Origin of the sequence: Providencia sp. PROV201 (assembly GCF_028479545.1) — a bacterium.
GTDB classification, from domain to species: Bacteria; Pseudomonadota; Gammaproteobacteria; order Enterobacterales; family Enterobacteriaceae; genus Providencia; species Providencia huaxiensis.
Genome location: NZ_JAMPNW010000013.1, coordinates 1 through 114,880, shown reverse-complemented (window position 1 = coordinate 114,880; position 114,880 = coordinate 1). Strand labels below are relative to the sequence as shown.

Below are 114,880 nucleotides of genomic sequence, written 5' to 3'. Positions count from 1 at the left end.
TTTTAAGGCGTTCTCTAATGCAACTTGTTGCTCTGCTTGTTCCGTTTTCTTCGCCAGAGAAACTTGAATTTTTTCTGCTAATTGTTCTTTTTCTACCAACTGAGTTTGTAATTGCTGGTTTTGTAACTCTAATAATTTACTTTTTTCTTGCTGGGCGACTAAAGACGATGCAACACCATCTTTTTCACTTTTAACGGTCGCTAATTCATTTTCTTTCTGTTTCAACAGTTCTTTTTGCTGTAAAAGTTCAGCTGTCACTGATTTCATCAGCTCATCAGCGTTACCCGCGACTTGCAGTTGATTTTTAGATTCCAACTCTAATTTTGCAATATCCGCAGTTAGTTGCTCAATTTTCAAATTTGCAGCAGCAAATTGCTGTTCTTTATCTGCTAATTGCTGTTTAAGTTGGGCTTGTTCAACGACACTTTCATTTAATTGTTTTTCAAGTTGAGCAATCGTTTCTTGGGTTTGCTGATTTTCTTGACTCAATTGATCAAGACTATTTTGCTTTTGCTCAATTGTTTTTTGAGCATCCGCCAGTTTAGTCTTTAATGTGTCAATTAAAGATTGGTCATCTGATGAATTGACAATTGCCTGTAATTGCGCGATTTGCTCTTTACTTTTCAGAACGTCATCATTTAGTTTATCAATCTCAAATTGTTTTTCCGTAATTGTATGCGTTAATTGCGCGATACTCTTATTATGATTAATGAGTTCAGAAACGAGTTGTTCATCATTGAGCAAATGATTATAGGCAATAAGTTGGCCTACACCTTGAGCAATACCAAACTTATATAGATGTGCTAATTGCTGACGTTCAATTAATTGCGCCAATTGCTCAAGATAAGCAGAGGTATTAATACCTGTTGGCTTGGCAAATTTAGATGCATATAAGCCGAGTGGGTCAAGAACCAATTGATATTTTGCAAAATCTTTGGCTAGATAAGCAGGATCCCATTGATTGCTTTGGAAGAAATAAGGGTAAGACGACAACAAAATAGGGGATGCCCCATTTTCTGTCGTCACCGCACACACTTCAGAAAAAGTCGTTTTTTCCGGTTCAGCAGGCTCTGCCTTCGCAACATCTACTTTCTTTGTTGATGCCGCAGCAGATTTATTCTTCCCTGTAGCTTTGCCTTTCGTTCCTTTATTCGCTGCCGCAGATTTTTGTTTCTCTTTTGGAGCAGGAACAGTAGATAGCGAAGAAAAGATTTCATAACCCTGGTTTTGTGTATTAACTGGCAATTGTTGCTTTTGTTCTTGTACTTTGCCTTCTTTTTCCATTTGAAGATAAGTATCAAAATCATCAATTACATTGTTAAAGCGCTCTGCTTTTGGAGCATGACTAAAAAAAGTCGTAACAAGTGCCAGTGACACACAAAGCCTAAGGTTTATTCTCATAATCCACTAATTTTCTTCAATGTTGATTCGGTAGACAATACTGAGTTATAACGAACTTTTGCACACAATACTTTGGTTTTAGATTCTATCGCCATTTGTAATAATTCAATTGTGTCAGGGCTAGCAGTCCCTTCAACTTGTCGATATAGACGGTTGATTTCGCTAACTTCTTTAAATGAACCTACTAAGCGATTGTAATCTTTTGGTGAGAGTGTTTTGAGCGCGTTTAATTCTTTAACACACGTATTCAAATGAGCAAATGTTTGCTGATCAGCACCCGCTTCACCATAAGTTGTAGAAGCAACTGGTGTACGGTTAATTGCGTTGTTTAAAACTTTTTGAGATTCAGGATAAGAGTTATCAGCCTGACCTGGATTGGTATCAACAGTCGATTGTGTTACCGGCTGAGTGGTACTTGTATTGACTACCTGTTTACTTGGGGTATTCGGTGTTGCTGTATTGTATGAGTCTGAGCCAAATGTACAACCTGAAAGAAGAGCTGTACCTGCTATAGCAAAGATGCAACATAAAATTTATTTTTTAAAAACATATGGTTACCTTACCAGCACTTTTCTTCGCTATTATAATGATGTCAAAAAAACCTAGTGTAAGCTAAAAATTAGCTATTTTCTATAAGTCCGAATGTAGAAATAGAGTCATCTCATAAATTTAGATTAGCTTAACTTTAGTTTTAAAATTATTTTATTGCCACATTTTCATTAATTTTATGAGCTAATTCCCACTAGTCACCCTATAAAGGGATAATTCTACACCTTTGCCGTAATTTTTTATTATTTTATGTCAGAGAACGGTCGAGTTACTCTATAAACCTTGTAAGCGACCCAATTCTTTCCAAGTAAATTCTTATTTTAGTTCTGTCACCTGTAACAATTGTTAACAAATAAAATATTCACTCACAAAAAAATAAACCTTTTTCCATTTTTCAAGCTGCTAACACATTTTAAACTTGTGATATAACAATAAACGTCATCATACAAAAAATGAGTAACCTGCTTAATTCAATTCTACAGGCTAACAATAATTAAAAATTATAAATAGGATCAAGTTTTTATCAAAATACGTATTTATTGATGCTAAAAATGCGTAATAGAGCATAGCAGTTATCTGCCATAATTACTTATATTAAATTGATACGATTCGTAACTCAAATCTATTTTTAATAAAATACATTGATTACATAGCCATAATCACTAAAAAAACACTTTTCAGTGATTTTATTTCACCTTACTCATTTCGCGTCTAGTAAATAGTGTTTTATCTTATAACTAAAATGAACTGCTTGAATGAAACATAAGAGGAGTCAATATTGATAGCTTATAAATATTAATATATGCCCGGTATTAACCGGGCATAATGGCATTTAAGCTTTGCTAGGACGTAAAGCTGGGAATAAAATAACATCGCGAATAGTATGACTATTAGTGAATAACATCACCATACGGTCAATACCGATACCTAAACCTGCCGTTGGCGGCAAACCATGCTCTAATGCGGTAACATAGTCTTCATCATAGAACATTGCTTCGTCGTCGCCTTCATCTTTTTGACGAACTTGCTCTGCAAAACGTTCAGCTTGGTCTTCTGCATCGTTTAATTCCGAGAAACCGTTACCGATTTCACGACCACCAATGAAGAACTCAAAACGGTCAGTAATGAATGGGTTATCATCATTGCGACGCGCTAATGGTGAAACCTCAGCAGGATACTCAGTGATGAATGTCGGCTGGATTAAGTGGCTCTCTGCAACCTCTTCAAAGATTTCACACTGAATGCGGCCAAGCCCCCAGCTTTTCTCAATTTTGATACCAATTGATTGAGCAATTGCCACCGCTTTATCCATATCATCCAAATCAGCAACGTTGGTTTCAGGACGATATTTGCAAATCGCTTCTTTCATAGTGAGTTTGGTAAAAGGTTTACCAAAATCAAACTCTTGCTCACCATACTGAACAACCGTGTTACCTAAAACATTTTGTGTCAATGTACGGAACAAATCTTCTGTTAGCTTGATCAGATCACGGTAATCCGCATACGCCATGTACAGTTCCATCATCGTGAATTCTGGGTTATGACGTGGAGATAAGCCTTCGTTACGGAAGTTACGGTTGATTTCAAATACACGTTCAAAACCACCAACAACTAAGCGCTTCAAGTACAGTTCAGGCGCAATACGTAAGTACATATCGATATCTAATGCATTATGGTGAGTCACAAATGGACGCGCAGAAGCACCACCTGGAATGACTTGCATCATTGGGGTTTCGACTTCCATAAAACCGTAACCAACCATAAAATTACGCACTTCAGCGAGGATCTTAGAACGAACAATAAAAGTATGACGAGATTCATCATTCGCGATTAAGTCAAGGTAGCGCTGACGGTAACGTGTTTCTTGGTCTGATAAACCGTGGAATTTGTCAGGTAATGGGCGCAATGCTTTGGTCAATAAACGGACTTCATGACAATGAACAGTCAACTCACCTGTTTTGGTTTTAAATAAACGGCCTTTAGCGCCTAAAATATCGCCTAAGTCCCATTTTTTAAACTGTTCGTTATAGATGCCTTCCGCTAAATCATCACGGGAAACATAAATCTGAATACGCCCACCAACGTCTTGTAACGTTGCGAATGATGCTTTACCCATGATACGACGAGTCATCATACGGCCAGCAATCGACACTTCAATATTTAGGTCTTCAAGCTCTTCGGATGTTTTATCATCATATTGCGCATGAATTTTATCGGAAATATCTTCACGACGAAAATCATTTGGAAATGGAATACCCTTTTCACGCAGTGCCGCTAACTTTTCTTTACGGGCTTTAAGTTCGTTATTCAAATCAGGTGCTTGTTCAACACCTTGTTGTTCCTGAGACATTTTTTCCTCACAGGCCAGCTTTTAAACTAGCTTCAATGAATTTATCCAAATCACCATCCAGTACGGCTTGCGTGTTACGCGTTTCCACACCAGTACGTAAATCTTTTATTCTTGCATCATCAAGGACGTAAGAACGAATTTGGCTTCCCCAGCCAATATCGGACTTATTCTCTTCCATCGCTTGCTTGTCTGCATTTTTCTTCTGAATTTCCAGTTCGTATAACTTCGCTTTTAACTGGCGCATCGCTTGGTCTTTGTTTTTATGCTGTGAACGGTCATTTTGGCATTGCGTCACAATATTCGTTGGAATATGTGTGATACGAACCGCTGACTCTGTTTTGTTAACGTGCTGACCACCAGCACCAGAAGCACGGTATACATCAATACGTAAATCCGCTGGATTGATTTCGATATCAATATCATCATCAACTTCAGGATAAATAAACGCAGAACTAAAAGAAGTATGACGACGCCCGCCTGAGTCAAATGGACTCTTACGGACTAAACGATGAACACCTGTTTCCGTTCTTAACCACCCGTAGGCATAGTCACCAATAATTTTGACCGTTGCCGATTTTAGCCCAGCAACATCACCATCAGACTCTTCGATAATCTCGGTTTTAAAGCCCTTTGACTCAGCCCAACGCAAGTACATGCGCAATAACATACTTGCCCAATCTTGCGCTTCAGTACCGCCAGAACCCGCTTGTAAGTCAATGTAGCAGTCTGCACTATCATATTCGCCTGAGAACATACGGCGAAATTCAAGTTGCTCTAATTTGCCTTGTAATTGCTCTAACTCAGCTTCTGCTTCATTGAATGTGTCTTCATCATCCGCTTCAACCGCAAGCTCTAATAAACCTTCAACATCTTCAAGGCCTTGCGTCATCTGGTCAATTGTTTCAACAATTGCCTCAAGTGATGAACGTTCTTTACCAAGGGCTTGCGCTCTTTCGGGTTCATTCCAAACATCAGGCTGTTCAAGCTCAGCGTTGACTTCTTCTAAGCGTTCCTTCTTGGCATCATAGTCAAAGATACCCCCTCAGAACCACTGTCCGCTCAGACAGGTCCTGAATCTTACTTTTTATTGGGTTTATTTCAAACGTCATTTTTCAATATCTTATGGTTAGTCAAAAATATTTTTTTGTTCACAAACCGCTTAGTATAGCGGAATTTATCTCATGTTTATAGCGCCATAAAACGCTATTTCATCGTTATTCAGTGTGTTAATTACCCGTTTAATCCGGCCAAATATGTTCAATCATTAATTGTACGTTTTTTTGCCCTCGAAACTCGTTTACATCCAATTTAAAGGCTATTTTAGCTTTTTTGATACTATTATCTGGCCATCGGCGCACATCAATATTAAACATTATTGCATCTAACATTGGCCCGCCATTCACCGGCTCTAACATGAGTTTTAGATGACGCTCACCCACTAGCCTTTGCTGTAATAATTGGAATTCACCATCAAATACTGGCTCGGGGAATGATTGTCCCCAAGGGCCACTCTCTCGAATAAGTTCCGCTGTTTCTAAACAAAATTCATTGCGAGAAAGCTCACCATCACTCCATATCACTCCAGCAAGTTGTTCAGGCTGAATAAGTTCCCCCATCAATAGCTCAAAGTGATGTTTAAAAGCATCAAATTTATCCACTTCAAGCGTCAAACCTGCCGCCATCGCATGACCACCGAACTTCTGCATTAACCCCGGTTGTAAGGTATTCAAGCGTTCAAGTGCATCGCGCATGTGCACCCCTTGAATAGAGCGCCCTGAACCTTTTAATAAGCCATCACCAGCAGGGGCAAATGCAATAACCGGACGATGGTATTGTTCTTTGATCCTAGAAGCCAATATCCCTACAACGCCTTGATGCCATTCGGGGTGGTAAATGGCTAGGCCATTTGGTAACTGGTTTTCACCGTATTCGAATTGGTTAAAAAGCACGAGAGCTTCTTGCTGCATACCCGCTTCAATCTCACGGCGAGTTTGATTTAGCCCATCCAACTCATTTGCTAGTTCCCGCGCATAGGCCATATCGTCAGTCAGCAATAATTCAATGCTCACCGACATATCATCTAACCTACCTGCCGCATTTAATCTAGGACCAAGTGCAAAACCAAAATCATTTGCCACTAGCCTTGATAAATCCCGCTTGGAAACCTCAACGAGGGCTTTAATACCCGCGCAACAACGCCCCGCTCTAACACGATTAAGCCCTTGATGAACTAAAATACGGTTATTTACATCAAGAGGAACAACGTCTGCGACAGTTCCCAACGCAACCAAATCAAGGTATTCGGCTAAATTAGGCTCTGCCACGCCTTGTTGCACAAACCACCCTTGCTGACGCAAATACGCACGTAATGCCGACATTAAATAAAATGTGACACCAACCCCTGCTAATGATTTAGAGGCAAAGCCACACTCGTTTAAATTCGGGTTGATTATCGCATCCGCAGCAGGCAAAGTTTCCCCCGGCAGATGGTGATCAGTAATAATGACATTTATTCCATAATGGCTAGCTACTTCAACACCTTCATGGGATGAAATGCCATTATCAACGGTAATAATGAGATTCGTTCCTTGGTTACGCGCTTCTTCAACCACCAAAGGCGTTAAACCATAACCATTTTCAAAGCGGTTCGGAACGATATAATTGATATTCCTATATCCCATTGATTTTAAGGCTCTAATAGCTAACGCAGTACTGGTTGCTCCGTCGGCATCAAAATCCCCAACAATGGTGATAGCCTCATGTTCATTTAAAGCACGATAAAGTAGCGGTAATGCCTTATCAATACCCGATAATGTCCGATAATCCAATAAATTGGCCGCTTTACGCTCTAACTGAGTGATATCGGTGACGCCTCGGTGTTGATAAATCCGTTGTAATAGTTCAGGCAAGCCAGGAAGTTGAGCAGCAGAACTTTGCTGCTGCCTTTGTTGTAAGAGTGTTTCTACATTCACAATAATTAACTATTTTTCGTTGAGTAATTGAACAAGGGCATCCGGTTTCATGTAGCCAGGTAGTAATTGCCCATCCGGTAGGATGATCGCTGGTGTTCCCGTCACTTTAAATAAATTACCCACACTCATATGTTTACTTAGGTCAATTTTGCAATCTTCAATCATGGCAATTTCCTCACCTTTAAACGCTTGAGTTAGCGCTTTTTGTGGTAGGCCATTACACCAGATAGACGCCATTTTTTTCCCTACGTCACTGTCCGCACCTTGACGTGGATATGCAAGATAACGCACCGTGACACCTTGGCTATTTAGTTCACCAACAGATTCATGTAATTTTTTACAGTAACCACAGCTAATATCGGTAAAAACGGTCACAACATGCTTTTCCTGCGGCGCTTTAAAAACAATCATTTCACCTTTGAGCGCTTCTACTTTTTTCATTAATGGCTGATTACTGATATTAACCGGGTTTTTACCGCTCATATCATAAATTGGCCCTTGCAATAAATATTTGCCGTCATCAGTGATGTATACAACACCCGTTGATGTTTCAACAACATTCAGCCCAACAATGGGTGAAGGTTTAATCACTTCAACAACCATGTTGTATTTTTCCAACGTATCACGAATAACTTTTTCTTCCGTTGCCCCATAGACTGAGGAAGTCAACGTTGCAATACATGCAGCAGCCAATAATATCAATTTGCGTTTCATAAATAGTCCTTTAATCATGCATCACCCCCTTGGATGATGCTGCTCATGTAATACTCGTAACCGCTCAGTCGCTACATGAGTATAAATTTGTGTGGTTGATAGATCACTATGACCTAACAACATTTGTACCACGCGTAAGTCTGCCCCATGATTAAGTAAATGAGTTGCAAATGCGTGTCTTAAAACATGCGGTGAGAGTAGCTCGCTATCAATATGTGCAAGTACTGCGTAATATTTTATTCGGTGCCAAAACGTTTGCCGAGTCATTTTCGTGCCACGCTTACTCGGGAATAGAATATCGCTCGTTTTGCCATTTAATAAATCTGGGCGACCTTCATCAATATATTTTTCTAGCCAATATATTGCCTCTTCCCCCAAGGGAATCAATCTTTCTTTATCGCCTTTACCGACAACACGAATAACCCCCTGCCGCAAACTAATATCTGAAAAAGTTAAACCAATTAATTCAGAAACACGCAAACCACATGCATATAGCACTTCCAGCATCGCTTTGTCACGTAGCTCTAAAGCATCTTCGGTAGCAGGGGCATTCAATAAATCTTCAACTTGTCTTTCACTTAAATCTTTGGGCAAACGCTGCGGAATTTTGGGAGCAGCAATCACCGCTGAAGGGTCATCCAAACGGATTTTTTCCCGGTACAAATATTGAAACAACCGACGCATCGCACTTAATAAACGTGCTGAACTCGTTGCTTTATATCCACAATCAATGCGTTCAGCAAAAAAAGATTGTAGGTCAATTGATTGAACATTTTCTAAATGCAACTGATGTGCATCAAGCCATTTATCTAATAATTGAAGGTCATTACGATAAGAAGCCAATGTATTTTCGGCTAGATCTTGTTCAAGCCAAATTGTATCAAGAAATTGTTCAATTAATGGATTAAGTTGTTTGATTTCCACGACAGATAAGCTTCCTTTAGATAATACCACACGATTCTATTATGCCTGAATGTGGCTGCTTCTGTTACAATACATCTCTTGTGATGAAAACCATAGCTGGACATAGTAATAATATATATGAAAATAGGTCTTTTTTACGGTTCTAGTACCTGTTATACCGAAATGGTTGCAGAAAAAATACGTGATATTCTCGGCGATGATTTAGTCACACTTCATAACGTTAACGATACACCGCCGGCAGAAATGGAACAGTATGATGTTCTTATTTTGGGAATACCTACGTGGGATTTTGGTGAAATACAGGAAGATTGGCTTGAAATTTGGGAAGCGCTTCCCAATCTTAACCTCGCAAATAAAATTATTGCGATGTATGGGCTGGGTGACCAAATAGATTATGGCGAGTGGTTTCTTGATGCCCTTGGGATGCTCTACCACCAACTGAAACCAACCGGTGCTAAATTTGTTGGCTTCTGGCCGACTGAAGGCTATACCTTTGATAGCCCTAAACCACTCAATGACACCGGTGATATGTTTGTTGGCCTTGCATTAGATGAAGTCCACCAGTTTGAACAAACTGATGAGCGCATCGCACAGTGGTGCGTACAGATTTTTGAGGAAATTGAAGCGTTGTTATAATGCAAGTATGGCGCAAGCTTATATTAGCTTGCTTATTGATAACCCAAAGTGAGGGTTATCTACATACTCTCAGGCTACCCATGCGGTTTATCGCCAGTGATCTTGGTAGCCTAGATATCAGGGTATTGCAGTAATAACTGGTTTAAATTACGCCAATTCTCTTCTGACACAGCATCTTTCGCTATCCATAAATGAACCTTTTGCGGTTTACCTTGCAAAGCTTCTAGTGTCAGCAATACCCCATAACGGCTAAGCCAAGGCGCTTTCAGTATTCTCCACTCATTTTTCTTCCATTGAACCTTATTGCCATTAACCAGTACAGCAACCCCTTTTATTTTACTGATATTTTTCTGGCTCTTTGCCCAACTCGCAACGACAACCACTAATAGCGGCAACCATATCATTGAGTTATCAGGGGACCATGGAGCCAATAGTAAAAACATCCCAACAACCCCATGAACACAGGTTGAGAACAATTGAGTTTTCCATGAAATGGAGAGATTAGATTTCCACAGGACCACGATTTTTATTTTTTTCCTGAATCAGTTTAATCATACGAAAAAGTTCGTCATCATCTGGGCGACCATGATTCATTAACCAATTGAATAAATCAGGGTCCGCACATTCTAATAAACGGACAAATACCTGCTTATCGTGAGCTGTTAGGTCATCATATTCATACTCAAAAAACGGCATGATTGAAATATCTAATTCACGCATACCACGACGGCATGCCCAATGAATTCGCGCTTTATTCTCAATATCCATTCTACTACGGCCTTTTTTGCAGTTAACTGATTAGATTGATTATTTTCCATACTCTAACAGATTATCCGCTAAGAAAACATGTTATAGACTACATTGTTGTAATTTTAGTAGTAAAATACCGTTTTTCTACAAACAGATGATAAAAAACTATTAGATAATACAGCTTCATCATAATAACTACTTGCAATGTTATCTAGCTATTTTACCATTAGGCACCTTTATCTATCAAAGAACAACAGGTGAAATCATGACTAACCACATTGATAGTACACAGCAGTTTCCTCTCGGATCTCAGTCTTTACCACTCGTTTTGATTTCACTGGAAAACTGGGAACTTATTCATCTCCACGGTGCTGATGCAGAGAAATACCTGCAAGGCCAAGTGACCGCGGATATTGCCATACTCACTCAGTCACATGCATTAACAGCACACTGTGATCCCAAAGGTAAAATGTGGAGTGATCTCCGCTTATTCCATCACTTAGACGGTTATTCATATTTATTGAGAACCAGCGTTGCCGATTCACAACTTGCTGAGCTGAAAAAATATGCAGTTTTCTCAAAAGTCACCTTTGAAAAAAAACCGGACCTAAAATTAATCGGGGTCGCAGGTAAAGGTGCAAGAGAAGCGCTGGCAACATTATTTACTGCATTACCTGACGAGCAAAACCAAGTCATTACAGACGGTGCTTCCACAATATTGCATTTTGCATTACCCACAGAGCGTTTTTTGGTGATCACCAACGAAGAAACCGCACAAAAAATGGCTCAAACCTTAGACGCTATTCAAGTTAATGATGAACAATGGCTAGCCCTTGATATCGAAGCGGGTTTTGCCGTTATCGATCAAGCAAATAGTGCCCAACATTTACCTCAAGCCACTAATTTGCAAGCCCTACCTCACGGTATCAGCTTTAAAAAAGGCTGTTATACCGGGCAAGAAATGGTTGCACGTGCAAAATTCCGTGGTGCAAATAAACGCGCGATGTACACCTTGAAAGGCACAGGCACCACTATTCCTGTTATCGGCGAAGGTGTGGAATGGCAGCTTGGTGATAAATGGCGTCGCACAGGAACTGTTTTAGCAGCTATCCGCTTAGGTAGTGGTGAAATTTATGTACAGGTCATTATGAATAACGATATGGAAGCCGATAGCGTTTTCCGTGTTATGGGTGATGAGCAAAGTCACCTAACCATCGCACCATTACCTTATTCATTAGAAGAGAATTAATTGGAGTTTTTATGTCATCTGCATTAGGTAGCAAGCCCGTAGAGGTGGTTAATTTTGGGGCTTTTACCGAAGTCGTCCAATTTTTAATGGAATTAGATAAACTCAAAAGCGTTTATCGTAAAAATAAGTTATTGAACCGTGAACGCCAAGAAAATACGGCAGAGCACAGTTGGCAATTTGCGGTTGCAGCAATGAGTTTTGCACCTTATGTACAAGGCATTAATATCGAACATGCGATAAAGCTTGCCCTTGTGCATGACATTGTTGAAATTGACGCAGGTGATGTATTGGTCTTTGATAATGCAGCTCGTGATGCTATTCATGAAGAAGAAGTTAAAGCCGCTAACCGTATCTTTAATTTGTTGCCTAGCCCACAAGCTGAAACCCTTTTAGCATTGTGGAATGAGTACGATGCATTAGAAACGCCAGAGTCTGTCTATGCAAATGCCATTGACCGAGCGATGCCAATGCTAATGAACTTGCACAATCAAGGACAAAGTTGGGTTGAAAATAATATCCGCCTTGAGCAAGTACTCAGTAAGTGTGATTATATCGAGCAAATTCTGCCTGAATTTTATCAGCAGTTAAAATTACAGTTAGAACTCGCCCAACAAAAAGGTTGGTTGTTGTAATTTTAGCCAAAAGCGGCTGAAAAGCCGCTTTATTTAACGTGTTACACTCATCTAATTTATATTGTCCGTGACAAGATATACTTTTCACTAATTCATTATTTTAATTTAAATAATAAACTACTTTATATTCTATATATAATTATTAATCTCGACTAATAAAGAAATATCAATATTAATAACTTGCTAATTATTAATATCACTCCTATCTTTATCATTGAACATTTGCCTGAGAGGTTTAAAATGCAAAAATTCAATGAATATTCAACCCCTTACCTTTTGCTACTAGATGTCCATTCACCCGCAATAATTCAATTCAATAAATCAACACATCAAACAATCCCAATTATCGAAGGACTCGGTGGAACTCCTGACGGCATTGCCATTGACCCTACTAATCGATTAATTTATTGGAGCAATATGGGGGATGATTATAACGCTGACGATGGCTCCATCAATGTGATGAATTTTGATGGTACAGGCAGAAAAACGCTATTAGGCAATGGAAAAGTAAGAACGCCAAAACAATTACACCTTGATTTAGTGAATCAACGATTATATTGGTGTGACCGTGAAGGCGGTATGGTTTCATCATGTCATGTCGATGGTTCTGATTTATTAATCCATGTAGCAAGGCCCCGAGATAAACACAATAACGTAGATATATTAGACCAGTGCGTTGGTATTACTGTTGATGTTGCAAATAACTGGCTCTACTGGACACAAAAAGGCACCGCTAAAGGCAATTTAGGCCGTATTTTTAGGGCACCATTAACACCTAAAACCCAGCAACCAGCCAATCAACGCACTGATATTCAATTGCTCCTTCAATACCTACCCGAGCCTATTGATTTATTGCTTGATGAAGAAACCCATATTTTATATTGGACAGATAGAGGCGCTGAGCCCGATGGCAATAGCTTAAATTGTGCCACTATTGCTTCTGATGGATTGAGCCATTACAAAGTAATAAGCCGTGGTTTTAAAGAGGCGATTGGGCTCACATATGATAAATCAGCACAACTAATGTATGTCGCCGACCTTAATGGGGGTGTTTACCAAGTCGTTATGGAAACAGGCGAAGTGGAAAAACTATATCAAGGTAAAAATTACACGGGTATTTCACAATATTCGGGCTAGAGATACCCATAATAAAGGCTTGATCTCAGTAAACTACCGAAATCAAGCCTAAAAACAGTTAATTCACACTATTTAATGAAAAGCGTGATTTATTCCTACATATAATCTTCAATCGGTACGCACGAGCAGTGTAAATGGCGGTCACCATACACATCATCAAGGCGTTTAACCGCTGGCCAGTATTTATTCGCTTTCGTTTGTGCTGTCGGGAACACGGCAAGCTCACGGCTATAACGATGTGGCCACTCCCCGGCTAACTCTGTTTGCACATGAGGCGAATTCACGAGAGGGTTATCTTCGAGTGTCCATTGGCCTTTCACTACTTGGTCAATTTCATCGCGTATAGCTAACATCGCATCAATAAAACGGTCAATTTCCGTGATACTTTCAGACTCAGTCGGCTCAATCATTAATGTCCCTGCGACAGGGAAAGACATGGTTGGCGCATGGAAACCATAATCAATTAAACGCTTAGCAATATCGAGCTCACTAATACCGGTGTCTTTCTTAATTGGGCGCAAGTCAACAATACATTCGTGAGCCACATAACCGTCTTGCCCTGTATATAAAATGTCATAACGACCAGAAAGGCGCTTAGCAATATAGTTCGCATTTAAAATAGCCACTTGGCTAGCTTTACGTAAACCATAAGAGCCCATCATACGAATATACATCCAGCTAATTGGCAAAATTGATGCACTACCAAATGGAGCCGCAGATACCGCACCTTGGTCGGTTAACATTTCTTGCTCAACCACAGAATGCCCCGGTACGAACGGTGCCAAGTGTTTTTTCACACCAATAGGCCCCATACCTGGGCCACCACCGCCGTGAGGGATACAGAACGTTTTATGTAAATTCAGGTGAGAAACATCCGCACCAATAAAGCCCGGCGTTGTTAACCCAACCTGAGCATTCATATTTGCACCGTCAAGGTATACTTGGCCACCATATTGGTGAATAATTTCACACACTTCACGAATACTTTCTTCATATACCCCATGTGTCGATGGGTAAGTTACCATCACACAAGAAAGTGCTTCGCTATGTTGCTGAGCTTTTTCACGTAAATCCGCTAAATCGATATTACCTTCATCATCACAACGCACTACCACCACTTCCATACCTGCCATATGTGCAGAGGCTGGGTTGGTACCGTGAGCAGAAGCCGGGATCAAACAAATATTTCGTTCCCCTTCATTGCGACTTTCATGATAACGACGAATAGCCAATAAACCTGCATATTCACCTTGTGCTCCTGAGTTAGGCTGCATACAAACCGCATCATAACCGGTCAATTGCACTAACCAATGAGAAAGCTGCTCTATCATTTGGTGATAACCTTGAGCCTGCTCAGGTGGGCAGAATGGGTGTAACTCGCCAAATTCAGGCCACGTAATTGGGATCATTTCCGCTGCCGCATTGAGCTTCATCGTACAAGAACCCAGTGGGATCATCGCTTGGTTTAAGGCTAAATCTTTGCGCTCTAAACTATGCATATAGCGCATCATTTCGGTTTCACTATGGTAACGATGAAAATTTGGATGCGCTAAAATTTCATCATTACGTAACATAGTGCTTGGGATCGCTTGCTCTGTTGCTGAAACCGATTGGTCTAGTTTTTCAAAATCCAATTTAGTTTCAATACCTGTGATCACCGCAAATAATTCATTTAAATCTTGGCGAGTCGTGATTTCACTAAACGTCACGCCAACTGCACCACGAATATCAGTGCGTAAATTCACTTTAGCTTTCTCAGCACGTGCTAGCACCGCTGTTTTGTCTGCCACTTCAATACATAATGTATCAAACCAGGTTTTATGACGTGAAGTAACCCCTGCGTCTGCTAATGCTTTGGCAAAAATAGAGCTGAAGCGATGGATACGCTCAGCGATCATTTTCAGCCCTTTTGGCCCATGGTAAACCGCATACATGGCGGCAATATTGGCTAACAACACTTGGGATGTACAAATATTCGAGTTCGCTTTTTCGCGACGAATATGTTGCTCACGAGTTTGCATCGCCATACGCAGCGCGGTATTACCTGCCGCATCCCGTGAAACGCCAATCAGACGTCCCGGCATTGCCCGCTTAAACTCATCACGACAAGCAAAGAATGCTGCATGTGGGCCACCGTAGCCCATTGGTACACCAAAACGTTGAGCTGAGCCGAATACAATGTCAGCGCCCTGTTTACCCGGAGCAGCTAACAGCACAAGAGCCATCATATCTGCAGCAACGCAGCTGACAATTTTGCGCTCTTTTAGTTGAGCAAATAGCGAACTGTAATCATGGACGTTACCTGTCGTACCGACCTGTTGAAGTAGCACACCGAAAACACCTTCGTGTTCCAGTGCTTTCTCTGCGCTATCCACAATCACTTCAAAACCAAAAGTCCCCGCACGTGTGCGAACAACATCTAGGGTTTGCGGATGAACATCATCTGCAACAAAGAAGCGTTCTGCATCTTTCAGTTTGCTGATCCGTTTTGCCATCGCCATGGCTTCCGCTGCCGCAGTAGCTTCATCCAATAACGACGCAGAAGCGAGGTCTAAGCCAGTAAGGTCGATAGTGACCTGTTGAAAATTCAATAATGATTCTAAACGGCCTTGAGACACCTCCGGTTGATATGGCGTATAAGCGGTATACCAACCCGGGTTTTCTAATAAATTGCGCAAGATAACTGGCGGAAGCACTGCGGGTGCATAGCCCATACCAATATAGCTTTTGTAGCGCTTATTGAGTGATGCTATCGCTTTTAATTCAGCTAAAGCTTCTTGCTCAGTTGCTCCACCACCCACTCTTGGCGGTTCTGCAAGCAGAATGGCTTTGGGGACAATTTTGTCCATCAAGGTATCTAATGACGTTGCACCCACGGTGTCTAACATGGTTTTTAATTGTTGTTCTGATGAACCAATGTGGCGCGAAATGAATTCTGAACGGTTTTCTAATTGACTCAGTGACATCGACATATCTGTGTTCCCATCCTTTGTCTGCTATGCATAAGTTGTAGGGCGGCTATTACGGAACTTGCGAGATAACGCTTAAAATCAATAATATTGCGGTTGTTTCTTGTTTCTTGTTTCTTGTTTCTTACTAATTATATTTGTTCAACCCTCTAAATAGTTCATCTTGTGACTAGGGCGAATGAGCGAAGCCAACACCGCCACAAGATGAAATATGACGAGGTTGTGGCTAGGCGGCAAGCAAATGAGACCCTAGGAGCATACATCAGTATGTGACTAGGGCGAGAGAGCGAAGCCAACACCGCCACAACACAAAATATGACGAATAAACTATTCTTCGGCTTCGATCATAGAGGTATACCCCGCCGCATCAATCAAATCCGCCAGCTCTGCGGTATCTGATGCTTTAATACGGAAAATCCAACCTTCTTGATACGGTTGTTCATTCACGAGCTCTGGTGCGTCATTCAACTCACTATTAACCGCCACAATTTCTCCACTCAGTGGTGCGTAAATATCGGATGCCGCTTTAACTGATTCGACGACTGCAACGTCATCGCCTGCACTTACCGCAGTACCCACTTCGGGTAAATCAACAAATACCATGTCACCCAACGTCTCTTGCGCATGTTCGGTGATACCAACTGTAAATTCACCATTACCTTCATCGCGCAGCCACTCATGTTCACGGGTGTACATTAATTCTTTAGGTGTATTGCTCATCACTAGCCTCTCAATTTTTAAATTTATTAATTAGATTCGCCCAAATTACACTAAGCAGTTACCTTCACGGACAAAGCCCGGTTTAACGACTTCAACTGGCATTTCTCTTTGTCTGATTTCAACAATTGCTTTGTCTTGAATTCCGTTCGGGACACGCGCTAACGCAATACTAAAACCTAGGGTTGGCGAGAAAGAGCCACTGGTTATCACCCCTTCTTGTAGTTTCCCCAGTTCATCAGTAAAGCGGACAACTTGCCCTGCACGCAGTATACCTTTTTCACGCATCACAATACCGACAAGTTTTTCAGTACCTTGTTCGCGTAATTTTTCCAATGCTTCACGGCCAATAAATTGGCGATCTTCGGGTTTCCAAGCTACCGTCCATCCCATATTCGCGGCTAATGGCGAGATTGTTTCATCCATATCTTGCCCATATAGGTTCATACCCGCTTCAAGGCGCAAAGTATCCCGTGCCCCTAAGCCCGCTGGGTGAACCCCTGCCTTGAGCAACTTATGCCAAAATTCAATGACTTGCTCTTTAGGCATGGCAATTTCATAACCTTTTTCACCCGTATACCCAGTGGTTGCAATGAATAAATCCCCAGTTTGAACACCATAAAAGGGTTTCATTCCTTCGATGGCGCTGTTTTGTTCCGAACTGAGTAACGAATGAACCTTTTCTGGCGCTTGCGGCCCTTGAACAGCCAGTAACGCTAAATCATCGCGGACACGAATTTCAACCGCATAACCTTTAGCATGCTGTTCAATCCAAGCGAGGTCTTTATCACGTGTTGCTGAGTTTACAACGAGGCGATAAAAGTCATCAGCAAAGTAATACACAATCAGGTCATCAATAACACCACCAGAAGCATTCAGCATACCTGTATATAAAGCTTTACCTTGTTCTGTGAGTTTATTGATATCGTTGGCGAGAAGGTAACGCAGAAAGTCACGACAGCCTTCGCCGTGTAAATCGACAATAGTCATATGGGAAACATCAAACATCCCTGCTTCGGTTCTGACAAAATTATGTTCATTGATCTGTGAACCATAATGCAACGGCATCATCCAACCATGAAAATCGACCATTTTTGCACCGCAGGCTATATGTTCATCATATAGTGTTGTTTGCTTTACCATGAATACCCTCTTTACATTATTAATATGACAGGGTGATTGCGTGGTGAAAATTACCCATCTACAACAAAATACCTTGGTAATTTTAACCCAACGCAAACGATAACTTTTTAAAAACCTACCACTGTTTGCTGTTCTATCCTATAAAAAAAAATAGGGCTACCATTCCTCTGTATTACTGATTGCGCTCTGATTTTGCCAGCGCTTTTTGTTAAATAATTGAGAATGATCACTCAAAATCCTTACATACAGGGTCAAATGGCGCAAAATATAACCAAAAACAGAATTTGAATGATAGCTTTATCAATAAAATCCATCACAGCAATATAAATAAAACTAATGCGAAAAATGAATGTAATTAGTTTTTTTCAGTCATGAAGGAAAGGGAAAGTTCCGCTTTTTATACTAAAACGTAATAATAAGGATTGTTTTTATGCAGAGTTCAATAATGACGCTCTGTATTTTGATATAAGAAAAAGGCACAATTTTATGAACTGTGCCTTTTGAGAAAAGGATTTAGAGGGCGTCTTCGACTTGTAACTGTTCCAACCACTTAGGCATATCAAATAGCCCCATCGCATGGTTTAATAATTGCGGTTTAACCCCCGGCAAACTGTCCGCTAAGACAAGCCCAATATCACGGAGCAATTTCTTCGCAGGGTTATTACCATCAAACAACTCACGGAAACCTTGCATGCCCGCTAACATCAGTGCTGCACTGTGTTTACGGCTGCGCTCGTAATCACGCAAGTATAAATATTGACCAAAATCTTTACCTTCACGGTGCAAACGTTTAATTTCACCGATTAGCATGGCGACATCCATAAACCCAAGGTTAACCCCTTGGCCTGCTAATGGATGGATGGTATGTGCCGCATCCCCTAACAGCGCTAAACGTTGAGCCGCAAATTGCCTTGCATAGCGCCCCGTAAGAGGAATAGTTAATCGGTCACTTTCAACTTGGCAGAGGCCAAGGTGAACATCAAGCGAAACCGCCAGTTCTTTATTAAAATCAGCAGGTTCTAAAGACTTGCGCCTTGCTGCTTCAGTAGCCGGTTGAGACCAGACAATCGAACAAAGATGTGGGTCACTTAATGGTAAAAATGCCAAAATACTTTCGCCATCAAAAGCTTGGCGAGCAACGCCTTCGTGAGGTTTTTCAGTTCGGATCGTAGCAACTAACGCGGTATGTTCATAATCCCAAAAGGTTAATGGGATATCTGCATGGCTACGCAACCACGAGTTTGCCCCGTCAGCCCCCACAATTAACCGCGCTGTTAACATGTTTTCATCATCTAATGTAATGAAAACATCGTTTTCCCCCCACACCACTTTTTTAATCGTTGCAGGGGCTAATAATGTCACATCGCGAAGTTGCGATGCTTTTTGCCATAGGGCATCACGTACAACATTGTTCTCAACAATATGCCCTAAATGCGTTAGGTTACGTTCTTGAGCAGTAAACGTAATTCGCCCAAAACTGTCGTTATCCCAAACTTCCATGCCATTATAAGCAGAAGCTCGCATTCCTTTAATGGTTGACCATACACCTAAGTGGGTCAGTAACTTCTCACTTGCCGCATTAATGGCAGATACCCTTAATGCATGTGGCTCTGCTGCACTGAATGGCACCTGCGGTGGATGATTTTCAATGACCGCAACACGTAGCCCACTCCCCTCAAGCCCACAGGCGAGTGCTAACCCAACCATACCACCACCGGCGATAACCACATCAAATGATTGCATATTTTTTATTCCTCTTTATTTCGTGGTTATTGGTGTGCAACCCAGCCCAATGTTTGGCGAGCCAAAACATCACGAGCTGGTGGCAACATTTCCATTGCCATTAAACCTAAGTTACGCCCGACAATAAGCGGTAAACAGCGATTCGCAAATAAACGAACCAAACCGTCGGTTATCGTAACCGTTTTGTCTCTATCTTGTACCCGAGCTTGCTGGTATTGGCTTAGTAGCGAATAACGACCGATATCTTGCCCCTTCGCGTTTGCCTCTACCACAATATGAGCCAATTGCATCACGTCACGGATACCTAAATTAAAGCCTTGCCCCGCAATAGGATGCAGGGTCTGAGCAGCGTTCCCCACTAACACGACTCGGTGACTAACTGGGTTAAGTGCTTTACGTAATACCAGCGGATAACAATGACGCTTACCGGCCATGACGATTTCGCCTAGCCGCCAGCCGAACGCTTGCTGTAACTTACTAATAAATGTTTCATCATCCCACGCATTGATGTCTTCCGCCTGCTCCTGATGATGGCACCATACTAAAGAACTGCGCCCTTGTGACATGGGTAATAATGCCAAAGGACCGAATTCAGTAAAACGCTCAAAGGCTTGGCCTTTTGGGTCAATAGCAGTTTTCACATTGGCAATAATGGCCACTTGCCCATAATCGTCCTGTTGCCATTGCATATGGCAGGCTTTGCCAATCGCAGAATGGCTGCCATCCGCAGCAATCAGTAATTCCCCAGTCACCTTATCTCCATTATCCAAGGTGACCGTAACGGCATCTTGTTCACGATGAACATTTTCTACTTTTGCAGGGCAATAAAGAGTGACTCCGGGCGCTTTACGTAACAATGAAAACAGACGGGCGCCCGCTTCGTGTAGTTCAATAACATTGCCTAGAGCATCGATCTGATAATCATCGGCAGCGATATTCACAAAACCAGCATGGCCTCTATCAGACACATGAACATGATTAATGGGGGTCACGCAATCCGCTAAAGCGGACCAAACGCCTATTTTTGCTAATGACTGGCAAGTACCGTGGGCTAACGCAATCGCACGTGCGTCGAATCCCGGATGTTTGCCATCAGGCAAAGCGGCCTCGATTAGTGAAACCGATAATTTTCCTTGGCTAAGGGATGATATCGCCAGTGCTAATGTTGCACCCGCCATACCGCCCCCCACGATGATCACATTCATGCGTTGTTTATTACCTTTCTATGATGACTGATATCTACCCTAAATTGTGCGTTGCAGCCGCCATTAGAGCTTCAATTTCATCAGGGTCTTTCACGACTAAATCCGTTAAGTTTTCATTTCCGTTTTCGGTGATCACAATATCATCTTCGATACGTACACCAATACCGCGATATTGTGGCGGCACATCTGCATCTGGAGCAATATATAAACCAGGTTCGACAGTTAATACCATCCCCACTTCAAGTATACGGTCTCGGTCTGTGCCGTAAAAACCTACGTCATGTACATCTAACCCTAACCAATGACTTAAACCATGCATAAAGAATGGATGATATGCTTTGTTTTCGATCAATTGATCCACATCGCCTTGTAAAATTCCAAGTGCGACCAGGCCTTCAGTTTTGATACGAACAATTTCACGAGTCACTTCATGGATACTGGTTCCCGGACGATATAGCGCTAACGCGGTATTTAACGCCTTAAGGACGATATCGTAAATTTCTCGTTGTGCTTGGCTAAATTTGCCATTAACAGGGAAAGTCCGTGTGATATCCCCTGCATAACCTTCAAACTCTGCACCCGCATCAATTAAGACTAATTCGCCATCCTTCATTAGGCTCTCATTTTCGGTGTAATGCAAAATACAGGCATTTTCACCACTACCTACAATGGAGTTGTACGAAGGAAAACGTGCACCATGGCGAGTAAATTCATGTTCTAACTCACCACAAAGTTGGTATTCATACATATTCGGTCGGCAAGTTTCCATAGCTCTGACGTGTGCTAGAGCAGAAATTCGCCCAGCCATACGCAGGGTATTAATTTCTTCTTCCGACTTAAATAAGCGCATTTCATGGACAATCGGCCGCCAATCGACCAATGTTTGTGGCGATCGTAAGTTACGACGGCTACCTTTACGTAGAATATCTAAGGCATCAAATACCAATTTATCGGCATAGGCAAACTCACCTTGTGCATGATAAACCACGTCGAGGCCATTCAGTAATTGATAAAGTTGCTCTTCTATTTCATTGAAAGGTAACGCTTTATCAACACCTAATTTTTCAGGTGCGGCGTCTTGCCCAAGGCGGCGACCAAACCAAATCTCAGCAGTTAAATCACGGACACGGTTAAAAAGAACAGTATGGCTATGTTTCTCATCGCTTTTAATCAGGACTAATACAGCTTCTGGCTCACTAAACCCCGTTAAATAAAGAAAATCGCTGTGTTGACGATACGGGTATTCGCAATCCGCATTACGTTGAGCTGGAGGCGCAGAGAAAATAATTGCAGCACTGCCTGATTGCATTTGAGCCAATAATGCATTGCGACGAGAAATAAATTCCTGTTTATTCATACCGTTTTTGCCTTATTATCAGAATAATTAGATTGCTGAATATATTGCTTGTGTTTAACCAATCACATAGCAACATACACTGGCGAAATGACTTAAATCTGGATACATCACGCTTTCAAGCACTTAATTTATCAATAATAAAATATTGATTGATAAAGTTAAGTGCTTTGAAAACTCACATTAATAGAAATTAATGAAGAACCGGTTTATCATTTTCCACGGCTGTTGGGCCTTTAGTCGGCTCAATCAACGCAATGTAACATAATTGCACCGCCACCCTGACATACTCAACCACTTCTTCTAACGCTTGCTCAAGTTCTTCTTGGTCTTCGTCTTCGTCATAACCAAGCATACCAATATTGCGTAAATCTGTGATAACTTCGCTTATCTCTTTTTTATCAGCCAGTTTCGGTTGTGTAACCCCGACACCTAATAAAAAGTGATTTACCCAGCCAGCTAGCGCATCAGCATGGTCAAAAACAGAAGCGTCTTCGTCAGGAAATAGCATAGTAAATGCAAATTCGCTGTCATCAAGTGCTTCGAATGTGGTATCGAAGAGCTCTCGCAGTGGCTGCGAAACCGTTTGTGGAAACGCTAAGCCATCGTTAGCAAGGTCATGGACCAACGTTTGCCAGCTATGGTCACGGCCCCCGCCACAGATCAACCCAGTTATTAGACCATGGATCTCCGCAGCAGTAAGTGCGATTGAGTGCTGTTGCAGTAATTTGTCCAGTGATTCATAGTTTGGTAAAGATTTTTGTATAGACATCTGAATTCGTCATGTTAGCTTATGATTCGTGATATGCTACCATCAAGGATAGCCGCTAGACCAGTATGCTTTTGTCTTATCTATTAATTGCGCCAAATATGATGTATTTACGGCGAGTATTATTCAGTATGGAGGTATAATGTCCGCACAACCTGTCGACATCCAGATTTTCGGGCGCTCAATGCGAGTCAATTGCCCAGCAGAACAAAAAGAAGCCCTTCTTGAGTCGGCTAAAGAATTAGAACAACGCTTGCAAAATCTGAAAGATAGAAGCGGTGTGACCAACACGGAACAACTTATTTTTATTGTAGCATTGAACGTCTGTCACGAATTAGCACAAGAAAAGACAAAAACGCGTGATTATGCTTATAATATGGAAGAGAAAATAAAAATGTTGCAGCTCACAATCGAACAAGCGTTGCACGATCAGGTGAAAATTACTGAGAGGCAGGTATTGCCCCTAGAGTAAATCTGCTTATTAATCAGACACTAGTAGAAAAAAATATACAAAATTAAGGTTGCATTTTAAATCTAGTTTCGTACAATGAAATCACTGAGTAACGATAAGTTCTCAAACCAAATTTCTCTGAGATGCGCGTGAGTGGGCGAGTCCCCTGAGCCGATATTTCAACTAAACAGAATGTGGTTATGGCGCTGGTGAGCATGCCTGATTCGCTCAGGAAGCCTAAAGGTTGCTAAACTGCGTTCACCTTGAACCAAGGGTTCAAGGGTTACAGCCTACAACGGCATCTTGGAGACCCCCAATTAAGTTCCTGCTTATTTTTCATTTGTTTCCTACATAACCTCTCATCTTGCGATATACTTTAAGTAATTTACTTTCTTGGTTAACTGTTTTTTATCGCATATACAACAGGTTATCACATGCAAGACTCCCTCTCGACACAACGCCAGCAGGTACGTCAAACAATCCGTCAAGCACGTCGTCAATTAAGCGCTCAGCAGCAATATGACGCAGCAGAACAACTCATGCATAATGCATTAAGCCACCCGAAAATTGCACAAGCCAACACTATTGCTTTGTTTCTTTCTTTTGATGGCGAAATTGACACAAGGCCACTCATTCATGCGCTCTGGGCTGAAGGCAAACAAGTCTATCTCCCTGTTTTGCACCCCTTTAGTCGCCACCATTTATTGTTTCTTCACTATCGCCCCGATAGCCAACTCGTTAAAAATCGATTTAATATTGATGAGCCACCGCTTGATGTCAGAGATGTGCTACCACTCGAAAAATTGGATATCATGCTTATCCCATTAGTGGCATTTGATACTCAAGGGCAACGGTTAGGGATGGGAGGTGGGTTTTATGATAGAACGCTTGCTAATTGGCAACAAACCGGGTTTTATCCCATTGGCCTTGCCCATAATTGCCAGCAAGTAGAAAAACTCCCCATAGCTCATTGGGATATTCCTTTACCCGAAATTATTACGCCGCAAAAAATATGGCGCTGGTCATAAACACCCGCGCCATCATTTCACACACTTTTTAGCGTAACTTAGAACAGTAAACGCGCACGAATGGTTCCAGGTAAATCTTTTAATTTCTGGAGTGCTTCATCTGTTTGGTTTGGCGTTTGCATTAATACATCAATAACCACATAACCTACGTTGCCTGATGTACGTAAGTACTGGCCGACAACGTTAATGTTATTTTCCGTGAAGACTTGGTTGATGCTATTCAAAATACCTGGACGGTTTTCATGAATATGCAAGAAACGGTTGGTATCTTCAGTATGCACTGGCAAAGAAACTTCAGGGAAGTTAACCGCAGATAATGTTGAACCATTATCTGAATACTTAGCCAGTTTACTTGCCACTTCTAACCCAATATTTTCTTGAGCTTCTTCTGTCGAGCCCCCAATGTGCGGTGTTAAAATCACATTGTCGAACTTAATCAATTCAGAGATAAATGGGTCATTAGGGTCATTGTTCGCAGCGGGTTCACTTGGGAATACATCCACCGCAGCACCTGATAAATGCTTGCTTTCCAACGCGGCTGCCAGTGAAGGGATATCCACGACTGTTCCACGTGATGCGTTAATGAATATAGAGCCAGGCTTCATACGGTCGAATTGTTCTTTAGCAAACATATTCTTCGTACTTGGGGTTTCAGGCACATGTAAGCTAACCACATCGCTCATGTTCAGAAGTTCAGTTAAAGAACGAACTTGAGTTGCATTACCTAAAGGCAGTTTGTTTTCAATATCATAGAAGAAAACATTCATACCGATACCTTCAGCTAAGATCCCTAACTGAGTACCAATGTGGCCATATCCAACAATCCCAAGACGCTTACCACGCGCTTCAAAACAGCCTTTAGCTTGTTTTTCCCAAATACCGCGGTGTGCTTGCATATTGGCTTCAGGAATACGACGTAGTAAAAGTAATAATTGGCCTAATACCATTTCTGCAACGGAACGTGTATTTGAAAATGGTGCGTTAAATACAGGGATACCGCGTTTTGCCGCAGCATCTAAATCAACTTGGTTGGTGCCAATACAAAAGCAACCCACTGCAACGAGTTTTTCTGCTGCAGCGAAAATTTCTTCAGTAAGATGAGTACGGGAACGGATACCTACAAAACGTGCATCTTTAATCGCTTCTTTTAATTCTTCGTCGGATAACGCACTTTTGTGATATTCAATGTTGGTGTAGCCCGCGGCTTTTAAGTTATCAACCGCACTTTGGTGCACACCTTCTAGCAGTAAAAATTTAATTTTGTCTTTTTGCAAAGATACCTTAACCATTTCCCTACCCTATCGTGAACGTACTTAAGATTTATAACAGATGAACCTATGTGTTTGCCTAACATAGCTCAAGAGAGATAACATCCATCTACCTTGAGCTATGAAGCGTATACCAACATAGCAAAAAATAGCGCAGTAGCAATACAACCGTTTGCTTAATGGATGCTAAAAAGCGCGAAGAAAAAGAAGTAAAATGGTAGAAAATCAGGGGTGGTAACACAAAATAAGGATTTTTCCTGTACAATGCCTATTTGTGTGAGATATATCACCAAAATAGCCAGACATTAAAAAAAATAAAATAAATTTCAAATTGATGATATTTATAAAACTGGTTAATTAATTTAGCTTCTACCAAATCATAGACTAATGACAAAATACCAGTAAAACAAAAAAACCAGCGGGTATAACTCCACTGGCTTATTGGAATAATTAAATATGATATAGATTATAACTTGATGGTTTTAACGCCTTCGTTTGCAGTCCCCATCAATACAACATCAGCACCGCGATTGGCGAATAACCCAACGGTCACAACCCCCGCAATCCCATTAATCGTATTTTCTAATGCCACAGGGTCAACGATATTTAAATTATGGACATCTAAAATCACATTGCCGTTGTCTGTAATCACATTTTGACGGTACTCTGGCGTACCACCCAGTTTAACCAATTCACGTGCCACATAGCTACGCGCCATTGGGATCACTTCAACAGGCAGTGGGAATTTACCTAGTACATCAACTAACTTAGATTGGTCAACGATACAGACAAAGGTTTTTGCAATTGCGGAAACAATTTTTTCACGTGTTAAAGCCGCACCACCGCCTTTGATCATATTCATATGGTGGTCAACTTCATCAGCGCCATCAACATAAACATCTAATGAATCCACTTCATTACAATCAAATACTGTAATACCCAGTGATTTTAATTTTTGAGTTGATGCTTCTGAGCTTGATACCGCACCTTCTATTTGGCCTTTCATTGTGGCTAATGCATCAATGAAGTGTGAAGCCGTTGAACCCGTTCCAACACCAACAATAGTGCCCGGTTTTACGTAATCAAGTGCTGCCCAACCTACCGCTTTTTTTAATTCGTCCTGAGTCATACTCATGCCTTTTAAGATTTAATTGAGTCGTGATTAAGGTTATTAATAACTAGTATATACCGGACACCCAATAAGTTGCAGCTTTGTTCGCTGTATTTATGTCACGGTTCTTGGGATTTACGCCACAACAATAATATTTTTAAGTGTTGCGTGTAAAAATATGGCATAGTGCTTGGTAGAATAACAACAAGGAGATTTTTTTGATGAAGCGCCCTGACTATCGCGCATTACAAGCACTGGATGCCGTTATCCGTGAACGCGGCTTTGAGCGTGCGGCTCAAAAGCTCTGCATCACGCAATCTGCTGTGTCACAACGTATAAAGCAGTTAGAAAACCTGTTTGGGCAACCACTACTTGTGCGTACCGTTCCGCCGCACCCAACTGAACAAGGGCAAAAACTGCTAGCACTGCTTCATCAAGTTGAATTATTAGAAGAGCAATGGTTAGGTGATGAAAATAGTGGCTCAACCCCGTTGTTACTCTCACTTGCCGTCAACGCTGACAGCTTGGCAACTTGGTTTCTTCCTGCCCTAAACCCTGTATTAGGCAATAGCCCTATTCGGCTAAACATTCAGGTTGAAGATGAAACACGGACTCAAGAACGTTTAAGACGCGGCGAGGTGGTCGGCGCTATCAGTATTCAACCCCAAGCCTTACCGGGTTGTTTAGTCGATAAACTTGGCGCACTGGACTATATTTTTGTTGCGTCACCTGGCTTTGCGGCAAAATACTTCCCTGATGGTGTGACTCGCTCTTCGTTATTAAAAGCACCTGCGGTTGCTTTCGACCATCTAGACGATATGCACCAAGCCTTCGTACAACAAAACTTTGGTTTGTCACCGGGCAGTGTTCCATGCCATATCGTGAACTCCTCGGAAGCCTTTGTGCAGTTAGCGAAACAAGGTTCTACCTGCTGTATGATCCCACATTTGCAGATAGCCAGTGAATTAGCGAATGGTGAATTGGTTGATTTAACCCCGGGGTTATGTCAGCGGCGGATGCTCTACTGGCACCGCTTCGCACCTGAAAGCCGTACAATGAAAAATGTGACTGACGCCCTATTAAAAACGGGGCGCCAGATGTTAAAACAAGAAGATGAACCCGCAAAAAGCTAGCGTTTTAATTCAAATACCACATCGACTTGGTCATTAAAATCAATACTCTGTTGTTCATAGGTCTCATCAATCTTGAGGTCTTGAGCAACAGAGGCTTTCATCGCCCCACCATAATTTCTTGCAGCCATTGGGTATGGCACCGCAGCTGGCGCATTATAGTTAATGCTATACACAGGACCTAACTGGACATTAAAGCCTTTTGCTAAGATATTGGCTTGTTCTGTCGCATTTTTAATCGCTTGAGACCGTGCTTCATCACGATACTGTTGCGGGTTAGCCACACCAAACTGTACTGAGTTGATTTCATTGAGACCTGCGGCTAAAGCACCATCTAACAAGACATTAAGTTGGTCTAATTTCTTCACTTTCACTTCAACAGAACGTGTTGCCGTGTAGCCTTCGATGGTTGATTTTTGCTTCACGCTACTGTAATCATATTTAGGCTGAGTTCGCACATTTGCCGCGTTGATATCTTCTTTTTCAATGCCATTTTTCTTAAGAAACTCAAAATACTCTGCAACTCGCTTATCGACGCCAGCTTTCGCAGCTGCCGCATCTTTTGCAGTGACTGTCACAAGAATGTTCAGCGTCGCCATATCTGGAGTCGCTTTCACTATTGCATTACCCGAAGTTGTAATGTGTGGGCCATTGGGTAACGGGTCAGCCAAAGACATGGTAGGAACCGCAGCACCTGCTACCATCGCAGCTAAAACTAAAGATTTTAATTTCACAGAACCTCCCAAGAAAATTATTTATCGCTAAAAAAGGGATAATTGGTAATAAACTATCCCTGAGCTCAATTTAACAGTAACACATGAAACAAAAAGTACAGTCAGAATAATGAGAAATTGAACTTTATTGCTTGTCTGTTGAAGATATATTGTTATTGAGAAATCAAACCGAGTCCCTTAAGCCCCTGTATCGCAAGTTGAAATGCAATAAACCACATCACACTCCCCACGAAAATGTTAATAATGCGCTGTGAACGCGGTTTATTTAACACGGGTGAAAACCAAGCAGCAAGTATCGCCAATGCAAAGAACCACACAAATGACGCCGTTAGTGCTCCAGCCGTAAACCAAGGTCGTAACTGGTTTTCTAACTGTCCACCGACACTACCTAGAACCACAAAGGTGTCTAAATAAACATGAGGATTCAGCCAAGTGACGGCAAACAGTGTAACAATCACTTTCCACCTTGTGATAGCCCGGCTTTCCGTTTGAAGTATGACCTCATCAGGGCTGAGCGCTGTACGAAACGCACCATAGCCATACAACATAAGAAATGCTACGCCAGCCCACGTGATCAATTGCATTAATATTTCAGACTGGCTGAGTAAAGCACTGCCACCAAACACACCTGCGATAATTAAAACGGTATCACTTAAAGCGCATAATAATGCACTCATTAAATGAAACTGCTTTCGGCTTCCTTGCTGTAAGACAAATGCGTTCTGTGGTCCTAAAGGTAATATCATTGCAGCACCTAATAGCGCACCCTGTAAATAGATCGAAAACATGCATTAATTCCAATTTTTTATTCAATTAATATGCATGAATATTAGCGATAAAAAATTATTAGTGGAAATGATTAAGTCTAATGGGTCATAAGTATCACTTATAACCAAAAATGCATCGGTAAGAAAAATATCGGGGTGGAAATATAGGAGTGAGAAATGAATAAGAGCCCATCGAAGACAGGCTCTTATTTTCAGTGAAACTGCTGAATATGACTTTCTAAATATTACTCTGCAGCATCTTGCTTGATAGGCGCATTTTGCTTATGAACATGAACATCCATTTGTGGGAATGGGATACCAATATTATGTTTGTCCAGAGCGCGCTTAAACTCTTCTAGCAAATCCCAATATACAGGCCATGCATCACCGTTAGTGGTCCAAAAACGCACTAAATAATTTAATGATGACGGAGCCATATCATGTAAACGGATAGTGACGCCTTTAGCATGCTGAATACGGCTATCCGCAGCGACGATATCACCTAATACTTTTTTCACCACATCAATATCAGAATCATAAGCAACACCCACAATAATATCTTGACGGCGATTAGGCTCACGACTGGTATTAATGATGTTATCAGCAATTATCTTCCCATTAGGAATAACAATAATACGGTCATCTGCGGTTCTTAACGTCGTTGAAAATATTTGTACATTTTGCACAGTGCCTTCAACAGCACCGATTGAGACATACTCCCCCGCTTTTAGTGGCCTAAATACCACCAGCAACACACCTGCCGCAAAGTTACCCAGCGAGTTTTGTAATGCTAAGCCAACAGCTAAACCGGCCGCACCCATTACCGCGATCACAGAAGCAGTTTGTACGCCAATTTTCCCTAATACCGCAATGAAGGTGAATGCAACAATGGTATAACGTGCTATCGCTGATAAAAAGTCACTGACTGTTGAATCAATACCTTTCATGGTCATCACGCGATGTAAACCACGCCCAACCCATTTTGCAATCATCATCCCGACAATCAAGATAACAATTGCAGACACGATATTCACAGCATACTGAACTAACAGATCTTGGTTTGCCACAAACCAATTCGTTGCATCATTCAACGCGCCTGTAACATCATCAGTATTCATATATATATACCCTTTAGGATCCAATTATCAATATTAACCCCAACCAGTAAATCTTTAAAAAAACGTTTAATGGCTGGCCGTACATTGCAAATAATAGCGATGATTTATTAAAACACAAAACAAATCACTAAATAAAATTATTCTATCTATTTTCTATAACAAAAATTCGATAATCCTTTAGCATTAATAAGAAGTCATCAGTGCCGCAAAATGCAACACTTTCATTATCATAATAACTCATTCCTTCTTCCAACCCTTCAGTTTCAAATGATAATTGGTTGGCGCGGATCATCACTTCTTCATCATCAAGCAACAATGTATATTCGTGGCCAATAAGCTCCCATTGTTTTTCACTGCCTTTGATTTTTTCGTAATTTTCTTCAATAGCATCTAACAGACTAAGGTCATTTTTGACCTCTTCATTAAGCCAATATCCAATAGCCTCATGATCCATCGAGAATTTAGCGGAGATAGCTCCGGTGATATCTTGGAAAAATTGGTAGTCCATATGCAGTCCCTCTACTCTTGCGTTATTGACGCTAGTATAACGCGAGTCAAACCGCTTTGTTGAGAGGTATTACCAACAGAAAAAATAAAATTGAGTAATGACGTGCAAAAGCATATTGAACAACAAGGTATAAAAATTATCGAAGGGCCGGTGAATCGGACTGGTGCTACTGGAGCAATTAGATCTATTTACTTACGTGATGTCGATTTAAATTTAATCGAAATTTCTGAATATATTTAGCGAATACACCCAATTAAAAAAGGCCCCTAACATTAGGAGCCTCCATGATTAATATTACCTTGTTACACGGCTGTTTGGAAAATCACGCCATCCGCTTTTTCGGTATATTGTGATAACTGGTCAAAGTTCAAGTAACGGTAGGTATCCGCTGCTGTTTCATCGACCTTATCCATAAATTGCAGATACTCTGCTGGTGTTGGTAAACGACCTAATAAAGAGGCTACCGCTGCCAGTTCTGCTGATGCGAGGTAAACATTCGCACCTGTCCCTAAACGGTTCGGGAAGTTACGCGTTGAAGTGGAAACGACCGTCGCTCCATCAGCTACACGTGCTTGGTTACCCATACACAGTGAACACCCTGGAACTTCAATACGCGCACCACTCTTACCAAAGACGCTGTAGTAACCTTCTTCAGTTAATTGTGCTGCGTCCATCTTAGTTGGTGGCGCAACCCATAAACGCGTTGGTAATTGGCCTTTGTGGGAATCCAATAACTTACCTGCTGCACGGAAGTGGCCAATGTTTGTCATACAAGAACCGATGAAGACTTCATCAATTTTCTCGTTTTGAACATCAGACAATAAACGTGCGTCATCTGGGTCATTTGGTGCACACAGAATTGGCTCTTTGATGTCATTCAGGTCAATTTCAATGACTGCTGCGTATTCCGCATCTGCATCACCTTCTAGCAGTTGTGGATCTGCTAACCAGTTTTCCATCCCTTTGATACGGCGTTCAATAGTACGACGATCACCATAGCCTTCTGCTATCATCCATTTTAATAGAACGATATTCGATTGCAGGTATTCGATAATTGGCGCTTTATCTAATTTGATAGTACAACCCGCTGCTGAACGCTCTGCTGACGCATCCGCTAATTCAAACGCTTGTTCAACTTTCAGCTCAGGCAAACCTTCGATTTCTAAGATACGGCCAGAGAAAATGTTTTTCTTACCTTTTTTCTCTACGGTCAGTAAACCATCTTTGATTGCATACAGTGGGATTGCATGAACAAGGTCACGTAATGTGATACCCGGCTGCATTTCACCTTTAAAACGAACCAGTACTGACTCAGGCATATCCAGAGGCATCACCCCTGTTGCTGCAGCAAATGCGACCAAACCAGAACCCGCAGGGAATGAAATACCAATTGGGAAGCGCGTATGTGAGTCACCACCTGTACCGACGGTATCAGGTAATAGCATACGGTTTAACCAAGAGTGAATAATACCATCGCCTGGACGCAGAGAAACACCACCACGGTTCATGATGAAATCAGGTAAAGTATGGTGCGTTGTGACGTCAACAGGCTTTGGATACGCAGCAGTGTGGCAGAATGACTGCATAACCAAATCTGCAGAGAAACCAAGACAAGCCAAGTCTTTCAGCTCATCACGGGTCATTGGGCCAGTTGTATCTTGTGAACCTACAGAGGTCATTTTTGGCTCACAGTATTCACCAGGGCGAATACCTGGGCGACCGCAAGCACGACCAACCATTTTTTGTGCTAATGAGAAACCACGGTTGCTTTGTGCAACGGATTTCGCGTGACGGAATACATCTGTTGCTTCTAAGCCCAGAGATTCACGTGCTTTGCTGGTTAAACCACGGCCGATAATCAGTGGAATACGACCACCCGCACGGACTTCGTCAATCAGCACATCTGTTTTTAATTCGAATGTTTCGAGTAGCTCACCCGTTTCATGGTTACGCACTTCACCTTTAAATGGATAGATGTCAATCACATCCCCCATATTCAGTTTAGAAACGTCCACTTCAATTGGTAATGCGCCCGCATCTTCCATTGTATTAAAGAAGATGGGTGCAATTTTGCCGCCCAATACTACCCCACCGCCACGTTTATTTGGCACAAATGGGATATCGTCACCCATAAACCATAGCACGGAGTTAGTCGCTGATTTACGAGAAGAACCAGTACCGACAACGTCACCCACGTAAGCTAGTGGGAAACCTTTCTTATTCAGCGCATCAATTTGCTTGATTGGGCCAACATTACCCGCATCGTCTGGTTCAATACCATCGCGTGCGTTTTTCAGCATTGCTAATGCGTGTAATGGGATATCTGGACGTGACCATGCATCAGGGGCTGGCGATAAGTCATCTGTGTTAGTTTCACCAGTCACTTTGAACACAGTTACGGTCATTTTTTCAGCTAACGCAGGGCGCTCTTTGAACCACTCGGCATTTGCCCATGACTCAATAACTTGTTTCGCGTGAACATTTCCCGCTTTCGCTTTTTCTTCTACGTCGTAGAAGTTATCAAACATCAGTAAGGTGTGGGAAAGTGCTTTAGCGGCGATTGGCGCAAGTTTTTCGTCATCCAACGCTTCAATTAGTGCATGGATGTTATATCCGCCCTGCATAGTCCCTAGCAGTTCAATGGCTTTTTCAGGGGAGATAAGAGAAGAGGAAGTTTCGCCTTTAGCTATCGCGGCTAAAAATCCAGCTTTTACGTACGCTGCTTCGTCAACACCAGGGGGGACGCGGTTGGTCAGCAGGTCTAACAGGAAATCTTCTTCACCTTTGGGTGGGTTTTTGAGTAACTCTACCAGTGCAGCTACTTGTGACGCATCTAATGGCTTAGGGACAATCCCTTGAGCGGCACGCTCGGCTACGTGCTTACGGTATTCTTCTAGCACGACGTTCTCCTCGCTTCATTGTAATTTGTATACCCGGCTGTCTGCACCATACTGACAAAATTATCATCCGGTGCCAGGTCAGAGGAATTTGCTCGCATAATCTCAATGGCGGTAAAATTATGCCCAGCTTCGGGCGATCAGCATAGCAGAATTTAAACGTAATGTTAATTCATTCACAAGAAAGCAACATTTAACTACTAACTTTACGCCTTAACACTTCATTACTGGTTATTTTTCAGCTTAAGATACTATTAATCATCGTAAAACGCCGAAAAAACCATACTTTTTATAATGCATTTTAAAATTTAAAGCACCCTAATTAGTGCCTTTTTTCATCAGCTATCACAAATTATATTTTTTATCGCAATTTTATTTATATTACTAATTGATAAGGTAAATCATTGCGATTGGTTTTAATCCCTTTAAAGGTTTTAATGGATTTTACCGCCCTTTTAAACCAATTAAATTGCCAAACGGGTCTTCAAATTGGCACATTCGGTTGTTACCATCTATTAACATTGGCCCGCGGTACAGCTTTGCCCCTAATTGAGTGAAATGCTCAAAAGCCAAATCAAAATTATCGACCTGCCAATACAATACCGTTCCCTTTTTACCCTCACTAACTTTTTCATCCGCTTGCACCACTTCTATCGTGAAGTCTCCGACATGTAATAAGGTGAAATCAAATTCAGGCAAGTATTCTGCCTTTGCTTGTGGAAAAGCTTGCTGATACCAAGCCAATCCCGCTTGGACATCGGGTACGTGGATTAAAATTGCAGTGGGTTTTAGTTCCATAGCGCTTTCTTATTAATAGGTATTATTTTGTTTTAGCTTACACCAATGATTGAAAGTTAGTAAATGTAGATAAGGTGTAAACAATGGCCAAACCAGCGATTGCTTACGCCTTGAGCATCATCAAGTCAGATCATTTGACCCTGTAAATATACAGAATTATTTACAGGGTCTTACAGAGTCATCTAAGGAAATTATTGTATTGACCTAAACCTATTTAGATAGAAAATTTAAGAACCCACATATTTTCCGGATCCATCCATCCATAAAATCGCTGGCATTTCATAAAAATAGAAGTTCAAGTCATCATCATCCTCTGCTTTAGCATTTTCAGGCCAGTATTGTTCAAGATGATTAACAATTTCTTGACTATTAGCATTCCAATACGGAATGTTTTTGCCTAAAGGATCATCAGGAGAACAGAATCTAATTATTTGCTTCTCTAATAACTCTTTTATCATAGAAAAGAATATCCCCCTATGTTCATAGAAACACTTGTTTGGATTCCAACTCACTATGGAACCAAACAACCCTGATAACCATAGCCCTTTTGCATCACCAATAATCTCATCAAAATGTAGAGTTTTTTCCATTATAGACTCACTTTAAAAATTTTATTTCTGCTGGTGCAGCATCCTTAGCAATACCTCTTGGAATATCAATCGTCCAAGCCTTCCCTGTTTCACTTGCAGAATGAGAAAAATCACGTAGATTGAAGCTCCCATTTGGGGTTTTAACAGTATAAATATTTCCTTTTCCCGGAACAGCCCTTACTTCCGGTAAAACTCTATTACCTGTTAACTCAACAAAATACTGCTTAATTTCTACTTCTGATGCTCCATTAAAAATCTTTGCGTTACCTTTGTTTGGCGTTTCAATTAAAGTCCTATTTCCTATTTGAATGCCAGATCTACTATTATCATATTCAAATAATTCTTTAATTTCATTTTTTCTATTAGAAACTTGAATTGTTTGTTGTTTAAGCCTTTGATCATCGGGCTCAAGTCCATTAGGAGTGCCACTTACGCTACCACCAGAAGTCTCTAAAGCACCTTTTTCTTCTACCCCTAACTCCATTCCAACATTTGGATTTTTTGCTGCTTTATCTATATCATTTGAGCAACTCATTCCGAAAGTACAATCAAACGTTTCCGCTAGACCATCACGAATATTACCTAATGCCTTTTCGATACCTTTTGCAATACTGCTATCTGCTGTTTGTGTTACTTGTGAATTTGAACCAACACCATGAGGTAATGTAGGAACATTCGGAGACGGAATAGCAAATATACTACTTTGAGTAAAGTTGAGTTTATTCAAATTCTCTGTATTAACATCAATGGCATTAATTAATCTGCTATGTAAATATTTAACAGAAGTAATACTTCCTCTTGCCGACTTATCAAGTATCTCTTCATCTCCATCTCCATATTTATAATTGTCATTCAAACTGTCTAGATAGGTATTCTCATTATACCCAATTAAAAAGCTATCTAGCTCAGCTGAGGTTTTATACTCTTTGCTGATTAATCTGCCAGATATCATTATCTCTTGTACAAAAGGGTATTTCTCTGGATTATTTAAAAATTTCCATTCATTAAATCCTTCAACTTTTTCCAAAAATAATTTTTGTTTCTCGATATGCTCTTTAATTATTTCCTTTTTAGTCTCAATATTTTCTTTTGATGATAAATCAACCTTTCCATTTTTATCTAATAAAGACTCAATATCTATAGGAGTAGCCATATATTCACAATATGACATGTAATCCATAAAATCATTTAGAGCGTGATACCATTCAGGTGAAACTTCATGTCTATAACTTTCAAGATAACTATTATATCCATCATAATATCCATCACCGAAATATAAAGCGGTATTATTCTCAACAGGTAATCGAGTTCCTATTACAGTCATTGAATCCACATGACTCATATTTGTCATAATCTAATTTCCTTATTAGCATTTAAATATCACAATAAGGAAAATAAAATTTAATATTTTTATAGTCAACTAAACAGTATCATTCAAATAATATAAAAATACTGAATTAAATAATCATATCAAAGATACTAAATTTCTTAGTTAGTTATTAAAAACAAGCATTAATGAATTAAATAAAACTTTGTCTTTATTTTTAGATAAATACAAAAAAAGCCAACGTGTTTCCACATTGGCTTCATTCGCTTTGCTGATAAACAGCATACTAGAGATACTGTTTATCTATGCGATTAAAGAAAATTATTTTTTCTTTTTCGCTTTAGCGTTTGGTAAATCAGTAATGCTACCTTCGTAAATCTCAGCAGCCATACCGATTGATTCGTACAGTGTTGGGTGAGCATGGATAGTTAATGCTAAGTCTTCTGCATCACAACCCATTTCAATTGCTAAGCCGATTTCGCCCAGTAATTCACCACCGTTCACGCCGACAACCGCCCCACCGATAACACGGTTAGATTGTTTGTCGAAAATCAGTTTAGTCATACCTTCTGAGCAGTCAGATGCAATTGCACGGCCTGACGCAGCCCATGGGAAAGTTGCAACTTCATAGCTGATATTTTGTTCTTTCGCTTCTTTCTCAGTTAAACCAACCCATGCAACTTCTGGCTCAGTATAGGCGATGGATGGAATAACTTTCGGGTCAAAGTAATGTTTCAGACCAGAGATAACCTCTGCGGCAACGTGACCTTCGTGAACACCTTTGTGAGCCAACATTGGTTGACCAACGATATCACCAATAGCGAAGATGTGTGGAACGTTAGTGCGCATTTGTTTATCCACACGGATAAAGCCACGGTCATCAACTTCAACGCCTGCTTTGCCTGCATCCAAGTTTTTACCGTTAGGAACACGACCGATTGCCACTAATACTGCATCATAACGTTGTGGTTCTGCAGAAGCTTTTTTACCTTCCATAGAAACGTAGATACCGTCTTCTTTCGCTTCAACTGCCGTTACTTTAGTTTCTAACAGCAGATTGAATTTTTTACTGATTTGTTTGGTGAATACTTTAACCACATCTTTGTCAGCCGCTGGGATGACTTGGTCAAACATTTCAACCACATCGATTTGAGAACCCAGTGCATGATACACAGTCCCCATTTCTAAACCGATGATACCCCCACCCATAACCAGCAGACGCTCAGGAACTTCAGTCAGTTCTAATGCATCTGTTGAATCCCAAATACGTGGGTCTTCATGTGGAATGAATGGTAATTGAATTGGACGGGAACCCGCAGCAATGATTGCGTTATCGAAATTGATAGTTGTGCTACCATTTTCACCTTCAACAACCAGCGTGTTGGCACCTGTGAATTTACCGAAGCCGTTAACTACGGTAACTTTACGGCCTTTAGCCATACCAGCCAGACCACCCGTCAGCTGATTAATGACTTTTTCTTTCCATAAGCGAACTTTGGAAATGTCAGTTTTTGGCTCACCAAAAACGATACCGTGTTCTGCTAAAGCTTTTGCTTCTTCGATCACTTTTGCAACATGCAATAACGCTTTAGAAGGAATACAACCAACGTTTAAACAAACACCACCAAGGGTTGAATAACGTTCTACTAAAACAGTTTCTAAACCTAAGTCAGCGCAACGGAAAGCCGCAGAATAGCCTGCAGGGCCTGCACCAAGCACAACCACTTGGGCTTTAATTTCAGTACTCATCATGACCTCTTTTTGTTTTGTCCAGCGGTACTGCTGAATAAACGATCTTCCACTGGAAAAGTACACACCGAGAGCAGTTTACAGAATTGTTAACACCCTGAAAAGGCTCATTTCGTGATGTAACTCCCAACCTTTCGTAGCGGCAGCAAAAAATTCTGCCCCAGCCTAAATAAAACAGACCGGCTTATTCGCCGGTCTTATTATTTACATCACTAAACGGCGAATATCGCTCATTAATTGCCCTACTAGGGTGATGAAGCGAGCTCCATCAGCACCATCGATTACACGATGGTCGAAGGACAGTGACATTGGCAGGATCAAGCGAGGAACAAACTCGCTACCATTCCAAACAGGTTTCATTGAAGAACGTGACAGCCCCATAATTGCAACTTCTGGTGCGTTCACGATTGGTGCAAAACCAGTTGTTCCGATACCACCAAGGCTTGAAATCGTGAAGCAGCCACCTTGCATATCAGACGCAGTCAATTTACCTGCACGCGCTTTCTTAGAAACTTCCATCAGTTCGCGAGATAACTCTAAAATGCCTTTTTTGTTTACGTCTTTGAAGACAGGAACAACTAAGCCATTTGGTGTATCTACCGCAATACCGATGTTGATATATTTTTTCAGGAACAGGCGCTGCGCATCTTCAGAAATAGAGCTATTAAAGCGCGGCATTTCTTCCAGAGCACGAGCAACCGCTTTCATGACAAAAACTAATGGTGTGATTTTCACATCCAGTTTTTTCTTTTCAGCTTCTTTATTTTGTTGCTTACGGAATTCTTCAACTTCAGTGGTATCCACTTCTTCCATCAGCGTAACGTGTGGGATCATTACCCAGTTACGGCTCAGGTTAGCACCAGAGATTTTTTGGATACGACCCAGTTCAACTTCTTCAACTTCACCAAATTTGCTGTAGTCCACTTTCGGCCATGGCAGCATACCAGGTAAACCGCCACCTGCTGCTGCAGGAGCTTCCGCACGTTTTACGGCATCTTTCACGTAAGCTTGAACGTCTTCACGCAGGATACGGCCTTTACGGCCTGTGCCTTTAACTTTCGCTAAGTTAACACCAAATTCACGCGCTAAGCGGCGAATAACTGGTGTTGCATGGATGTATGCATCGTTTTCAACAAATTCAGTTTTGCTGTCAGTTGTTTTTGCTGGCGCTGCTGGTGCTGGAGTGACCGCAGGAGCCGGAGCAGATGACTGAGCTACTGGAGCCGCTGCTGGAGCTGCACCTGCCACTTCAAAGGTCATGATCAGCGAGCCAGTTTTCACTTTATCGCCAGTCGCAATCTTAATTTCTTTAACGGTTCCAGCAAATGGCGCAGGAACTTCCATTGAGGCTTTGTCGCCTTCAACGGTAATGATTGATTGCTCAGCAGAAACGGTATCACCCACTTTTACCATCACTTCAGTGACTTCAACTTCATCACCACCGATATCTGGTACGTTGACATCTTTAACCGCTGAAGCAGCTGGCGCTGATGGCGCTGCAGCTTGAGCAGCCGGAGCCGCTACAGGAGCCGCGCCTGCAACTTCAAAGACCATAATCAGTGAGCCAGTTTTCACTTTATCACCGGTTGCAATTTTAATTTCTTTAACGGTTCCCGCAAATGGTGCAGGAACTTCCATTGAGGCTTTATCGCCTTCAACAGTGATTAAAGATTGCTCAGCCGTAACCGTGTCACCAACTTTAACCATAATTTCAGTAACTTCAACTTCATCGCCACCGATATCTGGTACAGCAACATCTTTCGATACCGCTGCGCTTGGTGCTGCCGCTGGAGCTGCTGGGGCTTCTGCAGGAGCTGGCGCTGCTGCACCCGCCTCCGCTTCGAATACCATGATTAATTTGCCTGTTGTCACTTTATCACCAACAGCAATTTTAATTTCTTTTACCACACCCGCTTGTGGAGATGGGACTTCCATAGAAGCTTTATCACCTTCAACGGTAATAAGCGATTGCTCAGCTTCTACTTTGTCGCCAACTTTAACCATCACTTCGGTGACTTCAACTTCATCAGCACCGATATCAGGCACTTGGATTTCAATAGACATTGATTTTTACCTCTTATGCCAAACGTGGGTTAACTTTATCTGGGTTGATGTTGTATTTTTTAATCGCTTCTTCAACGACTTTTACATCAATCTCACCACGTTTAGCTAATTCACCTAACGCTGCAACAATCACATAGGATGTATCCACTTCAAAGTGGTGACGCAGGTTTTCACGACTGTCTGAACGACCGAAACCATCTGTACCCAGAACGCGGTAATCACTTGCAGGAACATAAGTACGAACTTGTTCTGCAAACAGTTTCATGTAGTCAGTTGATGCGACTGCTGGTGCATCGTTCATAACTTGTGCAATATAAGGAACACGTGGTGCCTCAGATGGGTGCAGCATGTTCCAACGCTCACAATCTTGACCATCACGTGCCAATTCAGTGAATGAAGTCACGCTATAGACATCAGAACCGATTCCATATTCAGCAGACAGAATATCCGCTGCTTCACGCACGTGGCGCATCATCGAACCTGAACCTAATAGCTGAACTTTACCTTTGCTACCTTCAACAGAAGCCAGTTTATAGATACCTTTACGGATACCTTCTTCTACGCCTTCTGGCATTGCTGGCATGTGGTAGTTTTCATTCAGCGTCGTGATGTAGTAATAAACGTTTTCTTGTTTCTCACCGTACATACGCTCTAAGCCGTCTTGCATGATCACCGCAACTTCGTAAGCGAAAGCTGGGTCATAAGAAATACAGTTAGGAATAGTCAGTGATTGAATATGGCTATGGCCATCTTCATGCTGTAGACCTTCACCATTCAGTGTTGTACGGCCTGAAGTACCACCAATTAAGAAACCACGTGCTTGTTGGTCACCCGCTGCCCACATCAAGTCGCCAATACGTTGGAAACCAAACATTGAGTAGTAGATATAGAATGGGATCATCGGCAGGTTGTTAGTGCTGTATGATGTCGCAGCCGCTAACCAAGAAGAACCCGCACCCAGCTCATTGATACCTTCTTGCAGAATTTGACCTTTAGAGTCTTCTTTATAGTAAGCAACTTGCTCACGATCTTGCGGAGTATATTGCTGACCTTTAGGACTATAGATACCGATTTGGCGGAATAGACCTTCCATACCAAATGTACGCGCTTCATCAGCGATGATTGGTACTAAACGTTCTTTAATCGATTTGTTTTTCAACATGACGTTCAACGCACGAACGAACGCGATAGTTGTTGAAATTTCTTTAGATTGTTCTTCCAATAATTGGCTGAAATCTGCCAGTGCAGGAATATCTAATTTTTCATCAAAGGTTGAACGACGAGCTGGCAAATAACCACCTAACGCTTGACGGCGTTCATGTAGATATTTGTACTCTTCGGAATCTTTTTCAAACGTAATGTATGGCAGTTTTTCAATTTGCTCATCAGCAACAGGCACATTGAACTGATCACGGAAATGACGAACGCCATCCATGTTCATTTTCTTCACTTGGTGAGCAATGTTTTTACCTTCTGCAGTTTCACCCATACCATAACCTTTGATGGTTTGCGCTAAAATAACAGTCGGTTTGCCTTTAGTTTCTTTGGCTTTTTGGAATGCAGCATACACTTTCTTCGGATCGTGACCACCACGGTTCAGAGCCCAAATCTCATCATCAGTCATATCTTTAACTAATGCTGCAGTTTCTGGGTAACGATTAAAGAAGTGTTCACGAACGTATGCACCGTCACGTGATTTAAAGGTTTGGTAATCGCCATCTAAGGTTTCGTTCATCAGTTGAACAAGTTTACCGCTCGTATCTTTACGCAGTAATTCATCCCAACGGTCGCCCCACATAACTTTGATAACTTGCCAGCCAGCACCATTAAAGATACCTTCTAGTTCATTAACAATTTTACCATTACCAGTAACTGGGCCATCTAAACGTTGCAGGTTACAGTTGATAACAAAAACTAAGTTATCTAATTTATCGCGAGTTGCGATAGTAATTGCACCTTTAGATTCTGGCTCATCCATCTCACCATCACCAAGGAATGCATATACACGCTGAGCTGATGTATCTTTCAGCCCACGGTTATCAAGGTATTTCAGGAATTTAGCTTGATAGATAGCATTAATTGGCCCCAGCCCCATTGACACAGTCGGGAACTGCCAGAAGTCAGGCATTAATTTAGGGTGTGGATAAGAAGACAGACCATTTCCACCAATTTCTTGACGGAAGTTGTTCATTTGCTCTTCAGTTAAGCGGCCTTCCAAGAACGCACGTGCGTAAATACCAGGAGAGATATGACCTTGGAAGAAGACTAAATCTCCGCCGTCATTGTTATTATGTGCACGGAAGAAGTGGTTAAAGCACACTTCATATAAAGTTGCTGATGACTGGAAAGAAGCCATGTGGCCACCCAGTTCTAAGTCTTTTTTGGAAGCGCGTAAAACAGTCATCACTGCGTTCCAACGAATTGCAGAGCGAATACGGCGCTCTAAATCCATGTTACCAGGGTATGCCGGCTCATCTTCAACAGCTATTGTGTTGATGTAATCAGAATGACCAGATGCACCAGCGGCAATATTAACACCGCCTTTACGTGCTTCGCTTAATACCTGTTCGATAATAAACTGAGCACGATCAACACCTTCTTCACGGATGACCGATTCAATCGCCTGTAGCCAGTCGCGAGTTTCAATCGGATCCACGTCATTTTTTAACATATCTGACATGGTGTATTCCTTATCTGTTATCTATTTTATATGTTTATGTGGAGCCTATCTTCCTGCTATTTTCCTCATTGCTGTAAAACAGCAGGAAGATAGGCCCTGATGTAGTTGCCGCTTTAACTCTTAATTAGAGTACTCACAATAATATAGACGCAGCAGTCAGGATCTATATTATTAATTCAAATCAGGATGTTGCTGTAACCGACGTAAAGAACGTTCTCTGCGAGTTTGCTCTCGGCTAATATCCAACAGTAGATCTTCGATAAAGGCTAAATGACGATGAGAAGCTTCACGTGCTTTTTCAGGTTCTCTTGCCATTATAGCGGCAAAAATCTGTGCTCGATGTTCACTAACTGCTTTATACATTTCTTTACGGGTATATAAGAACTCGAAATTCTGACGAATATTTTGTTCTAACATCGGGATCATACAACGCAAAAGGTGTAATAAAACGACATTATGAGCAGCTTCAGTCACAATGAGTTGATATTGTAATACTGCGTCTGACTCTGCTTCTAGCCCGCCATTTTCTTGCGCTGTCTTAATTAATTCATAGCTTTGGCGAATCCGTTCAAGATCCTCATCTGTGCCACGAAGTGCTGCATAGTAAGCTGCAATACCTTCAAGGGCATGGCGAGTTTCAAGGAGATCAAATTGAGATTCAGGATTGCCTTCAAGTAGCTGAGCCAAAGGGTCACTAAAGCTTTGCCACATTTTCTTTTGTACGAAGGTTCCGCCACCTTGGCGGCGAGATAAAAGGCCTTTCGCCTCTAACGTTTGAATTGCTTCACGCACTGATGGTCGAGATACGTCAAACTGCTTTGCAAGTTCGCGTTCAGGGGGCAGCTTTTCGCCAGGGCGTAATGTCCCTTCGAAAATAAGATGTTCGAGACGCTGCTCTATTACATCTGATAACTTTGGTTGGCGAATTTTACCGTAAGTCATAATCTGCCATATTCATAAGTGAGTAACTATTGATTACGTATTACCCAGTGTTAATTGGTAATACCAATTTATTTATGGGTTAATAAAGTAACAAAGTATTCACTATCTGTCCATAAAGACCTTGCGCTAAATCATAAAATCCTGCAAATCTTAACAATTTTTTTTAAAATTTAGCATGAATTGATAACCTAATATGTAATTTAGCATGACATATTTTAACATTAAAAACGATTTTTTATGCTAAAACGCAAAAACTGAACCGTTAAAGCAACCAGTTGAGTGAATTCAAATTCACAATTAATGAATTTAAAAACAAACAACCCCCTTAATAGCAATTTTTACTCTCCAAGACTGCAAGTGTGTTAATTTTATGTTAACAAAACAGTTTAACCCAAACTTAACTAAAATTTATTTGATAGATTTACATTCAAGCCTATCCATTACCTTAGAATAAAATTGATGTAGAAAATAAAATAGCGCTGTAATGTTTCAATTTATTGATGAACAAAAAAAATGCAATAATGTTTCGATTGATGAGGAACTACAAATATTTCGTGGTAATCCCTTAATTCGTTGCAACCCCTTAGATATTTAAATCAATATCAAAGTACAGTTAGGCGATAAGTAAGTAGGATGCCCACATCCGACTTAACACGAATAGATAACGTGTATTAAAGCTTTATTAGCAATACTATGGCTAAGGCATCCCGAATTAATTAGATCAATTACCCATTCTTATCAATAAAACGCATAGACAAATCCATGGCTTTAATATGCTTGGTTAACGCACCAACAGAAATAAAATCAATCCCTGTTTCTGCGAATTCTTTTATCGTTGCTAATGTGACATCACCGGAAACTTCAAGTGCGGCTTTTCCTGCGGTTAACACGACAGCTTCTTTCATCATAACTGGAGTAAAGTTATCTAACATAATGATATCAGCTTGCGCTTTCAGGGCTCGTAATAGCTCATCTAAACTTTCAACTTCAATTTCAATTGGGACATCAGGATGTGCGTTACGTGCTAGTTCAACAGCTCGTTCAACTGAACCGGCCGATATAATGTGGTTTTCTTTTATTAAGTAAGCATCAGATAAACCTAGGCGATGGTTAAACCCTCCCCCCATCAACACTGCATATTTTAAAGCGGTCCTTAAGCCTGGGATAGTTTTACGTGTATCAAGTAACTTCGCTCTTGTACCTGTGATTTGTTTTACATATTCAGCAGTTATACTTGAAACAGAAGAAAGCGTTTGAATAAAATTCAAAGCCGTGCGCTCACCAGTTAATAAAATTTGTGATGGGCCATGCATCTCACAAAGAACTTGATTAGGAGCCACGGCTTCACCATCTTGGACCTTCCAATCAATTTTGACTTGCCCGCCAAGTTGAAGAAAGACTTCATCTAACCATTGCTTACCGCAAAAAACACCTTGTTCACGAGTAATAATTCGAGCACTCGCTTGCCTATCCGCATTTAACAACTGACCAGTAATATCCTTTTTATAATCAACAGATTGACCTAAGTCCTCTTTCAAAGCCACACTGACCATAAAAGGAATATCAATCTGTAACCGCTCAAAAAGTTTTTCGCGTCTTTGTTGTTCATCATATCGCCGTATAGTCATTTTTAACTCCAAAATATACACTCGCTTCGTTTCATCTATGCTAATCTTTCCGTTTGCAGATAACGAGTGCTAACAAAAAAGAAAAGAGAATACTATGGATAACGATATGAAAATACATAATGGTTGGCTAAATAATGTGACTCATATCCCTTCTCCACATCATGATGAGCGCCCCACTAATGCCATACCTTCTCTTCTAGTCATTCATAATATCAGCCTTCCACCGGGTCAATTTGGTGGACCTTATATAAATCAATTATTTACAGGGACTTTAAACCCTGATGAACATCCATTTTTTTATGAAATTAAACACCTTCGTGTTTCAGCTCATTGCCTAATACGCCGTGATGGTACAATTATTCAATATGTCCCTTTTCATTTACGAGCTTGGCATGCAGGCCAGTCTTCTTACCAGGGCCATGAAAAATGTAACGATTTCTCTATTGGTATTGAACTAGAAGGTACTGATTTTGATCCATTTACAGAAGAACAGTATCAGTCCCTAACTTATTTAACTAATTTGCTTACAATTGAATACCCACTAATTAAAAATAATATTACTGGTCACAGTGATATCGCCCCTGGCCGTAAAACAGATCCTGGTCCATTCTTTGATTGGCTATATTATAAGAATAAGTTAAAGAATTATTAGTTTAATAATTATTAGCGGATAATATCCATATTAAAATTATCCGCTAATGCAATATAGATACATTTATTTTCACCTAATTCATCCTAAAACCCCAGCTTCTATTTTATTCTTGTTATTTATTGCGAAGCTGCTCGAAGAAAAATGCAACCTAACCTACATTTCAATAAACATTTACAAATTGCTTCGCACTCTCTTTTTTAACCTCTAATTTCAAATTAAAAATCTAATTATGATAAAGCCTCACTTAACAACGGAGGTTTTATTTATGAATCAACAAGGCTTTTCACTCATTGAAATTATGGTAGTCATTGCAATCATATCAATTTTAAGTGCTATTGCGATCCCTGGCTATCAAAGCTATATGCAAAAAGCAGCGATTACTGATGTGCTCCAAACCGTCATCCCTTATAAAAACAGTGTAGAAATATGTAGTTTTAACCGGGGTAGTTTATCACAATGCAACGGAGGCAATGATGATATCCCTACCAATATAACCGGGAGATATATTAGTAAAATAGAGGTTAAATCAGGCGTTATTACATTTTCCACAGATAAATCACTAGCAGGCTTAAAGGTTACATTGACACCAACCATTCCATCCTTAAATACTCCCTTTAATTGGGCAGTTGCTTGTGAAAACAAAAATAATATCAAATTAAAGTCATTGTGCGAAAAAACCTTTGTATTTTAATTGGAAATATACATATGAATATATCTAGAAACGATCAATTCATTTATAAAGAACTTAAGAGTCTATGTGATAGGAATTACATTATAATCATCGACTATAATCAAAAACGGTTATCTATAGCTGTAGTTAAAAAGCCGGATGATAATTTAATAGCCACATTAAAATTTATTGCCAGTGTCCCTGTATGCTATGACATTTGGCCGAAAGAAAAAATAGACCATTATTTCAATAATACAACACATGAAATAAAAGAGGAGGAGGCACATTATCAACCAAAAGAACCCGAGCCATTAAATACTTCATCCCCTGCGATTAACTTTGTGGATGAATTACTAAAAACAGCGGTTCATAAACGTTCATCGGATATACACCTTGAACCGACTAAGCATGGGTTGAAAATTAGATTACGAGTCGATGGAAAACTATATTTTATTCCTTCTCCTCCTTATGAGATTAATAGTGAAGTTATTGCTCGTATAAAAATACTCGCAAAAATGAATATTGCGGAAAAAAGACTTCCACAAGATGGCCAAATGAGTTGGTACTTTGACGGGCAAAATTATAGCATTCGTCTTTCAAGTATTCCGACAATTCACGGTGAAAAATTAGTCCTACGTATTTTGAATACACAATTAAAATATTCTTTAGAGCACATAGGGATGTGCTCTTCCCTTCTTGATTCATTAAAAGAATATTTAAATCGACCACAAGGGCTAATCTTAGTTACAGGGCCCACAGGAAGCGGTAAAACAGTAACTCTTTATAGTTACCTAGAATATTTAAATCAGTCCTCAAGAAATATAACAACCATTGAGGACCCAATTGAAATTCCACTACAAGGAATTAATCAAACCCAAGTTAATGAAAAATACAAACTTAATTTCTCTTTTATTTTAAGAGCACTTCTGCGACAAGACCCGGATGTCATTATGATCGGTGAAATTCGTGATGAAGAAACAGCCAAAATAGCGACTAGAGCAGCTCAAACTGGCCATCTAGTTTTGTCTACATTACACACAAATTGTACATTCAGTGCAATAGAGAGAATGAACCAACTAGGGATAGAAAATAGCCAACTAAAATCTTGTCTCAAAATGGTCATTGCACAAAGACTGGTACGAAAACTTTGTCCTCACTGCAAAGAAGCAATGCCTAAGAAAACCAAACTACACGCTAACCATATAATAAATGAATGGTCAGCAAAAGGGTGTGAACTCTGTTTTTCTGGTTTTATGGGGAGAACCGCAGTTTATGAATATATCGACCATAAAAGCATCTGTGAAATACTCACAAAGAATACATTAGAGAATCCAAATAATTTTATTAGTCTTTTTAATGCAGGTATAGAACTTGTTGAAATGGGTGAAACAACTCTTCAAGAAATCTATTCCATTATCGGAAATGGAGTGAGTTAACATGTTTATTTATTCATATAGCGCCATTGATTTTAACGATCAACTAACACATAGTACGCTAATAGCGAAGAGTAAAAAGCAGGCTTTCATCAACATATCTGAAAGGAACTTAATTCCTATACACATAAAGCTAAAAACAATATTCACTTTAGACAAAAACAACATTAATTATAGAATTCATTTTTTTCATCAGTTATCTTTATTATCCTCATCCGGTATTAATCTTGTACAATGTTTGAAAATATTACAGACCAACTGCCAACTCCCCTTTTGGATTGATATTATTGAGAACTCAATAATTCATATTGAAAAAGGAGAAAAACTCTCACAGTACTTACAAAAATACCCAATAATCTTTGATGACACAGTAATAAGTATTATTACCATTGCAGAAAAAACAGGTCAATATGAGGAAAGCTTTAGTACAATCAACAAAATTTTAGAGCATAATAATAGAACATCACTACTTATCAACAAGTCAATACGATACCCAATAATCCTTTCTGTATTCTCAATAATATTATTATTCATTATGATGTTCTATGTCGTCCCCCAATTTGAGAGCATCTATGAAAATGTTACACATGAATTACCTCTCATCACAAAAATAATAACCTTTATCTCTAACTCCCTACGAGATTATTCCTCCTATTTATTTATTACTTTACTATTTGCATCCTTTATAGCATTTAAATTTAAGATGAAAACATTAGTTTTATTGAAAAAAACAATCATGCACCTCCCCATATTCAAAAAATCATTACAGTTTCATAATTTAAGCCTATATTTCTTAACGATGCACTCAACTATTAACGTAGGATTGTCATTATCTGAATGCTTAAAATGTACAATTCAAACTATCAGCAATCCTCAATACCAAAAAGACTGTAAATACGTACATATGTCGGTACATAGAGGAGAATTACTGTCCTGTGCAATGAAGCAAACCAAATTTTTCCCTGATTTATCTGTACAGCTAATGTCTATTGCCGAAGAATCTGGAAAAATACACTATTTCTCAAATTATTTATTCAAATATTATTCAGAGCAATATGTTTTTATTACAGAAAGAAACTTAAAAAATCTTGAACCTATTTTACTCCTTTTAATTGCTATACTGGTAGGAATGATCATGTTAGCAATGTATCTACCGATATTTAACTTAGGAAATGTTATAACTGAGTTATAAATAATTTTATGTAGATATGAATATGGTATTTCACCTTAAATATTTTATATAAAAATTTGTTTTTTAACCTATTCATCGTAATATTACTTTGGATGAAGACAAATGATTTATTTCAGTGTAATCTATTTTTTTTCAACGAGTAAATGAATAATCATATGCCTTATATAGTTGCTTTAACTGGTGGTATTGGAAGTGGTAAAACAACCGTTGCAAATGAATTTGCTAAACTTGGAGTCCCCCTAGTTGATGCAGATGTGATTGCTCGGCAGGTTGTTGAGCCAAATACCCCTGCCTTAGAAAGCATTACACGCCACTTTGGTAAGGGTGTTATTCTTCCGAACGGAGAGCTAAATAGACAACGCTTAAGGGAAATTATTTTTTCCAAGCCCGATGAAAAAAAATGGCTGAATGCTTTGCTTCATCCATTGATCCAGCAAGAAACACAAAAGCAATTTCAGCAAATAAATTACCCTTATGTGTTATGGGTAGTCCCTTTATTAATTGAAAATAATATTCATCATTTGGCCGATAGGGTATTAGTTGTTGATGTTACTACTGAAGAGCAAATTCAGCGTACATTAAAAAGAGATAAGACCAGTTTAGAACAAGTTACTAATATACTTAATGCACAAGTTAGCCGTGAAAAACGACTTAATTATGCCAATGATATAATAACAAACCATTCTCATGATACGGATCTCTCAGGCAAGGTCGCTGCTTTTCATAACCAGTACTTAACGCTAGCAAAAATAAAAAAATAGGAATTAAAATGGGCGAATTAATTGCAACAAATTTTATTACTTATGAATACCCAATGAATGAAAAAATTCGTTCGTGGCTGCGCCTTGAAACACTTTTATCTCAAATTTATGAGCTAAGTAATATTACTTCCTACTCTACTGGTATTGCCTTTTTCCGTTCTGTTTCAGAACTAATTGAAATTCTAGATAGAGGAGAGGTACGTTCTGAGCTCATGAAAGAGCTCGAAAAACAACGGATCCAGTTAGCGAATTGGGCCGAAGCGCCTAATGCCGATAACCAATTAATTTCTACATTGCTTGAACAATTATCTGAAACAATCTCCAAATTAATGTCAGCCCCACGTTTTGGCCACCATTTACGAACAGATAAAATTATCAGTATGGTACGTCAACGTTTAAGCATCCCTGGTGGCTGCTGTAGTTTTGATCTCCCCACACTACAGCTTTGGTTGAACATTTCACAGATCGAGCGAAATAAGTCCATCAATGGATGGCTACAAAGCCTCGACCCACTGAAGAATGCATTAAACACCGTTCTTACATTAATTCGACAAAGTGGAAATTTTGAGATAAAAGAATCTCATAATGGTTTCTATCAAGATAATGTCGAGGGTAAAGAGTTACTACGCATCAAATTATCCATTGAACATCTCATTTACCCGCAAATTTCAGGCCATAAAACACGATTTGCCTTACGCTTTCTACATATCGACAGTGAGAATGGTATACTTCCAGATGTTATTAATTTTGAGTTATCCTGTTGCTAGCTAGAGATATATATTTATGAGTGAAATCATTGAAGTAAATTGCCCTACATGTAAAAAGATCGTTGTTTGGAATGAAAATAGCCCTTTCCGGCCATTTTGCAGTAAACGTTGTCAACTTATTGACCTTGGTGAGTGGGCTAGTGAAGAGAAACGAATTGCTAGCCAAGGGGATATATCTGACAGCGATGATTGGAGCGAACAACCAGATAAATAATACGTTAAGTCGCGACAGCATAAAATTAAGTGGAAAATATATCATTGTGTATTTTCCACTTAATATCAATATCAGCTATTATGTTGATCACTTCTCTGCGTTAATAAATCAACAATGATACGATTTGCTGGAGGGAATTCATTTGCAATAAGATCATGTTGATAAACCCAACGCGAGTCTTGCCCTTCTTTACCATACGGTTCATTTTCCCACGAAGAAACTATGAAAAAATAGAGTGTAATGAAACGATCATCAAACTCATGATCAACGCGATGAAATAACTCGCTCTTAGTCACTATAATTCCAACTTCTTCTTCAAGCTCACGAACTAATGCTGCTTCAGGAGATTCATTAGTTTCAAGTTTTCCACCAGGAAACTCCCAAAAACCAGCCATATGTGAGCCTTCAGGCCGTTTAGTAATAAAAATTTTTTCCTGAGAATTACGAATGATCCCAGCTGCGATATGTAAATGTTTTTTTTCCATAATTTTTTCGTCAAAAAGGCGGGTTACCCCGCCTTTTCTTTATATTAGAGTTAATGATGAACTAGTTTAAGCGACCGTGACATTGCTTATATTTTTTACCTGAACCACAAGGACAAGGATCATTACGACCAATTTTATGACCTTGAGTTGCAATTTTAGCTTCATTTTCAGTCATTAAAGATTCAGCACCTGCTTCATGGCTTAATTGTTGCCTTTTCGCTAAACGCTCAGCTTCTTCACGACGCTGTTGCTCTAATGCTTCAACCTCTTCAGGTAAACGAACTTGTACCTTAGATAAAGTGCTAATCACTTCATATTTCAAGGCTTCAAGCATGTTAGCAAACATGCTGAAAGATTCACGTTTGTATTCTTGCTTAGGATCTTTTTGCGCATAACCACGCAAATGAATGCCTTGGCGTAAGTAATCCATTGACGCTAAGTGCTCTTTCCATAACGTGTCTAATGTTTGCAACATGACACCTTTTTCGAAATTACGCATCGCTTCTGCGCCAACAATTTCTTCTTTACGACCATAAACTTCAATCGCTTTTGCCATAATGCGTTCACGCAATGTTTCTTCGTGTAACTCAGGCTCTTTGTCTAACCACTCTTTGATTGGTAAATCGAGGTCAAAATCATTGACTAAACGCTGATGTAAACCTTCAATATCCCACATTTCTTCAAGTGATTGAGGTGGAATATAGGCATCCATAGTTGTGGTTAACACATCCTCACGAATGCTATCAACCGTTTCTTTAATATCACCGCCATCAAGTAATTCATTACGTTGAGTATAAATAGCACGACGCTGGTCACTTGCAACATCATCATATTCAAGTAACTGTTTACGAATATCAAAGTTGCGGCTTTCAACTTTACGTTGTGCGTTAGCGATAGCCTTAGTCACCCATGGGTGCTCGATAGCTTCACCCGGTTTCATACCTAACTTTTTCATCATTCCAGTAACGCGGTCTGAGGCAAAAATACGCATCAGCGCATCTTCCATAGATAGGTAAAAACGAGATGAACCCGCATCCCCTTGACGACCCGCACGACCACGTAACTGGTTATCGATACGACGTGACTCATGACGCTCTGTACCGATAATATGCAAACCACCCGCCGCTAATACTGCATCATGGCGTACTTTCCAGTTTGCTTTGATCTCATCAATTTGCTCTTGGGTTGGCTCTTCTAATGCTGCAACCTCAGTTTGCCAGCTACCACCTAACATAATGTCAGTACCACGACCTGCCATGTTAGTTGCGATCGTCACGGCAGCAGCTTGACCTGCATTCGCGATGATATCCGCTTCCATTGCGTGGAATTTAGCATTCAAAACATTATGAGCAATTTTGGCTTTTTTCAATGCATTAGAAATCAATTCAGATTTCTCAATAGAAATCGTACCAACAAGAACTGGTTGTCCATTGGCGGTTCTTTCGCGAATATCTTCAATAATTGCTGCAAACTTATCAGTTTCGTTCATATAAACGAGATCAGGTAAGTCTTTACGAACCATTGGGCGGTTAGTTGGGATAACAATTGTATCGAGTTTATAAATTGAACTAAATTCAAATGCTTCGGTATCTGCAGTCCCCGTCATACCTGCAAGTTTTTCATATAAACGGAAATAATTCTGGAAAGTAATAGAAGCTAAGGTTTGATTTTCATTTTGAATTTCAACCCCTTCTTTCGCTTCAACTGCTTGGTGTAAACCGTCAGACCAACGACGCCCTTCCATTGTACGGCCGGTGTGTTCATCAACAATGACGATTTGACCATCTTTTACAATATAATCAACGTCTAAGGTAAACAACGCATGTGCACGCAAACCTGCCATTACATGGTGCATTAACATGATGTTAGAAGGCGAATATAGGGACTCACCTTCATCCATTAAACCTTCTTTTACCAGAAGCTCTTCGATTAATACCAGCCCACGTTCAGTTATGGTCACTTGACGTGCTTTTTCATCAACAGAGAAGTGGCCTTCCCCTTGGAAAGTGTCTGAATCTTCTTTCTCTTGACGTTGTAGATGTGGAATAAGTTTATCTACTTTTTGGTACAATTCAGAGCTGTCTTCTGCAGGGCCTGAAATAATCAGCGGTGTACGTGCTTCATCGATAAGAATGGAGTCGACCTCATCCACCAATGCATAATGCAATTTGCGTTGAACACGCTCTTCAGGGCTAAATGCCATGTTGTCGCGTAAGTAGTCGAAACCAAATTCATTATTCGTACCGTAAGTGATATCTGCCGCGTACGCTTCACGTTTTGCAGGAGGAGCCATACCTGGTAGGTTGATACCTACCGTTAGGCCTAAAAATTCAAATAATGGACGGTTATTTTCAGCATCACGTTTGGCTAAGTAGTCATTCACCGTAACTACGTGAACCCCTTTGCCACTTAACGCGTTGATATAAGCGGGCAATGTTGCCGTTAATGTTTTACCTTCCCCTGTACGCATTTCAGCAATACAGCGTTCATTCAGTACCATCCCACCGATAAGCTGTACATCAAAATGGCGCATACCAAATACACGTTTACTGGCTTCACGAACAGTTGCAAATGCTTCAGGAATGATGCTTTCTAAGCTTTCACCTTTCGTTAAACGTTCACGAAACTCCACCGTTTTTGCTTTTAGCTCATCATCAGATAATTTTTCGAAGTCTGGCTCAAGGCGGTTAATTTTTTCAACTTCTTTACGTAAGCGGCGTAACGTGCGGTCATTACGACTACCAAAAACTTTGGTTAAAATCTTTGTTAACATGTTCTAATCTCTAATAATCAATTAATTGTTTTAAATTTTAATAAATTTTATGACATAAAACAGCGCAGCAATAAGCTGGCTTGTCATGAATGAAGATTAGGCTGTTAACGGACCGGCACGAATACCGTGAACTTGGGCAATCCAAATTGCAGGTTGGTAGGCAATAATATGAGGATAGTTATAATGACTAAATTGGATAACACTTTCATCCCACTGAAGTGAGCGCTGTGCTAACATGGCATACAGCGTATCTAACATCAATTGTGGAACAATAAGCTGTTCAGTCTCTTTTGTTGCAGCGTTTACATCATCGTCTTCCGTTGCCGAAAAAGCAAAAGTTAGCTGCCGAATGACATTCCTTACCGCATGTTGCTGCCAGTAATTTACTGAATAAGATGACGATGATGACGAAGAGCGTTGGGAATTTTGTTGAGCAAATAAATTGTCAAAAGCATTAACAGCTTGGTTTTGGCGATTAACTGGTGAAGAGTTAACCTGTGTATGTTGAGACTCTGATAACGCATTTAAAATTGTAGGCAAGCCGACACCCGTGGCAACCACACCTAATAACAGGTGGGACCAAAAGTATTTTCTACCAAGTTGTCGCCAAAAATTTAAAATGCCCATCAAACTCTTATATAATAAATAAGTGACAAAATTATTATTTGTAATTCGTTGTTTCATTCTCAGCTGGAGCTAAAAATGAGAGATAGTCATCCACAAGCACTTTTTGATGTTCTTGAAGGATCATTGGCAACATCATCGAACACTTTACAAACTATTCAGCGTAATGCAAAAGCAATTATCAAACTGAATCGGGCTGTAAAAGGGTTACTACCGGCTGAAATTAAACCCATGTGCCGTGTTGCAAACTACCGTAATAATATTATGGTCATTGAAGTGGCAAATGCCAGTTGGATGACCCGACTTAATTACGAAAAAATCAATCTTCTTTCTGCATTAAGAACATCTATTCTACCATCTTTATCTTCTATCGACATCAGAATCAATCCCGATCTTGTGCGAAAATCGAAGCAAAATAGCTCAGTAACTAAGCAAACAGCTTCAACAAGTCAAAAAATGAACGAACGTCAGATAAGCACACAGACAGCGAAAACACTTTTGAAATTAGCGGAAAATAGCCCGAAAGGATTAAAAGAAAGGTTTGAGCGGCTGGCTGCACTAGCCGGAGAGAGTACTAGTGCAACCAACAGAAAAGGCTAGCTTCGATTAGCTTTCGAAGGTAGCTGCATAATCAAGTATTATGCAAACACCGTTGAAGGTGCTTTGAATGCGACAGGCAATTGAGCTTCGTCTTCAAATGTGACGAGGTCCCAAGCAGATTCTTTCGCTAAAACTGCTTGTAACAGCTTGTTATTCAATGCATGACCTGACTTAAACGCAGTGAATGCGCCAATAATGTTGTGCCCACACATGAATAAATCACCAATTGCATCTAACATTTTGTGACGAACGAATTCATCTTCAAAACGTAAACCATCTTCGTTAAGAACTTTATAGTCATCAACAACGATGGCGCAGTCGAAACTACCGCCTAAGCATAAGCCTTTTGATTGCAGATATTCAATATCACGCATAAAGCCAAAAGTACGCGCACGGCTAATTTGATTTACAAATGATTCCGCTGAGAAATCAAGTGAGTAGCGTTGTGTGCTACTATCAATTGCTGGGTGTTGAAAATCAATTGTGAAATCAAGGCTAAACCCATTATAAGGTCGCATTTCAGCCCATTTATCACCATCTTCAACGCGTACAGTTTCTTTTATACGTAAAAATTTCTTCGCACAATTTAACTCTTCAATACCGCCATCAAGCAGTAAGAATACAAATGGTGCTGCACTGCCATCCATAATAGGGATTTCAGGCGCATTGACTTCAATAACAATGTTATCGATACCTAACCCTGCTAAGGCAGCATTCAAATGCTCAACAGTCGAAATACGCACGTTATCTTCATTAACTAAGCATGTACATAACATGGTGTCACGAACTGATTTCGCATCTGCCGGAAAATCAACCGGTGGATTAAGGTCAGTACGACGGTAGATGACCCCGGTATTGGCCGGCGCTGGACGTAATGTAAGCGTAACTTTCTTGCCGGTATGTAAACCAACACCAGTCGCTGTAATAATACGTTTTAGTGTCCGTTGTTTGATCATCGTATTTTTCTCGCAATGTTATAAGTCCTACTGATCATCATACAAGATAATCAGTAGGAAATTTTAGCACAAAAAGCGGAGAAACCAATATAAATAAAATTAATCGGCCTGCTTACGCAAGAACGCAGGAATATCAAGATAATCTGGTTCTTTGTTTGTTTGCGTATTTTGGTCGTTAACTGCTTTAGCAGCTGGTTTCTCTTCTGTTAATGAAGACATGCTATTTTGCATTTGCTGATAGCGTTGTTCCATTGACGCCTGCTGAGACATTTTGTTGCTAACTAAAGTAATTTCTGGACGTTTGTCCATACCAATACCCGTAGCAACAACAGTGACACGCAGTTCTTCGTGCATTTCTGGGTCAAGAGATGTACCGATTACCACTGTTGCATTATCAGATGCGAAGGCACGAATAGTGTTACCTACCGTTTCAAACTCATCTAAACGCAGGTCGAAGCCAGCCGTGATGTTAACTAATACACCACGTGCACCAGACAGGTCGATATCTTCAAGAAGTGGACTAGAAATAGCCATTTCTGCCGCTTCTTCTGCTCTATCTTCACCACGAGCAACACCTGACCCCATCATCGCGTAGCCCATTTCTGACATCACAGTACGTACGTCAGCAAAGTCTACGTTCATTAAACCTGGGCGAGTAATCAGTTCAGCGATACCTTGTACTGCACCTTTTAGTACGTCATTTGCCGCACCGAAAGCATCCAGTAATGAGATACCACGACCAAGTACTTTTAATAATTTATCATTTGGGATAGTGATCAGTGAGTCAACATGTTTTGACAACTCAGTGATACCCGCTTCTGCAAATGCCATGCGCTTTTTCCCTTCGAAATTGAAAGGTTTAGTCACAACAGCAACTGTCAGAATACCCAATTCTTTGGCAACTTCGGCAACAACCGGAGCTGCGCCAGTCCCTGTGCCACCGCCCATACCGGCTGCGATAAAGACCATATCTGCGCCATCTAAAGCATTACGCAGCGCTTCACGGTCCTCTTCAGCGGCATTACGGCCAACTTCAGGGTTTGCACCTGCACCCAGACCTTTGGTAATACCTGTACCGATCTGGATAGTTTGTCCAACTGCGGTTTTACGCAGCGCTTGTGCATCTGTATTGACAGCGAAGAATTCAACGCCTTCAATACGTTCACGCACCATGTGTTCAACGGCGTTACCGCCGCCGCCGCCAACGCCGATGACTTTAATCACCGCATCGTTGGTTAGCTCCATTGGTTCAAACATAATGTCTCTCCGTTTTGTGCTTACTACTTTTGAAGCTAATAATATGCTTCTTTATCAAAATTAAAATTCTTTTCTCAGCCAACTGGTGATTTTACTAAACCATCCACTAACTGATGCACGTTTTTCTACTTCGGTATCATCGCCTAAATGGCTTTCTTTACCGTAATGCAGAAGCCCTACTGCTGTTGAATAATATGGCTCCTGCGCATAATCCGTTAACCCTGTGATGTTGAGCGGTGTACCAATTCGCACTTGCGTATGGAACACTTTTTGCGCACATTCGACTAAACCATCAATTTGTGCGGCCCCACCAGTCAACACGATACCAGCTGCCAAATGGTGTTTGACACCTTGTTGACGCAACTGTTCCTGTAAATTTAAAATTTCTTCATTTACTAAGTTTAACAGCTCAGTATACCGTGGCTCGATAACTTCTGCTAAGGTTTGACGCTGTAAACTTCGTGGTGGTCGCCCACCAACACTCGGCACTTCGACAGTTTCATCTTTACTAACGATAGAACCGACTGCACAACCATGACGCACTTTAATGGCTTCGGCATCACTTGGAGGTGTTCCAAACGCATACGCGATGTCACTTGTCACCACGTTACCTGCATAGGGGATCACTTTCGTATGACGCAAAGCCCCACCAGTATAAACCGCCATATCCATAGTACCGCCGCCAATATCGACGACACATACACCTAATTCACGCTCATCTTCCGTTAAAACGCTATAACTTGCAGCGAGACCAGCAAAAATAAGCTGATCAACTTTTAACCCACAACGTTCAACGGCTTTAACAATATTTTTCGCCATATCGTTATGGCAGGTAATCAAATGAACTTTAGCTTGCATACGTACACCCGATAAACCAACTGGGTTTTTAATCCCTTCTTGGTAATCTATTGCAAATTCTTGCGGTATCACGTGCAAAATTCTGTGTTCATCACGAACACGCACTGATTTTGCTGTATGCACAACACTGTCAACATCTTCTTGCGTCACTTCTTCTTCTGAAACTGGCACCATACCAATTTCATTTTGGCAACTGACGTGCTTACCCGATAGTGCAAGGTAAACCGATGAAATTTGGCAGTCGGCCATAAGTTCCGCCTGATCAATGGCTCTTTGTACACATTTTACCACTGATTCAAGGTCGTTTACGCCACCTTTGTCCATTCCACGAGATGGACAACTTCCCACCCCAATAATATTAACCATACCATCGGGCAGAATTTCGCCAACAAGGGCTGATACCTTGGAAGTTCCAATTTCAAGGCCTACCACTAATTTTCTGTCCGTTGCTTTAATCATTTTTTCTGCCTAATTTTTGTTATTAGTCATCGTCTTTATTGTAACTCCGGTGGAGCATCGACCAAGAGTGGCGCCCAGCCCACCGCAGCACCACTGGAATAACGTAAGTCAACATAGTCAACACGTTTATCCGTTGTTTGCTGCAAAAGCGGATACAGTTCAAGGAACCTATTTAACCGCTCTGACACTTCTTTCTTACCTAATTCAATTCTAACATCGTTGTCTAAAATAATTTGCCATGCGTGTCTGGCTGTCATCGATAGTGATTTTAGCTTTAGGTTATGTGCCGCTAATGTGTTCTTAAAGATAGAATATTCTTTGAGAACCTCTTTCTGGCTACCTTGTGGCCCATAAAGCAACACATAGTCCCCTTTACCATTTTCGCTAACCGGCAAATTAAATACTCGGCCTTGTTCATCCACCATGTTTTGATCATTCCACCTAGCGAATGGGCGGTATTCAACAATATGAATTTTCAATTCATCTGGCCATTGTTTACGCACTGTCACTTGGCGTACCCATGGCATCATACTTATTTGGTTTTGGATAGCGTTGACATCGACGGTCATAAACGTTCCCGGCTGCCCTAACGCTAAAATGGCCTTTCTGACATCATCATTTTTGGTGTAATGGCGTTCACCCGTTAGCACCAATTTAGACATCGGCAGCCTGTCAGCATCTTTCATCCAAGTCATCACCATCCAACCACTCCAGATGATAGTGCCAACCACAAATAGAAAGAAAAATAACCCACCTAAAAACGCACCATTACTTGGCCCTGAACGCGGGTCCTCGTCGTTCTTCTGATTATGATGCCTAACATTTAGTGCTGCTTGTGACATATCAACGAGCCAATTTCAAAATTTGTACAACTAACTGTGAAAAACTCATCCCCGCTTGACGAGCTGCCATCGGTACTAAGCTATGGCTTGTCATACCTGGCGATGTATTAACTTCCAGCAGATAAAATTGACCATCGTTATCTTGCATTACATCAACTCGTCCCCAACCTTCGCAGCCAACAACTTGGTATGCTTTCAGCGCTAAGTCTGCGAGTTCAGACTCGAGCTGTTCACCTAGGCCACTTGGGCAAAAGTATTGGGTTTCATCAGATAAATATTTCGCTTCGTAATCATAAAAAATACCCGGTGGTTGAATACGAATTGACGGCAGAGCGTTATCTCCCAACACTGCAACCGTGAACTCAGGGCCACTCAACCATTTTTCAATTAACAATGTTTCATCAAATTGAAACGCGAGATCCAATGCAGCGGGCAATGCCTCTAAGCTATCAACTTTACTCATGCCAACACTTGAGCCTTCTAGGCTCGGCTTCACAATGAGCGGTAACCCTAGCAATTGTACTTTAGCAACAATTTGTTCACGAGAAGCCTGCTTATACTGCTGCTTTGTTAAGTAAACATATGGCGACACACTTAGCCCTGCACCTTGCCATAATTGTTTTGTTCTCAGCTTATCCATGCTAAGTGCACAAGCCATAACACCACTGCCGGTATAAGGCAGATTTAATGTTTCTAGCAGCCCTTGCAATGTCCCGTCTTCACCACCACGGCCATGTAATGCAATAAAAACTTTATTGAAACCTGCATCTTTCAGTGTTTCTACAGGGAAATCTTGGGGATCAATAGGATGAGCATCAATGCCTGCTTGGCGTAACCCCGCCAGCACAGCATTTCCTGACTGAAGTGAAACCTCACGTTCAGCGGATGAGCCCCCTAATAGAACCGCAACTTTCTCTGTCATTTTTATTCCTCAACCATCGGTGGCTGTAATTTTGCTTCTGCCAAGTTTTTGGCTATTTTACCAATATTTCCTGCGCCTTGAACTAAAATTAAATCATTTTCATCAAGAGTTTGAGCTAAAATATGTGGAATTTGTTCAGTATCTGCTACATAAATAGGATCAATCTGACCGCGGCCACGAATTGTTCTACATAATGAGCGGCTATCCGCACCCGGTACATGCTTTTCACCCGCTGAATATACATCTAGCATTAGCAGCACATCTACCTGCCCTAAAACATTAACAAAATCATCGTATAAGTCACGAGTACGAGTATAACGATGCGGTTGGAATACCATAACAATGCGTTTATCTGGCCAACCTGCTCTCGCTGCTTTAATCGTTGCGTCAACTTCCGTTGGGTGGTGACCATAGTCATCGACTAGCATCACTTCCCCCTCTTTACCATTCACATTACGCAGAGGGAAATTCCCTAGGAAATCAAAGCGACGACCCGTACCTTGAAATTCAACTAGTGCAGATAAAATATGAAGGTCATCAATACCTTCTTCAGTTGCAACAGCAACGGCAGCTGTCGCATTAAGGGCATTGTGACGTCCCGGTGCATTTAGAACCACCGTCAGCTCTGGCATATTTTCACGGGCAATGGTGAAAAAGCCTTGATTTCCTTTTTGCTCATATTGGGTGATACGCACATCAGCGTCTTCACTAAAACCATAAGTGGTAATGTAACGACCAATTTTTGGTAGTAACGAGCGGATCACAGGGTCATCAATACACATCACTGCACGCCCGTAAAATGGCAGATTGTGCAAGAAATTAATGAACGTATTCGTTAAATTATCGAAGTCGCCTTGGTAAGTATCCATATGGTCTGCTTCGATATTTGTCACAACGGCAACTAACGGTTGCAAATGTAAGAACGAAGCATCGCTTTCATCAGCTTCTGCTATCAAGTAGCGGCTACTACCTAAACGCGCGTGTGTTCCTGCTGATTTAACTAAGCCCCCATTCACAAATGTAGGGTCAAGGCCTGCTTGTGCATAAATCCCAGAAATCATTGCTGTGGTGGTGGTTTTCCCGTGGGTACCTGCAACGGCAATACCATGACGGTAACGCATTAATTCAGCTAACATTTCTGCACGGCGAATAACTGGAATACGCAATTCTTTGGCGGCTTGAATTTCAGGGTTCTCGCTTGAAATCGCTGTTGATACGACGACAACGCTCGCATTTTCAACGTTCTCTGGGCGGTGATTAAAGTAAATCGTTGCGCCTAATGCGGTTAATTGTTGTGTCACTGCATTGGGTGCTAAATCTGAACCGCTAATTTCATAGCCTTCATTTGCCAACACTTCAGCGATACCACCCATGCCAGCACCGCCGATGCCGACAAAATGGATGTGCCTGACTCTTCTCATTTCTGGCACTGATGTTCTTAATTTCGCTAATTGTTGTGTATTCACTATATTTCTTCGCTTCTAATTAATTCGGTATCAATTATGGCTAATATTATTTAGCCACTTCGCAAATCACGGCAGCAACTCGTTCTGTTGCATCAGTAATTGCACAGCTATGCGCTTTTTCAGCCATTGAGAGTAATTCGTTTCTATCCCATTGCTCTAATAAGCTCGCCACAGCATCTGCGGTAAATTGTGACTGTTCTAAAATTTTAGCCGCCCCTGCTTTTTCTAGCGGTAATGCATTCCAATACTGCTGACGGTCTTTATGTTGAAAAGGAACAAAAATAGCCGGTAAACCTGCGGCTGCAATTTCACTTACTGTTAGTGCACCAGACCGACAGACGACAATATCTGCCCATGCGTAAGCTTGCGCCATATCATCAATAAATTCAGTAACTTTATACTCGGAATTGCCTGAAACTTGCATATGCTCATTATACAATGCTTCTGTTGATTCCTTACTGCCTTTTCCCGCTTGATGCCAGATATTTAACTGTTTGCCTACTTTTTCAGCAACAAGAGGCATCACTTGATTCAAAACCCGTGCCCCTTGGCTACCACCAACGACTAATACGCGTACAGCGCCTTCTCGGCCTGCTAAACGTACCTGGGGTGCCGGTAGTGCTAAAACATCTTCACGTACCGGGTTCCCGACAACTGGTGCGTCAGGAAATGCGCCCGGAAAGGCTTGTAACACTCTTTTTGCGATCCGCGATAACCATTTATTCGTTAAACCCGCGATTCCATTTTGTTCATGAAGCACAACGGGTACACCGCATTGCCATGCCGCAATACCACCGGGACCTGAAACATAGCCCCCCATGCCTAATACCGCATCTGGCTGATAACGTTTGATAATCGTTTTTGCTTGGCGAATAGCTTTATAAATACGCCATGGTGCCCCCAGTTGTGCGGCAATACCTTTACCCCTGAGTCCCGAAATTTGAATAAATTCAATATCGATACCATGCTTAGGGACTAATGTGGCTTCCATTCGGTCAGCCGTACCTAACCAACGGATCTCCCAGCCTTGAGCCTGCAAATAATGAGCCACAGCTAACCCCGGAAAAACATGCCCTCCGGTTCCACCTGCCATGACGAGTAATTTCTTTGCCTGACTCATTTAGTGCTCCTTACAAACGCCTGCGCTTTTTCAAGGCGTGTTTCAAAATCAATTCTCAGTAATATCGCAATGGCGGCAGCCATCACCAGTAAACTCGAACCACCATAACTAATTAGCGGTAGTGTTAAACCTTTTGTTGGTAACATGCCTGATGCGGCACCGACGTTAACCAAAGCTTGGAAGGTAAACCAAATACCAATTGAACAAGCCAAATAACCACCGAATAATTGGTTCGACATCAATGCGCGACGGCCAATCATCATCGCCCTAAATGCCAGCATAAAGACCATCAGCAGAACCAATACAACGCCAAAGTACCCGAGCTCTTCGGCTAAAACTGAGAAAATAAAGTCAGTATGTGCTTCTGGCAAGTATTCTAATTTTTGTACTGAATTTCCTAACCCTTGCCCAAACATTTCACCACGACCAAAGGCCATTAAAGATTGGGTTAGCTGATAACCACTGCCAAACGGGTCATCCCACGGGTTCAAAAACGACGTCACTCGACGTAAGCGGTACGGCTCGAACCAAATCAAAGCCAATACCCCCACCGCACAAGCGGCAATACCAATAATAAAGGGGGCTAACCTTGCTCCTGCTAAAAACAACAACCCCAGAGTGGTTACCACTAATACGATAACGGTCCCTAAGTCAGGTTGTAATAAAAGCAATGACGCCATCACAATCAAAATACACATCGGTTTGATAAAGCCAAGAAAACGGGTTCTGACTTCATCAGACTTACGCACTAAATAACTGGACACGTAACAGAATAACGTAAATTTCGAAATTTCTGCCGGTTGAATTTTAACCAAACCGATATCTATCCAGCGAGATGCCCCGTTAACTGAACTCCCTGCCACCAGTACCACGACGAGCATGCCAAGTGAAACCATCAATAATACGAAGTTGTACTTTTCCCAAACCGCCATCGGAATACGCATGACACCTAGGGCTAAAATAAACGCGATGACGATATACACCACATCACGCTTAGCAAAATAAAAAGGATCTTCCGTTAAGCGCTGGCCAACTGGCATGGAGGCGGATGTGACCATAATAAAACCCACCGCGGCTAAACCGAATGCCAACCACACCAATGTACGGTCGTAAAGCGTTGAGCCTGAAATCACGCCATTTTTTTCACCAATGACCCAATTTTTTAAACGCATCGCACCCGGTATCGTCATTAACCTAGCTCCTGGGCTAATTGAGCAAAGACGGTCCCACGCTGCTCAAAACTTTTAAACTGATCCAAGCTGGCACATGCAGGGGATAACAACACCATGTCCCCCGCTTTTAATTGTGGCGCAATTTGGCGTAAGCTTTGTTCCATAGTTTCAGTCAATACGGATTTTTCAGGTGCCATATCGGCTAATGCTTTCCCATCACGACCAAAACAGTATAGACGGTAGTTATCCGCAGCAATATATTGTTTTAGTGGTGAAAAATCAGCTGACTTACCATCACCACCCAATAATAAATAGATATTGCCATCCACATGTAACCCATTTAACGCCGCTTCCGTACTTCCAACATTTGTGGCTTTAGAGTCATTAATCCAGCGCACACCGTTGTTGAATAACACTAACTCGAAGCGATGTGCTAGCCCCGTATATTCTTTCAAGACTTGAAGGCATGCAGAGCGAGGAATATTCACGGCATCCGCCAATGCTAACGCGGCTAACCCATTGAGATAATTATGTTGACCCGTTAGGTGCATTTCGTTGACATCGAGCAGCTCTTTTCCTTTCGCCACTAACACCCGTTTTTGAGTATCAAAGAAATAATCACCACTATTTAAGCCAAAGCTAATGCATTCACCCAAAGTATGATTTGCGGGTAAGGTCAGCGCATCTTGTACGTTAACAATGCAGTTTTGAGCATTGTGATAAATTTTTAATTTTGCTTCACGGTACTGGTCTAGACCTAATGGATATCTATCCATATGATCTTCACTAATATTTAAGACCGTCGCAGCGGTCGCTTCTAGGCTTGATGTGGTTTCTAGTTGGAAGCTTGAAAGCTCTAAAACGTATAAACGATGCCCTGCATTGAGTAATGAAAGCGCAGGCGTACCAATATTTCCACCAACACCAACTGAAATACCCGCTACTTTCGCCATTTCACCCACCAATGACGTGACGGTACTTTTACCATTTGAACCGGTAATGGCGACAATCGGTGCATCCGCTTCACGGCAAAACAGTTCGATATCACCCACAATTTCGATGCCGTTTTCTGCCGCTTGCTGTAACTGAGGCGTTGCCAACGCAATTCCTGGACTAGCAACAATTAAATCGGCTTCCTGTAGCCAGCTATTATTCAAGCTACCACTATGACATTCCACACTTGCTGGGAGTTTGTCCACACCTGGCGGCACTGCACGGGTATCCATAACACGGGGTACAACACCACGTGCCAAGAAAAAGTGAACGCAAGATAGGCCGGTAATCCCCAGCCCAATAATGACTACGTTCTTACCCTGATAATCGACCATATTAACGCACCTTCAAGGTTGCCAGCCCAATCAGGACTAACATTAGCGAGATAATCCAGAAACGCACGATAACACGTGGCTCTGGCCAACCCTTCAATTCATAATGGTGGTGAATTGGTGCCATACGGAAAATACGTTGTCCGCGCAATTTAAATGAACCGACTTGTAAAATAACTGACAGCGTCTCAACGACGAACACACCGCCCATAATCACTAATAAAAACTCTTGGCGCAGTAATACCGCAATAGTCCCTAGAGCACCACCAAGCGCCAATGAGCCAACATCCCCCATAAATACTTGCGCTGGATAAGTGTTAAACCATAAGAAGCCTAACCCTGCTCCAACAATGGCAGTACAGACAATCACTAATTCACCTGCGTGGGGTAAGAATGGAATATGTAAGTAACTGGCAAAATTGACGTTACCTGTTGCCCATGCCACTAATGCAAAACCTGCTGCAACAAATACTGTTGGCATGATAGCTAAGCCATCCAAACCATCGGTTAGGTTTACGGCGTTACTGGTTCCAACAATCACAAAATACGTCAGCAAAATATACAGCATGCCCAGTTGTGGCATTACGTCTTTGAAAAATGGCACAACTAACTGAGTTGCCGGAGTATCTTTACCAATCGCGTACATGGAAAAGGCAACAATTAACGCAATCACGGATTGCCAAAAATATTTCCAACGGGCGATTAAACCACGAGTATCTTTGCGTACCACTTTACGGTAATCATCAACAAAACCGACAATACCATACCCAACGAGCACAAGCAGAACACACCAAACGTAAGGGTTGTCTAAGCGAGCCCATAGCAACGTTGAAACGGTGATTGAAAATAAAATTAATAACCCGCCCATGGTTGGGGTTCCACGCTTACTAAAGTGAGACTCAGGGCCTTCGTTACGAACGACTTGACCAATTTGCATTTTTTGTAGGTAAGCAATTAAATGAGGCCCCATCCACAATGCAATAGCGAGTGCTGTCAGCAAACCGACAATGGCCCTGAACGTCAAATAAGAGAAGACGTTCAGAACAGAAAACTTGTGGACCAACATTTCGGCAAGCCAGACTAACATTCGAAGCACTCCTTCAATGCATTCACCACATCTTCCATCGCGGAGCTGCGTGAACCTTTAACTAAAATAGAAACAACGTCCTTCTGCTGTGCTAGCGGAATTAGTCGGGTTAATAAATCTGCTTTCACTGTGAAGTGCTCACCACACTCACTAAATTGGCTGATCAACTCACTTAATTGACCAACACTGAATACTTTGTCTAAGCCAGCCTGCTTAGCGGCAACACCAACACGCTGATGGCAATCTTCTGCATAATCGCCCAGCTCCCCCATATCCCCAACCACCAAGATGCGGTAGCCCGGCATTTTTTCAAGGACATGAATTGCCGCAATCATCGAGCCATCATTCGCGTTATAAGTGTCGTCTAATACCACTTTGTGCTCACTCAAGCGCACTGGATATAAACGCCCTGGTACTGCTTGTGTTTTTGCTAAGCCGTTTTTGATGTCTTCTAGGCTAGCGCCAACTGAAATCGCCAATGCACTCGCTGCTAATACATTCGCGATATTATGTAGCCCTGGTAATGGCAAAGTGATATCAACGCTTCCAACAGGGGTATGTAACACAAAATCCGTAGTCAGCTGTTTCACTTGGATATCAGAAGGATAGAAATCCGCTTTTGCTTGTGGCGTTAGCGAGTAATGCCACACTGTTTGGCGTGGCTGAAACTGCCATTTTTCACTGTAGCTATCAAGGTTAACAATCGCGGTTCCTTCTTCAGGAACGCCTTGATAAATTTCACCTTTCGCTTTAGCAACCCCTTCAGGTGAACCAAAGCCCGCTAAGTGCGCAGCAAATAAATTGTTAACTAACGCCGCTTCTGGTTTAACAATATTGGTTGTGTAGGCGATTTCATTTGGGTGATTAGCACCCATTTCTATCACCGCGAAGTCATCATCATGGGTTAAACGAAATAGTGTCAAAGGCACACCAATATCGTTGTTTAAATTACCGGCAGTATATAAAGTTTTACCGCGCTCAGATAATATGGATGCGGTCATTTCTTTGACCGATGTTTTGCCTGAAGACCCCGTCAAACCAACAATTCGAGCTCTACTTTGCTGACGAACCCATGCTGCTAATTGGCCCATCGCAATACGCGTGTCTTTCACGATGATTTGAGGGCAATCCACTTCCAGTTTGCGCTCAACGAGTAATGCTTTCGCTCCCGAAACCACCACTTGCTGTGCAAAATCATGGGCGTCGAAGCGTTCACCTTTTAAAGCAATAAAGAGGCAATTCTCAGCAATTTTGCGGCTATCCGTACTCACTGCGCTAATCAAGAGCGTTGTATCTGCAACAGATTCAACTTGCCCTTGAGTTACTTGCGCCAATTGAGCGAGTGTTAGCGAGATCATGCGATTACCCCCAGCAGACGTGCTACCGTTAAACGGTCTGAGTAATCTAATTTACGATTGCCAATAATTTGATAATCTTCATGACCTTTACCAGCGATCACAATCACATCATCAGGAGATGCTTGTAAAATGGTGTTTGTCACGGCTTCTGGGCGACCCGGAATGGCCAAAGCACGGCTTGAGTCTAATAAGCCCGCCATGATGTCGTTGATAATATCAATTGGGTCTTCGCTGCGTGGGTTATCGTCAGTGATAACGATTTTATCTGCATACTCTTCTGCGGCTGCTCCCATTAGAGGGCGCTTGCCTTTGTCACGGTCACCACCGCACCCAAATACACACCAAAGTTGCCCTTTACAATGCAAACGCGCTGCCGCTAAGGCTTTTTCTAACGCATCTGGTGTATGTGCATAGTCGACAACAACGGTCGGTTTGTTTGGTGCACTGAACACTTCCATTCGACCGCAAACGGGTGACAATGAAGAGGCCGCCGCAAGCAGTTTATCCAATGGATACCCCATCATTAGCAAGGTTGCCATTGCAACTAATAAGTTGCTGACATTAAATGCCCCCATCAGTGGGCTTTCAAATGCGCCTTTGCCCCAAGTGGAGTCAAAATGAATGGTCGCGCCCTTGTCGTGGTATTCCACTTCAGTGGCTTTCAACCATGGCCCTTGCCAGTTTGCTGGGATACGGTTTTCCATCGTAACAGCGCAGGCTTGTGGTAAACGTTGTAGCCATTTCAAGCCAATAACATCATCTGCATTGATGATTTGCGATTTTGCATTATGTGTAGAAAACAATAGCCATTTCGCGGCTTCATAACTTTCCATGTCACCGTGATAGTCAAGGTGATCACGGCTTAAATTAGTAAACACAGCGGCATCGAACTGTAAAGCGGCAACACGACCTTGCACTAAGCCATGAGAAGACACTTCCATCGCGGTTAATGTCGCTTTTTGGTTTAATAACTGAGTCAATTCAAGTTGGATATCTACCGCAGAGCCTGTGGTGTTTTCGCTTGGTGATACATGGCCTAATAAGCCATTACCCACAGTTCCCATTACAGCGCTAGTTTCCCCTAGTCCATGAGCCCACTGAGCAATTAATTGTGTCGTGGTTGTTTTGCCATTAGTACCGGTCACGCCAACAAGTTTCATATTTGCTGATGGCTGCTGATAAAACTCACCCGCAAGAGCTGATAAACGGTTATTCAGGTCATTTAAATAAATAACAGGTACACCGTGAACAAAACGAATTTCGCCTTCAACGGCTTCACCTTCTGCTTCCGCTATCACAGCGGAAACCCCTTGAGCAATCGCTTGAGGAATATAGTGTCGCCCATCCGATTGATGGCCTTTTATTGCAATAAACAGATCGCCCGCGGCAGCCTTTCGGCTGTCTAGCGTCATCTCACGTAGTGAGATTGGAGTTGTGCTCACACCAAAGGGTGAGAGTAGATCACAAAGATTACGATCTGCCACTTTTAACCTCTTTTTGACTATTTACAATTTCATTTTGTTCATTTGGTTGCAATGCATCAGGTTCAACGTTCATCAACCGTAAAACGCCGCCCATAATCGAACCAAATACCGGTGCAGATACTGCACCACCATAATAACTACCCGCGCTTGGCTCATTAATAAGCACCACTAACGCATAGCGTGGATTGCTCGCAGGAGCAACACCAGCAGCGTAAGCTAAATATTTATTAATATAACGCCCTTCAGGCCCCACTTTTTTCGCAGTCCCTGTTTTAATCGCAATACGGTAGCCTTTAATTGCCGCTCGTGCTCCCCCGCCTCCGGGTAAAGCCACGCTTTCCATCATATGAACCACTGTTCGCATGATTGGTTCAGGAAAAACGCGTGTTCCTGACACAGGAGGATCAACTTTTGTGATGGATAGCGGCCGATAAATACCAAAACTACCAATGGTTGCGTAGGCTCGCGCTAACTGTAACGGTGTTACCATTTGCCCGTAGCCAAAAGAAAAGGTGGCCCTATCTAAATCAGACCACCGTGTTTTTTTACTTGGAAAGATGCCACTACTTTCCCCGACTAACCCCAGATTAGTCGGCTTGCCAAACCCAAAGCGGCTATACACATCCACCAGCTCAGTGGCAGGCATCGCTAACGCAAGTTTTGAAACACCTACGTTACTCGACTTCTGTAAAATCCCAGTAATTGTTAGCTCTGCATATCGTGCTACGTCTTTGATTTCATGGCCGCTAATACGATATGGATAAGTATTAATTACTGAGTTTTCTTTAATAATTCTGTTATGTAGCGCACTCATTACCACCATCGGTTTTACCGTCGAACCCGGTTCGAAAATATCCGTAATGGCGCGGTTACGCATTGCATCCATTGATGTACCGGTTAAGTTATTTGGGTTGTAGGATGGGCTATTCGCCATAGCTAAAATTTCACCGGTATGAACATCCACTAAAATTGCCACACCCGATTCAGCTTTGTTTTCCTGCACGCCACGTGTTAGTTCACGGTAAACAATCGATTGAATTCGTTCATCAATACTTAATGTCAAATTATGCGCAGCTTGGCTGTCAATAGACGAAATCGTTTCAATCACTCGCCCATTACGGTCTTTGCGGACAGTACGTTCGCCCGGCGCACCTTTTAACCAACGGTCAAAGCTTTTTTCAACCCCTTCAATCCCTTCACCATCAATGTTTGTTACCCCTAATAAGTGAGCGGTAACTGGGCCTGATGGGTAATAACGACGAGATTCTTTGCGTAAGTAAATACCCGGTATTTTTAATTTTTTAACGTAATCACCAATAGAGGGGTTAACTTGGCGCGCTAAATACACAAAACGGCCTCTTGGATTGGCCGATATTTTGCTCGTAATTTGTTCTAGTGGAATTTCAAGTGCGTCTGCCAGTGCTTTCCAGTGTTCGTCATTGCTGATCCCCCCTTTTTCAAACACCTCTTTGGGGTCTGCCCAAATCGCATTGACGGGCACACTTACCGCCAGTTGCCGCCCTTCTCGGTCGCTTATCATACCTCGAGAGGTTGCAACTTCTTGCACTCGTAAAGAGCGCATATCGCCTTCTTTCACCAGTTTCTCTGGCGCAATAATTTGCAGATAAGCCACCCGAGTTAGCAACCCTGCTAACGCCAAGACAATGCATCCGCACAGCAAAATAAAGCGCCAGCGGACAAAGCTGGTGCTTTCTTCTTGTTTCTTATTTTTCGCTGTTTTTGGTGCTTTCATTAGGAACCTTTTTTATTGCTTAGAAACAATAATTTTTTCTTGTGATGGTTCAACTTGTACCATCTGTAATTTTTCAACCGATAAACGTTCTATTCGGCTATGGCTCGCAAGGGCATTTTCTTCAAGGATCAGATTGCGCCATTCGATATCTAATAAGTCTTTTTCTTCATACAATTTATCTTTTGCGGCCGTTAACAAACGCGTTTCATGTGCGGTAGTCACGACAAAAACGGCACTAATTATAATTGCAGACAATAAAATCAAAGGAACGATGCCATAACGAAATAAATCACGCCCAATGACGCGTGCTAGGCTGTGCCTTTCTGGAACCATTATTCCGCCGCCTTTTCAGCAAACCGCAACACAGAACTCCGTGCGCGTGGATTTTCGTCAATTTCGTTTTCAGAAGGTTTCATCTTGCCTAGGTCACGTAACTGCGCTGCGCCTAATGCTTTAATCTGCGTTTCAGTTAGCGGAATACCTGCTGGTACTGATGGCCCTTTACTGTTTTTGCGGATAAACCGCTTTACTAACCTGTCTTCCAAAGAATGGAAGCTGATAACCGATAAACGACCTTGTGGAGCTAAAACGTTCATTGCGCCTTCTAGCGCTTTTTCTATCTCTTCCAATTCACTATTGATATAAATCCGTATGGCTTGGAAGCTACGCGTCGCTGGGTGTTTGTGCCGATCTTTCATCGGACTAACTTTTGCGATTAATTCAGCCAGGTGCCGTGTGCGTGTTAATGGCTCTTCTTCTGGGTTATGGTTACGCTCAACAATCGCTCTCGCAATTCGTTTCGCAAAACGCTCTTCACCAAAAGTTTTTAAAACCCAAGCAATGTCATCCGCTTCTGCGTCCATCAACCATTGCTGTGCAGATTGCCCTTTGGTTGGGTCCATTCGCATATCTAACGGCCCGTCACGCATAAATGAAAAGCCACGCTCTGGGTCATCTAACTGCGGTGAAGAGACGCCTAAATCCAGCAATACACCATCAATTTGCCCAACTAAACCTTCTTCTTCCACATACTCTGCAATCGCAGAAAATGGGCCGTGTTTAATCATAAAACGAGGGTCATCAATTGCTTGAGCTGCTTTTATCGCTTCTGGGTCACGGTCAATGGCGATCAACCGCCCTTGTTCGCCAAGCTGGCTTAATATCAGCCTTGAATGGCCCCCACGCCCAAATGTGCCATCGATATAGATACCGTTAGGTTTAATGTTTAAGCCGTTCACGGCTTCATCCAGTAATACTGTTACGTGTTTAAATTGCTGTTGCGTCATTATTAAAGTGACAAATCCTGTAAGCGGGCTGAAAGTGGTTCATTGGTAAGGCGCTCAGCGGCAATGTCATCTTCCACTTGCTGATACCAAGTTTGTTCATCCCAAAGTTCAAATTTATTAATCTGGCCAACCAACATGACCTCTTTTGTTAGCCCTGCATGCTGACGCAATGTATTGGCTAACAAAAGACGCCCCGCGTTGTCCATTTGACATTCACTTGCATGGCCCAGTAACAGCCGTTGCACGCGTCGTTCCGCTGGGTTCATCGTCGATAACCGAGAAAGCTTTTCTTCGATAATCTCCCACTCCGGTAAGGTATAAAGCAGTAGGCACGGCTGGTGAAGGTCAATGGTACAGACCATTTGCCCTTTCGATTCCTCGTTCAGCATACCTCGGTAACGAGTCGGCACGGTTAGACGCCCTTTGCTGTCGAGATTAACCAGTGTTGCCCCACGAAACATACCCGATTATACCCCTTTTATTTTCAATTCACCCACTTTACCCCACAATTCACCACATATAAAGTTTACGAATGGTATGAAAACGTTGTCAAGCCAGTCGCACTCAGCTTTAGCTTTATTTACAGAACAATTCAGAAAAAATAAGGATAGGTAAAATATAACTTGGAAAGAAAATGGGAAATAACAGGTTGATATAATTAATATATTTTATAGAGTGCAACTTAAATAAGCGTGATCACTATAGATTGCTGCAAAATCATACAAATCATCATAAATTCAACTTATGTCTCATTTTTAATCAGTATATCTTGTACCGGTAATTTACTTTTATTGAGTCCTCAAATAATCGTTAATATCTAGTGATGATAAAATCACCCCGAAAGAAAAATAAAATCATTAAATATCAACACAATAAATAACTGTTTTAATAAACAGTATTTAATTTTAAATATTTATCGCACGAATCAATAATACACCCACAATAAATTTGTATTAATTTCATAATCCAATTTAGCTTTCATTTTAAAATCAGCAATAAATATATTAAGATAAATCCTAAAGTTAAATATTTACCTATTTTTAGCCTATAAAAAAAAAGCCCCTACAAGATAGGGGCCGTTATATTACTCATTATTGTGACTAACATCACTCATTATCGTGTAAATATTCACTATTCGATTAAAGTTAGGCCTGTTTTATTACTGCTTACGACCTAAGCTTCCGCGGCGACATAAATCACGACGAATACGAGTAATACCCGCTTCTGGTTTTTGCTTTTCATCAAGGCTGGCAAGAACCAGTTCTAAGATACGTTCAGCGATATCTCTATGGCGCTGTGCAAGGGACAACACTGGGCATTCAAGAAAATCTAATAGCTCGTTATCACCAAATGTGGCAATAACCATGTGCTCAGGTAAACGACCACTGCGCTTCAACGCAACATCCAAGACACCTTGTAGTAAGGAAAATGATGTTGTAAATAACGCGTCTGGCATCTCATTACCGCTATCCAGCCAATGCGCAAACACCTCTGCGGCTGAATCGCGTTCATAGCTATTTGCATACAGGTAATCAATCTTGCGCGGGTCTTCATTCCACGCCTTACGGAAACCTTGTTCGCGTAGATAACTGACTGACAGTTCAGGTAACGCCCCTAAATACAACACTGACTCAGCTTTAAATTTGCGTAATTCTGCTGAAATCATGAAAGCATCTTCTTGGTCATCACCAACGACACTAATAAAGTGTTCTTTTTCAAGGGCTCTATCAAGTGCGATAATCGGTAACGAACGGTTCGCCCAACGCTGATAAAACGGGTGCTCTGGCGGTAATGCTGTCGAGACAATAATCGCATCAACTTGCCGCTGTAAAAGGTGCTCAACACAACGAATTTCATTGTCGGGTTGGTCTTCCGAGCATGCTATCAGCAATTGATAACCACGTTGACGCGCCTGCCTTTCAAGGTAATTTGCTATACGGGTATAGCTAGTATTCTCCAAGTCAGGGATCACTAACCCAATCGAACGGGTGCGCCCTGCTCGTAGCCCCGCAGCAACTGCATTTGGATGGTAATTGTGTTCTCTGACGACTGCCATCACTTTTTCTACAGTTTTATCGCTGACTCGATACTGCTTGGCCTTGCCGTTGATCACATAACTAGCCGTTGTGCGGGAAACACCCGCTAGACGGGCTATCTCATCCAGTTTCACGTTAACCTCTTTACAATTTTGGGAATAGCCCCGAGTCATTCGGGGCCTTAAACGCGTTTATTCTACCTTCGGATGATAAATTTTTCATCGCATAATTTTATCACCGCGTGAAACACCGACGATCCCTGAGCGTACAACTTCAACAATTTCAGCAACACCACGTACTGATTCGATGAAAGCATCCAGTTTTTCGCTTGTTCCCGCTAGCTGAACGGTATAAAGCGTTGGAGTAACGTCAACAATTTGTCCACGGAAAATATCCGCACAACGCTTCACTTCGTCACGCCCATATCCAGAGGCTTGTAGCTTCACTAACATGATTTCACGTTCGATATGTGCTGACGCCGTCAGCTCACTGACACGCAACACATCAACCAATTTATGCAGTTGTTTCTCAATTTGCTCAAGAACCTTTGCATCCCCTTTCGTTTGGATAGTCATACGTGACAAGGTTGGGTCATCTGTTGGTGCAACGGTCAAACTTTCAATATTATAACCACGCTGAGAAAACAGACCGATGACACGGGACAAAGCACCTGATTCATTTTCTAATAAAACGGATAAAATACGACGCATGATCAGGTCCTCTCTGTTTTGCTCAACCACATTTCATCCATTGCACCACCACGGATCTGCATTGGATAAACGTGCTCAGTTTCATCAATATTGACATCAACGAAGACTAATCGCTGATTTTCATTCACTTCAACAAGGGCTTGTTTTAGTTTTTCTTCCAGTTCATCAGGTGTTGATATTGAAATACCAACGTGGCCATACGCTTGCGCTAACTTGATGAAATCAGGCAATGACTGCATGTAGGATTGTGAGTGACGGCCTTGATAAATCATATCCTGCCACTGCTTTACCATACCTAAGAAACCGTTGTTTAAATTGAGAACCAAAACCGGTAAGCCATATTGCAGAGCGGTTGAAAGCTCTTGGATGTTCATCTGGATGCTGCCATCCCCCGTCACACAGACAACGGTTGATTTTGGATGCGCTAATTTCACCCCTAATGCGGCAGGCAAACCAAATCCCATCGTTCCAAGCCCTCCTGAGTTTATCCAATGGCGAGGTTTATCAAAGGGATAATACAATGCCGCAAACATTTGGTGCTGCCCAACGTCAGACGTCACATAGGCTTCACCTTTTGTTAAACGGTAAATCATTTCAATGGCTTGTTGTGGTTTAACTTTGGTTTGGCTTGTTTCGTAGCGTAAGCATTGTTTACTACGCCATTGTTCAATTTCTTTCCACCATGAGGTGAGTGCTTGGCTATCTTGTTTAGCTGAAGCTTGGTCTAACTGACCTAACATTTGCTTTAATGTGAGTTTCGCATCACCCACGATTGGGATATCCGCATTAACTGTTTTTGAAATAGACGTTGGGTCAACATCAATTTGAATGACTGTCGCATTTGGGCAGTATTTTTCTAAATTGTTCGTTGTTCTATCATCAAAACGAACCCCAACGGCAAAAATCACATCAGAGTTGTGCATAACCTTGTTGGCTTCGTATGTTCCATGCATTCCAAGCATCCCGACAGACTGCTTGTGAGTTTCTGGGAAAGCCCCTAACCCCATTAAGGTTGATACCACTGGTAATTGCAGTTTTTCTGCCAACTCAATAAGTTCAGCAGAGCAATTCGCGTTAATCGCACCCCCGCCAATATAGAAAACTGGTTTTTTTGCCGAAACCAATTTGGTTAATGCTTTTTTGATTTGCCCTTTGTGGCCTTGCAACGTTGGGTTATAAGAACGCAAAGAAACGTTTTCGGGATAACGGTAAGCAAACTTTAAGGCAGGGTTAACGGTGTCTTTAGGGAAATCAATCACTACAGGACCGGGGCGCCCACTTGCCGCAATATAAAAAGCCTTCTTAATAGTTTCAGGAATTTCTTCTGCGCTTTTAATTAAAAAACTGTGTTTAACTATTGGCCTTGAGATCCCAACCATGTCGCACTCTTGGAACGCATCATTACCAATTAGCGAGCTTGCAACCTGCCCCGATAACACCACCATCGGTACAGAATCCATATACGCGGTCGCAATACCAGTAATAGCATTCGTTGCCCCAGGGCCGGATGTCACTAACACGACCCCAACATCCCCTGTTGAACGTGCATAACCATCCGCCATATGCACCGCAGCCTGTTCATGACGCACTAATATATGTTCTACCCCGCCAACTGTATGAAGTGCATCATAAATATCTAATACTGCACCGCCTGGATAACCAAACACGTGCTTTACTCCTTGGTCAATCAACGATTTGACGACCATTTCCGCTCCCGACAACATCTCCATGAGTTTGCCCCCAGACATTATTTGCAAGTGAAGAGGTATGATCTACCCCTTTATTTTTATCATTTAAATTATGAAATTCGTGCTATTAACATATCGCTCTGGCTGAAACGAAGCAAACACCATTTCAGTGCAAGGATCACGAAACTTTCACATCATCTTGAACATGGGTATTTGATAGATAAATTGACTGCAGATAAAAATAATGGGAGGAAAAATGACTGGTATGAATGAAAATACAGTGCCAATTTAATTAGTTGGCACCGTTAAAATTGTGATATTAAGCGATTATCTGAATAAATTGATAGAAATAGAACAAAAACAAGGCCCGACCTACCCATAATACGGGTAAGCCAGGTTACTTAAGTTATAAATTATTCTTTGTACATTGATTCAATTTCTAATTGATAGCGCTCAGAAATAATTTTACGTCGCAGCTTTAAAGTCGGTGTTAATTCGCCTTTTTCCATTGAAAAAGTTGTGGGTAACAAAGTAAAGCGCTTAACTTGGTGGAAGTTTTCGATATTTTTCTGTAAATCTCTTAAACGGTTTTCAAATAATGCCACAATATTCGAGTCTTTTAAGAGTTCTAAACGATCCCGATATTTCAAATTTATTGAGTTCGCATATTCTTCTAGGCTCTCATAGCAAGGTACGATCAGCGCTGAAACAAACTTGCGTGCATCGGCAATGACTGCAATGTGTTCAATAAACTTGTCTTGCCCTAATACGCCTTCAATCATTTGTGGTGCAATATATTTTCCGTTAGACGTTTTCATTAAATCTTTTAGTCTATCTGTAATATATAAATTGCCTTGTTCGTCAATTTTCCCTGCATCACCCGTTTTAAGCCAGCCATCTGCTGTAAACGTATCTAAGGTTTCAATCGGGCGGTTGTAATAGCCTTTCATAACCACCGGCCCTTTCACTTGTATTTCATCGTCCCTGCCAATACGCACTGAAACAGAAGATAGCGGTGTACCAATCGAGCCTAATGGGTATTTGCCTTCTTCCCAGCAAGATACCGTGGCGCAGGTCTCTGACATACCATAGCCATATTTGATGTTTACCCCTGCGGAAAGGAAAAACGCAATCACATCGTCATCTAGACGAGCGCCTGCGGCTGGCATGAAGCGAATTCGTCCACCTAATCCTTCACGAATTTTATTGAGTACCAGTTTATCGGCTATCGGGAAAATAGCGCGGTTAATAAAAGAGGGTTTGCGGCCTTTGGCTAAGGCTTTCACACGCTGCTTGCCAAGAGATATTGCGCAGCGAAATAGCGCTCTACGCACTAGAGGCGCTTTTGCTACTTTACTTTGTATTGCTGAATAAACTTTTTCATAAAAACGAGGAACCGCACACATCACTGTTGGTTTTACCTCAGCTAACGCTTCCCTGACCTGATTGGTGTCCGTTAAATAAACGTTTAGTGCGCCAACGTGCATAACGTAAAAGCTCCACGCACGTTCAAAAACATGTGAAAGTGGTAAGAAACTTAAAGAGACATCATCCGCAGTTAGTTGTAATCGTTCGTCATGGAGATACAGTTGCGCAGCCATGTTGTAGTAATCCAACATAACGCCTTTTGGTTCTCCGGTGGTGCCTGATGTATAGATGATGGTGAATAAATCACTGAGATTATGTGCAGCGATGCGTTCATCAAGTTCTGCTTGGTATGTCTCTTGTGATTGCGCCATAAAGGTGGATAAATGCAATGTGTCGATTGAGATATCAGCTAACTCAACATTGTCATTCATCACAACAATCGTCGTTAATTGAGGGCAAAGAGCGGGTAATTGGCATGCAACTTGATATTGCGCATCGTCCCCAACAAACAGCACTCTAATATTCGCGTCATTAATAATATACGCGGCTTGCTCGATACTGCTAGTTGCATAAAGTGGCACCGTGACTGCCCTAATTTGTAGCGCGGCAAAGTCAACCAATGACCAGTTCATACTGTTATGGGCAAATAACCCAATATTTTCTTGTGCGATAACGTTTAATGCTAAGAGACGCAGAGAAATCGCTGATGTACGATCGCCTACCTCACCCCACGTTAATGAGCTTCGTTGCCCGTTATCCCATTGACTGAAAGCTATCCGGTTCGCTGATTCGTGTGCAGTGACCCTGCTACGTAAGCGATTAACCAAGTGGTATGGATATAGATTTTCAGTAATCAAAGTGTATTCCCTATAAGTCATTATCGATATAAGTTACCCGGCACATTCACAAGCACTTAACCATTCTTATTATTTCAGCTTACAAGTGTTAGCTGAATATTCGCAGTGTATCGACTAAAGAGATGCGTGAAAAGCATTTATATGTAAATTTTTTGCAAATGTTATGTCTGCAACAAAACACATCATAGGGCTAACTATAATGAGTTAATTACCTTATTGGTGTGTATATTTATAAGTGCGTCTGCAAGAACATAGAGATTGTAAGCCTTAACAAAATGACTATTTATTTTTCATCATGTCTAGGACAGCCTACAACCTCTCACAATGTTTAAATAGGCGTTCTACGCTGCTGCGGCTTGTTCAGGGAGTTCTTCAATCAATTGGTTAAATTGGGATTTCATCCATTGATGGCCTTTATCTCTAACCGTTGATTCATGCCACGTTAAATAGCAAGGTAGTGAGTCCCTAAGCCAAGGTAATGTTAATGTACGTAATTTCAGTTGGCCAAAGTAATGACCTACTAGCCATTTGGGTACAATAGCCACGAGATCCGTTTGAGCAACAATGCTCAATACACTATTTAAGTCAGTACCTTGATAGCTAATCGTATGCGATAACTCAGTATTATTGTAATAAGGTTTACTAAATGACCCCATGTTATCCATCGACATAATGGCATGACGTTCATTATTTAGTTCAATTTCAGAAATTGAATTACCAATACGTGGATGATGATTTGCAACTACTAAGACCAATTCATCATCAAATAAAACTTGATGTTGGAACTCTGCCTTTTCTAATTGGTTATAGCCAAGGAAAAAATCCATTTCTTGGTATTTTAATTGATGAGCAATCTTATTATCCATGAAAGAGTGGATAACTATATTAATATTAGGCGAGACTACCTTAAATTTTTCGACAATAATAGCAGCCAGACGAATGTCTAATGGCGAACAAATAGATAAATTAAATACTCGCTCACTATTTTGCGGATTAAAGCCTGCACTAGGTAACTCATTATGAACTAATTGTAATGCTTGCCTAATAGGCCCGAACAGTTGCTTAGCACGAGATGTCGGCTGAATACCACGCCCATAGCGCACAAACAATTCATCATTAAACATTGATTTTAAACGTGAAACTGCATTACTCACTGCAGGCTGAGACATCCCTAGAACTTGCGCCGCTTTTGTTACGTTTTGCATCTGCATCACTACGTCAAAAACCGTTAATAGGTTGAGGTCAACATTACGCAAATGAATATCGCTACTGTCTTTTTTAGCTGTTGAAATTGTATCAAAATCAGTCATTTTTTACTCCACTAATATATTTATCATTTTTCATTAACGAAAAGAGTCATTCATCTTAAAAACCGACGAATATATAAATTCATTAAATATTATTCTTAAAACAACTTATAGATAATAAGCTATTTCGCTTTCCCTGCATTTATTAAAACGACGTTTATATTACTTAACCTATTAATTAAACTTGCAGTATAAATATCATTATAAAACGTAAATATTCATCAACATAATGAATGATAACCACTTATTAGCCTTTCGCTCACTCACCATAAAAATAATAAAGCAATTTTTGCAAGAAATCATAATAAATCGCATTTAGAATCAATAAATATTCTCATTATCAGATTATTTTTTAAATACTCATTTATTAGATAATTAACTTAATTAAAAAGCATTGGCGAAGATGATTTATTCCCTGTATTGAGTCTCATTTCACATCAAAACAATAAAAACCACATAAAAATCAATGAGTTTAATCAAAACAACACTCAACCACACTTAACGAAAGAATTTTACCCTTATAACTACATAGAAATCCAGATAAAACAGAAGAGATACACCAAAAAAATAGCAACAACCACCAAGCGCGAGCCATAATTCATGATTGGTAAAAATATGCTAAAAATCTATGATTGACATTAACTTTAAGATAACGTATCAATAAATACAGTTTGATTAAGATACTCAAGAGAGACAGTTAAAATGACATTTTCTATTCGCCTACTAAGCCTACTACTACTCGCATTAAATTTGCGCGGTATGCTTATGGACGAAAAATAGAAATAAACTGTCCACAAACATGAAGAACCCGCGCAACCCGCGGGTTTTTTTATGCCTGCGGCTTTGGAAGAACATAACGCTAAGTAAAAACAAAATTCGATATGAGGAACACAATATGAGCAACCAAGTCATTATCTTCGATACCACCTTACGCGACGGTGAGCAGGCATTACAGGCAAGTTTGTCAGTCAGAGAAAAATTACAAATCGCCTTCGCATTAGAGCGTTTAGGCGTTGATATCATTGAAGCTGGTTTCCCAGTCTCTTCACCGGGTGACTTCGAATCTGTTCAAACTATCGCGAGAGAAATAAAAAATAGCCGAATTTGTGCATTAGCGCGTTGTATTGAAAATGATATTGATGTGGCCGCAGAGTCATTAAAAGTTGCCGAAGCTTTCCGTATTCATATTTTCTTAGCCACCTCCAACTTGCATATGGAGAAAAAATTAAATAAATCATTTGATGGTGTAATGGATATGGCAATCAACTCCATCAAGCGCGCTAGACGCTATACCGACGACGTTGAATTCTCCTGTGAAGACGCCGGCCGTACTGATCCCGACAATTTGTGCCGCATTGTAGAAACCGCGATTAATGCAGGCGCAACCACGATTAACATTCCAGATACTGTCGGTTATACAACACCTTACCAGTTTGGTGGCATTATCACTGATTTGTATAACCGAGTGCCTAATATTGATAAAGCCGTTATTTCTGTTCATTGCCATGATGATTTAGGGATGTCCGTTGCTAACTCAATCAGTGCCGTGCAAGCCGGTGCCCGCCAAGTAGAAGGTACCATCAACGGCTTAGGTGAACGCGCAGGTAATACGGCATTAGAAGAAGTGATTATGGCCATTAAATTGCGCGAACAAATGTTGAATGTGCATACCAATATTAATCACAAAGAAATTTACCGTACCAGCCAACTAGTTAGCCAATTATGTAATACACCAATCCCAGCCAATAAAGCGGTTGTCGGCAGCAACGCATTTGCTCACTCATCAGGAATTCACCAAGATGGTGTGCTGAAAAACCGTGAAACCTACGAAATTATGACGCCAGAGTCCATTGGTTTAAAAGAACAGCAATTGAATTTAACCTCACGTTCTGGCCGCGCCGCTGTTAAGCACCGTATGGAGGAGATGGGGTATCACGAAGGTAAAGATTTCAAATTGGATGAATTGTATACTGCATTTTTGAATTTAGCCGATAAAAAAGGCCAAGTCTTTGACTATGACTTAGAAGCTTTGGCTTTCTTCACAAAACAACAAGATGAGACTGACCACTTCGTCATGGACTATTTCAGTACACAATCAGGCTCGAGTATCGTCGCAACAGCGACAGTCAAAATGCAGTGTGGCGATGAAGTAAAATCTGAAGCGGCAACCGGCAATGGCCCTGTTGATGCCATCTATCAAGCCATCAGCAACATTACCCAATTCCCTATGAAATTAGTCTCTTATCAGTTATCGGCTAAAGGCCACGGTGAAAATGCATTAGGCCAAGTGGATATCGTGGTTGAGTGCCATAACCGTAAGTTCCACGGGATGGGGTTAGCGACAGATATCGTCGAATCATCAGCAAAAGCCATGGTGCATGTGTTGAATAGCATTTGGCGCTCAGAGCAAGTTGAAAAAGAAAAACAAAAAATAAATCAAGAATCACAATCAAACACAAAGGAAGCTGTTTAACAATGTCTAGTTATAAAATTGCCGTATTACCGGGTGATGGCATCGGTCCAGAAGTGATGGCGCAAGCTCACAAGGTTTTAGCTGCTATCAGCAAACGTTTTGCAGTAACAATCAACACCACTGAGTATGATGTGGGCGGTGCGGCAATCGACAAACACGGTGAGCCATTACCACAGGCCACTGTAAAAGGTTGTGAGGAAGCGGATGCTGTCTTATTTGGTTCTGTCGGTGGGCCGAAATGGGAACACTTGCCACCCGACAGCCAGCCTGAGCGTGGTGCATTATTACCTTTACGTAAGCATTTTAAATTATTCAGTAATTTACGCCCTGCTCGTTTATATCAAGCATTAGAAGCATTTTGCCCATTACGTGCAGACATCGCAGCTCAAGGCTTTGATATTCTTTGTGTACGTGAATTAACCGGTGGGATTTACTTCGGTCAACCCAAAGGCCGTAAAGGTGAAGGCCAAGAAGAGTATGCATTTGATACTGAAGTTTATCACCGCTATGAAATCGAGCGCATTGCACGTATTGCGTTTGAATCGGCTCGCAAACGTAATAACAAAGTCACATCAATTGACAAAGCAAACGTATTGCAAAGCTCAGTATTATGGCGTGAAGTGGTCAATCAAATCGCAAAAGAATATCCAGATGTTGAAGTCAGCCATATGTATATTGATAACGCGGCCATGCAAATGATCAAAGCCCCATCTCAGTTTGATGTGGTGTTATGTTCTAACTTGTTCGGCGATATCATTTCTGATGAATGTGCGATGATCACTGGCTCCATGGGCATGCTGCCTTCTGCGAGCTTGAATGAAGCAGGATTTGGTTTGTATGAACCTGCGGGCGGCTCTGCACCAGATATTGCTGGAAAAAATATTGCTAACCCAATCGCACAAATTTTATCTGCTTCCATGCTGCTAAGATTTAGCTTAGACCAAGCCGATGCCGCAGATGCCATCGAACGCGCAGTCAATAAAGCCTTAGAAGAAGGTTATAGAACATCAGACTTAGCAGGTGCAGGTCAGTCAATAAGTACCAGTGAAATGGGCGATATTATTGCTCGTTATATTGCAGAAGGGGTTTAACATGGCCAAGACTTTATATCAAAAATTGTATGATGCCCACGTTGTCCGTGAGGTCGAAAATGAAATCCCTTTGATTTATATCGATCGCCATTTGGTGCATGAAGTGACATCACCTCAAGCCTTTGACGGTTTGAGAACTAAAAACCGCCCGTTGCATCAGCCAAGTAAAACATTTGCAACAATGGATCACAACGTATCGACACAAACCAAAGATATCAATGCTTGTGGTGATATGGCCCGCATTCAAATGCAAGAATTAATGAAGAACTGTAAAGAGTTCGGCGTAACTTTGTATGATTTGAATCACCCATACCAAGGTATTGTCCATGTGATGGGGCCTGAGCAAGGTATTACTTTGCCCGGTATGACCATTGTATGTGGCGATTCCCACACCGCAACACACGGCGCATTTGGCTCATTAGCTTTTGGTATCGGCACATCTGAAGTTGAGCACGTGATGGCGACTCAAACGCTGAAACAAGCACGCGCTAAAACAATGAAAATTGAAGTCGTAGGCAAAGCTCCAGCAGGTATTACCGCAAAAGATATCGTGTTAGCCATTATCGGTACAACTGGCAGCGCAGGCGGTACTGGCTATATTGTTGAATTTTGCGGTGAAGCCATCGAAAACTTGAGTATGGAAGGCCGTATGACCGTCTGTAATATGGCTATCGAGTTAGGCGCAAAAGCCGGGATCATCGCCCCGGATGAAACCACCTTTGCCTATATGAAAGGCCGCCAATTTGCGCCTAAAGGCCAACAATGGGACGACGCAGTTGCTTATTGGAAAACATTAAAAACCGATGACGATGCTAAGTTCGATAAAATCATCACAATTCAGGCTAGTAGCATCGCACCACAAGTTACTTGGGGAACCAACCCTGGGCAGGTGATTGCCATCAACCAACCGATCCCTGCTCCTGAGTCATTTGCAGACCCCGTTGAGCGAGCATCTGCTGAAAAAGCATTAGCTTACATGGGGTTAGAGTCTGGCATTAAATTATCTGACGTCAAAATTGATAAAGTCTTTATTGGCTCATGCACGAATTCACGTATTGAAGATTTACGTGCTGCCGCTGCAATTGCCAAAGGCAAAAAAGTGGCGAATGGCGTACAAGCCATTGTTGTTCCCGGATCTGGCCCAGTTAAGGCCCAAGCTGAGCAAGAAGGTTTGGATAAAATCTTTATTGAAGCGGGCTTTGAATGGCGCTTACCAGGCTGCTCCATGTGTTTAGCGATGAATAATGACCGTTTAAACCCAGGCGAGCGCTGTGCATCAACCAGTAACCGTAACTTTGAAGGCCGCCAAGGTCGTGCTGGTCGTACCCACTTGGTTAGCCCAGCAATGGCAGCCGCTGCGGCGATTAATGGCCATTTTGCTGATGTACGTGATATTCAAATCTAAGGAGAAAATGATGGAAAAGTTTATTACACACGTCGGGATTGTCGCTCCTTTAGATGCAGCAAATGTTGATACTGATGCCATTATCCCTAAGCAATTTTTACAAAAAGTCACGCGGACGGGTTTTGGCCAACATTTGTTTAATGACTGGCGTTTTTTAGATGAGAACGGGCAACAGCCTAATCCTGATTTCGTATTAAATAAACCAGTTTTCAAAGGGGCAAGTATTTTATTAGCTCGTGAAAACTTTGGTTGTGGCTCATCTCGTGAGCACGCACCTTGGGCATTAACTGACTTTGGTATTCAAGTGGTTATCGCCCCAAGTTTTGCTGATATTTTTTATGGTAACTCGTTCAATAACCAATTATTACCAATTAAATTAAGTGAAACCGAAGTGGATGAGCTGTTTAATTATGTTAATAGCCATGAAGGTTGCCAATTTACGGTGGACTTAGAAGCCCAAACCGTGACCGCAGGAGATAAAACCTATCATTTTGAAATCGACAGCTTCCGCCGCCACTGCATGATGAATGGTTTGGATAGCATTGGTTTGACACTGCAACATGTCGACCAAATCAAGGATTTTGAAAGCAAGATCCCATCATTTATGCAATAAATCCTTTTCTACGCCTACTTTGGTGGGCGTAGTTCCTCTTTTAGCTCTAATTCTCCAACTAAACCGCCTACTTCGCACCAAAAATGCGGAATTAATCCTTATTAACAAATTTACGACCTAAAAGTACTTCCCCATTAAATTCTTCCTGTATAATTAACCTAAATATTTTGCCCACCACAAAATTTACTTTTACTTTTACTTAACTATTTTTTCTAAATAGTTTGTGTTGTGGCAAGGCGGCAAACGAGGATATCCCTAGGAGCATACACCAGTATGTGACTAGGGTAGCGGAGTGAAGCTAACACAGCCACGGCGCAAAATATGACGAAAAAATAAAAAAAAGCCGGTAAAAACCGGCTCGGTGATAAACACCATTACTCTAAATGGGGGAGTCGGTCGGCAACATGCAGACCAAACGAGCTACTTACTGCCTTCTATTATCGTGAGATTTTAGGAAATTAAAATTGATGTATTTTTTGCCGGAGTTCCTCTTTTATGTCTAATTCTCGATTACAAACCCAATTTATTCGTCTCTGGCAACATTTTCAGGGCCAAGACAGTGAAACAACGCTGCAAGATATCGCTGATACGCTGTTTTGCTCTCGCCGTCATGTTCGGACACTGCTTAATAATATGCAATCACACGGTTGGCTTAGCTGGCAAGCAGAGTCTGGTCGAGGAAAGCGCTCCACTCTTATTTTCCATGTTAATGGCTTAGAGCTACAACAGGCACAGGCTGAACAATTACTCAAAGAAGAAAGTATTGAGAAATTGGTTGCACTGGTTGGTGATAAGGAAACCATTCGCCAAATGGTATTGTCTGAACTGGAACGCAGCTATCGACAAGGTAAAAACTTATTACGGATTATTTATTATCGTGATTTTCCGACACTGCTTCCCGGTGCGCCAATGCGCCGCTCAGAAATTCACTTAATGAGCCAAATATTTAATGGCCTTACCCATATAAATGAGGAAAAAGGGGAAGTGGAAAATGGCCTTGCCCACCATTGGCAGTCCGCCAATGAGACCCAATGGCGTTTCTATTTACGCCCCGCTATTTATTTCCATCATGGGCGAGAAATGGTTGCTGACGATATTATCTATTCCCTTTTACGCTTAAAAACCTGTTGGCCTCTGTTCTCTCATATACAATCCGTCAGCTCACCACACCCTTATGTTATTGATATCACGTTAAGTGAGCCTGATAAACAACTGCCTTGGTTGTTAGGCAGCCATCATGCGGCTATTTTACCGAAGGAGTGGGAGAGCCTAGAAAACTTTAGCCGTTGCCCAATCGGCACGGGACCTTATCAAGTGGAAAAAAACTTGCCACAAAAACTCACTATTACGGCTTTTGACCGCTATTTTGGTTATCGTGCGCTGCTTGATGAAGTGACTATTTGGGTGGTTCCTGAACTCTCAGAACAAATGGTTTGTACGACATTAAAAATGGATGGTGATAAGCACCATAATGGCTCGCTCGAAAGCCGTATGGAAGAAGGCTGTTATTTTCTGTTAATGGACCAGCGTTCAACCATTACTCAGCGTGAAGATGTCCGTAAATGGTTGTGTAGCTTTTTAACCCCAATTAACCTGCTTGCCCACTGTGAGCCGTTTTATCAGCGCCATTGGGCCCCTGCTTATGGCCTGTTACTCCATTGGCACCACAGTAAAATGCTAACCTTGTTCCCTAAGCCTGAAGATTTAACAGAGCTAACTGTCACTTTTTATCGCAACCACCATGAGTTCTATGCGATTAGCCAAATCATGAAACGCGTGTTGCAGCAACAAGGTGTGGAGCTCAAGATCAATATTATTGATTACGATGATTGGTTTAATGGCAATGGGCAAAGTGATATCTGGTTAACAACCGCTAACTTTTTTAAACCTCTTGAGTTTTCCATTTTTGCAACCTTGTACGAAATGCCGTTGTTACGTCAGTGCCTTAATAACCCCCTCAGTGATGAACTCAATCTATGGCGTAATAACCAATTAGATGTTGAAGCTTGGTGTGAAAGCTTAATTGACTCACAAATTTTTCACCCCATCTTTCATCATTGGCTCGAACTGCAAGGCCAAAACACCATGCGCGGTGTACGGATGAACACCTTTGGCTGGTTTGATTTTAAATCCGCCTGGTTTAAACCTTCTGAGGATAACCTAACAAAATATTGATAGTTATGAACAGATAAAATGAATAATAAGGATGTTATTCACTTTTTCTGTGGATATCCATGTGAACAACCTCATGGTAATCAGGGTATATCCCCAAATCACTTTTTTATCAGAAAAAAGAAAAATTAAATAATCACTGATAAATCAAATAAATAAATAACGAGAAATCAGTTTATCCACTGACTATTTTTTTTACTAAAATGCCTAAGACTTCAACTGAGCAAAGATCAAACAACGTTGTATTTATCCACAAGATATGTGCTTAACTTACTCATATTCTGTGACTCTCGTCATAAAAACCGTTTCGTCAAGGCTGTAAATACACACAGTAATCTCGATTTTTCACAGTTATCCAGAAATCCTGTGGATAACCTAGTGCATGATCCTGTGATTATCTTGGGATGAACTTGAATAACCTCTGTAATAATTTATAATTCAGATGAATAAATAACATTATATTCATATATATCATATAGTTAAAAATACCATAGAAAAAGTGTTATACTTCTTAAGTTATATGTATTTCCACTGGCTACTTTTTATACATTACTATTCAAACCATGACGCCATTTATTGCACCGCCACCACCAGATAACGAAGCGACCTTAATGGCCCGAGCGCAAGCTCTTGCTGGCTACACGCTTGGTCAACTCGCCCAACATGCAGCGATCCCTATTCCTCCTGATCTCAAGCGAGACAAAGGCTGGGTTGGCATGTTATTGGAATATTATTTAGGCGCGAGCGCGGGAAGTAAGGCAGAGCAAGATTTCGCCCATATTGGTATTGAATTAAAAACTATTCCTATTGACCGTCATGGTGCTCCACTCGAAACCACCTTTGTTTCTGTTGCACCGTTAACGGGAAATAGCGGCTTAACATGGGAAAATAGCCATGTTCGCCGCAAACTATCCCGTATTTTATGGTTTCCTATCGAAGGGGAAAGGCAAATTCCGCTCTCACAGCGCCGAGTCGCAAACCCATTAATCTGGAGCCCCTCCCCCTTAGAAGAGCAGTTACTACGACAAGATTGGGAAGAGTTAATGGATCTCATTGTGTTAGGCAAAGTGGAAAGTATCACTGCACGTCATGGGCAGGTATTACAGATCCGCCCTAAAGCGGCGAACAATAAAGCATTAACTGAAGCTATTGGTGAGTTTGGTCAACCTATTATGACGCTACCTCGTGGCTTTTATCTAAAAAAGGATTTTACAGGCCCGCTGTTAGCACGGCATTTTAGTTTATCTTAATCAACAAGGTGTCGCCTGTACCAAAGCAGACGATAAAAATTTATCACTGTTTCATTGTAGAAGGTGCACAGATGTTTGAGTGGATACTCGACCCCAATGCATGGATGGCACTTGCCACCCTAACCATATTAGAAATTGTCCTAGGCATCGATAATATTATTTTTCTGAGTATTGTGGTGAGCAAGCTTCCGAGCCACCAGCAAAATAGTGCCAGACGGACGGGCCTTATTGCAGCAATGGTGATGCGCCTTGCGCTATTGGCTTCGATTGCTTGGTTATCACGCCTTACCACCCCACTTTTTACAGTTGCTGACCATGTGGTATCTGCACGCGATCTCATATTATGCGCAGGTGGAATATTCCTTATTTGGAAAGCAAGCCAAGAAATTTTTGAAGTCATTGAAGGAGAAGGTGAAAATAATCTAGCCAATAAGAAAGTGAGCTCATTTTGGGGCGCTATCGTACAAATTGCTTTATTAGACATTATCTTCAGTTTAGATTCAGTGATCACCGCGGTGGGGCTTTCAGACCACTTATTTATCATGATGGCAGCAGTGGTCATCGCTGTACTCATTATGATGCTTGCGGCCAAACCCATTGGCGACTTTGTTGAACGTTACCCTTCCGTAAAAATCTTGGCCTTATCATTTTTGATTTTAGTTGGCTTCACATTGCTGCTTGAAAGTGTTCAAGTCCATGTTTCTAAAGGCTACATTTATTTTGCTATGTTTTTTTCTATGGCAGTGCAAGTTCTCAATATCTTGCGCAGTAAGAAATGGAAAACCAGAAACCAAACTGATTAAGATGGCAATCTAACCGCTTGTTTAGCCGCTAAAATAGCCCCTTCTACCGCTTTTTTTGCTTGTGGGCTATTTTTCCAGCAGCTTGAGCCTGTTAATGCGGCTCCAGAAATTAAAATTTCATCATAGGAGGCTTCACTTAATTGTGCGAGTGAACTAAACCCCATTTGTTCTAAACGGCTAATCACCATGGGGCCAACACCTTTGACAGCCAATAAAATCTGTTTTTCTGATTCGGAAAATGCCATTTGACGATCCTCTTGTGAATGAATTGATATTTATTAAGCGAATATTTTGCATTTTACCTATTTAATACTTTAAAATTGCAACTATAACAATGCCAGTTTTAATAATTATTAACTGACCTATCTTATCACCCATCTGTACCTGCTTTGTGTTAGGAATTCACCATGTATAACGCGCCACTGACCAACCCACATCAACACACGATGCAATTACCTGATAGCCGTCAATTTTGCTGGTTTGAGTCGGGCCCTAAAACAGGCTTTCCTGTTATTTTTTGTACCGGTGCGGGTATGAGTGGTTCATTAGGATTTGGTTTGGATTTACTCGAACAACTGAATATTCGTTTGATTGTTCCTGAACGTGCGGGGCTTGGTGAGTCAACATTTCACCCTGAAAAATCATTAAAAAATTTTGCTATGGATGTTCAAGCACTGTTAGATAAGCAGTCCATTACTCAATATTCTGTCATCGGTTTTTCTCAAGGTGCTGTTTTTGCCATGGCTATCGCTCACTATTGCCAACCTATCTCACTGTCTATTGTGTCAGGGCAAGACCAATTTGAATACCCTGCAACTCGCGCAATACTCAGTGCTGATATCGTGAACATGCAAGAGCAAGCCCTTAACAGCCCTGAAGCGCTGTCTGATTGGCTATTAAAAAATGTCACTGGTGAGTGGCTATTGGCGTTTATTCTTAATTGCAGTGCAGAAATCGACCAACAACTCTACAATGAAGAACATTTCCTTGAGGCATATAGCCATTGCATGCGACGTGCTTTCGCCCAAGGCAACCAAGGATATGTTCAAGACTTATTAATTGCATTGCAGAAATGGGAATTCGCCCCTGAAACGACCTGCGTGCCCGTCTCTTTATGGTATGGCGAACTCGATATGAGCACAGTCCATTCCCCTGATTTTGGCAAAATATTAGCCAGCCGTTTTCCCAATTGCCAACATCATTTATTAAGCGATGAGGGAGGCTCACTACTTTGGACACAAGCGGAAGCTATTTTAGCCGATATTCAGCAGCATGCTGCATAAGCAAAAACCGCGATGAGTTATTCATCGCGGCTATTATTTACACCCTAAATTCACATGAGTGAATTAACGATAGACAATCCCACCGTCAGTCAAAATAGATTGACCAGTAATATAGTCAGAGTCATCGCTTGCTAAGAATGCCACTAGACCCGCGACATCATCAGGGGTTTGAGCACGACCAAGCGCGATCCCTTCAACATATTTTTTGTAAGTTTCACCTTTTGGCGCTCCTGTAATTTCAGCGAAGCGCTCATCGATTTCCACCCACATATCAGTACCAACAATACCAGGGCAATACGCATTCACCGTTATACCTGAGCTTGCGTATTCTTTGGCCGCGGCTTGGGTTAACGCACGAACCGCAAATTTAGTTGCAGAGTACACACCTAACATCGCGAAACCATCATGCCCTGCAATAGAGGATGCATTGATGATTTTCCCTTTATGTTTACGTTCTTGGAATTTCTCGCTCGCGGCTTGAATACCCCACATGGTGCCATCTACGTTAATTTTGAAGATTAAATCCATATCTTCTTGGCGAACATCAGCGATTGGCTTAACTTGTGCAATCCCTGCGTTGTTAATCATTACATCAAAACCACCTAACTCCGCTTCTGCATGAGCCACCGCGGCAAAGACTTGGTCACGCTGACTGATATCTGCAGCAAATGTGGTAACTTTACGGCCTAATGCTTCAATTTCTTTGGCAACATCTTGGAGTTTGTCTTTTTTCAAATCCACCAGTGCGATATCAGCCCCTTCTTTCGCTAAACGCAGTGCGATACCACGACCAATACCCTGCGCTGCACCAGTAACTAAAATAACTTTATTATTTAACGCCATACTTATCTCCTACTGAATAATAGCCAAATTGACTAGTCCACCAATCCTCATAAGTTAACAATAATAACAACAAGTTACAAAGTAATGATTTTTACCTACTATTCCTAACTAATAAAAAACATTTCACTATTGAGACTGTGAATATTTTTTATTTACCAAAGAAAAAGGTATGAATAATGAAATTCGAAGATAATCTTTAATAAAAATCATTCTCAATAAGATAAACAAAAAATGCTATTCCTTTAACTTTGTACGATTAACAAACGATTTAATGAGGTTTGAATATAAAAAAGCCACCGAGTAGGTGGCTTTTGTTCGCGTAAACGTTAAATTGTTTATTTTTTAGCGGCTTGAATATATAACATTTCTAATGCGATAGATGCGGCGGCTAATGCTGTGATCTCAGATTGGTCATAAGCGGGAGCGACTTCCACTAAATCCATACCCACGATATTTAATGACTGTATTCCACGCAATAATTTCAATGCACGATCTGACGTTAAACCACCAATAACAGGGGTTCCCGTTCCCGGCGCAAAGGCAGGGTCAAGGCAGTCAATATCGAAAGTCAGATAAACAGGCATATCGCCAACAATCTCTTTGATCTGTGCAACCATGTCATCCACACTGCGATCATTCACCTGAGCTGCATCCAGTACAGTAAAACCATTGTCGCTGTCATGTTCAGTACGAATACCAATTTGCACTGAATGAGTTGGGTCGATTAGGCCTTCTTTTGGCGCATGATAGAACATGGTTCCGTGGTCAAACTTGCTACCATTACCGTAAGTATCTGTATGTGCATCGAAATGAACTAAGGCCATTTTCCCAAAGTGTTTCGCATGAGCACGCAGCAATGGCAATGTAACGAAGTGGTCGCCACCAAAGGTCAAGCAACGTTTACCTGATTCAAGCAGTTTTTCAGTATGGGCTTGCAGTTTGTCACTCATATCTTGTGCATCACCGAAAGCAAATACCACGTCACCACAGTCAACCACATTTAAACGTTCAGTTAACTTAAAGTTCCATGGCCAGCGGTGGCTTTCCCACGCAAGATTCGTGGAAACTTGGCGAATTGCAGCTGGCCCATGACGGCTACCAGCACGACCAGAGGTTGCCATATCAAACGGTACACCGGTGATCACCCACTCTGCATCTGAGCTATAAGGCTGAAAATTCAGCGGAAAACGTAAGAAACCAAATGCGTTAGAAACCAGTGAGTTATCAACTTGATTACCTAAAGTACTATTAATCATTTCTGTTCCTCAAAACGGGCCGGCCCATTAGCAAGCCCTTTTAATATTCAATTCGAATAGTTTTTACCTAATTAACTTCGCACAGTATAAATAATAAACAAATCATGTTATTTGCACAAAGTTATTATCTGTTCAGTATCTTAATACGTTATGACTCATATAGTGCGCTAAATAGTTCGTGCTGTCGCTAGGCGGCAAAATGAGCCAATCCCTAGGAGCATACACAAGTATGTGACTAGGGTTGGCAAATGCAGCCAACAACGCGACGGTGCGAAATATAACGCGCATTGAGCATTTATTCGTCTTCGAGATAAGTATACCCATACAAACCATTCTCGAACTCTTCGACAAAGTCTTTTTGCAACTGCTCACTCAAACCCGTGCCTTTTACTTGCTCTGTGAAACTTTCTAATAGGACTTCAGGGACTAATTTAACGTATTGCAGCATATCTGCCACAGAATCGCCCTCTTCACTTTGCAAGTAACGCAGGTTACCTTGGCTATCAACCCAGACATCTATTGCGGCAGTATCACCAAATAAGTTATGCATATTTCCTAAAATTTCCTGATACGCGCCAATCATAAAGAAACCTATCATCGGCGGGTTTTCAGGGTCATAAGCCGGCATTGGCATTGTGGTTTCAACGCCATCACCATCAACGTAGTGGTCAATAATACCATCAGAATCACAGGTGATATCTAACAATACCGCACGGCGGTCTAATGGTTTATCTAACCCTTCAATCGGTAATACTGGGAACACTTGGTCAATTCCCCAAGAGTCTGGCAGCGATTGGAATAAAGAAAAGTTCACATAAAACTTATCAGCCATGCGCTCTTGCAGTTCGTCGATGATTGGACGATGAGCACGATTGCTTGGGTCGAGATCTTGCTGGATACGACGGCAAATATTCAGGTATAGCTCTTCTGCCCATGCACGTTGAGTCAGATCTAACACGCCATGTGCATACTGAGTGTGCGCTTCTTGTAAGTCGAATTGGCTATCATGCAACCATTCACGTAATGAACGGCTATTGCCCTGATGCTGCATCGACTCCCAGGTATCCCATAAGGAAATTAATGAACGCGGTGCATCTTCATGTGGCGGTGTTGTTTTGGTAAATTCATTGCGTTCAACCCCAATCACATTGGAGACTAAAACGGTATGATGAGCGGTAAGTGCTCGGCCAGACTCCGTGATCACCGTTGGGTGCGGTAAATTAAACTCTTCACACGCATCCCCAATCGCCCAAATGACGTTGTTGGCGTATTCATTTAAGCCATAGTTGACGGAGCAATCGGATTGAGAACGAGTGCCTTCATAATCAACACCAAGGCCACCGCCCACATCAAAGCACTGGATATTGACACCTAAGCGATGCAATTCCACATAAAAGCGGGCTGATTCACGGACACCAGTGGCAATATCGCGAATATTGGCCATCTGAGAGCCTAAATGGAAATGAAGCAACTGCAAACTATCTAGGCGATTTGCATTGCGTAAAATTTCCACTAACTGTAATACTTGGGTTGCAGCCAAACCAAATTTAGATTTTTCACCACCACTTGCTTGCCACTTACCTGAGCCTTGAGAAGCCAAACGGGCGCGAACCCCTAAGCGTGGCGTGACATTTAAGCTTTCCGCTTCTTTTAACACCATCTCAATTTCAGACATTTTTTCGATAACAAGGTAAACCTTATGACCCAATTTTTCCCCAATTAACGCTAATCGGATATATTCACGGTCTTTATATCCATTACAGACGATAACGGTTTGTGTTTTACCTGCATTCGCTAAAACTGCCATTAACTCAGCTTTTGAGCCAGCTTCAAGCCCTAACGGTTCCCCAGAATTAACTAATGATTCAATGACTCGGCGTTGTTGGTTAACTTTTATTGGATAAACCAAAAAGTAATCGCCTTTATAGCCATAAGACTCACGTGCGCGTCTAAATGCTGCGTTTATTGAACGCAAACGGTGCTGTAAGATTTGCGGGAAACAAAACAGTGCAGGTAAGCGTAAATGCTCCTGCTCTTCTTTAACCTGATTAACGAGGTCAGCTAAATCAACAAAGGTGTCAGGGTTCTCAGGGTTCGGGCAAACACAGACATTTCCGCGCTCATTCACCTGATAGTAACCACCACCCCAATACGCGATGTTGTACGTCTGACGCATTTTGCGAGCGATATTATCATTCATAATAAACTCCTTTATGGAGGGGTGAGTGACGCGTTCTCCTTCCTGATGTATGTCAGTGAAGACATAACACTGCAAGGCAGTTATGTTGGGGAAACGGCAATACTCAGATTTTAATAAAAAGTGCTTAGAACTTCTAAACAGTGACAATATACGACCTTAAGCTGACAGATTAATGACTCAGCCTCGAAGGTGTATTAAAGATGTGACGGTAACTTCGTGATGAAGTAAAGAATGACAGGAAAGTAAATGCCAAAGTCACGCGGCGGTCCGCATATGACGGTTGGATACTGTTATTCAGTAGATTATGGATCATTACCCATTAACCCCCAATATAACTGTTTACCCTTTTAAAATTTCAATGTGGTAGCACTATTTTGGCAGGTTGACCTGTTGATTTAAGCTATATCACCTTATTTTTTATTGAAATTCAAAAGCTTATAAACATTCCTGATAGATAGCAGTCATTTTATATTATCCTGCTGGCATATAACGGGAAATAACAACCATCCGTTACGGTCGCAGTTTATACATCTATTACGCTCAAAAAGCAAAACCAAAATGACTAAATTGCGATAAAACTTTACCTATTGCTGTTTTATGTCCCTATTCGTTTTTTGTATAAATACAGGTAGAAATTTTTACTGTATGGGACTAAAATAGCCGTCTAGATGTTAAAACATCCAATTATAAATTTGCGAATTCTTAAGGTATTAATCTCATGGCTACACATCTCTTTACTTCTGAGTCTGTATCAGAAGGGCATCCAGATAAAATTGCTGATCAAATCTCTGACGCAGTACTTGATGCTATTCTGGAACAAGACCCGAAAGCTCGCGTTGCCTGCGAAACCTACGTCAAAACAGGTATGGTAATGGTCGGGGGAGAAATCACCACCAGCGCTTGGGTTGATATTGAAGAAATCACGCGCAAAACTGTTCGCGAAATTGGCTATACCAGTTCCGAAATGGGCTTTGATGCCAATTCATGTGCCGTTTTAAGTGCGATTGGTAAACAGTCGCCCGATATCAACCAAGGTGTTGACCGTGTTGACCCATCAGAACAAGGCGCGGGTGACCAAGGCCTGATGTTTGGTTATGCAACCAACGAAACTGATGTATTAATGCCTGCTCCTATTACTTATGCACACCGCTTAGTGCAGCGCCAAGCAGATGTTCGTAAAAATGGCACGTTGCCATGGTTACGCCCTGACGCGAAAAGTCAGGTTACTTTCCAATACGACAATAATAAAATTGTGGGTATTGACGCTGTTGTTTTATCTACTCAACATTCTGAAGATATTCAACAAAAAGACCTGCATGAAGCCGTGATGGAAGAAATCATCAAGCCAGTTCTCCCTGCAGAATGGTTATCAAAAGAGACAAAATACTTTATTAACCCAACGGGCCGTTTTGTTATCGGTGGTCCTATGGGTGACTGTGGTTTAACAGGCCGTAAAATCATTGTAGATACCTACGGCGGTATGGCTCGTCATGGTGGTGGGGCATTCTCTGGTAAAGACCCATCAAAAGTTGACCGTTCAGCAGCCTATGCAGCACGTTACGTGGCAAAAAATATTGTCGCAGCTGGCCTTGCAGACCGTTGTGAAATCCAAGTTTCTTACGCTATCGGTGTCGCAGAACCTACCTCGATTATGGTAGAGACGTTCGGCACAGGTAAAGTTGATGAATCACTGTTAATCCAATTAGTTCGTGAATTCTTTGACTTACGTCCTTACGGCTTAATTAAGATGCTGGATTTATTACACCCTATTTACCAACAAACTGCTTCATATGGCCATTTTGGTCGTTCTCAGTTCCCTTGGGAAAAAACGGATAAAGCAGAAGCATTGCGCGCCGCTGCGGGCTTGTAATTACTTTAATAAATAAATTACATACAAAAAAACCCATCATTTGATGGGTTTTTTATTGCTCACAATGAACGATTAATTTTTTTGCGTAAACTGAAAAATTGCCATTCCAGCAACCATCGCTAATGTGAATATTATTCCTTGCGTTAATCCCATTCCTGTTAACAATAATGCAGGCCCTGGGCAGATCCCGGCTAGCCCCCACCCCATACCAAATAACACACTTCCAGTGACTAGTTTTTTATCAATCGTTTGATTTGTGGGTATTTGTAATGGGCAGTTAAGTAGGCTAACAGAACGTTTTTTGACCCATAAAAAAGTCATTCCACTAATTACCATTCCAACGGCCATCGTAATTAATAAAGAAGGATCCCACGTTCCAGTAATATCTAAAAACGCTAAAATTTTTGCTGGGTTTCCCATTCCGGCAATGACTAATCCTAGGCCAAATAATATCCCTGAAATTAATGCGATAAGAATAGGCATTGCTTTATCTCCCTATCCCAAAATGGTTAGCTAGAGCGACAGTCACAAAAGCAACGATCATAAAGAGCAATACTGCAACAATGGAACGACGGGATAACCTTGCCATACCGCAGATCCCATGACCGCTAGTACAGCCACTTCCCAGCCGTGAGCCAAAGCCGACAAACAGCCCAGCTAAAACTAAAATAGGTGTGCTGGTCGCAATGTTAACTTCAGGTGTATACGCCAACCATGTAAATAACATTGGAGCGCTCATCAGGCCAATAATAAAAGCCACTTTCCACGCTGTATCCCCCTTAGTCGGTTTCAACAACCCGCCTAGGATACCACTGATACCGGCAATACGACCGTTAAATACTAATAAAATTGCAGCGGCTAAGCCAATCAACACGCCCCCAACTGCGGCAGACAGTGGCGTAAAATTAGCCCAATCTATGGTCATTTCATTTCTCCTTCACGGGGCAATAAAGCTGATATAACGTATTGAGCAGCGTAAATAATTTCTCATCTGCAATCGCATAGTAAATACGCTTTCCTTCTCGGCGCGTCATCACTAAGCCTTCATTACGCAATACCGTTAATTGTTGAGAGAGTGTCGGTTGTAATATTCCTAGCTGCACTTCTAACTCACTAACGCAGGCTTCACCCTGTGTTAACTGGCATAGTAAAATTAAACGATCTGGATTCCCTAGTGTTTTCAGTAACGAAGCTGTTTCTGACGCGGCCTGCTTCATCGCTAACAGTTGCTGTTCAGAGGTATTATTGTGCATATGTTATGTCTGACATTTATTATATAAAAATACAATATATCTTTAGGTATAATGTATGTCAATTATTGCTTGTTTATGTCCATTACCTTCACGTATCCTTTACCCCATGAAAACAATCCGTGTGCCACTCTTTTTACAGCAACAAGTCATGCGCATATTGCGAGAAAAGCTCGCACTTGCAGAGCACAAACTCGAGCAGCCATTTTCGGAACCAACGGTTAATTACAAGCAACGAGGAACAACCGCGGGGAGTGCTTATTTAAAAGAATGGGAAATCCGCCTTAACCCCAGTTTACTCATCGAAAATACAGAACAATTTATTGATGAGGTTGTGCCTCATGAATTAGCACATCTGTTGGTTTTTCATGTATTTGGCCGCAAAGGTATCGCTCCACATGGCAAAGAATGGAAATGGATGATGCAACATGTACTGGAAGTCACTGCGAAACGTACACACAACTTTGCGGTTACAACAGTAAAAAGTCGAACATTTCGCTACCGTTGTGCCTGTGAAATGACCCATGAATTAACCATACGCCGTCATAACAAAGTGTTACGGGGTGAGAACCAATATTTATGTCGAAAATGTGGGGAAGTGTTAAAACAAGAAGAGATTTCTATCGCTGCGACAGAAAATTAGCTTTTCTGCCGCATCAAGTTTGAGGTGTGCGCTTAAGCAAACTCCGTCATCACTAATTTTGCGATTTCAAAGTAGATAATTAAGCCAGTTCCATCAATAAAAGTCGCAATGAACGGTGCAGAAACAACTGCTGGGTCCACTTTTAACTTCTTCAATACCATTGGAATAATTGAAGAAACAACCGCACTCCACATTGTGATAGCAACGATGGTTAAGCTAACCACAATAGTGACCTCGTGGCCAACACCTAAAATCCACGCACGGATTAATGCTGCACCACCGATAGTCACCGCCACTAAAAATGAGGTGGAGACCTCTTTCTTCAGAACGGTTCCAAGGTTGCGTAAACTCACCTCGCCGAGCGCCATTGCACGGACTAATGTCGATGTAATTTGTGTTCCACTATTACCGCCTGTACCAATCAACAGTGGAATGAAAAACGCTAACGAAATCGCTGCTTCGAGTTGTTCTTCAAACGCTTTTAACACTGTTCCTGTATACGCTTCGGCCACAAATAGCATCAACAACCAAACGACACGTTTACGCCATAGAGTTACAGGGCTTGTCGTTAAGTAAGGCTCATCTAACGGGGTGGTCGCGCCTTGTAACTGCGCATCAAGTGTATTCTCATCTTCAATCAGTTCGGCGATATCTTGCGGACGCAAAACACCCATTAATTTGCCAAATTGCACCACAGGTATCATATCTAAACCGCTATGATTAATCAGATCATAAACATCATGACGCGACTGTTCCGGGGCAACAGAAAAATAATTGTGTCGCATGATATCAGACACTAATAAATTTTCAGGTGAAGCTAATAATGATTTGACTGAAAGAATACCATTTAAATAATTGTCGTTGTCGACAACAAATAAATAGGTTGGGATTTGCTCGCCATCAAGATGCTCAATAAGATTTTGTTTCACGCAAGCTATTGAGTCCGCGACAGATACTGGCAAATATGATTGGCTCATATAAGCACTTACTGTTGCATCATCAACTTTTGGTGATTGTGTATTATTGTCTTTGAGGCGTGCGCCTTTCATTGCGGACTGAGCAATAGCAACTGCTCCCGCTTTGTTCTGGGTAGTGAATGTCATTTTTTAGTCCCTATTACTGTTGGTTACTCAAACAGTACTCACATAGGGGCGAAACCAGATGAGAGAATGCAAAAGCTATCTCTTCGTCTCGGTTTTAGCACTATACAACGTATCCTGACTTTAGCAGGAAGTTACATGGGGATATACCTTCGGTCGATATATCCTGTCCTGATCTTGGGCGTCTCTCGACGTCGTCAGATCAGTAACCTATGTTTGTATAGGAGCCTCGCCTAACGAGATACTGCACTTTGGATGCGGCGCGAATTATACCCACTGGTGAATTAATTGCCACCCTATATCTACGTTTTTTTACGCATGGGAAACTTATTGTTTAAGTTCTGTTTAAGTTCATATGAATTACATCCACATAATGTAATAAAATGTAACTAATAATAAAATTAGATATTCAAATTAAAATAAATATATTTAGTTACTTCCCTACAACCAATCCTTGGATAAATAAAAGTAAGATCTGTAATATTATTTAACAAATCTTATCGATAATTAGTCAAAACTTATCCTTCTATTTACCTTACAATACAAAAATAACAACATAAAGGAGTAAGCATAATTAAATATAAACAATACGCTCTATAAGAGTAGATGCAATAACTAATGCCAACTGCCAATTGGTTTTTTATATTAACAATGTGCAAATAAACAAATAATGAAATAAGAAAATACACTTATGTCGCTATTTAAATCGACATTGTTATTGGAAAGCATTTTTTTAGATTGTTAATATTTAATATCAAGCATCAATTTAGTATTAAATATTACGGGAATTATCTTAGAATATTTTTTATTTTATTTAACAGTGAAAGTTTTATTATGGATAAAGTAATTGTTGGGATGTTAACAAATTTAACATTTCGCGTAAACGATGAAATCAAAATTGCAGCTATTTCCGCTTTAGGTGATTTCAAAGCAACGATTGAATATAATGATGCCATCATTCGGATCATAGAGTTATGTCAAGATCCAAACAAAGAAGTGGCTGTATCAGCGATTAATACACTGAGTAAGCTATCTATTTATTTTTTACGTGGTTCACTACCAGAACATTAATTACACTCTCATTCTGAGTACTGTAAATAATTACTATGATCTATTTTATAATACTGTCCCATTAATAATCTAATGAGACAGTTTGCGTATATTAAATGGTTTTACGCTATTTCAGTGTTACCTTGTAATTGGCAGCTGCAAGCTAAAACATAACCTTCAGCGATTTCTGCTTCAGTTAATGTCATTGTGCTTGTTGTTGTGTATTTCCCTGATAGCACTTTTGTTTTACAGCTTCCACAAACCCCTGCTCGGCAAGCCGCAATAACGGGCTGTTTATTTTGCTCCAGTGCAGATAATAAAGAAGTACCTACTGGGACTTTAAAATCGACCAATCGTTGGCGAATTTTTAACGTAAGAATATCTTCACTATCAACAATATCTGGTTCAGTAGAAAAACGCTCCATAAAGAAATGTTCAGCAGGAACACCTAAATTCGCAGCAAATTGCTGTGCATTTTTCATATAAGGCACTGGCCCACACGTCATTACAATTCGTGAATCAATATCGGGTACTAAAGCTTTTAGTTTCTCTTCAGTTAAACGCCCTTGAGCAACATCGCCATTATCGGGAGTTTCTGGCATGACACACAATTGCAACCGTTCTGGGTATAACCGAACCAGCTTTTGCCACTCCTGCGCAAAAATAACTTGCTTATCATCGCGAACATTAAAGAGTACTTTTACATGAGAACTCGGACGATTCACCATCAGCCAACGAGTCATTGACATAATCGGTGTCACACCACACCCTGCTGCTAACATCAAATACTGAGTATTTTTTAGATTAGCACACGTGAATTCCCCTTGCGCTTCAGAAAGCCAAAGATAGTCACCCTCTTTAACCGAACGTGTTAACCAATTTGACCCTTGACCATCATCTAAACGCCTGACTGTAATGGATATAAATCGACTTTGCCCGGGTGATGATGAAAGAGTGTAAGCACGCATGACATCATCACTATTTTTAATACTGACCAAGGCATATTGACCAGGTGAATATGTATAAAAATCATGATTGATAAGATTGATTGTCCAGACATCCGATGTTTCTTGGATAATCGAATGAACTTGCATTCTATTTGGACATAAACTGCTTGGCATGGTCATCGCGCTACTCCTTTAAAGGGGGTCGCAGCCCCCGTCTTTCACATCGTTTTTAAGCTTTTTCTATCGTTTTATTGATCATGCAGGTAAGATTTCTGCCAGATCTTGCTCAACCGTCGTAATACTACGCATGCCAAACTTCTCATTTAGCACATTTAATAAGTTTTCAGTTAAGAAACCCGGTGCTGTTGGGCCGGTATAAATATTTTTCACACCCAACGCTAACAATGTTAAGAGGATAACGATCGCTTTTTGCTCAAACCAAGACAGAATCAAACTCAATGGCAAATCATTAATACCACAACCAAGTTTTTCTGATAGATTCACTGCAAGCATGATTGCAGAATACGCATCGTTACATTGTCCTACATCCAGTAAGCGTGGCAGCCCTTCTAATGTACCGAAATCTAATTTGTTAAAACGATACTTACCACAAGCAAGTGTCAGGATTAAGCAATCTTCAGGCACACTACGCGCAAAATCTGTGTAATAGCTACGCTCACCGCGGCTACCATCACAACCACCAACAAGGAATACGTGACGTAATTTTTTCTGTGAAACTAAATCAATCACCGCATCTGCCGCGCCTAGCAGTGTTTGACGACCAAAACCAACGGTAATTTTGTGCTCGATTTCAGTATACGGGAAACCGGTAAGCGACTGAGCTTGAGCTATCATTGCAGAAAAATCATCGCCAACTAAATGTTTTGCACCAGGCCAACCCACAATACTACGCGTCCAGATACGGTCTTTATAATCTCCAACATCAGGGTCAATGATACAGTTAGAGGTCATCAAGATAGACCCTGGGAATTTTGCAAATTCCACTTGCTGATTTTGCCAACCGCTACCATAGTTACCGACTAAATGAGAGTATTTTTTCAGTTCTGGGTAACCATGTGCTGGCAGCATTTCACCGTGAGTATAAATATTGATACCCGTACCTTCGGTTTGCTCTAACAGCATTTTTAAGTCTTTCAGGTCATGGCCTGAAATCAAAATACATTTCCCAGCGACTGGGCGAACGTTGACTTCCGTTGGTGTTGGGTGACCAAATTCACTCGTTTCACCTGCATCCAGAATTTCCATGATCTTGAAATTCATCAAACCAATTGCCATGGCATTATCAAGCAGCTCATTCATATCTGATGGCAATGTTCCAAGCCAAGCCATAATTTCATGATATTGACCATAAACATCATTATCATACTGGCCTAAAACATGGGCGTGTTCCATATAGGCTGCTGCACCTTTTAAGCCATACAGGCATAACATACGTAAACCGTGAATGTCTTCACCGACTTCAGCTTTATCAATATCTAATGAAAATTGAGCCGCCTGTTCCTGCAAGGTTGGAATATCAGTCCCATTTAATTGCAAATTAATTAATGGGTGATTGAAAGCCACTGCACTATTCACAGATAGGCAATGTTTGATTAATTTATCACGTAAATAAATAGCTTCACGGGCATAACCAATAATACGCTCTGAATCAAAGTTGACGTTGGTTAAGGTAGAGAAAAATGCGCGCGGAGCAAAACTATCAATATCATGGTCAATAATACCCAGTGAGCGAGCAGTGACTGCGCTTGCAGATAAGCTTTGCAATACAGCAACTAATAAATCTTGTAGGTCAGATGTTTCTGCTGTTTTACCGCACATACCCTGCGCGTATGCACAGCCATTTCCAGCTGGAGTTCTAATTGTTTGTTCACATTGCACACAGTACATGTTGTTGGCCTCTTAAAGTTGCATTTCAAATACAACATTAAGACTACGCTCTTTATTAGAATAAAAAAGTGGAATTATTCGTTATCTAACGGTTTATTGATCTATATTAATATTCATTGCAAATGAGAACTATTAACAATATTAAAAGTATGCTATTCGTGCTGATTAATTTTATTTTTCACCTTTCTTGCTTAAATTCCCTATTTTGCATTTTATTTTATTCCTGATAACGTTCTTACGATAACTCTTGTTATACTTACCTATAAGTGTTTGTTATTCCATCGTATAAAGAGAATCCAATAAAGATGAGCCAAGTAAATTCAGTAAGTAAATCTATGATGAAAAATAGATTGCGGATTTTTAAACGGTTAAAAGAGTCAGATAAAACACCTGTAAAAATCTTACTACTCGCCGCACTGATTGGTGCAGCAGTCGGTCTTATCGGCTCACTATTTGAATTAGGAACAACTTGGATTAGCAACTATCGCATTCAATCGGTGAGTGAATGGGTTGCCCCTAAATGGTTGATGGTTGTGGGGATGTTTTTTATCTCTGCACTTCTTGCCATGTTAGGTTACTACCTTGTTAAACGGTTCTCTCCTGAATCAGGTGGGTCTGGGATCCCAGAAATTGAAGGTGCATTACAGGATTTACGCCCTGTAAGGTGGTGGAGAGTCATCCCGGTTAAGTTTATTGGTGGATTAGGGACATTGGGCTCAGGCATGGTATTGGGACGAGAAGGGCCAACCGTGCAACTTGGTGCGAACCTTAGCCAAATGTTCTATGATTTATTTCGTTTAAAAGACAATGAGTCACGCCATACGTTGCTTGCCTCTGGTGCTGCCGCGGGTTTATCCACTGCATTTAATGCCCCTTTAGCCGGTATTTTATTTATTATTGAAGAAATGCGTCCACAATTTAAATACAGTTTAATTTCAATTAAAGCGGTATTTATCGGTGTTGTTACCTCCACGATTGTCTATCGGTTAATTAATGGGGAAGCTATTGTATTAAATATTGGCCAATTTTCTTCTGCGCCAATGAATACTTTATGGCTTTATTTAATTTTAGGATTAATGTTTGGTGTCATCGGTATCTGTTTTAATGGCTTTTTATTGTACTTACAAAGCAAATTTTTAGCATTTTACCAAAATAAAATTTCTCGCTTTGTCTTGATGGGCGGGTTAATTGGTGGTGCCTGTGGTGCAGTTGGTGTTTACCTGCCTGAAATTGTTGGTGGTGGTTATTCAGTGATCCACCAGATGGTTGCAGGCCAATTCACCATCACATTGTTATTCATATTTTTTGCTTTACGGTTTTTGACTTCAACGATCAGCTTTAGCTCTGGTGCTCCAGGGGGCATTTTCTCCCCTTTACTCGCCCTTGGGACCTTATTTGGTGGTGTTTTCGGCTATGCTGCCCTCGAAATATTCCCTAATTACCAAATTGAAGTGGCTACTTTCGCTATTGCTGGCATGGGAGCTTTATTTGCCGCAACCGTCAGAGCGCCATTAACGGGAATAGTTTTAGTTTTAGAAATGACAAATAACTACCAGTTAATCTTACCTATGATTATTACCTGCATTGGCGCCACAATGGTGGCTCAATTTTTAGGTGGCAAACCGCTTTACTCTGTGTTGTTAGAAAAAACCTTAGCCCGTAGCGAAAAAGAAACCGCTCCCCCCGCCACTGACAAACCTTAAATAGTAGAAGTAAAAAGAGTTGCCGACAGTGGCAACTCTTTTATTAAGATAACCTATGCTAATTTCTTACTTATTTTTTCTTGGCAATGAGTGTTGCAAAGTTTAATTTAATACGGTTACCTTGTGAATCCGTGCGATGTAAGTGACCAGGATTTTCATTATATTTCAAAATATCCCAATCTTTATAGTACCCTTCTAGCTCGCCTGGTTTTAAGAAGCATTTGAATGGCACTAAATCCAGTGGTGCATCTGGCGTTTCAACAGCACACACAATAACGTTAACTCCCCCTGGCAGAGTATGTTCTTGCATATTAGTAATAACATTGGCAATTTTTTCTCTTTGCAAGAACATCAGTACAACAGTGGAAATAATAAGTTCGTAATCCTCTTGTATCTGGTGACTATTAATGTCGTAAACCGCTGTATGAATATTTTCAACTCCGGCTTGTTTTTTAACAAAGTCAATCGCTTGGATATGTTGAGGGTTAATATCTACAGAGGTCACGTCGTACCCCTGCAAGGCAAGATAAAAACTATTGCGGCCCCGTCCTGAACCTAAGTCCAATGTTTTACATGGCTTACTAAAGTGATTCTCACACAAATAGCGCACTTCTGAATGTGGGGTCGTTAGCCCGTGCTCTTTATAAAATTTCAGTTCTGATTTGCATAAAAAATCGAGTTGGCACTCCATGTCATCACTACACGCGGAAATGCGGTGCCAAACCTGAGGCTCAATAATAGGCGGTTGGTTATGAATATCAAAGGTAAAATGTTGCTCGCTGCCATCTTCATTAAAAATGATAAAGTCTAAAGAGCCTTTTAGCACTTTCAACTGTGCGTATGTATCCTCTTTTGTATTATGGCGCTCTTGGAACATTAACGGTAAGGAATTTTTATTCCAAACTGGCATAGTTTTGTAACACACGAGATCATTCATATCATCACCACCAATAAGTTGCATTTTAAATACATCTTATACCGTTAGTTTGCTATCTGCAAAATATTCATGAATAAACTATCGAGGACTTGATTCATATCAACCCCCTAAAGGTAAAGAAGGCTGATATGCTTTATAAGCGATATTAATAACTTAATTGTTCCGCGCTTAATCCTAAGAATTCAAAAGGTTTTGAAACGACATAACTGTTGGTCGCATCCCCTGAATAGATATGGCTCTGCTCTTCACCAAGGTCCAATTTCTTCACTTTTCCCGTTTCAGCCGAAAAGTCAATTTTTGCTAAATCAGTCCAAAAAATATTTGGCGTTAATGCCGATTCAAAAAAGTAGAGCTGGCGTTTATGGTCAACTAATGTTCGCCAACGTGTAGATGAAATTTCAGGCGAACTTTCGGACGTCAATCCGTAAGGAACGGACACATTACGTACCACACTGAAAACGCTAGCTACCGCTTTATTAGGCGTTGTTTTTTGAGGGATTGCATTAATATAAAACTGAGCGCGAGCAAATCTATCAGCGGAGCGGTTAGTCCCCGGTAACATGACAGTGCCACCAATACCTTGCCAATATTCCTGCATTGCTAATTGCTTTTCATAAGCCGGTGAGTTAGTCATCACTTGATATTTGCGGCTATGATGAATGACCTGCTTACCATCAATATATTCAATAATTGCGCTATCGCCACTCGCATCTGATAATGATAAATGCAACGTTGCTAGTCTATCTTGTCCTGGAACATTATCCGTTGCGACGACAAGTGGATTTTTTTCTAGGTCAGCTACCGCTTCTTCTACTGTCGCATAATTATCTAGAACATATTGCGCCCATAAAGATATCGACAATGCAGGTTGCTTGTTATCGAGTTGAGGGTATTTTGATTCCGCAAGCCAGAGTAAATTAGCAACAAGGCCTTCCTCGTTCACTCCATCAGTCGTTGAAATGTCATAACCCGAGGCTATCACACTACCGTATTTTGATTTCCATTTTAAAGAGTTAGGCCCTGCAATACCGTCACGCTCCATGCCTCGAGGAAAGATCCATAGATTGGTACCAATATCGTATTTCCAATCCATTGTTCTTCCGGTCATTATTTGTTCATTTTCACCTAAATAAACAACTCGAGTACAAGCTTGGCTAACTGTAATCGGCATTGATATCGCTGCAGTTGCGGCAAGTGCTACGATACTTTTCTTAATAAATTGCATGCCATCTCCAAAATAGTTAAAAATAAATTTACATAATAAGCATACTACATAAATACGAACTATTTATGCTCAAAGAATAATGTATTAAAAAAAGTGCGATTAACACAATGAAATATAATAAATAATGACACAAAAGGGCACCCATATTAACCAGTGCCATTTTGCGAGAAAGAATTAATTATTTACTGATGAAAATAAAGAACGTAACAATGCGGCTTTTTTCGGATTATCTGGAATCGATAATATTTCATCATAAAAGCTGATAGAAATACGGCAAGCTAGTGCAGGAGATTTCTTCCCAGCCTCTAAATTCCCAAGGATTGCAGTATCTGCACCATACTTTGCAGAAAGACCGCTAGCAAGTTGCGTTAACTCATCCGAATACTCTTTAGAGGACATCAACGTCTGTCTTACGCCTTCCTCACTGGAAATTAAGAGTTCATTAGTTGCCTGAATTTGCTTCAGCAAAACAGCTTGGCTTTTTTGTGGCGGAATAATTTCTGCTGTTTCTCTTAGGTGCGGAAACAATGAATAAAAACATGTTTTTCCTGTTGGATCTTCTTCCAATAAGACTTTCAGGTAATCATTCACTCTACTGGTAAAATTAATCACGGAATCATCAGAGGCATATTCCATTCGTTCGAGTACTAACTTCATGACATTTCCAACAACCTGATCAAACAGTTGGCGGCGTAAGTCTTCATTAGCTGGGTCGTACTGTGTAATTAAGTGCTCAAAACTTTGGTAGGTTTCAGGGCTTATTTTCTTAACCGTCGCGATAATCGGCAGTTCTTTTTCTACTTGAGCAAGTGCTTCTGAATGAATGGCACTATTATTTTCTGTAGATAACACATTGTTATCTTTACTTAACCAATAAAAACCGAATGCAAATGCAATAAAAATAATGCTAACAATTAATGCGGTTTTACGTGAGTTATTTGTATTCAAAGTTACCCTGCCTTTTCTTGGTAAAACGGTTCCCCACAAACACTTTCAAGCTGATTATAGATTGCAAAACTAATTGAATATAATGTCATGGCATCTAAAAGCGCTAATCCATGAATTGATCTATAAAAAGTGATAATGCTTATTTTAGCTTGTATCAAAGTCGTCTAGCTATAGGAATAAAGGAAATTGCGAGGTTAAGACGAGGGAATTTGCCACAAAGAAGCAATTTATAATACGTTGGATATAAAAAAACCTTCAGGATTCGAAAGCCCGAAGGTTTTTTATGGCAAAAATCTTATTTAACTTGAACACCTTCAACTGAAATTAACAGTTGTGCTTCTTGAGATTTAGGCCCCAAATCAGATTTGATGTTAAATTCTTTCAACTTGATATTACCTTGAGCTTCAAAACCTGCACGGTATCCACCCCAAGGATCTTTACCTTCGCCCATTAATTTAGCATCTAACGTAATCGGTTTAGTGACACCGTTTAACGTGAAATCACCCGTTATTTTGTATGCTTCACCGTCTTTCTTCACTTCTGTTGAAACGAATTTCGCTTCAGGGAATTTTGCTGCATTTAAGAAATCACCACTGCGTAAATGTTTATCACGCTCTGCATGGTTAGTGTCAATGCTGCCAGTCTTGATAGTCACTTCAACTTTATCTTTTGATGGATCTTTTGCATCATAAGTAAAAGTCCCATCAAAGTCTTTAAAACTACCATATACCCAGCTATAACCTAAATGCTGAATACGAAATTCAATAAACGCGTGTTGGCCTTGCTTATCAAATTGGTAAGTTTCTGCTAATGCTGAACCTGCCGTTAAAAAAAGTGCACCAGTAGCCAGACCAAGAACCGTTTTCTTCAACATAATTATCTCCACGTTACTTATCGGGGTTAAAACCCAATATTCTTTTTAATGTAATATCACGATCAAAAAAGTGATGTTTAAAAGCTGCAAAAGCATGCAACACTGATAATAAAACCACTGCCCAAGCTAAATATAAATGAACTTCACCTGCGGTATCCGCTTGTGTTGCAGCACCAGTAAATAGTGCAGGTACATCAAACCAACCAAATACACTGATAGGCTGTCCATCAGCGGTTGAGATTAAGTAACCGCTGATCAAAATACTGAATAAAATAATATAAATCAGAATTTGAACAATAATAGAGCTAGCTTTCGTTAATTTACTGTAGCTTGCTAATGGCTTCGGTGGCGGTGAAATAAATCGCCAAATCACACGAAATGCCATAACAATAAATAATAATATTCCTATACTTTTATGTATCTCTGGAGCTTGATGATACCAACTATCATAATAACCTAGTGTCACCATCCATAAACCTAAAGCGAACATTCCATATACGACAATTGCGACCAGCCAATGTACGAGCAAAGAGATATGCCCATAGCGGCTTGCATTATTTTTCCATTGCATGATAAAAACCATTTAGAGAAGAAGGTAATATTTTATTAACTAAGCCGTAATAATCATAAGGTGAAATTAATTTTATTCCTATCCCAAAGTTAAACAAATATTTTGTTGAAGATATTCAAATACGATCAACATAATAAAAAATAGATTACTATTTGATTTTGTCTAGTTTTAATTATAAAAGTTGAATAAAGATTCTTCCACTTTTGTAAATGGTCGTAACTAAATACTTAGTTCATTTATTTATTAATTTCAATTAAATCTAACTTATTCCTAATAGATATAAGCTATTTTCGATAAAATAACATTTGTAGGTCTGCCTTTTTCCCCATACATTGGTATTCTTCCTTTTAACATTGCGAACTGACTGATAGGTTAAATACTATGTATAAACTTTGGATAGCAAATAAAAACTACTCTTCATGGTCATTGCGCCCATGGGTTTTACTAAAGGTATTACAAATCCCGTTTGAAGAAAATTTGTGTTTATTTGAAAACGGTAAAAGCAGCCATGAAAAATTCAGTCGTTTTTCCCCTACCGGTTTAGTCCCTTGTTTAATCGATGAAAACCAAACAATATGGGATTCTTTAGCCATTTGCGAATATATTGCAGAAGACTTTCCTCAAGTCTGGCCAAAAGATCGCAAAGCCAGAGCATGGGCTCGAAGTGCTAGCGCAGAAATGCACTCAGGTTTTAGTGCACTACGCCAGCAGTGTCCTATGGATGGTGCTCATAATGCACCACTTAATAATATTTCAATTGAATTACAAACTGACTTAAACCGCTTGCAGAAATTATGGCAAGATGGGCTAAACCAATTTGGTGGCCCTTGGCTTGCAGGTAGTGAATTTACGGCTGTAGATGCTTTTTTTGCACCAGTTGCCTTCCGAATTCGCAGTTATCACTTACCTGTAAACCCAGCGGCTAAACAATGGGTTGACCGAATTTTAGTTTTACCCGCAATGAAAGAGTGGCATGAAGCCGGCTTACAAGAGCCGAATATTGAGCATTAAAATGGGCGAATAAGGAGGCAATATGTGCCTCCATTTTATTTGATTAGAAAAAAATCACCTGCTCGAACATCAAAATTAATATTTAACCAATTTGCTGGCTATTCAAACCACGATAGGTTATTTAACAGACAATTAACCGCCTATAGCTTTTCATCCCAAGGGTCTGACGTCATCACGTCGCCAAGTGGTGTATGTAATGTAACTTGTTCATTTTTAAACCACTCAGCTAATGAAAACCCACCTTTAGGGGTTTCGATATGAATATCAATTGGGCAATAAGGAGTATTCGCCTTAATAGCAAACTCAGCAAAATCCTCTTTTTCTTGAGGATGTGGGCAGCGAATGACCACATCAAGGTCGCAGTCTGACAACATACTTTGGATATCTGTCGCTAAAGTGTAAGCACAACTCCCTGTAACTCCCCATTGCCAAGGCCATTTAGTCTGTGAAATTATCCATAAAACTTGAACTGGCGGTAATGCAATAAACATAGAACGTTGTAATTCAACTGAATTAGCAACCAGTGACTCAACATTCATAATGTGAGTGATCGCCGATTTTTCAATCTGAGTGGTCACACGTTGATGTGGTTTTATGCCTCTGATAGCAACTGTTAGCTTGTTATTTTCTGCTTTATCTCGATAAACAGTTAGAGGGAGTTTATTATTCCACTGTGAGGCGACCCATTCTGGAAGTGTATCTAGCGCAACGTCTTCATTACTACCAACCCAAACAAAATCATGCGGATTAATTATTTGCATTTTATTCCCTTTATGATTGCTACGACTGCTCACCCCTATTATGCCTTTTTTGTCACATAAAAACAGAATATCGCAACCAACAATTTCACTGATGCCATTTAATGATAACTTGTCATAAATACTGAGTTTTCACCTTGAAATTTCATACCATATATTATCTAATTATGTTGTTAATTAATAAGTTAGGTATCTTTTTTTGAGCATCGCATTATGAGAACGTTTCCTGCTATCCACGATGGCGTTATTTTTACCAGTTGTATGTTTTTTAGTGCCGCAACCGCTTTTGTGATTTTAGATGCACAAGCCGCAATGTGGGCAACATTCTCAACACTGTATTCATTCAATTTATTTAATGCGGCAAAAGAATATAAAAACTATGCCTACACGGCTTGTTGTTTGTTGATGATTTTAGTGGCTATTTTTATTGGCGATACCTTACGTCTCGGTACAGCATATTATATTTATCTCGCTATTTTTTCGTTCATTTATTACCAACTGTATGGCACAGATCCCGCGATGGATTTAACCATGAAGTTTATGATCATCATGTCAACAATTGGGACCATATTACCTGATATATCGAAGAGCTTAGCGTTAGGCTTTATTATTGGCAGTGGAGTCACGTTGATTACGTATTATGTCCTTAGCCATAAAATGACACGCCATAGCGTAATTACGAGTGCTTTAGTTGAACAAAATTTGTTTACCTTAAGAAAAAACATTATTCCACGTTCAATGATTTATACTTTCGGGTTATTACTCACACTAGCCATTCCACGCAGTATAGATCTAGGGCACTTTTATTGGACATTACTGACCTTCGTTTTTGTATTGCACCCAAAATCACAAAGTATCGTTAAAATTACTTTGCAGAGGGTCTTAGGCAGCCTCATTTCTGTCTTATTACTATATTTTCTGTTCAATTTACCCTTTATGCCATACATCGGTTTAATTGCAGTTGTGGTATTCGCCTTTTTAATGCCAATGAGTTTTCATCACGGATATACATTTATGACGTTTGTCGTGACAAGCTTAATTTTGTCCATTCTTGAGCTCGTTGTATATTGGCGTCACCCAACCTATGAACTATTGTTTGACCGCGTTCTTGAAACTGCCTTAGGGGGAGCCATCGCCATTATGACGAGTATTATCTTGAAGTTATTTAGAGAAACAAAATAAATTTAGGTATAAAAAAAGCCGGTAAATA

100 protein-coding genes, 1 other RNA gene, 1 pseudogene and 1 riboswitch are annotated in these 114,880 nt (G+C 41.0%); of the genes and pseudogenes, 31 read left to right on the top strand and 71 right to left on the bottom strand.

The window, feature by feature from the left end:
• The 7 genes from PR809_RS12525 to xerD all read right to left on the bottom strand — a co-directional run.
• The coding region (locus tag PR809_RS12525) for a hypothetical protein (protein ID WP_272524532.1) at positions 1-1,377 on the bottom strand (1,377 nt) is incomplete at its 3' end.
• 20 nt (positions 1,378-1,397) lie between these two features.
• A complete protein-coding gene (locus tag PR809_RS20125; protein ID WP_442959985.1) occupies positions 1,398-1,652 on the bottom strand; it encodes a hypothetical protein in 255 nt (84 codons plus the stop codon).
• Positions 1,653-2,782: 1,130 nt separating this feature from the next.
• The gene (gene lysS, locus PR809_RS12515) at positions 2,783-4,300 is read right to left on the bottom strand and encodes a lysine--tRNA ligase (protein ID WP_102137438.1); all 1,518 of its coding nucleotides are present in this window, start codon (positions 4,298-4,300) and stop codon (positions 2,783-2,785) included.
• Between the two features lie 7 nt (positions 4,301-4,307).
• Positions 4,308-5,409 (bottom strand): peptide chain release factor 2 gene (gene prfB / locus PR809_RS12510; RefSeq protein WP_102137437.1). Its coding sequence is split into 2 segments (ribosomal slippage): positions 4,308-5,330 and positions 5,332-5,409, totalling 1,101 coding nucleotides; the frame shifts between segments, so codons are not numbered across the junction.
• A 129-nt stretch (positions 5,410-5,538) separates the two neighbouring features.
• A complete protein-coding gene (gene recJ / locus PR809_RS12505; protein WP_102137436.1) occupies positions 5,539-7,272 on the bottom strand; it encodes a single-stranded-DNA-specific exonuclease RecJ in 1,734 nt (577 codons plus the stop codon).
• Between the two features lie 9 nt (positions 7,273-7,281).
• Positions 7,282-7,986 carry a bifunctional protein-disulfide isomerase/oxidoreductase DsbC gene (gene dsbC, locus PR809_RS12500; RefSeq protein WP_195697522.1) on the bottom strand — a complete coding sequence of 235 codons (705 nt, stop codon included), beginning with the start codon at positions 7,984-7,986 and terminating at the stop codon, positions 7,282-7,284.
• A gap of 21 nt (positions 7,987-8,007) precedes the next feature.
• Positions 8,008-8,910 (bottom strand): site-specific tyrosine recombinase XerD, encoded by a 903-nt coding sequence (xerD, locus tag PR809_RS12495; protein WP_102137435.1) that lies wholly within the window; start codon positions 8,908-8,910, stop codon positions 8,008-8,010.
• A gap of 117 nt (positions 8,911-9,027) precedes the next feature.
• Between xerD and fldB the strand changes: the two genes are divergently transcribed.
• Complete coding sequence (fldB, locus tag PR809_RS12490) at positions 9,028-9,546, top strand: flavodoxin FldB (protein WP_166267688.1); 519 nt, start codon at positions 9,028-9,030, stop codon at positions 9,544-9,546.
• 110 nt (positions 9,547-9,656) lie between these two features.
• On the opposite strand, the gene PR809_RS12485 is transcribed toward fldB, so the two are convergent.
• Positions 9,657-10,067 carry a protein YgfX gene (locus PR809_RS12485; protein ID WP_102137433.1) on the bottom strand — a complete coding sequence of 137 codons (411 nt, stop codon included), beginning with the start codon at positions 10,065-10,067 and terminating at the stop codon, positions 9,657-9,659.
• Positions 10,048-10,314 carry an FAD assembly factor SdhE gene (gene sdhE, locus PR809_RS12480; RefSeq protein WP_206276264.1) on the bottom strand — a complete coding sequence of 89 codons (267 nt, stop codon included), beginning with the start codon at positions 10,312-10,314 and terminating at the stop codon, positions 10,048-10,050. The genes PR809_RS12485 and sdhE overlap by 20 nt, the downstream gene beginning before the upstream one ends.
• Before the next feature lie 247 nt (positions 10,315-10,561).
• Between sdhE and ygfZ the strand changes: the two genes are divergently transcribed.
• The 3 genes from ygfZ to PR809_RS12465 all read left to right on the top strand — a co-directional run bounded on the left by ygfZ (position 10,562) and on the right by PR809_RS12465 (position 13,314).
• Positions 10,562-11,545, top strand: a complete 984-nt coding sequence (ygfZ, locus tag PR809_RS12475) for a tRNA-modifying protein YgfZ (RefSeq protein WP_166267686.1) — start codon at positions 10,562-10,564, stop codon at positions 11,543-11,545.
• A gap of 11 nt (positions 11,546-11,556) precedes the next feature.
• Positions 11,557-12,177: an HD domain-containing protein gene (locus PR809_RS12470; RefSeq protein ID WP_102137431.1), complete on the top strand. Its 621-nt coding sequence runs from the start codon at positions 11,557-11,559 to the stop codon at positions 12,175-12,177.
• Positions 12,178-12,417: 240 nt separating this feature from the next.
• The gene (locus PR809_RS12465) at positions 12,418-13,314 is read left to right on the top strand and encodes a YncE family protein (RefSeq protein ID WP_206276265.1); all 897 of its coding nucleotides are present in this window, start codon (positions 12,418-12,420) and stop codon (positions 13,312-13,314) included.
• A gap of 95 nt (positions 13,315-13,409) precedes the next feature.
• Here PR809_RS12465 and gcvP read toward each other — a convergent pair whose 3' ends face one another.
• From gcvP to PR809_RS12430, 7 genes are all read right to left on the bottom strand, one after another.
• Entirely contained in the window at positions 13,410-16,286 is a 2,877-nt protein-coding gene (gene gcvP / locus PR809_RS12460) for an aminomethyl-transferring glycine dehydrogenase (RefSeq protein ID WP_166267682.1), read from the bottom strand.
• Positions 16,287-16,610: 324 nt separating this feature from the next.
• Positions 16,611-17,003 carry a glycine cleavage system protein GcvH gene (gcvH, locus tag PR809_RS12455; protein ID WP_036958523.1) on the bottom strand — a complete coding sequence of 131 codons (393 nt, stop codon included), beginning with the start codon at positions 17,001-17,003 and terminating at the stop codon, positions 16,611-16,613.
• Positions 17,004-17,048: 45 nt separating this feature from the next.
• Positions 17,049-18,143 (bottom strand): glycine cleavage system aminomethyltransferase GcvT, encoded by a 1,095-nt coding sequence (gene gcvT, locus PR809_RS12450; RefSeq protein WP_102137428.1) that lies wholly within the window; start codon positions 18,141-18,143, stop codon positions 17,049-17,051.
• Between the two features lie 513 nt (positions 18,144-18,656).
• A complete protein-coding gene (gene ubiI, locus PR809_RS12445) occupies positions 18,657-19,886 on the bottom strand; it encodes an FAD-dependent 2-octaprenylphenol hydroxylase (RefSeq protein ID WP_102137427.1) in 1,230 nt (409 codons plus the stop codon).
• Positions 19,887-19,912: 26 nt separating this feature from the next.
• On the bottom strand, positions 19,913-21,091 hold the full coding sequence (ubiH, locus tag PR809_RS12440; protein ID WP_102137426.1) for a 2-octaprenyl-6-methoxyphenyl hydroxylase: 1,179 nt from the start codon (positions 21,089-21,091) through the stop codon (positions 19,913-19,915).
• Positions 21,092-21,125: 34 nt separating this feature from the next.
• Positions 21,126-22,448 (bottom strand): Xaa-Pro aminopeptidase, encoded by a 1,323-nt coding sequence (gene pepP, locus PR809_RS12435; RefSeq protein WP_206276266.1) that lies wholly within the window; start codon positions 22,446-22,448, stop codon positions 21,126-21,128.
• Positions 22,449-22,638: 190 nt separating this feature from the next.
• Positions 22,639-23,217 (bottom strand): YecA/YgfB family protein, encoded by a 579-nt coding sequence (locus tag PR809_RS12430; protein WP_102137424.1) that lies wholly within the window; start codon positions 23,215-23,217, stop codon positions 22,639-22,641.
• A 139-nt stretch (positions 23,218-23,356) separates the two neighbouring features.
• Between PR809_RS12430 and zapA the strand changes: the two genes are divergently transcribed.
• The 3 genes from zapA to PR809_RS12415 all read left to right on the top strand — a co-directional run bounded on the left by zapA (position 23,357) and on the right by PR809_RS12415 (position 24,693).
• The gene (zapA, locus tag PR809_RS12425) at positions 23,357-23,686 is read left to right on the top strand and encodes a cell division protein ZapA (protein ID WP_102137423.1); all 330 of its coding nucleotides are present in this window, start codon (positions 23,357-23,359) and stop codon (positions 23,684-23,686) included.
• Between the two features lie 111 nt (positions 23,687-23,797).
• A non-coding RNA gene (gene ssrS, locus PR809_RS12420) (6S RNA) lies at positions 23,798-23,979 on the top strand.
• A 120-nt stretch (positions 23,980-24,099) separates the two neighbouring features.
• Positions 24,100-24,693, top strand: coding sequence for a 5-formyltetrahydrofolate cyclo-ligase (locus tag PR809_RS12415; protein ID WP_166267676.1), 594 nt, complete (start codon positions 24,100-24,102; stop codon positions 24,691-24,693).
• 38 nt (positions 24,694-24,731) lie between these two features.
• Here the strand turns inward: PR809_RS12415 and serA are convergent, their stop codons facing one another.
• Together serA and rpiA are read right to left on the bottom strand one after the other, a co-directional pair.
• Positions 24,732-25,982, bottom strand: a complete 1,251-nt coding sequence (gene serA / locus PR809_RS12410; RefSeq protein ID WP_004261923.1) for a phosphoglycerate dehydrogenase — start codon at positions 25,980-25,982, stop codon at positions 24,732-24,734.
• A 445-nt stretch (positions 25,983-26,427) separates the two neighbouring features.
• The gene (rpiA, locus tag PR809_RS12405) at positions 26,428-27,090 is read right to left on the bottom strand and encodes a ribose-5-phosphate isomerase RpiA (protein WP_102137421.1); all 663 of its coding nucleotides are present in this window, start codon (positions 27,088-27,090) and stop codon (positions 26,428-26,430) included.
• A 203-nt stretch (positions 27,091-27,293) separates the two neighbouring features.
• Between rpiA and PR809_RS12400 the strand changes: the two genes are divergently transcribed.
• On the top strand, positions 27,294-28,205 hold the full coding sequence (locus PR809_RS12400; protein ID WP_102137420.1) for a LysR family transcriptional regulator ArgP: 912 nt from the start codon (positions 27,294-27,296) through the stop codon (positions 28,203-28,205).
• Here the strand turns inward: PR809_RS12400 and PR809_RS12395 are convergent.
• The 4 genes from PR809_RS12395 to PR809_RS12380 form a co-directional block, all read right to left on the bottom strand.
• Positions 28,202-28,936 (bottom strand): oxidative stress defense protein, encoded by a 735-nt coding sequence (locus tag PR809_RS12395; RefSeq protein WP_166267672.1) that lies wholly within the window; start codon positions 28,934-28,936, stop codon positions 28,202-28,204. The genes PR809_RS12400 and PR809_RS12395 overlap by 4 nt on opposite strands.
• Positions 28,937-29,088: 152 nt before the next feature.
• Entirely contained in the window at positions 29,089-29,724 is a 636-nt protein-coding gene (gene argO, locus PR809_RS12390) for an arginine exporter ArgO (protein WP_166267670.1), read from the bottom strand.
• 224 nt (positions 29,725-29,948) lie between these two features.
• The gene (mscS, locus tag PR809_RS12385; protein ID WP_166267668.1) at positions 29,949-30,821 is read right to left on the bottom strand and encodes a small-conductance mechanosensitive channel MscS; all 873 of its coding nucleotides are present in this window, start codon (positions 30,819-30,821) and stop codon (positions 29,949-29,951) included.
• Positions 30,822-30,963: 142 nt separating this feature from the next.
• Entirely contained in the window at positions 30,964-31,329 is a 366-nt protein-coding gene (locus tag PR809_RS12380; RefSeq protein ID WP_102137416.1) for a YacL family protein, read from the bottom strand.
• A 99-nt stretch (positions 31,330-31,428) separates the two neighbouring features.
• Here PR809_RS12380 and PR809_RS12375 point away from each other — a divergent pair.
• Positions 31,429-31,569 (top strand): annotated as a pseudogene (locus tag PR809_RS12375) (VOC family protein); the annotation flags it as partial.
• A gap of 62 nt (positions 31,570-31,631) precedes the next feature.
• On the opposite strand, the gene acnB reads toward PR809_RS12375, so the two are convergent.
• From acnB to nadC, 9 genes are all read right to left on the bottom strand, one after another.
• The gene (gene acnB / locus PR809_RS12370) at positions 31,632-34,229 is read right to left on the bottom strand and encodes a bifunctional aconitate hydratase 2/2-methylisocitrate dehydratase (protein WP_166267666.1); all 2,598 of its coding nucleotides are present in this window, start codon (positions 34,227-34,229) and stop codon (positions 31,632-31,634) included.
• A gap of 441 nt (positions 34,230-34,670) precedes the next feature.
• A complete protein-coding gene (locus PR809_RS12365; RefSeq protein WP_206276267.1) occupies positions 34,671-35,024 on the bottom strand; it encodes a VOC family protein in 354 nt (117 codons plus the stop codon).
• 227 nt (positions 35,025-35,251) lie between these two features.
• A complete protein-coding gene (locus tag PR809_RS12360; protein WP_166267662.1) occupies positions 35,252-35,614 on the bottom strand; it encodes a hypothetical protein in 363 nt (120 codons plus the stop codon).
• A 7-nt stretch (positions 35,615-35,621) separates the two neighbouring features.
• The gene (locus tag PR809_RS12355; protein WP_241098669.1) at positions 35,622-36,965 is read right to left on the bottom strand and encodes a hypothetical protein; all 1,344 of its coding nucleotides are present in this window, start codon (positions 36,963-36,965) and stop codon (positions 35,622-35,624) included.
• Positions 36,966-37,262: 297 nt separating this feature from the next.
• Positions 37,263-38,690, bottom strand: a complete 1,428-nt coding sequence (lpdA, locus tag PR809_RS12350) for a dihydrolipoyl dehydrogenase (RefSeq protein WP_102137409.1) — start codon at positions 38,688-38,690, stop codon at positions 37,263-37,265.
• A gap of 204 nt (positions 38,691-38,894) precedes the next feature.
• Positions 38,895-40,754 (bottom strand): pyruvate dehydrogenase complex dihydrolipoyllysine-residue acetyltransferase, encoded by a 1,860-nt coding sequence (gene aceF, locus PR809_RS12345; protein ID WP_206276268.1) that lies wholly within the window; start codon positions 40,752-40,754, stop codon positions 38,895-38,897.
• Between the two features lie 13 nt (positions 40,755-40,767).
• Complete coding sequence (gene aceE, locus PR809_RS12340) at positions 40,768-43,434, bottom strand: pyruvate dehydrogenase (acetyl-transferring), homodimeric type (protein ID WP_102137407.1); 2,667 nt, start codon at positions 43,432-43,434, stop codon at positions 40,768-40,770.
• Between the two features lie 171 nt (positions 43,435-43,605).
• On the bottom strand, positions 43,606-44,376 hold the full coding sequence (gene pdhR / locus PR809_RS12335) for a pyruvate dehydrogenase complex transcriptional repressor PdhR (protein WP_004261987.1): 771 nt from the start codon (positions 44,374-44,376) through the stop codon (positions 43,606-43,608).
• 725 nt (positions 44,377-45,101) lie between these two features.
• Positions 45,102-46,004: a carboxylating nicotinate-nucleotide diphosphorylase gene (nadC, locus tag PR809_RS12330; protein WP_166267656.1), complete on the bottom strand. Its 903-nt coding sequence runs from the start codon at positions 46,002-46,004 to the stop codon at positions 45,102-45,104.
• A gap of 106 nt (positions 46,005-46,110) precedes the next feature.
• Between nadC and ampD the strand changes: the two genes are divergently transcribed.
• The 7 genes from ampD to yacG all read left to right on the top strand — a co-directional run bounded on the left by ampD (position 46,111) and on the right by yacG (position 51,693).
• Positions 46,111-46,656 (top strand): 1,6-anhydro-N-acetylmuramyl-L-alanine amidase AmpD, encoded by a 546-nt coding sequence (gene ampD, locus PR809_RS12325; protein ID WP_166267708.1) that lies wholly within the window; start codon positions 46,111-46,113, stop codon positions 46,654-46,656.
• A gap of 265 nt (positions 46,657-46,921) precedes the next feature.
• The gene (ppdD, locus tag PR809_RS12320; protein WP_195697534.1) at positions 46,922-47,347 is read left to right on the top strand and encodes a prepilin peptidase-dependent pilin; all 426 of its coding nucleotides are present in this window, start codon (positions 46,922-46,924) and stop codon (positions 47,345-47,347) included.
• A gap of 14 nt (positions 47,348-47,361) precedes the next feature.
• Positions 47,362-48,762 carry an ATPase, T2SS/T4P/T4SS family gene (locus tag PR809_RS12315; protein ID WP_206276269.1) on the top strand — a complete coding sequence of 467 codons (1,401 nt, stop codon included), beginning with the start codon at positions 47,362-47,364 and terminating at the stop codon, positions 48,760-48,762.
• Position 48,763: 1 nt separating this feature from the next.
• Positions 48,764-49,951, top strand: a complete 1,188-nt coding sequence (locus PR809_RS12310; protein ID WP_272524531.1) for a type II secretion system F family protein — start codon at positions 48,764-48,766, stop codon at positions 49,949-49,951.
• Positions 49,952-50,106: 155 nt separating this feature from the next.
• Positions 50,107-50,712, top strand: a complete 606-nt coding sequence (gene coaE / locus PR809_RS12305) for a dephospho-CoA kinase (protein WP_102137402.1) — start codon at positions 50,107-50,109, stop codon at positions 50,710-50,712.
• Between the two features lie 8 nt (positions 50,713-50,720).
• Positions 50,721-51,479, top strand: a complete 759-nt coding sequence (gene zapD / locus PR809_RS12300; RefSeq protein ID WP_102137401.1) for a cell division protein ZapD — start codon at positions 50,721-50,723, stop codon at positions 51,477-51,479.
• 16 nt (positions 51,480-51,495) lie between these two features.
• The gene (gene yacG, locus PR809_RS12295; RefSeq protein WP_004262008.1) at positions 51,496-51,693 is read left to right on the top strand and encodes a DNA gyrase inhibitor YacG; all 198 of its coding nucleotides are present in this window, start codon (positions 51,496-51,498) and stop codon (positions 51,691-51,693) included.
• Positions 51,694-51,764: 71 nt separating this feature from the next.
• Here yacG and mutT read toward each other — a convergent pair whose 3' ends face one another.
• The 3 genes from mutT to secM all read right to left on the bottom strand — a co-directional run bounded on the left by mutT (position 51,765) and on the right by secM (position 55,578).
• Positions 51,765-52,178, bottom strand: a complete 414-nt coding sequence (gene mutT, locus PR809_RS12290; RefSeq protein WP_166267648.1) for an 8-oxo-dGTP diphosphatase MutT — start codon at positions 52,176-52,178, stop codon at positions 51,765-51,767.
• Positions 52,179-52,239: 61 nt separating this feature from the next.
• A complete protein-coding gene (gene secA / locus PR809_RS12285) occupies positions 52,240-54,951 on the bottom strand; it encodes a preprotein translocase subunit SecA (protein WP_102137399.1) in 2,712 nt (903 codons plus the stop codon).
• Positions 54,952-55,047: 96 nt separating this feature from the next.
• Complete coding sequence (secM, locus tag PR809_RS12280; protein WP_102137398.1) at positions 55,048-55,578, bottom strand: secA translation cis-regulator SecM; 531 nt, start codon at positions 55,576-55,578, stop codon at positions 55,048-55,050.
• 75 nt (positions 55,579-55,653) lie between these two features.
• Between secM and PR809_RS12275 the strand changes: the two genes are divergently transcribed.
• Complete coding sequence (locus tag PR809_RS12275) at positions 55,654-56,175, top strand: DUF721 domain-containing protein (protein ID WP_102137397.1); 522 nt, start codon at positions 55,654-55,656, stop codon at positions 56,173-56,175.
• Positions 56,176-56,213: 38 nt separating this feature from the next.
• Here PR809_RS12275 and lpxC read toward each other — a convergent pair whose 3' ends face one another.
• The 21 genes from lpxC to leuO form a co-directional block, all read right to left on the bottom strand.
• Positions 56,214-57,131 carry a UDP-3-O-acyl-N-acetylglucosamine deacetylase gene (lpxC, locus tag PR809_RS12270; RefSeq protein ID WP_004262020.1) on the bottom strand — a complete coding sequence of 306 codons (918 nt, stop codon included), beginning with the start codon at positions 57,129-57,131 and terminating at the stop codon, positions 56,214-56,216.
• Between the two features lie 99 nt (positions 57,132-57,230).
• Complete coding sequence (ftsZ, locus tag PR809_RS12265) at positions 57,231-58,388, bottom strand: cell division protein FtsZ (RefSeq protein ID WP_004262022.1); 1,158 nt, start codon at positions 58,386-58,388, stop codon at positions 57,231-57,233.
• A gap of 60 nt (positions 58,389-58,448) precedes the next feature.
• Positions 58,449-59,705 carry a cell division protein FtsA gene (ftsA, locus tag PR809_RS12260; protein WP_004262024.1) on the bottom strand — a complete coding sequence of 419 codons (1,257 nt, stop codon included), beginning with the start codon at positions 59,703-59,705 and terminating at the stop codon, positions 58,449-58,451.
• 35 nt (positions 59,706-59,740) lie between these two features.
• A complete protein-coding gene (ftsQ, locus tag PR809_RS12255) occupies positions 59,741-60,547 on the bottom strand; it encodes a cell division protein FtsQ (protein ID WP_102137396.1) in 807 nt (268 codons plus the stop codon).
• Between the two features lies 1 nt (position 60,548).
• On the bottom strand, positions 60,549-61,469 hold the full coding sequence (locus PR809_RS12250) for a D-alanine--D-alanine ligase (protein ID WP_206276563.1): 921 nt from the start codon (positions 61,467-61,469) through the stop codon (positions 60,549-60,551).
• Between the two features lie 2 nt (positions 61,470-61,471).
• Positions 61,472-62,935: a UDP-N-acetylmuramate--L-alanine ligase gene (gene murC, locus PR809_RS12245; protein ID WP_102137394.1), complete on the bottom strand. Its 1,464-nt coding sequence runs from the start codon at positions 62,933-62,935 to the stop codon at positions 61,472-61,474.
• A gap of 46 nt (positions 62,936-62,981) precedes the next feature.
• Positions 62,982-64,055: an undecaprenyldiphospho-muramoylpentapeptide beta-N-acetylglucosaminyltransferase gene (murG, locus tag PR809_RS12240; RefSeq protein WP_195697540.1), complete on the bottom strand. Its 1,074-nt coding sequence runs from the start codon at positions 64,053-64,055 to the stop codon at positions 62,982-62,984.
• Positions 64,052-65,245, bottom strand: coding sequence for a cell division protein FtsW (gene ftsW, locus PR809_RS12235; protein WP_102137392.1), 1,194 nt, complete (start codon positions 65,243-65,245; stop codon positions 64,052-64,054). Before ftsW ends, murG begins: the two co-directional genes overlap by 4 nt.
• Positions 65,245-66,555, bottom strand: coding sequence for a UDP-N-acetylmuramoyl-L-alanine--D-glutamate ligase (murD, locus tag PR809_RS12230; protein WP_206276562.1), 1,311 nt, complete (start codon positions 66,553-66,555; stop codon positions 65,245-65,247). Before murD ends, ftsW begins: the two co-directional genes overlap by 1 nt.
• A gap of 1 nt (position 66,556) precedes the next feature.
• Complete coding sequence (gene mraY / locus PR809_RS12225) at positions 66,557-67,639, bottom strand: phospho-N-acetylmuramoyl-pentapeptide-transferase (protein ID WP_004262035.1); 1,083 nt, start codon at positions 67,637-67,639, stop codon at positions 66,557-66,559.
• Positions 67,633-68,997, bottom strand: a complete 1,365-nt coding sequence (murF, locus tag PR809_RS12220; protein WP_206276561.1) for a UDP-N-acetylmuramoyl-tripeptide--D-alanyl-D-alanine ligase — start codon at positions 68,995-68,997, stop codon at positions 67,633-67,635. Before murF ends, mraY begins: the two co-directional genes overlap by 7 nt.
• Positions 68,994-70,481, bottom strand: coding sequence for a UDP-N-acetylmuramoyl-L-alanyl-D-glutamate--2,6-diaminopimelate ligase (gene murE, locus PR809_RS12215; RefSeq protein ID WP_206276560.1), 1,488 nt, complete (start codon positions 70,479-70,481; stop codon positions 68,994-68,996). The genes murF and murE overlap by 4 nt, the downstream gene beginning before the upstream one ends.
• Positions 70,468-72,234 (bottom strand): peptidoglycan glycosyltransferase FtsI, encoded by a 1,767-nt coding sequence (gene ftsI, locus PR809_RS12210; protein ID WP_181490089.1) that lies wholly within the window; start codon positions 72,232-72,234, stop codon positions 70,468-70,470. Before ftsI ends, murE begins: the two co-directional genes overlap by 14 nt.
• Positions 72,235-72,246: 12 nt before the next feature.
• On the bottom strand, positions 72,247-72,567 hold the full coding sequence (ftsL, locus tag PR809_RS12205; protein WP_102137387.1) for a cell division protein FtsL: 321 nt from the start codon (positions 72,565-72,567) through the stop codon (positions 72,247-72,249).
• Positions 72,567-73,520, bottom strand: a complete 954-nt coding sequence (rsmH, locus tag PR809_RS12200; RefSeq protein WP_102137386.1) for a 16S rRNA (cytosine(1402)-N(4))-methyltransferase RsmH — start codon at positions 73,518-73,520, stop codon at positions 72,567-72,569. Before rsmH ends, ftsL begins: the two co-directional genes overlap by 1 nt.
• Before the next feature lie 2 nt (positions 73,521-73,522).
• Positions 73,523-73,981, bottom strand: a complete 459-nt coding sequence (gene mraZ, locus PR809_RS12195; protein ID WP_102137385.1) for a division/cell wall cluster transcriptional repressor MraZ — start codon at positions 73,979-73,981, stop codon at positions 73,523-73,525.
• A gap of 698 nt (positions 73,982-74,679) precedes the next feature.
• The gene (gene cra, locus PR809_RS12190; RefSeq protein ID WP_102137384.1) at positions 74,680-75,690 is read right to left on the bottom strand and encodes a catabolite repressor/activator; all 1,011 of its coding nucleotides are present in this window, start codon (positions 75,688-75,690) and stop codon (positions 74,680-74,682) included.
• Positions 75,691-75,774: 84 nt separating this feature from the next.
• Positions 75,775-76,266 (bottom strand): acetolactate synthase small subunit, encoded by a 492-nt coding sequence (ilvN, locus tag PR809_RS12185; RefSeq protein ID WP_004262045.1) that lies wholly within the window; start codon positions 76,264-76,266, stop codon positions 75,775-75,777.
• A gap of 2 nt (positions 76,267-76,268) precedes the next feature.
• Entirely contained in the window at positions 76,269-77,996 is a 1,728-nt protein-coding gene (gene ilvI / locus PR809_RS12180; protein WP_102137786.1) for an acetolactate synthase 3 large subunit, read from the bottom strand.
• A gap of 371 nt (positions 77,997-78,367) precedes the next feature.
• Positions 78,368-80,200 (bottom strand): AMP-dependent synthetase/ligase, encoded by a 1,833-nt coding sequence (locus PR809_RS12175; protein ID WP_206276559.1) that lies wholly within the window; start codon positions 80,198-80,200, stop codon positions 78,368-78,370.
• A gap of 320 nt (positions 80,201-80,520) precedes the next feature.
• On the bottom strand, positions 80,521-81,489 hold the full coding sequence (gene leuO / locus PR809_RS12170; protein ID WP_102137382.1) for a transcriptional regulator LeuO: 969 nt from the start codon (positions 81,487-81,489) through the stop codon (positions 80,521-80,523).
• Between the two features lie 892 nt (positions 81,490-82,381).
• On the opposite strand from leuO, the gene leuA reads away from it, so the two are divergent.
• The 7 genes from leuA (at position 82,382) to PR809_RS12135 (ending at position 91,293) form a co-directional block, all read left to right on the top strand.
• Positions 82,382-83,959 carry a 2-isopropylmalate synthase gene (gene leuA / locus PR809_RS12165; protein WP_166267630.1) on the top strand — a complete coding sequence of 526 codons (1,578 nt, stop codon included), beginning with the start codon at positions 82,382-82,384 and terminating at the stop codon, positions 83,957-83,959.
• Positions 83,960-83,961: 2 nt separating this feature from the next.
• Positions 83,962-85,050 carry a 3-isopropylmalate dehydrogenase gene (leuB, locus tag PR809_RS12160; protein WP_102137380.1) on the top strand — a complete coding sequence of 363 codons (1,089 nt, stop codon included), beginning with the start codon at positions 83,962-83,964 and terminating at the stop codon, positions 85,048-85,050.
• Position 85,051: 1 nt separating this feature from the next.
• Positions 85,052-86,455, top strand: coding sequence for a 3-isopropylmalate dehydratase large subunit (gene leuC, locus PR809_RS12155; RefSeq protein WP_102137379.1), 1,404 nt, complete (start codon positions 85,052-85,054; stop codon positions 86,453-86,455).
• Between the two features lie 7 nt (positions 86,456-86,462).
• Complete coding sequence (leuD, locus tag PR809_RS12150; protein WP_166267626.1) at positions 86,463-87,068, top strand: 3-isopropylmalate dehydratase small subunit; 606 nt, start codon at positions 86,463-86,465, stop codon at positions 87,066-87,068.
• Positions 87,069-87,563: 495 nt separating this feature from the next.
• Positions 87,564-89,243, top strand: a complete 1,680-nt coding sequence (gene sgrR, locus PR809_RS12145) for an HTH-type transcriptional regulator SgrR (RefSeq protein ID WP_166267624.1) — start codon at positions 87,564-87,566, stop codon at positions 89,241-89,243.
• A 560-nt stretch (positions 89,244-89,803) separates the two neighbouring features.
• The gene (mutH, locus tag PR809_RS12140; RefSeq protein WP_206276814.1) at positions 89,804-90,490 is read left to right on the top strand and encodes a DNA mismatch repair endonuclease MutH; all 687 of its coding nucleotides are present in this window, start codon (positions 89,804-89,806) and stop codon (positions 90,488-90,490) included.
• 71 nt (positions 90,491-90,561) lie between these two features.
• Positions 90,562-91,293, top strand: a complete 732-nt coding sequence (locus PR809_RS12135; protein ID WP_206276815.1) for a TerC family protein — start codon at positions 90,562-90,564, stop codon at positions 91,291-91,293.
• Here the strand turns inward: PR809_RS12135 and PR809_RS12130 are convergent.
• Positions 91,290-91,538 (bottom strand): helix-hairpin-helix domain-containing protein, encoded by a 249-nt coding sequence (locus PR809_RS12130; RefSeq protein WP_166267618.1) that lies wholly within the window; start codon positions 91,536-91,538, stop codon positions 91,290-91,292. The genes PR809_RS12135 and PR809_RS12130 overlap by 4 nt on opposite strands.
• Positions 91,539-91,700: 162 nt before the next feature.
• On the opposite strand from PR809_RS12130, the gene PR809_RS12125 reads away from it, so the two are divergent.
• Positions 91,701-92,576, top strand: a complete 876-nt coding sequence (locus tag PR809_RS12125) for an alpha/beta fold hydrolase (RefSeq protein ID WP_102137373.1) — start codon at positions 91,701-91,703, stop codon at positions 92,574-92,576.
• Between the two features lie 63 nt (positions 92,577-92,639).
• Here PR809_RS12125 and PR809_RS12120 read toward each other — a convergent pair whose 3' ends face one another.
• The 3 genes from PR809_RS12120 to speA form a co-directional block, all read right to left on the bottom strand.
• Positions 92,640-93,419, bottom strand: coding sequence for an acetoin reductase (locus PR809_RS12120; RefSeq protein WP_102137372.1), 780 nt, complete (start codon positions 93,417-93,419; stop codon positions 92,640-92,642).
• A 335-nt stretch (positions 93,420-93,754) separates the two neighbouring features.
• On the bottom strand, positions 93,755-94,675 hold the full coding sequence (gene speB / locus PR809_RS12115; RefSeq protein ID WP_102137371.1) for an agmatinase: 921 nt from the start codon (positions 94,673-94,675) through the stop codon (positions 93,755-93,757).
• Positions 94,676-94,970: 295 nt separating this feature from the next.
• Entirely contained in the window at positions 94,971-96,875 is a 1,905-nt protein-coding gene (gene speA, locus PR809_RS12110; protein WP_102137369.1) for a biosynthetic arginine decarboxylase, read from the bottom strand.
• 718 nt (positions 96,876-97,593) lie between these two features.
• Between speA and metK the strand changes: the two genes are divergently transcribed.
• The gene (metK, locus tag PR809_RS12105; protein ID WP_047755768.1) at positions 97,594-98,745 is read left to right on the top strand and encodes a methionine adenosyltransferase; all 1,152 of its coding nucleotides are present in this window, start codon (positions 97,594-97,596) and stop codon (positions 98,743-98,745) included.
• A gap of 72 nt (positions 98,746-98,817) precedes the next feature.
• On the opposite strand, the gene PR809_RS12100 is transcribed toward metK, so the two are convergent.
• Genes PR809_RS12100 through PR809_RS12090 form a run of 3 tightly spaced genes read right to left on the bottom strand, consistent with a single transcriptional unit; the run spans position 98,818 to position 99,998 of the window.
• Positions 98,818-99,228 (bottom strand): DUF6691 family protein, encoded by a 411-nt coding sequence (locus tag PR809_RS12100; protein WP_206276816.1) that lies wholly within the window; start codon positions 99,226-99,228, stop codon positions 98,818-98,820.
• A gap of 4 nt (positions 99,229-99,232) precedes the next feature.
• On the bottom strand, positions 99,233-99,670 hold the full coding sequence (locus tag PR809_RS12095) for a YeeE/YedE family protein (RefSeq protein WP_102137367.1): 438 nt from the start codon (positions 99,668-99,670) through the stop codon (positions 99,233-99,235).
• Position 99,671: 1 nt separating this feature from the next.
• Positions 99,672-99,998, bottom strand: coding sequence for an ArsR/SmtB family transcription factor (locus PR809_RS12090; RefSeq protein WP_206276817.1), 327 nt, complete (start codon positions 99,996-99,998; stop codon positions 99,672-99,674).
• Between the two features lie 106 nt (positions 99,999-100,104).
• On the opposite strand from PR809_RS12090, the gene PR809_RS12085 reads away from it, so the two are divergent.
• Positions 100,105-100,638 carry a SprT family zinc-dependent metalloprotease gene (locus tag PR809_RS12085; protein ID WP_206276818.1) on the top strand — a complete coding sequence of 178 codons (534 nt, stop codon included), beginning with the start codon at positions 100,105-100,107 and terminating at the stop codon, positions 100,636-100,638.
• Between the two features lie 32 nt (positions 100,639-100,670).
• On the opposite strand, the gene PR809_RS12080 is transcribed toward PR809_RS12085, so the two are convergent.
• The gene (locus PR809_RS12080) at positions 100,671-101,741 is read right to left on the bottom strand and encodes a magnesium transporter (RefSeq protein ID WP_102137365.1); all 1,071 of its coding nucleotides are present in this window, start codon (positions 101,739-101,741) and stop codon (positions 100,671-100,673) included.
• 72 nt (positions 101,742-101,813) lie between these two features.
• A riboswitch (M-box (ykoK) riboswitch) is annotated at positions 101,814-101,986 on the bottom strand.
• A gap of 586 nt (positions 101,987-102,572) precedes the next feature.
• Here PR809_RS12080 and PR809_RS12075 point away from each other — a divergent pair.
• Positions 102,573-102,809 carry a HEAT repeat domain-containing protein gene (locus tag PR809_RS12075; protein ID WP_102137364.1) on the top strand — a complete coding sequence of 79 codons (237 nt, stop codon included), beginning with the start codon at positions 102,573-102,575 and terminating at the stop codon, positions 102,807-102,809.
• Positions 102,810-102,910: 101 nt separating this feature from the next.
• On the opposite strand, the gene hcr is transcribed toward PR809_RS12075, so the two are convergent.
• Together hcr and hcp are read right to left on the bottom strand one after the other, a co-directional pair.
• Complete coding sequence (hcr, locus tag PR809_RS12070) at positions 102,911-103,915, bottom strand: NADH oxidoreductase (RefSeq protein ID WP_206276972.1); 1,005 nt, start codon at positions 103,913-103,915, stop codon at positions 102,911-102,913.
• Positions 103,916-103,990: 75 nt separating this feature from the next.
• The gene (hcp, locus tag PR809_RS12065) at positions 103,991-105,643 is read right to left on the bottom strand and encodes a hydroxylamine reductase (protein WP_206276971.1); all 1,653 of its coding nucleotides are present in this window, start codon (positions 105,641-105,643) and stop codon (positions 103,991-103,993) included.
• Between the two features lie 305 nt (positions 105,644-105,948).
• Between hcp and clcA the strand changes: the two genes are divergently transcribed.
• Complete coding sequence (gene clcA / locus PR809_RS12060) at positions 105,949-107,346, top strand: H(+)/Cl(-) exchange transporter ClcA (RefSeq protein WP_102137361.1); 1,398 nt, start codon at positions 105,949-105,951, stop codon at positions 107,344-107,346.
• A gap of 70 nt (positions 107,347-107,416) precedes the next feature.
• On the opposite strand, the gene tehB is transcribed toward clcA, so the two are convergent.
• From tehB to PR809_RS12035, 5 genes are all read right to left on the bottom strand, one after another.
• Positions 107,417-108,307 (bottom strand): SAM-dependent methyltransferase TehB, encoded by an 891-nt coding sequence (gene tehB / locus PR809_RS12055; protein WP_206276970.1) that lies wholly within the window; start codon positions 108,305-108,307, stop codon positions 107,417-107,419.
• Positions 108,308-108,428: 121 nt separating this feature from the next.
• On the bottom strand, positions 108,429-109,508 hold the full coding sequence (locus PR809_RS12050) for a linear amide C-N hydrolase (RefSeq protein WP_195697552.1): 1,080 nt from the start codon (positions 109,506-109,508) through the stop codon (positions 108,429-108,431).
• 174 nt (positions 109,509-109,682) lie between these two features.
• A complete protein-coding gene (locus tag PR809_RS12045) occupies positions 109,683-110,456 on the bottom strand; it encodes a topoisomerase IV (RefSeq protein WP_102137358.1) in 774 nt (257 codons plus the stop codon).
• Between the two features lie 295 nt (positions 110,457-110,751).
• Entirely contained in the window at positions 110,752-111,330 is a 579-nt protein-coding gene (locus PR809_RS12040) for a YceI family protein (protein WP_102137357.1), read from the bottom strand.
• A gap of 13 nt (positions 111,331-111,343) precedes the next feature.
• The gene (locus PR809_RS12035; protein ID WP_166265462.1) at positions 111,344-111,901 is read right to left on the bottom strand and encodes a cytochrome b; all 558 of its coding nucleotides are present in this window, start codon (positions 111,899-111,901) and stop codon (positions 111,344-111,346) included.
• Positions 111,902-112,282: 381 nt separating this feature from the next.
• Between PR809_RS12035 and PR809_RS12030 the strand changes: the two genes are divergently transcribed.
• Positions 112,283-112,912, top strand: a complete 630-nt coding sequence (locus PR809_RS12030; RefSeq protein ID WP_166265465.1) for a glutathione S-transferase family protein — start codon at positions 112,283-112,285, stop codon at positions 112,910-112,912.
• Positions 112,913-113,052: 140 nt separating this feature from the next.
• On the opposite strand, the gene PR809_RS12025 is transcribed toward PR809_RS12030, so the two are convergent.
• A complete protein-coding gene (locus PR809_RS12025; protein ID WP_166265467.1) occupies positions 113,053-113,673 on the bottom strand; it encodes a malonate decarboxylase holo-ACP synthase in 621 nt (206 codons plus the stop codon).
• Positions 113,674-113,883: 210 nt separating this feature from the next.
• On the opposite strand from PR809_RS12025, the gene PR809_RS12020 reads away from it, so the two are divergent.
• Positions 113,884-114,852: an FUSC family protein gene (locus tag PR809_RS12020; RefSeq protein WP_102137353.1), complete on the top strand. Its 969-nt coding sequence runs from the start codon at positions 113,884-113,886 to the stop codon at positions 114,850-114,852.
• Positions 114,853-114,880 lie beyond the last annotated feature (28 nt).

Coding starts and splice junctions, on each gene's coding strand:
- mraY (WP_004262035.1), bottom strand. CDS start 67,639: ATGTTAGTCTGGCTTGCCGAAATGTTGGTCCACAAGTTTTCTGTTCTG.
- PR809_RS12355 (WP_241098669.1), bottom strand. CDS start 36,965: ATGACAAATATGAGTCATGTGGATTCAATGACTGTAATAGGAACTCGA.
- ubiI (WP_102137427.1), bottom strand. CDS start 19,886: ATGCAATCATTTGATGTGGTTATCGCCGGTGGTGGTATGGTTGGGTTA.
- dsbC (WP_195697522.1), bottom strand. CDS start 7,986: ATGAAACGCAAATTGATATTATTGGCTGCTGCATGTATTGCAACGTTG.
- mutT (WP_166267648.1), bottom strand. CDS start 52,178: ATGGAAAAAAAACATTTACATATCGCAGCTGGGATCATTCGTAATTCT.
- coaE (WP_102137402.1), top strand. CDS start 50,107: ATGCCTTATATAGTTGCTTTAACTGGTGGTATTGGAAGTGGTAAAACA.
- PR809_RS12090 (WP_206276817.1), bottom strand. CDS start 99,998: ATGCACAATAATACCTCTGAACAGCAACTGTTAGCGATGAAGCAGGCC.
- PR809_RS12135 (WP_206276815.1), top strand. CDS start 90,562: ATGTTTGAGTGGATACTCGACCCCAATGCATGGATGGCACTTGCCACC.
- nadC (WP_166267656.1), bottom strand. CDS start 46,004: ATGACTATACGGCGATATGATGAACAACAAAGACGCGAAAAACTTTTT.
- PR809_RS12080 (WP_102137365.1), bottom strand. CDS start 101,741: ATGACATTCACTACCCAGAACAAAGCGGGAGCAGTTGCTATTGCTCAG.
- ubiH (WP_102137426.1), bottom strand. CDS start 21,091: ATGAATGTGATCATCGTGGGGGGCGGTATGGCGGGTGCAACATTAGCA.
- PR809_RS12085 (WP_206276818.1), top strand. CDS start 100,105: ATGAAAACAATCCGTGTGCCACTCTTTTTACAGCAACAAGTCATGCGC.
- gcvH (WP_036958523.1), bottom strand. CDS start 17,003: ATGAGCAATACACCTAAAGAATTAATGTACACCCGTGAACATGAGTGG.
- gcvT (WP_102137428.1), bottom strand. CDS start 18,143: ATGGTAAAGCAAACAACACTATATGATGAACATATAGCCTGCGGTGCA.
- ppdD (WP_195697534.1), top strand. CDS start 46,922: ATGAATCAACAAGGCTTTTCACTCATTGAAATTATGGTAGTCATTGCA.
- ftsW (WP_102137392.1), bottom strand. CDS start 65,245: ATGACGATACCGGGTGCGATGCGTTTAAAAAATTGGGTCATTGGTGAA.
- PR809_RS12125 (WP_102137373.1), top strand. CDS start 91,701: ATGTATAACGCGCCACTGACCAACCCACATCAACACACGATGCAATTA.
- tehB (WP_206276970.1), bottom strand. CDS start 108,307: ATGCAACTTATTGGTGGTGATGATATGAATGATCTCGTGTGTTACAAA.
- PR809_RS12365 (WP_206276267.1), bottom strand. CDS start 35,024: ATGGAACTAAAACCCACTGCAATTTTAATCCACGTACCCGATGTCCAA.
- PR809_RS12415 (WP_166267676.1), top strand. CDS start 24,100: ATGCAAGACTCCCTCTCGACACAACGCCAGCAGGTACGTCAAACAATC.
- speA (WP_102137369.1), bottom strand. CDS start 96,875: ATGAATGATAATATCGCTCGCAAAATGCGTCAGACGTACAACATCGCG.
- leuO (WP_102137382.1), bottom strand. CDS start 81,489: ATGACTGATTTTGATACAATTTCAACAGCTAAAAAAGACAGTAGCGAT.
- PR809_RS12030 (WP_166265465.1), top strand. CDS start 112,283: ATGTATAAACTTTGGATAGCAAATAAAAACTACTCTTCATGGTCATTG.
- aceF (WP_206276268.1), bottom strand. CDS start 40,754: ATGTCTATTGAAATCCAAGTGCCTGATATCGGTGCTGATGAAGTTGAA.
- yacG (WP_004262008.1), top strand. CDS start 51,496: ATGAGTGAAATCATTGAAGTAAATTGCCCTACATGTAAAAAGATCGTT.
- ftsQ (WP_102137396.1), bottom strand. CDS start 60,547: ATGTCACAAGCAGCACTAAATGTTAGGCATCATAATCAGAAGAACGAC.
- clcA (WP_102137361.1), top strand. CDS start 105,949: ATGAGCCAAGTAAATTCAGTAAGTAAATCTATGATGAAAAATAGATTG.
- zapD (WP_102137401.1), top strand. CDS start 50,721: ATGGGCGAATTAATTGCAACAAATTTTATTACTTATGAATACCCAATG.
- ampD (WP_166267708.1), top strand. CDS start 46,111: ATGAAAATACATAATGGTTGGCTAAATAATGTGACTCATATCCCTTCT.
- murF (WP_206276561.1), bottom strand. CDS start 68,997: ATGATCTCGCTAACACTCGCTCAATTGGCGCAAGTAACTCAAGGGCAA.
- PR809_RS12360 (WP_166267662.1), bottom strand. CDS start 35,614: ATGGAAAAAACTCTACATTTTGATGAGATTATTGGTGATGCAAAAGGG.
- fldB (WP_166267688.1), top strand. CDS start 9,028: ATGAAAATAGGTCTTTTTTACGGTTCTAGTACCTGTTATACCGAAATG.
- gcvP (WP_166267682.1), bottom strand. CDS start 16,286: ATGTCGATGTCACTGAGTCAATTAGAAAACCGTTCAGAATTCATTTCG.
- hcp (WP_206276971.1), bottom strand. CDS start 105,643: ATGTACTGTGTGCAATGTGAACAAACAATTAGAACTCCAGCTGGAAAT.
- leuB (WP_102137380.1), top strand. CDS start 83,962: ATGTCTAGTTATAAAATTGCCGTATTACCGGGTGATGGCATCGGTCCA.
- ygfZ (WP_166267686.1), top strand. CDS start 10,562: ATGACTAACCACATTGATAGTACACAGCAGTTTCCTCTCGGATCTCAG.
- mutH (WP_206276814.1), top strand. CDS start 89,804: ATGACGCCATTTATTGCACCGCCACCACCAGATAACGAAGCGACCTTA.
- ilvN (WP_004262045.1), bottom strand. CDS start 76,266: ATGCGTCGTATTTTATCCGTTTTATTAGAAAATGAATCAGGTGCTTTG.
- aceE (WP_102137407.1), bottom strand. CDS start 43,434: ATGTCAGATATGTTAAAAAATGACGTGGATCCGATTGAAACTCGCGAC.
- PR809_RS12035 (WP_166265462.1), bottom strand. CDS start 111,901: ATGCAATGGAAAAATAATGCAAGCCGCTATGGGCATATCTCTTTGCTC.
- ilvI (WP_102137786.1), bottom strand. CDS start 77,996: ATGGAGATGTTGTCGGGAGCGGAAATGGTCGTCAAATCGTTGATTGAC.
- serA (WP_004261923.1), bottom strand. CDS start 25,982: ATGGTTAAGGTATCTTTGCAAAAAGACAAAATTAAATTTTTACTGCTA.
- secM (WP_102137398.1), bottom strand. CDS start 55,578: ATGGGCATTTTAAATTTTTGGCGACAACTTGGTAGAAAATACTTTTGG.
- ftsA (WP_004262024.1), bottom strand. CDS start 59,705: ATGATTAAAGCAACGGACAGAAAATTAGTGGTAGGCCTTGAAATTGGA.
- leuA (WP_166267630.1), top strand. CDS start 82,382: ATGAGCAACCAAGTCATTATCTTCGATACCACCTTACGCGACGGTGAG.
- PR809_RS12075 (WP_102137364.1), top strand. CDS start 102,573: ATGGATAAAGTAATTGTTGGGATGTTAACAAATTTAACATTTCGCGTA.
- PR809_RS12400 (WP_102137420.1), top strand. CDS start 27,294: ATGAAGCGCCCTGACTATCGCGCATTACAAGCACTGGATGCCGTTATC.
- metK (WP_047755768.1), top strand. CDS start 97,594: ATGGCTACACATCTCTTTACTTCTGAGTCTGTATCAGAAGGGCATCCA.
- argO (WP_166267670.1), bottom strand. CDS start 29,724: ATGTTTTCGATCTATTTACAGGGTGCGCTATTAGGTGCTGCAATGATA.
- ftsZ (WP_004262022.1), bottom strand. CDS start 58,388: ATGTTTGAACCAATGGAGCTAACCAACGATGCGGTGATTAAAGTCATC.
- PR809_RS12310 (WP_272524531.1), top strand. CDS start 48,764: ATGTTTATTTATTCATATAGCGCCATTGATTTTAACGATCAACTAACA.
- ftsI (WP_181490089.1), bottom strand. CDS start 72,234: ATGAAAGCACCAAAAACAGCGAAAAATAAGAAACAAGAAGAAAGCACC.
- rpiA (WP_102137421.1), bottom strand. CDS start 27,090: ATGACTCAGGACGAATTAAAAAAAGCGGTAGGTTGGGCAGCACTTGAT.
- PR809_RS12025 (WP_166265467.1), bottom strand. CDS start 113,673: ATGCAAATAATTAATCCGCATGATTTTGTTTGGGTTGGTAGTAATGAA.
- PR809_RS12100 (WP_206276816.1), bottom strand. CDS start 99,228: ATGCCTATTCTTATCGCATTAATTTCAGGGATATTATTTGGCCTAGGA.
- PR809_RS12275 (WP_102137397.1), top strand. CDS start 55,654: ATGAGAGATAGTCATCCACAAGCACTTTTTGATGTTCTTGAAGGATCA.
- mscS (WP_166267668.1), bottom strand. CDS start 30,821: ATGAATACTGATGATGTTACAGGCGCGTTGAATGATGCAACGAATTGG.
- secA (WP_102137399.1), bottom strand. CDS start 54,951: ATGTTAACAAAGATTTTAACCAAAGTTTTTGGTAGTCGTAATGACCGC.
- PR809_RS12130 (WP_166267618.1), bottom strand. CDS start 91,538: ATGGCATTTTCCGAATCAGAAAAACAGATTTTATTGGCTGTCAAAGGT.
- zapA (WP_102137423.1), top strand. CDS start 23,357: ATGTCCGCACAACCTGTCGACATCCAGATTTTCGGGCGCTCAATGCGA.
- ftsL (WP_102137387.1), bottom strand. CDS start 72,567: ATGGTTCCAGAAAGGCACAGCCTAGCACGCGTCATTGGGCGTGATTTA.
- hcr (WP_206276972.1), bottom strand. CDS start 103,915: ATGACCATGCCAAGCAGTTTATGTCCAAATAGAATGCAAGTTCATTCG.
- mraZ (WP_102137385.1), bottom strand. CDS start 73,981: ATGTTTCGTGGGGCAACACTGGTTAATCTCGACAGCAAAGGGCGTCTA.
- PR809_RS12095 (WP_102137367.1), bottom strand. CDS start 99,670: ATGACCATAGATTGGGCTAATTTTACGCCACTGTCTGCCGCAGTTGGG.
- PR809_RS12120 (WP_102137372.1), bottom strand. CDS start 93,419: ATGGCGTTAAATAATAAAGTTATTTTAGTTACTGGTGCAGCGCAGGGT.
- PR809_RS12470 (WP_102137431.1), top strand. CDS start 11,557: ATGTCATCTGCATTAGGTAGCAAGCCCGTAGAGGTGGTTAATTTTGGG.
- PR809_RS12315 (WP_206276269.1), top strand. CDS start 47,362: ATGAATATATCTAGAAACGATCAATTCATTTATAAAGAACTTAAGAGT.
- pdhR (WP_004261987.1), bottom strand. CDS start 44,376: ATGACTTACGGTAAAATTCGCCAACCAAAGTTATCAGATGTAATAGAG.
- rsmH (WP_102137386.1), bottom strand. CDS start 73,520: ATGACGCAACAGCAATTTAAACACGTAACAGTATTACTGGATGAAGCC.
- PR809_RS12175 (WP_206276559.1), bottom strand. CDS start 80,200: ATGACTTATAGGGAATACACTTTGATTACTGAAAATCTATATCCATAC.
- leuD (WP_166267626.1), top strand. CDS start 86,463: ATGATGGAAAAGTTTATTACACACGTCGGGATTGTCGCTCCTTTAGAT.
- lpxC (WP_004262020.1), bottom strand. CDS start 57,131: ATGATCAAACAACGGACACTAAAACGTATTATTACAGCGACTGGTGTT.
- PR809_RS12430 (WP_102137424.1), bottom strand. CDS start 23,217: ATGTCTATACAAAAATCTTTACCAAACTATGAATCACTGGACAAATTA.
- leuC (WP_102137379.1), top strand. CDS start 85,052: ATGGCCAAGACTTTATATCAAAAATTGTATGATGCCCACGTTGTCCGT.
- pepP (WP_206276266.1), bottom strand. CDS start 22,448: ATGAATAAACAGGAATTTATTTCTCGTCGCAATGCATTATTGGCTCAA.
- PR809_RS12020 (WP_102137353.1), top strand. CDS start 113,884: ATGAGAACGTTTCCTGCTATCCACGATGGCGTTATTTTTACCAGTTGT.
- speB (WP_102137371.1), bottom strand. CDS start 94,675: ATGATTAATAGTACTTTAGGTAATCAAGTTGATAACTCACTGGTTTCT.
- sdhE (WP_206276264.1), bottom strand. CDS start 10,314: ATGGATATTGAGAATAAAGCGCGAATTCATTGGGCATGCCGTCGTGGT.
- PR809_RS12380 (WP_102137416.1), bottom strand. CDS start 31,329: ATGGACTACCAATTTTTCCAAGATATCACCGGAGCTATCTCCGCTAAA.
- lpdA (WP_102137409.1), bottom strand. CDS start 38,690: ATGAGTACTGAAATTAAAGCCCAAGTGGTTGTGCTTGGTGCAGGCCCT.
- sgrR (WP_166267624.1), top strand. CDS start 87,564: ATGTCTAATTCTCGATTACAAACCCAATTTATTCGTCTCTGGCAACAT.
- PR809_RS12050 (WP_195697552.1), bottom strand. CDS start 109,508: ATGCAATTTATTAAGAAAAGTATCGTAGCACTTGCCGCAACTGCAGCG.
- murD (WP_206276562.1), bottom strand. CDS start 66,555: ATGGTCGATTATCAGGGTAAGAACGTAGTCATTATTGGGCTGGGGATT.
- murG (WP_195697540.1), bottom strand. CDS start 64,055: ATGAGTCAGGCAAAGAAATTACTCGTCATGGCAGGTGGAACCGGAGGG.
- PR809_RS12465 (WP_206276265.1), top strand. CDS start 12,418: ATGCAAAAATTCAATGAATATTCAACCCCTTACCTTTTGCTACTAGAT.
- PR809_RS12250 (WP_206276563.1), bottom strand. CDS start 61,469: ATGACAGAGAAAGTTGCGGTTCTATTAGGGGGCTCATCCGCTGAACGT.
- PR809_RS12040 (WP_102137357.1), bottom strand. CDS start 111,330: ATGTTGAAGAAAACGGTTCTTGGTCTGGCTACTGGTGCACTTTTTTTA.
- lysS (WP_102137438.1), bottom strand. CDS start 4,300: ATGTCTCAGGAACAACAAGGTGTTGAACAAGCACCTGATTTGAATAAC.